The organism is Yoonia maricola, from assembly GCF_002797915.1.
In the GTDB taxonomy this organism is placed as follows: Bacteria; Pseudomonadota; Alphaproteobacteria; order Rhodobacterales; family Rhodobacteraceae; genus Yoonia; species Yoonia maricola.
Map to the genome: position 1 here is coordinate 1 of NZ_PGTY01000005.1, position 115,343 is coordinate 115,343.

The 115,343-nt window shown below is 57.5% G+C and carries 105 protein-coding genes (1 of these 105 running past the window's edge); 46 read left to right on the plus strand and 59 right to left on the minus strand.

Annotated elements, in window-relative coordinates; all coding sequences use genetic code 11:
• Window positions 1-1,798, minus strand: a 1,798-nt coding sequence (locus tag BC777_RS18475; protein ID WP_133122595.1) for a beta strand repeat-containing protein, incomplete at its 3' end; no start/stop codon positions are given.
• 263 nt (window positions 1,799-2,061) lie between these two features.
• Between BC777_RS18475 and tssK the strand changes: the two genes are divergently transcribed.
• From tssK to BC777_RS18505, 6 genes are read left to right on the plus strand one after another with little or no spacing between them, the layout of a single operon-like run.
• Entirely contained in the window at window positions 2,062-3,396 is a 1,335-nt protein-coding gene (gene tssK, locus BC777_RS18480; protein WP_100369707.1) for a type VI secretion system baseplate subunit TssK, read from the plus strand.
• Window positions 3,397-3,399: 3 nt separating this feature from the next.
• A complete protein-coding gene (gene icmH / locus BC777_RS18485) occupies window positions 3,400-5,178 on the plus strand; it encodes a type IVB secretion system protein IcmH/DotU (protein ID WP_100369708.1) in 1,779 nt (592 codons plus the stop codon).
• The gene (tssM, locus tag BC777_RS18490; protein WP_100369709.1) at window positions 5,175-8,780 is read left to right on the plus strand and encodes a type VI secretion system membrane subunit TssM; all 3,606 of its coding nucleotides are present in this window, start codon (window positions 5,175-5,177) and stop codon (window positions 8,778-8,780) included. The genes icmH and tssM overlap by 4 nt, the downstream gene beginning before the upstream one ends.
• A complete protein-coding gene (gene tagF, locus BC777_RS18495) occupies window positions 8,780-9,490 on the plus strand; it encodes a type VI secretion system-associated protein TagF (protein WP_100369710.1) in 711 nt (236 codons plus the stop codon). The genes tssM and tagF overlap by 1 nt, the downstream gene beginning before the upstream one ends.
• A gap of 37 nt (window positions 9,491-9,527) precedes the next feature.
• The gene (locus tag BC777_RS18500; RefSeq protein ID WP_245834491.1) at window positions 9,528-10,283 is read left to right on the plus strand and encodes a PP2C family protein-serine/threonine phosphatase; all 756 of its coding nucleotides are present in this window, start codon (window positions 9,528-9,530) and stop codon (window positions 10,281-10,283) included.
• Window positions 10,280-12,334 carry a serine/threonine protein kinase gene (locus tag BC777_RS18505; RefSeq protein WP_100369712.1) on the plus strand — a complete coding sequence of 685 codons (2,055 nt, stop codon included), beginning with the start codon at window positions 10,280-10,282 and terminating at the stop codon, window positions 12,332-12,334. Before BC777_RS18500 ends, BC777_RS18505 begins: the two co-directional genes overlap by 4 nt.
• Window positions 12,335-12,450: 116 nt before the next feature.
• On the opposite strand, the gene BC777_RS18510 is transcribed toward BC777_RS18505, so the two are convergent.
• From BC777_RS18510 to BC777_RS18535, 6 genes are all read right to left on the minus strand, one after another.
• On the minus strand, window positions 12,451-13,821 hold the full coding sequence (locus tag BC777_RS18510) for a hypothetical protein (RefSeq protein ID WP_100369713.1): 1,371 nt from the start codon (window positions 13,819-13,821) through the stop codon (window positions 12,451-12,453).
• Window positions 13,818-14,228, minus strand: a complete 411-nt coding sequence (locus tag BC777_RS18515; protein WP_100369714.1) for an ExbD/TolR family protein — start codon at window positions 14,226-14,228, stop codon at window positions 13,818-13,820. The genes BC777_RS18510 and BC777_RS18515 overlap by 4 nt, the downstream gene beginning before the upstream one ends.
• A complete protein-coding gene (locus tag BC777_RS18520; protein WP_133122596.1) occupies window positions 14,225-14,689 on the minus strand; it encodes an ExbD/TolR family protein in 465 nt (154 codons plus the stop codon). The genes BC777_RS18515 and BC777_RS18520 overlap by 4 nt, the downstream gene beginning before the upstream one ends.
• An 8-nt stretch (window positions 14,690-14,697) precedes the next feature.
• Window positions 14,698-15,333 (minus strand): MotA/TolQ/ExbB proton channel family protein, encoded by a 636-nt coding sequence (locus BC777_RS18525; protein WP_100369716.1) that lies wholly within the window; start codon window positions 15,331-15,333, stop codon window positions 14,698-14,700.
• Between the two features lie 23 nt (window positions 15,334-15,356).
• Window positions 15,357-15,794 (minus strand): hypothetical protein, encoded by a 438-nt coding sequence (locus tag BC777_RS18530; RefSeq protein ID WP_100369717.1) that lies wholly within the window; start codon window positions 15,792-15,794, stop codon window positions 15,357-15,359.
• 157 nt (window positions 15,795-15,951) lie between these two features.
• A complete protein-coding gene (locus tag BC777_RS18535; protein WP_100369718.1) occupies window positions 15,952-16,332 on the minus strand; it encodes a hypothetical protein in 381 nt (126 codons plus the stop codon).
• Between the two features lie 113 nt (window positions 16,333-16,445).
• Between BC777_RS18535 and BC777_RS18540 the strand changes: the two genes are divergently transcribed.
• The 3 genes from BC777_RS18540 to BC777_RS18550 all read left to right on the plus strand — a co-directional run bounded on the left by BC777_RS18540 (window position 16,446) and on the right by BC777_RS18550 (window position 20,113).
• On the plus strand, window positions 16,446-16,937 hold the full coding sequence (locus tag BC777_RS18540) for a DUF1036 domain-containing protein (RefSeq protein ID WP_100369833.1): 492 nt from the start codon (window positions 16,446-16,448) through the stop codon (window positions 16,935-16,937).
• Window positions 16,938-16,999: 62 nt separating this feature from the next.
• Window positions 17,000-17,779 (plus strand): hypothetical protein, encoded by a 780-nt coding sequence (locus BC777_RS18545; protein WP_100369719.1) that lies wholly within the window; start codon window positions 17,000-17,002, stop codon window positions 17,777-17,779.
• Window positions 17,780-17,788: 9 nt separating this feature from the next.
• Complete coding sequence (locus tag BC777_RS18550) at window positions 17,789-20,113, plus strand: peptidoglycan DD-metalloendopeptidase family protein (RefSeq protein WP_100369720.1); 2,325 nt, start codon at window positions 17,789-17,791, stop codon at window positions 20,111-20,113.
• A gap of 2 nt (window positions 20,114-20,115) precedes the next feature.
• Here BC777_RS18550 and BC777_RS18555 read toward each other — a convergent pair whose 3' ends face one another.
• The 12 genes from BC777_RS18555 to BC777_RS18610 all read right to left on the minus strand — a co-directional run bounded on the left by BC777_RS18555 (window position 20,116) and on the right by BC777_RS18610 (window position 34,821).
• Window positions 20,116-21,087 (minus strand): LysM peptidoglycan-binding domain-containing protein, encoded by a 972-nt coding sequence (locus BC777_RS18555; protein WP_100369721.1) that lies wholly within the window; start codon window positions 21,085-21,087, stop codon window positions 20,116-20,118.
• Between the two features lie 8 nt (window positions 21,088-21,095).
• The gene (tssH, locus tag BC777_RS18560; RefSeq protein ID WP_100369722.1) at window positions 21,096-23,732 is read right to left on the minus strand and encodes a type VI secretion system ATPase TssH; all 2,637 of its coding nucleotides are present in this window, start codon (window positions 23,730-23,732) and stop codon (window positions 21,096-21,098) included.
• Between the two features lie 9 nt (window positions 23,733-23,741).
• Window positions 23,742-24,752: a type VI secretion system baseplate subunit TssG gene (gene tssG, locus BC777_RS18565; RefSeq protein WP_168769224.1), complete on the minus strand. Its 1,011-nt coding sequence runs from the start codon at window positions 24,750-24,752 to the stop codon at window positions 23,742-23,744.
• Window positions 24,716-26,635: a type VI secretion system baseplate subunit TssF gene (gene tssF / locus BC777_RS18570; protein WP_100369724.1), complete on the minus strand. Its 1,920-nt coding sequence runs from the start codon at window positions 26,633-26,635 to the stop codon at window positions 24,716-24,718. Before tssF ends, tssG begins: the two co-directional genes overlap by 37 nt.
• A gap of 3 nt (window positions 26,636-26,638) precedes the next feature.
• Entirely contained in the window at window positions 26,639-27,157 is a 519-nt protein-coding gene (tssE, locus tag BC777_RS18575) for a type VI secretion system baseplate subunit TssE (protein ID WP_168769225.1), read from the minus strand.
• Window positions 27,158-27,310: 153 nt separating this feature from the next.
• A complete protein-coding gene (locus BC777_RS18580; RefSeq protein ID WP_100369726.1) occupies window positions 27,311-27,796 on the minus strand; it encodes an Hcp family type VI secretion system effector in 486 nt (161 codons plus the stop codon).
• A 51-nt stretch (window positions 27,797-27,847) separates the two neighbouring features.
• The gene (tssC, locus tag BC777_RS18585) at window positions 27,848-29,341 is read right to left on the minus strand and encodes a type VI secretion system contractile sheath large subunit (RefSeq protein WP_100369727.1); all 1,494 of its coding nucleotides are present in this window, start codon (window positions 29,339-29,341) and stop codon (window positions 27,848-27,850) included.
• Window positions 29,342-29,403: 62 nt separating this feature from the next.
• Window positions 29,404-29,937, minus strand: a complete 534-nt coding sequence (tssB, locus tag BC777_RS18590; RefSeq protein WP_100369728.1) for a type VI secretion system contractile sheath small subunit — start codon at window positions 29,935-29,937, stop codon at window positions 29,404-29,406.
• 101 nt (window positions 29,938-30,038) lie between these two features.
• Complete coding sequence (locus BC777_RS18595) at window positions 30,039-31,367, minus strand: type VI secretion system protein TssA (RefSeq protein ID WP_100369729.1); 1,329 nt, start codon at window positions 31,365-31,367, stop codon at window positions 30,039-30,041.
• Between the two features lie 8 nt (window positions 31,368-31,375).
• The gene (tagH, locus tag BC777_RS18600; protein ID WP_100369730.1) at window positions 31,376-32,740 is read right to left on the minus strand and encodes a type VI secretion system-associated FHA domain protein TagH; all 1,365 of its coding nucleotides are present in this window, start codon (window positions 32,738-32,740) and stop codon (window positions 31,376-31,378) included.
• 62 nt (window positions 32,741-32,802) lie between these two features.
• A complete protein-coding gene (locus BC777_RS18605) occupies window positions 32,803-33,393 on the minus strand; it encodes a DUF6931 family protein (RefSeq protein WP_168769226.1) in 591 nt (196 codons plus the stop codon).
• A 345-nt stretch (window positions 33,394-33,738) separates the two neighbouring features.
• Window positions 33,739-34,821 carry a helix-turn-helix domain-containing protein gene (locus BC777_RS18610; RefSeq protein WP_100369732.1) on the minus strand — a complete coding sequence of 361 codons (1,083 nt, stop codon included), beginning with the start codon at window positions 34,819-34,821 and terminating at the stop codon, window positions 33,739-33,741.
• A gap of 125 nt (window positions 34,822-34,946) precedes the next feature.
• Here BC777_RS18610 and BC777_RS18615 point away from each other — a divergent pair, with 125 nt between their 5' ends.
• On the plus strand, window positions 34,947-36,002 hold the full coding sequence (locus tag BC777_RS18615) for a tyrosine-type recombinase/integrase (protein ID WP_100369733.1): 1,056 nt from the start codon (window positions 34,947-34,949) through the stop codon (window positions 36,000-36,002).
• Between the two features lie 99 nt (window positions 36,003-36,101).
• Here BC777_RS18615 and BC777_RS18620 read toward each other — a convergent pair whose 3' ends face one another.
• The gene (locus BC777_RS18620; RefSeq protein WP_100369734.1) at window positions 36,102-37,172 is read right to left on the minus strand and encodes a ParB/RepB/Spo0J family partition protein; all 1,071 of its coding nucleotides are present in this window, start codon (window positions 37,170-37,172) and stop codon (window positions 36,102-36,104) included.
• Window positions 37,169-38,479, minus strand: coding sequence for an AAA family ATPase (locus BC777_RS18625; RefSeq protein WP_100369735.1), 1,311 nt, complete (start codon window positions 38,477-38,479; stop codon window positions 37,169-37,171). The genes BC777_RS18620 and BC777_RS18625 overlap by 4 nt, the downstream gene beginning before the upstream one ends.
• A gap of 360 nt (window positions 38,480-38,839) precedes the next feature.
• On the opposite strand from BC777_RS18625, the gene BC777_RS18630 reads away from it, so the two are divergent.
• From BC777_RS18630 to mdoH, 8 genes are all read left to right on the plus strand, one after another.
• A complete protein-coding gene (locus tag BC777_RS18630) occupies window positions 38,840-39,550 on the plus strand; it encodes a DnaA N-terminal domain-containing protein (protein WP_100369736.1) in 711 nt (236 codons plus the stop codon).
• A 51-nt stretch (window positions 39,551-39,601) separates the two neighbouring features.
• Window positions 39,602-40,645 carry an alpha/beta hydrolase family protein gene (locus BC777_RS18635; RefSeq protein WP_100369737.1) on the plus strand — a complete coding sequence of 348 codons (1,044 nt, stop codon included), beginning with the start codon at window positions 39,602-39,604 and terminating at the stop codon, window positions 40,643-40,645.
• A 73-nt stretch (window positions 40,646-40,718) separates the two neighbouring features.
• Window positions 40,719-42,323 (plus strand): thiamine pyrophosphate-binding protein, encoded by a 1,605-nt coding sequence (locus BC777_RS18640; RefSeq protein WP_100369738.1) that lies wholly within the window; start codon window positions 40,719-40,721, stop codon window positions 42,321-42,323.
• 1 nt (window position 42,324) lies between these two features.
• A complete protein-coding gene (locus BC777_RS18645) occupies window positions 42,325-43,506 on the plus strand; it encodes a CaiB/BaiF CoA transferase family protein (protein WP_100369739.1) in 1,182 nt (393 codons plus the stop codon).
• Window positions 43,507-43,651: 145 nt separating this feature from the next.
• Window positions 43,652-45,013: a tetratricopeptide repeat protein gene (locus BC777_RS18650; RefSeq protein WP_100369740.1), complete on the plus strand. Its 1,362-nt coding sequence runs from the start codon at window positions 43,652-43,654 to the stop codon at window positions 45,011-45,013.
• 20 nt (window positions 45,014-45,033) lie between these two features.
• Complete coding sequence (locus tag BC777_RS18655; RefSeq protein ID WP_100369741.1) at window positions 45,034-46,236, plus strand: OpgC family protein; 1,203 nt, start codon at window positions 45,034-45,036, stop codon at window positions 46,234-46,236.
• Window positions 46,236-47,768 carry an OpgD/OpgG family glucan biosynthesis protein gene (locus BC777_RS18660; protein ID WP_245834493.1) on the plus strand — a complete coding sequence of 511 codons (1,533 nt, stop codon included), beginning with the start codon at window positions 46,236-46,238 and terminating at the stop codon, window positions 47,766-47,768. Before BC777_RS18655 ends, BC777_RS18660 begins: the two co-directional genes overlap by 1 nt.
• Window positions 47,765-49,660 (plus strand): glucans biosynthesis glucosyltransferase MdoH, encoded by a 1,896-nt coding sequence (mdoH, locus tag BC777_RS18665; RefSeq protein ID WP_245834495.1) that lies wholly within the window; start codon window positions 47,765-47,767, stop codon window positions 49,658-49,660. Before BC777_RS18660 ends, mdoH begins: the two co-directional genes overlap by 4 nt.
• Before the next feature lie 5 nt (window positions 49,661-49,665).
• Here mdoH and BC777_RS18670 read toward each other — a convergent pair whose 3' ends face one another.
• The 4 genes from BC777_RS18670 to BC777_RS18685 form a co-directional block, all read right to left on the minus strand.
• Window positions 49,666-50,514 (minus strand): CE1 family esterase, encoded by an 849-nt coding sequence (locus tag BC777_RS18670; protein WP_100369742.1) that lies wholly within the window; start codon window positions 50,512-50,514, stop codon window positions 49,666-49,668.
• The gene (locus BC777_RS18675; protein ID WP_133122597.1) at window positions 50,511-50,969 is read right to left on the minus strand and encodes a rhodanese-like domain-containing protein; all 459 of its coding nucleotides are present in this window, start codon (window positions 50,967-50,969) and stop codon (window positions 50,511-50,513) included. Before BC777_RS18675 ends, BC777_RS18670 begins: the two co-directional genes overlap by 4 nt.
• A gap of 3 nt (window positions 50,970-50,972) precedes the next feature.
• The gene (locus BC777_RS18680; RefSeq protein WP_100369744.1) at window positions 50,973-51,497 is read right to left on the minus strand and encodes a YHS domain-containing (seleno)protein; all 525 of its coding nucleotides are present in this window, start codon (window positions 51,495-51,497) and stop codon (window positions 50,973-50,975) included.
• A gap of 221 nt (window positions 51,498-51,718) precedes the next feature.
• Complete coding sequence (locus tag BC777_RS18685; RefSeq protein WP_100369745.1) at window positions 51,719-52,636, minus strand: LysR family transcriptional regulator; 918 nt, start codon at window positions 52,634-52,636, stop codon at window positions 51,719-51,721.
• Window positions 52,637-52,707: 71 nt separating this feature from the next.
• On the opposite strand from BC777_RS18685, the gene BC777_RS18690 reads away from it, so the two are divergent.
• Entirely contained in the window at window positions 52,708-53,580 is an 873-nt protein-coding gene (locus BC777_RS18690) for a DMT family transporter (protein ID WP_100369746.1), read from the plus strand.
• 347 nt (window positions 53,581-53,927) lie between these two features.
• On the plus strand, window positions 53,928-55,130 hold the full coding sequence (locus BC777_RS18695; RefSeq protein ID WP_245834497.1) for a type 2 periplasmic-binding domain-containing protein: 1,203 nt from the start codon (window positions 53,928-53,930) through the stop codon (window positions 55,128-55,130).
• Between the two features lie 40 nt (window positions 55,131-55,170).
• On the opposite strand, the gene BC777_RS18700 is transcribed toward BC777_RS18695, so the two are convergent.
• The 6 genes from BC777_RS18700 to BC777_RS18725 all read right to left on the minus strand — a co-directional run bounded on the left by BC777_RS18700 (window position 55,171) and on the right by BC777_RS18725 (window position 61,960).
• Complete coding sequence (locus BC777_RS18700) at window positions 55,171-56,028, minus strand: fumarylacetoacetate hydrolase family protein (RefSeq protein ID WP_100369748.1); 858 nt, start codon at window positions 56,026-56,028, stop codon at window positions 55,171-55,173.
• Between the two features lie 70 nt (window positions 56,029-56,098).
• Window positions 56,099-57,046 carry an ABC transporter substrate-binding protein gene (locus BC777_RS18705; RefSeq protein ID WP_100369749.1) on the minus strand — a complete coding sequence of 316 codons (948 nt, stop codon included), beginning with the start codon at window positions 57,044-57,046 and terminating at the stop codon, window positions 56,099-56,101.
• A gap of 65 nt (window positions 57,047-57,111) precedes the next feature.
• Window positions 57,112-58,119, minus strand: a complete 1,008-nt coding sequence (locus tag BC777_RS18710) for an ABC transporter permease (protein ID WP_100369750.1) — start codon at window positions 58,117-58,119, stop codon at window positions 57,112-57,114.
• Complete coding sequence (locus BC777_RS18715) at window positions 58,116-59,642, minus strand: sugar ABC transporter ATP-binding protein (protein WP_100369751.1); 1,527 nt, start codon at window positions 59,640-59,642, stop codon at window positions 58,116-58,118. The genes BC777_RS18710 and BC777_RS18715 overlap by 4 nt, the downstream gene beginning before the upstream one ends.
• A 33-nt stretch (window positions 59,643-59,675) precedes the next feature.
• Window positions 59,676-60,422: an SDR family oxidoreductase gene (locus BC777_RS18720; RefSeq protein WP_100369752.1), complete on the minus strand. Its 747-nt coding sequence runs from the start codon at window positions 60,420-60,422 to the stop codon at window positions 59,676-59,678.
• Window positions 60,423-60,436: 14 nt separating this feature from the next.
• On the minus strand, window positions 60,437-61,960 hold the full coding sequence (locus tag BC777_RS18725; protein ID WP_100369753.1) for a D-arabinonate dehydratase: 1,524 nt from the start codon (window positions 61,958-61,960) through the stop codon (window positions 60,437-60,439).
• Between the two features lie 100 nt (window positions 61,961-62,060).
• Between BC777_RS18725 and BC777_RS18730 the strand changes: the two genes are divergently transcribed.
• From BC777_RS18730 to BC777_RS18770, 9 genes are all read left to right on the plus strand, one after another.
• Window positions 62,061-62,765, plus strand: coding sequence for a GntR family transcriptional regulator (locus BC777_RS18730; RefSeq protein WP_245834498.1), 705 nt, complete (start codon window positions 62,061-62,063; stop codon window positions 62,763-62,765).
• A 3-nt stretch (window positions 62,766-62,768) separates the two neighbouring features.
• The gene (locus BC777_RS18735; protein ID WP_311135481.1) at window positions 62,769-63,821 is read left to right on the plus strand and encodes an aldo/keto reductase; all 1,053 of its coding nucleotides are present in this window, start codon (window positions 62,769-62,771) and stop codon (window positions 63,819-63,821) included.
• Window positions 63,811-64,242: an RbsD/FucU family protein gene (locus BC777_RS18740; protein WP_100369754.1), complete on the plus strand. Its 432-nt coding sequence runs from the start codon at window positions 63,811-63,813 to the stop codon at window positions 64,240-64,242. The genes BC777_RS18735 and BC777_RS18740 overlap by 11 nt, the downstream gene beginning before the upstream one ends.
• Entirely contained in the window at window positions 64,239-65,066 is an 828-nt protein-coding gene (locus tag BC777_RS18745; protein WP_100369755.1) for an amidohydrolase family protein, read from the plus strand. The genes BC777_RS18740 and BC777_RS18745 overlap by 4 nt, the downstream gene beginning before the upstream one ends.
• A gap of 190 nt (window positions 65,067-65,256) precedes the next feature.
• Window positions 65,257-65,667, plus strand: a complete 411-nt coding sequence (locus tag BC777_RS18750) for a hypothetical protein (RefSeq protein WP_100369756.1) — start codon at window positions 65,257-65,259, stop codon at window positions 65,665-65,667.
• 5 nt (window positions 65,668-65,672) lie between these two features.
• Entirely contained in the window at window positions 65,673-66,338 is a 666-nt protein-coding gene (locus BC777_RS18755) for a MotA/TolQ/ExbB proton channel family protein (protein WP_100369757.1), read from the plus strand.
• Window positions 66,331-66,684, plus strand: coding sequence for a biopolymer transporter ExbD (locus tag BC777_RS18760; protein ID WP_100369758.1), 354 nt, complete (start codon window positions 66,331-66,333; stop codon window positions 66,682-66,684). Before BC777_RS18755 ends, BC777_RS18760 begins: the two co-directional genes overlap by 8 nt.
• Window positions 66,681-67,055, plus strand: a complete 375-nt coding sequence (locus BC777_RS18765; RefSeq protein ID WP_100369759.1) for an ExbD/TolR family protein — start codon at window positions 66,681-66,683, stop codon at window positions 67,053-67,055. The genes BC777_RS18760 and BC777_RS18765 overlap by 4 nt, the downstream gene beginning before the upstream one ends.
• Window positions 67,052-67,873: an energy transducer TonB gene (locus tag BC777_RS18770; protein WP_100369760.1), complete on the plus strand. Its 822-nt coding sequence runs from the start codon at window positions 67,052-67,054 to the stop codon at window positions 67,871-67,873. The genes BC777_RS18765 and BC777_RS18770 overlap by 4 nt, the downstream gene beginning before the upstream one ends.
• A gap of 38 nt (window positions 67,874-67,911) precedes the next feature.
• Here BC777_RS18770 and BC777_RS18775 read toward each other — a convergent pair whose 3' ends face one another.
• Genes BC777_RS18775 through BC777_RS18785 form a run of 3 tightly spaced genes read right to left on the minus strand, consistent with a single transcriptional unit; the run spans window position 67,912 to window position 72,217 of the window.
• Window positions 67,912-69,699: an IucA/IucC family protein gene (locus tag BC777_RS18775; protein ID WP_100369761.1), complete on the minus strand. Its 1,788-nt coding sequence runs from the start codon at window positions 69,697-69,699 to the stop codon at window positions 67,912-67,914.
• Window positions 69,696-70,577, minus strand: a complete 882-nt coding sequence (locus tag BC777_RS18780) for a GNAT family N-acetyltransferase (protein WP_100369762.1) — start codon at window positions 70,575-70,577, stop codon at window positions 69,696-69,698. The genes BC777_RS18775 and BC777_RS18780 overlap by 4 nt, the downstream gene beginning before the upstream one ends.
• The gene (locus BC777_RS18785) at window positions 70,574-72,217 is read right to left on the minus strand and encodes an IucA/IucC family protein (RefSeq protein ID WP_100369763.1); all 1,644 of its coding nucleotides are present in this window, start codon (window positions 72,215-72,217) and stop codon (window positions 70,574-70,576) included. The genes BC777_RS18780 and BC777_RS18785 overlap by 4 nt, the downstream gene beginning before the upstream one ends.
• A 98-nt stretch (window positions 72,218-72,315) precedes the next feature.
• Between BC777_RS18785 and BC777_RS18790 the strand changes: the two genes are divergently transcribed.
• Window positions 72,316-73,416, plus strand: a complete 1,101-nt coding sequence (locus tag BC777_RS18790) for a hypothetical protein (protein ID WP_100369764.1) — start codon at window positions 72,316-72,318, stop codon at window positions 73,414-73,416.
• A gap of 1 nt (window position 73,417) precedes the next feature.
• Window positions 73,418-74,722, plus strand: a complete 1,305-nt coding sequence (locus BC777_RS18795) for a lysine N(6)-hydroxylase/L-ornithine N(5)-oxygenase family protein (protein ID WP_100369765.1) — start codon at window positions 73,418-73,420, stop codon at window positions 74,720-74,722.
• Window positions 74,723-74,834: 112 nt separating this feature from the next.
• Here the strand turns inward: BC777_RS18795 and BC777_RS18800 are convergent, their stop codons facing one another.
• A complete protein-coding gene (locus BC777_RS18800) occupies window positions 74,835-75,500 on the minus strand; it encodes an Lcl C-terminal domain-containing protein (RefSeq protein ID WP_100369766.1) in 666 nt (221 codons plus the stop codon).
• A gap of 370 nt (window positions 75,501-75,870) precedes the next feature.
• On the opposite strand from BC777_RS18800, the gene BC777_RS18810 reads away from it, so the two are divergent.
• Both BC777_RS18810 and BC777_RS18815 read left to right on the plus strand, forming a co-directional pair.
• The gene (locus tag BC777_RS18810; RefSeq protein WP_100369768.1) at window positions 75,871-76,965 is read left to right on the plus strand and encodes a Fic family protein; all 1,095 of its coding nucleotides are present in this window, start codon (window positions 75,871-75,873) and stop codon (window positions 76,963-76,965) included.
• Between the two features lie 467 nt (window positions 76,966-77,432).
• Complete coding sequence (locus BC777_RS18815; RefSeq protein ID WP_168769227.1) at window positions 77,433-77,960, plus strand: hypothetical protein; 528 nt, start codon at window positions 77,433-77,435, stop codon at window positions 77,958-77,960.
• A 329-nt stretch (window positions 77,961-78,289) separates the two neighbouring features.
• Here BC777_RS18815 and BC777_RS18820 read toward each other — a convergent pair whose 3' ends face one another.
• Window positions 78,290-78,979 (minus strand): helix-turn-helix domain-containing protein, encoded by a 690-nt coding sequence (locus tag BC777_RS18820; protein ID WP_168769228.1) that lies wholly within the window; start codon window positions 78,977-78,979, stop codon window positions 78,290-78,292.
• A gap of 471 nt (window positions 78,980-79,450) precedes the next feature.
• On the opposite strand from BC777_RS18820, the gene BC777_RS18825 reads away from it, so the two are divergent.
• From BC777_RS18825 to BC777_RS18830, 3 genes are all read left to right on the plus strand, one after another.
• Window positions 79,451-80,464, plus strand: a complete 1,014-nt coding sequence (locus BC777_RS18825; protein ID WP_133122599.1) for an alpha/beta hydrolase family protein — start codon at window positions 79,451-79,453, stop codon at window positions 80,462-80,464.
• Between the two features lie 377 nt (window positions 80,465-80,841).
• Window positions 80,842-81,000 (plus strand): hypothetical protein, encoded by a 159-nt coding sequence (locus tag BC777_RS19425; protein ID WP_168769229.1) that lies wholly within the window; start codon window positions 80,842-80,844, stop codon window positions 80,998-81,000.
• A gap of 33 nt (window positions 81,001-81,033) precedes the next feature.
• The gene (locus BC777_RS18830) at window positions 81,034-82,041 is read left to right on the plus strand and encodes an ABC transporter ATP-binding protein (protein WP_100369772.1); all 1,008 of its coding nucleotides are present in this window, start codon (window positions 81,034-81,036) and stop codon (window positions 82,039-82,041) included.
• Window positions 82,042-82,088: 47 nt separating this feature from the next.
• Here the strand turns inward: BC777_RS18830 and BC777_RS18835 are convergent, their stop codons facing one another.
• Window positions 82,089-83,120, minus strand: a complete 1,032-nt coding sequence (locus BC777_RS18835) for a sodium:calcium antiporter (RefSeq protein WP_168769230.1) — start codon at window positions 83,118-83,120, stop codon at window positions 82,089-82,091.
• Between the two features lie 100 nt (window positions 83,121-83,220).
• On the opposite strand from BC777_RS18835, the gene BC777_RS18840 reads away from it, so the two are divergent.
• Window positions 83,221-84,363: a site-2 protease family protein gene (locus BC777_RS18840; RefSeq protein ID WP_245834499.1), complete on the plus strand. Its 1,143-nt coding sequence runs from the start codon at window positions 83,221-83,223 to the stop codon at window positions 84,361-84,363.
• A 12-nt stretch (window positions 84,364-84,375) separates the two neighbouring features.
• Here the strand turns inward: BC777_RS18840 and BC777_RS18845 are convergent, their stop codons facing one another.
• Together BC777_RS18845 and BC777_RS19430 are read right to left on the minus strand one after the other, a co-directional pair.
• On the minus strand, window positions 84,376-85,536 hold the full coding sequence (locus BC777_RS18845; RefSeq protein ID WP_100369774.1) for a cation:proton antiporter: 1,161 nt from the start codon (window positions 85,534-85,536) through the stop codon (window positions 84,376-84,378).
• Window positions 85,537-85,546: 10 nt separating this feature from the next.
• On the minus strand, window positions 85,547-85,693 hold the full coding sequence (locus tag BC777_RS19430) for a YajG family lipoprotein (RefSeq protein WP_168769231.1): 147 nt from the start codon (window positions 85,691-85,693) through the stop codon (window positions 85,547-85,549).
• 133 nt (window positions 85,694-85,826) lie between these two features.
• Between BC777_RS19430 and BC777_RS18850 the strand changes: the two genes are divergently transcribed.
• From BC777_RS18850 to BC777_RS18870, 5 genes are all read left to right on the plus strand, one after another.
• Window positions 85,827-86,954 carry an ABC transporter permease gene (locus tag BC777_RS18850; protein WP_100369775.1) on the plus strand — a complete coding sequence of 376 codons (1,128 nt, stop codon included), beginning with the start codon at window positions 85,827-85,829 and terminating at the stop codon, window positions 86,952-86,954.
• 1 nt (window position 86,955) lies between these two features.
• On the plus strand, window positions 86,956-87,732 hold the full coding sequence (locus BC777_RS18855; protein ID WP_100369776.1) for an ABC transporter ATP-binding protein: 777 nt from the start codon (window positions 86,956-86,958) through the stop codon (window positions 87,730-87,732).
• Window positions 87,732-88,910 (plus strand): MlaD family protein, encoded by a 1,179-nt coding sequence (locus BC777_RS18860; RefSeq protein ID WP_100369777.1) that lies wholly within the window; start codon window positions 87,732-87,734, stop codon window positions 88,908-88,910. The genes BC777_RS18855 and BC777_RS18860 overlap by 1 nt, the downstream gene beginning before the upstream one ends.
• 5 nt (window positions 88,911-88,915) lie before the next feature.
• Window positions 88,916-89,524, plus strand: a complete 609-nt coding sequence (locus BC777_RS18865) for an ABC-type transport auxiliary lipoprotein family protein (RefSeq protein ID WP_100369778.1) — start codon at window positions 88,916-88,918, stop codon at window positions 89,522-89,524.
• 73 nt (window positions 89,525-89,597) lie between these two features.
• A complete protein-coding gene (locus BC777_RS18870) occupies window positions 89,598-90,086 on the plus strand; it encodes a ClbS/DfsB family four-helix bundle protein (protein WP_100369779.1) in 489 nt (162 codons plus the stop codon).
• A 196-nt stretch (window positions 90,087-90,282) separates the two neighbouring features.
• On the opposite strand, the gene BC777_RS18875 is transcribed toward BC777_RS18870, so the two are convergent.
• Entirely contained in the window at window positions 90,283-91,767 is a 1,485-nt protein-coding gene (locus BC777_RS18875) for a phosphate ABC transporter substrate-binding/OmpA family protein (protein ID WP_168769232.1), read from the minus strand.
• A 388-nt stretch (window positions 91,768-92,155) separates the two neighbouring features.
• Complete coding sequence (locus BC777_RS18880) at window positions 92,156-92,893, minus strand: endonuclease/exonuclease/phosphatase family protein (protein WP_245834501.1); 738 nt, start codon at window positions 92,891-92,893, stop codon at window positions 92,156-92,158.
• On the opposite strand from BC777_RS18880, the gene BC777_RS18885 reads away from it, so the two are divergent.
• Entirely contained in the window at window positions 92,892-93,533 is a 642-nt protein-coding gene (locus tag BC777_RS18885) for a DUF2238 domain-containing protein (protein WP_100369781.1), read from the plus strand. The genes BC777_RS18880 and BC777_RS18885 overlap by 2 nt on opposite strands.
• A 143-nt stretch (window positions 93,534-93,676) precedes the next feature.
• Here the strand turns inward: BC777_RS18885 and BC777_RS18890 are convergent, their stop codons facing one another.
• From BC777_RS18890 to BC777_RS18900, 3 genes are read right to left on the minus strand one after another with little or no spacing between them, the layout of a single operon-like run.
• Window positions 93,677-94,054, minus strand: a complete 378-nt coding sequence (locus BC777_RS18890; RefSeq protein WP_168769233.1) for a heavy metal-binding domain-containing protein — start codon at window positions 94,052-94,054, stop codon at window positions 93,677-93,679.
• A 14-nt stretch (window positions 94,055-94,068) separates the two neighbouring features.
• A complete protein-coding gene (locus BC777_RS18895; protein WP_100369783.1) occupies window positions 94,069-94,374 on the minus strand; it encodes a chaperone modulator CbpM in 306 nt (101 codons plus the stop codon).
• A 4-nt stretch (window positions 94,375-94,378) separates the two neighbouring features.
• Window positions 94,379-95,263 carry a DnaJ C-terminal domain-containing protein gene (locus BC777_RS18900; RefSeq protein WP_100369784.1) on the minus strand — a complete coding sequence of 295 codons (885 nt, stop codon included), beginning with the start codon at window positions 95,261-95,263 and terminating at the stop codon, window positions 94,379-94,381.
• Window positions 95,264-95,384: 121 nt separating this feature from the next.
• Here BC777_RS18900 and BC777_RS18905 point away from each other — a divergent pair, with 121 nt between their 5' ends.
• Window positions 95,385-96,236 carry a universal stress protein gene (locus BC777_RS18905; RefSeq protein WP_100369785.1) on the plus strand — a complete coding sequence of 284 codons (852 nt, stop codon included), beginning with the start codon at window positions 95,385-95,387 and terminating at the stop codon, window positions 96,234-96,236.
• Between the two features lie 114 nt (window positions 96,237-96,350).
• Here BC777_RS18905 and BC777_RS18910 read toward each other — a convergent pair whose 3' ends face one another.
• The 4 genes from BC777_RS18910 to BC777_RS18925 all read right to left on the minus strand — a co-directional run bounded on the left by BC777_RS18910 (window position 96,351) and on the right by BC777_RS18925 (window position 101,111).
• A complete protein-coding gene (locus tag BC777_RS18910; protein ID WP_100369786.1) occupies window positions 96,351-96,746 on the minus strand; it encodes a c-type cytochrome in 396 nt (131 codons plus the stop codon).
• A gap of 65 nt (window positions 96,747-96,811) precedes the next feature.
• Window positions 96,812-98,035 (minus strand): efflux RND transporter periplasmic adaptor subunit, encoded by a 1,224-nt coding sequence (locus BC777_RS18915; RefSeq protein WP_100369787.1) that lies wholly within the window; start codon window positions 98,033-98,035, stop codon window positions 96,812-96,814.
• A gap of 5 nt (window positions 98,036-98,040) precedes the next feature.
• Window positions 98,041-100,404: an ABC transporter permease gene (locus BC777_RS18920; protein ID WP_100369788.1), complete on the minus strand. Its 2,364-nt coding sequence runs from the start codon at window positions 100,402-100,404 to the stop codon at window positions 98,041-98,043.
• Entirely contained in the window at window positions 100,404-101,111 is a 708-nt protein-coding gene (locus BC777_RS18925; RefSeq protein WP_100369789.1) for an ABC transporter ATP-binding protein, read from the minus strand. The genes BC777_RS18920 and BC777_RS18925 overlap by 1 nt, the downstream gene beginning before the upstream one ends.
• Window positions 101,112-101,270: 159 nt before the next feature.
• Between BC777_RS18925 and BC777_RS18930 the strand changes: the two genes are divergently transcribed.
• Window positions 101,271-101,483 (plus strand): YgaP family membrane protein, encoded by a 213-nt coding sequence (locus BC777_RS18930; protein WP_100369790.1) that lies wholly within the window; start codon window positions 101,271-101,273, stop codon window positions 101,481-101,483.
• 144 nt (window positions 101,484-101,627) lie between these two features.
• Here BC777_RS18930 and BC777_RS18935 read toward each other — a convergent pair whose 3' ends face one another.
• Entirely contained in the window at window positions 101,628-103,781 is a 2,154-nt protein-coding gene (locus tag BC777_RS18935) for a TonB-dependent receptor (RefSeq protein WP_100369791.1), read from the minus strand.
• Window positions 103,778-105,010, minus strand: a complete 1,233-nt coding sequence (locus BC777_RS18940) for an MFS transporter (protein WP_100369792.1) — start codon at window positions 105,008-105,010, stop codon at window positions 103,778-103,780. The genes BC777_RS18935 and BC777_RS18940 overlap by 4 nt, the downstream gene beginning before the upstream one ends.
• A 183-nt stretch (window positions 105,011-105,193) precedes the next feature.
• Here BC777_RS18940 and BC777_RS18945 point away from each other — a divergent pair, with 183 nt between their 5' ends.
• Complete coding sequence (locus BC777_RS18945) at window positions 105,194-106,171, plus strand: siderophore-interacting protein (protein WP_100369793.1); 978 nt, start codon at window positions 105,194-105,196, stop codon at window positions 106,169-106,171.
• Window positions 106,172-106,325: 154 nt separating this feature from the next.
• Here the strand turns inward: BC777_RS18945 and BC777_RS18950 are convergent, their stop codons facing one another.
• From BC777_RS18950 to BC777_RS18990, 9 genes are all read right to left on the minus strand, one after another.
• Window positions 106,326-107,237 (minus strand): sugar kinase, encoded by a 912-nt coding sequence (locus BC777_RS18950; RefSeq protein ID WP_100369794.1) that lies wholly within the window; start codon window positions 107,235-107,237, stop codon window positions 106,326-106,328.
• Between the two features lie 19 nt (window positions 107,238-107,256).
• A complete protein-coding gene (locus tag BC777_RS18955; RefSeq protein ID WP_100369795.1) occupies window positions 107,257-108,000 on the minus strand; it encodes an SDR family NAD(P)-dependent oxidoreductase in 744 nt (247 codons plus the stop codon).
• 51 nt (window positions 108,001-108,051) lie between these two features.
• Entirely contained in the window at window positions 108,052-108,933 is an 882-nt protein-coding gene (locus tag BC777_RS18960) for an NAD(P)-dependent oxidoreductase (RefSeq protein WP_100369796.1), read from the minus strand.
• Between the two features lie 39 nt (window positions 108,934-108,972).
• Window positions 108,973-109,305 (minus strand): cupin domain-containing protein, encoded by a 333-nt coding sequence (locus BC777_RS18965; protein ID WP_100369797.1) that lies wholly within the window; start codon window positions 109,303-109,305, stop codon window positions 108,973-108,975.
• A 22-nt stretch (window positions 109,306-109,327) separates the two neighbouring features.
• Entirely contained in the window at window positions 109,328-111,649 is a 2,322-nt protein-coding gene (locus BC777_RS18970) for a heparinase II/III domain-containing protein (protein WP_100369798.1), read from the minus strand.
• Between the two features lie 75 nt (window positions 111,650-111,724).
• Complete coding sequence (locus BC777_RS18975; protein WP_100369840.1) at window positions 111,725-113,284, minus strand: type 2 periplasmic-binding domain-containing protein; 1,560 nt, start codon at window positions 113,282-113,284, stop codon at window positions 111,725-111,727.
• Between the two features lie 23 nt (window positions 113,285-113,307).
• A complete protein-coding gene (locus tag BC777_RS18980) occupies window positions 113,308-114,189 on the minus strand; it encodes a carbohydrate ABC transporter permease (RefSeq protein ID WP_100369799.1) in 882 nt (293 codons plus the stop codon).
• A gap of 12 nt (window positions 114,190-114,201) precedes the next feature.
• Entirely contained in the window at window positions 114,202-115,200 is a 999-nt protein-coding gene (locus BC777_RS18985; RefSeq protein ID WP_100369800.1) for an ABC transporter permease, read from the minus strand.
• Window positions 115,201-115,205: 5 nt separating this feature from the next.
• A protein-coding gene (locus BC777_RS18990) for an ABC transporter ATP-binding protein (protein ID WP_100369801.1) crosses the window boundary here: on the minus strand, window positions 115,206-115,343 show its 3' end. It continues 939 nt past the right edge of the window; the window shows 138 of its 1,077 coding nt (coding positions 940-1,077); its start codon lies off the right edge, out of view; its stop codon occupies window positions 115,206-115,208.

The window sequence follows — 115,343 nt, forward strand, 5'->3', positions numbered from 1 at the left end:
TGAACTGCGTGCCTGCGCCTGTGTTATTGATCGCATTGCCATCCGCGTTTAGCACGGCCCCGACATTGAACGTCTCTTGGTTGGTCAATTGATCAAGGAGAGTATAGTCAGATGTAATGCCGGATGTCGTATTGTTGAGGATTGCCCCATCCAGGACGACATCGTTGCTCAGGTTGGCGTCGCCATTAAATAGGCTGCCGTCATCCAGCACGATTTCACTTGCTGTGATCGTTACTGCGTTGCTTCCATCGGTTGTGATGTTGCCCGCGTTGGTGAAAATGTCATTGGTGCCACCTACTGTCAGGGTCGCCGCCGCGCCAACGTTGCTGGCATCAAGGGTCCCGTTGTTGTCAAAGTCACCAACAATACTGCTGCTGGTGCCATCAAGTTCGAACGTGCCGTCGTTGATCACGTCGTTCAGTGTGCCATCGTCGAAAAGGAACGTAATCCCATTGGTGAAGGTCCCGTCCACCGCACCGGTGAAGTTCAGCGTGCCTGCGTTAACCGTCAGATCACCCGTGACCGTCCCGTTGATCGTTGCCGTGCCACTGTTTTGGATCAGGCTGCCGATCGTTCCGGGCGCGTCCAGTTCAACGTCGCCACCGGCATTCACCACAGCGCCAGTGCTGCCATTGTCAACATCCAGGATGCCGCCACCGTTGACGGTTGTCTGCCCGGACAGCTGACCGCCGTTTACCACGACTTCGCTGTTGTCGATTGTTGTGGTTCCTGTGACATTGCCGTCACCAATCACGTTGACAGTATCGCCATTGCTGTCAAGCGTGCCCAAGGTCCCGTTGATCGTTGCCGTCCCGCTGTTTTGGGTCAGGCTGTCAATCGTTCCGGGCGCGTCCAGTTCAACATCGCCACCGGCATTCACCACAGCGCCGGTGCTGCCATTGTCAACATCCAAGATGCCGCCACCGTTGACCGTTGTCTGCCCGGATAGCTGACCACCGTTTACCACGACTTCGCTGTTGTCGATTGTTGTGGTCCCCGTGACATTGCCGTCACCAATCACGTTGACAGTATCCCCATTGCTGTCAAGCGTGCCCAAGGTCCCGTTGATCGTTGCCGTCCCGCTGTTTTGGGTCAGGCTGCCTATCGTTCCGGGCGTATCCAGTTCAACGTCGCCACCGGCATTCACCACAGCGCCAGTGCTACCATTGTCGACATCCAAGATGCCGCCACTGTTGACGGTTGTCTGCCCGGACAGCTGACCACCGTTTACCACGACAGTACTGTTGTCGATTGTTGTGGTGCCCGTGATATCGCCGCCACCAATCACGTTGGTTGTGCCGCCATTGCTGTCAAGCGCACCTGCGGTAGATGAGACATCGACGCCACCCGGCCCGTCATTGGTGACAGTGCCATCGGCGCCACCTGCGACGTTCAGCGTACCAGCGCCGGACACTGTCAAGTCACCCGTTACGCCAGCATCCAGTGTGGCGGTTTCACCGCCGTTGGTTACCTCAACGGTGCCGTTGATGGTCAAATCATCACCGTTAATGGTGACGCCATCTGCGTTAAAGGTCACATCACCGGCGGTGACCGGGGCAGCAACGGTGGCGGTTTCACCGGCGTCGTTGAACACCGCATCATCCCCATCGCCAAAATCAACCGCTGTACCGCCATCATCCCACAATTCGGTTCCCCCGCCTGTTTCCCATGTGCCGTCGTCGCCTTCCCAGACGACTTGTGCCGCAGCAGGCGCTGCACTCAGGGCCGCAATGCAAGTCGTGCCAAGGGCAAGTGCACGCAGTGAGAGAGTTTTACGGAGAGGATTTGGCAGCAGCATAACAAAAAACCTTTTTTCTGGCTGATGCATGAGGCAGCATCAGTCGCGCACTGGTTGATGAATATCGCAGTTAACATATCGTCAAGATCACGCTTGGCTATGGGGGAATTCCTCTATTGCTGTAGTTTTTCATTTTTGGTGCATTTAGGGACAAATCAGCAACTACAAGTGGGTGTCGTGCGCTTGACCTCACTGCCACTTGGCCGCACAGTTGATGCGGTATCCGCACGCGCAGCGGAAATTTTGATGGAGCCGCCCTTTCGATGTCTCGTTTTAGTAAAGTTGCTTGGAAAGAAGGGCTGTTTCTAAAGCCACAGCACCTGCAACAATCCGACCGTTATACAGAGCGTTTCATCATAGCGCGGACCGCGCATATGACTCCGTTCGCCTGGGGCGTGTCCGAAATGTCGTTTGATCAGGGTCAGCTGCGGCAGGGCCGGCTAGAGCTGGAAAAGGTCGCGGGAATCATGCCCGACGGCACACCATTTGATGCACCCCACACGGGCGCGCTGCCCAACGAGATCGATGTACCAGAAGACGCAGTGGGTAAGCTGATCTGGTTGACCTTACCAAATATGCCGCAAAACGACCGCGATATCGGGCTGGGCGATGATGCCAGCACCCGTTTTGTTCTGGAAGAAGAACAGGGCGTGGCCGACACCTCCGCTGCCGCCCGGACCGAAGAAACACTGGAAATTGCCGTCCCGCGTCTGGAACTGACACTGCGGGACAAGGCGCGCGAGGGGTATCAGTGCATCTGCCTGGGGCGTGTGGCCGATGTCAGCGATGGCACTGTGGTCACGCTAGATCAGTCGATGCCGCCCACCGGTCTGATCCTCGCGGCACATCGCACGTATGAGGGGTATCTGAAAGCCGCAATCGGCGCGATTGAGGCCCGGATCGAGGTGCTCGAACGCTATGCGGCTGATCCCACGTCAGGCGGGGGGTTTCAGGACAAGGACTATCTGATGCTGATGGTTCTGAACCGCAACCTGCCCGTCCTGCGCCACTTGCAACACCTGCCATCTGTTCACCCCGAAAGGCTGTATGAAACCCTGCTGGCCTTGGCCGGAGAGCTAACCACATTCGAGGATCGCGACCGCCGCGTACGTGACTATGGCCGCTACCGCCACGATAAACCGAAAGAGACATTCAAACCGGTCGTCGATGATATCCGCCGCCTGCTAAGCCGTGATGTCGGCCGCGCGCTGCGTCTGCCACTGGAACAGCGGCGCAACAACAGCTTTGCTGCGCTGGTGGATGATCCGAACCTCTTTGCAAACGCCGCCTTTATTATCGAGGTCAGCGCTGCCTTGCCGTTGACCCAGATCCAGCAGCAATTCCCACAGCTATGCAAGGTTGGTCCATCGACCCGGATGAAGGAAATCATCGTCAACAACATGCCCGGTGTGCCCTTGGTCCACACACCAAATCCGCCGCCCCAAATCCGCGTTGTATCGGGCCATGTTTATTTTACCGTCGACAAGATGAGCCCGCTTTGGCGTGATTTTTCGGTGGCACCGGCGATGGGAATGCATTTTGCAGGCGCCTGGCCCGGCCTCGAGCTTGAGCTTTGGGCGATACCGGAGGAGCGGTAACAGATGGCATCAGATGATGACGACCGGACCGTTTTCGGGCAAAAGCTGCCACCGCAGCCGCCCAAAGCCGCGCCGCAGCCCCAAGGACAACCTCCTGAGCGCCCGCCCGCGCAACAGCCAGCCCCTGCACCACCGCCACCACCTCAGGCACCTGCGCCACCGCAGCCGCCCTACCAACCTCATCCAGCGGCACCACCGCCGTCTGGCCCACAAGGTGGTCCGCCGCCGGGGGTAGAAGATACCTGGTTTGGTGGCAGGCTGCCGCCGCAGCCAGCCCCTGCACAACAACCCTATCCACCGCAACAGCCCGCCTACGCGCCGCCGCCGGGCCAACCGCAGCCGCCTTATCCGCCGCAGGCGCACCCAGGCTATCCGCCAGCGCAGCCGGGATACCCACCGCCCAATACGGGCTATCCCTATCACGGTCAGCAACCACCCGCTGCGCCGCAACCCGGCTGGACACCTGCGGCCCCGCCTGTGGATCATCAATTCCCCGGTCATGTCCCACAGCAGACACCGCAACCGCGCCATGATCTGCCCAAGATCGCCTTTGATGATGCGCTCAGGGGTAAGGGGCTGGATATCGGCGACGCCTCTAACCCGATTATCGGGGCTGCATCTGATCTGTTGATGCTGCTGGGGCGGTTGCGCACCGGCATGGTCGAAATGCAGGCCATCCCGCTGCATGATCATGTACGACGCGAAATCGCGACGTTTGTACAAAACTGCCAAGGCAAGGGAATAGCACCCGACGATATCGAGGTTGCGCGCTATGCGCTGGCCGCCACCGCCGACGATATCGTCCAGACCATCCCGGGCAATGATCCGCAATACTGGCAACAGTTTTCGATGGCGGCCGAATTGTTGAATGACCGGTCGGCGGGTATCGGGTTTTTCGCACGGTTGGAAGAGGTCATCGCCTTTCCACAACAGCGCGGTCATGTGCTGGAACTCATGCTGACCTGCCTTGCCTTGGGATTTGAAGGCAAATACCGCGCCGACCCCAACGGGCCAGTGATGCTGTCGCGGCTGCGCCAAGAGGTTTATCACCGACTGCGGGCAGTGACGCCCCGCGTGACGGATGAGATGTCGCACAAATGGGTGCCGGTGGTGCTGGGCGGGCGGCGCAGCGGCGCGAACGTACCAATGTGGGTTTTCGGTGCAATCGGCGGGGCTATGGTTGTTGCCCTTTTTGCGACCCTGACATGGATTTTGGCACAGGATGCACAAGCGGCGCAAAACGACATCATTTCCCTGCACGCAGATGCGACCGAGGTGGTGATCGAACGATCTCAAACTGCACCCGAATTCGTCCCCTACGAGGCCGCAGCGACCGGGCAGCTTGAGCGCATACAGGGGCGCCTTGCGCCCGAAATCGCAGACGGCGTGGTCGAGGTTGAAGAATATGGGGATTTCATTGCCATCCGGCTGCGCGATGCGTTGCGCTTCGGCTCTGCCTCGGCAGAGCTGACGTCGGATATCAGTGCCCTTGGCGAACGCATTGCCCAAGTGCTGGAGCCTGAACAAGGCGAGATCATCATCGAAGGGCACAGCGATAACGTCCCGCTCAGTGGCCGCGGCCAATACCGCACCAACGAAGCCTTGTCAGAGGCGCGCGCAGAAACCGTGCGTGCGTTGTTGGTCCCGCATTTGTCGGACCCCGCCCGCATGTCAGTGATCGGGATCGGCCCGGCAAAACCGTTGAACACCGCAAACAGCCCCGAGGCGCGCGCAGAAAACCGGCGCGTTGAAATCCTACTACGAAAGGAACAAAGCCTGTGAGGTTGTTCTACTACCTGTCGCCACGCCGGTTATGGTCACTGCCATGGATGCGGATCCCGCTCAAGATTATCGGTGTGCTTTGTATCATTGCGGCGATCTGGTTCGGGCTGCCAATGACAGGTGTCGCTTTCCTGTCGCAGGTCTGGGTGCGTCTTGCGTTGATCGCGCTGATCCTTTTGCCCATTGCAGTGATCGCCATTTTGCGGTTTCGCAAGCGTCGTGCGGCAGCTGCCGCGTTAGAGGAAACGCTGGTCGAAACGCCCGTGGGCGATGGGGCCGTGCTGGCCGACCGCATGACAGAGGCGCTCGCAAAGCTGAAGAAATCCGGTGGTGCCACCTATCTTTATGACCTGCCCTGGTATGTGATCATCGGACCCCCCGGCGCGGGCAAGACGACAGCACTGATGTACTCTGGTCTGGAATTCCCCGGTACCGATACCGCTGCTATCGCAGGGTTTGGCGGCACGAAAAACTGTGATTTCTGGTTCGCAGAAGAGGCGGTGATGATCGACACAGCTGGCCGCTATACCACTCAGGACAGCGATGTGCGGGCCGATAAGATTTCTTGGCAGTCGTTCCTTGGCCAACTGAAAACAGCCCGGCCCAATCAGCCGATCAATGGTGTCTTACTCGCCTTTTCGGTCGAGGATATGATGACATCCAGCGATGATGAGCTCGACAGCCACGCGCTTGCCGTGCGGGCACGCCTGACGGAATTGCGTGAAACACTACGTATCGATGTGCCTGTCTATGTGATGTTCACCAAGGCCGACAAGATCGCCGGTTTCCGCGAATTCTTTGCCAGCTATGGTGAAAACCGCCGCAAATCGGTTTGGGGCATCACGTTTCAAACCAAGGACCGGGCCGAAGAAACCTATCGCGCTGTGCCAGCGGAATTTGACAAGCTGATCACCCGCCTGTCGGACGAGGTAACCGACCGTCTGAATGAAGAACCAGACAGCGCTGCGCGTATCGCGCTTTTCGGGTTTCCGGGGCAGATGGCCCTGTTGCAGCGTAACGTGACAGAATTTCTGCGCCGTATTTTCCAAAAGTCAGCCGACACGGGGGCGATCCTGCGGGGGTTTTACTTTACCTCCGGCACACAGGAAGGCACGCCGATTGATCAGGTTTTGGGCGCGATGGCCCTTGATACGGGGGGGATGCAGCCCAGTTTTATGTCCGGCAAGGGGCGTAGTTTTTTCCTCAATGATCTGCTCAAGCAAGTGATCTTTGCCGAACGGGACTGGGTTGGATACGACATCAAGGCGATGCGCCGCCGCGCGTTGTTTCGCACGCTGGCAGGATCCGTGATGGCCCTGGCCGTATTGGCCAGTTTCGGGCTTTTTGGCTACAGCTATTGGCAGAACGCCACCTTGGTGCGTGACGCGCAAGCTGCCGCAACCTCTTACCAGATCGAGGCGCAGGCGCTTTTGGATGAAACTATCATATCGGACCCGGCGACGCGGCCGGTTCTTGAAGCTTTGGCCAAACTACGCGACATGCCGGCCGGTTATGCCAACCCGGCCGAGCAGGGCTGGTTTGAACGCATGGGCCTGTCGCGCCGGGCCAAGATACGCACATCCGCGTTAGAGGCGTATTCAGACGGTCTGGAACGCCTGCTGCGCCCGCGCATGATGCTATATCTTGAAAACCGCCTGCCTGCACTGCTGGCGGCAAATAACATCGAAGAGGCGTATAACGCGCTGAAGGTTTATATCCTGCTGGGCAAGGAGCAGGATGGGCGGCCGGATGATCTGGCCATTCAAAGCTATTTTGCGACGGCTTGGGGGCCAGAGTACAGCGCACCGGGCCTCGATGGCGAATACCGCGAGATCAACGAACATCTGGCCGCAATGCTGGAACTGGATGACCGGGTGACCCCAGCGCTGAAACCCGATGGGACGCTGGTGACCCGCACACAACGCGAAATCGCGACCTTGCCGCTGGCGCGTCAGGCCTACAGTTCCATCCAGAGCCAGGCCGCCAGCCTGCAACCCTTACGCCTGATGGACGAAATGTCGGGCGTGCAGGCAGAGGTCGTGTTCCGCACGACAGATGGCCGCATGCTGGACACGCTAGAGGTGCCAGGGCTTTACACCTTTACTGGCTACTGGAGCTTTTTTCAGGATGCAGTCGCCAATGCCGCCGAACGGCTGGAGGCCGAGGCATGGGTGTTGGGTGATGTTGGTGACAATGTGGATTACGACCGCCAGCTGCAAGGCCTGAACCGCGATCTGCATGTCTTTTACGCCAATGATTTCCGTGACCAATGGACACAGATGCTAGGCCGGATTGAACTGGTCCCGATGTCAAGCGGTGCGCCGCAATATCCCGGCCTGGCGATTGCATCAGCCCCTTTCGCCTCGCCTATCCTGAAACTGGCCGAGACGGTCGACAATGAGACGCGCCTGTCGCGGTTTTTTGACGTGATCGAAGGGATGGAGGTCAGCGCAGAAGATCTGGCCAATCCCGACGCAATCGGCGGGCAACTGGCCGAGGTCGGCTTTAGCGAAGCGCAACGGCGGTCCGGTTCATTGCAGCGGATCGCGCTGAACATGCTGCGCGATCAGAACAAATTTCAGGAGCGGGCAGTGAATACACCCGCCGCGCCATCGCAGCGTCGGCAGCTTGAAGCCATCGAACAGAGTTTTGAAAAGTGGCATCAACTGGTCGCCGGGGCGGAAAACGCGCGCCCTGTCGATATCCTGTTGCTGGGCATGCAGGAACTGCTGACCAACCGACAGCTTGCCGGACGTGGCGGTAATATCCTGTTGGATGAACGTGGCATGCAGGATGCGCTGAATACGCTCGCGCAGGGTGTGCCGTTCTACCCCGAAACGGTTGTCGACTTTGTCAATCAGATCGAGTCAGAATTCCTGACCGTCACCGCCAACGCATCTATCGGAGAGCTGTCGCGGTCACTGACCGAGGAAGTGAGCGCCTATTGCACGCAGAACGTGGCCAGCGCCTATCCGTTCGCAGCCCGCGGTGCGCGGCATATTTCGACGTCAGTCTTTGGTGAATTCTTTGGCTACGGCGGCCGGATGGAACAGTTTTACGAAACTTACTTGCGCGAACACACGCAGCGCAGCCCGGACGGCGCAATTGCCGCCCGCGATGACAGCCCGTTGGGCGCGCGCCTGTCCAGTGCAACATTGACGCAGTTCAGCCGGGCCGAACGGATCAAGCAGGCCTTTTTCGAACCGGGCAGTGCGACACCCAGCGTGACGTTTTCCATCGCGCAAAGCGGTAACTCACCAACCGTCGAAGGAACGATATTGAACTTTTCAGGGCGTACCGCGCAACTTTTCCCCAATGCAACCGGTGCGACCTTTACCTGGCCAGAGGATACGGCCGATATGTCGGTCACCTTCCTGCCCCGCATCAGCGAAACGCGCACCGGCCTGCGGTTTGGTTCCGGGCGGTGGGCGTTGATGGATTTCATCACGTCGGGCCGTACCCGCAGCGATGGCACGCGCCTGAATGTGACACATCAGCTTGACGGGCGCTCGGTCACTTTTCGGATGGAGTTTGACAGTATCGCCGTCCCGTTCCTGATGCCGGAACTCAGCGATTTTGCCTGCCCAACGTTGATCGAGTAATGGCAATGAATCTGGTGATATATGGCAAACACCCAGCCTTTGGCGACTTTCTGGCGCATGGGCTGGAACATCAAATCCTGCACCGCTTTGATGTCTGGCTTGAAGGCGTCCTGCCTGTTTTGCGCAAAGATCTTGCCGAAAACTGGGAGGCCGCATGGGCCGCGGCACCACCGCTGTATTTCTGGCTGGGGCCGGATGTGCTGGGCGCGCCGCTTTTTGGTTTGTTCATGCCCTCGCATGACAAGGTGGGGCGCCGGTTTCCGCTGATTTTTGGGCTGACTGGTGTTGTCACATCTCCCCCGGTGCACCAAGGATATGATGATACGGCTTATCGTGCGCTGGAGGCGCATGTGGCGGCGTTTACAGTGCCCAAAGACGGCACGCGCGGGGCACAGACACTGACGGCGGGATTTGAAATACCGCAGGTTCAAGGCGTCCCGTTCGAGGCTGGTCAGGATGGTACGATCTGGGGCCACCGCGAAGATGGCGACCTTGGCAAACTGTTTCAGGATGCCTTGACCCAGGACGCCGATAAGGCCCAGTTGCACCGCAGCCATTGGTGGCACGCCGCCTTGCCCAATCGCAGTGCCGGATGGCTGGCGACAAACGGCCTGCCGGATCTGGCGGCACTGTCCTGGCTTTTGTGCGGTCGCGAAAGAACACCGGCGCAACCCCAAGCCCAAGAAACAGAGACAATACAAAATGGGTAGCCGGCGCGAGCCCAGTTTTACGTTTGAGACCGCGTCGTTGACAGACGTCGGTTGCGTGCGCGAGATTAACGAGGACAGCATCCTGACCACCCCGGAAAGCGGCGTGTGGTTGGTGGCGGACGGGATGGGTGGCCACGCTGCCGGGGATTTCGCCAGCCAGACCATCGCGGCAGAGATTGATACCATCGGCATCCCCGGTGATGCCGTCGATCTACGCGCGCGGTTTATGGACCGTCTGACACGCGCAAATACCCAAATCCTGAACCACGCTGCGACGCTGGACGACGGCACCATCGGCAGCACGGTTGCTGCCTTGCTGACCAGCCAGGGGCATTATGCCTGCATCTGGTCGGGTGACAGCCGTGTCTATCGTTTGCGCGGTGCCGTGCTAACCCAGATCACCGAAGACCACACAGAGGTGCGCGCGCTGCTTGATGCCGGGGCCATCACACAGGCCGAGGCTGATGTCTGGCCGCGCAAGAATGTCATCACCCACGCGATTGGCGTGTCACCCGTACCGGAATGCGGCATGCTGGAAGGAAGCCTGGCCGACAAAGACGTGTTCCTGATCTGCTCGGATGGGTTGACCGAATATTACCACAATGATGAACTGGAGCGCGTGATGAACGCCGCTGGCAATGATCTGGAAGGTCTATGTGCCGAACTGGTCGAAACCGTGCGCACACGCGGTGGCAAGGACAATGTCTCTGTTGTCACGGTGCTATGCCGCCAGGTGCCCCTCGCAGGCTTTGAGGCGGATGGCATGTTCCCAGAGTTTGGTGGTGCACTGTGAACGAGGACAAAACCGACCCGCCCAAGCCAGTGCCACCCCCAGCAGACGATGACCGGACGCTGTTGGTCCCCATGCCTGCGCAAGCCAAACCGCCTGTCGCGCCCGATTTTGACACCGATAAAACGCTGATCAGCCCTGCCGCCGTCGCACCGATGGAAGATGATGACCGCACCATGATCGTGCGGCCCCAGACAGAGGCACAGGATCTGCAGCAGCCGCCACCCGACGCAGGCCCGTTTTCGCAAGATGACGGCGCGGTCGAAACATCGGCCAGCGTTCCCCCGCACCAGCCACCCGGCAGCACAGAACCGCCCCCATATGCCCCCTTGCAGACGCTGGAAATCGGAACCGTCATTAACAAGATGTACCGCGTTATAGGAAGCCTCGACCAAGGTGGGATGGGGCGTGTCTTCAAAGGTGAGGAAATGGGCACCGGCGAACCGGTGGCAATCAAGGTCATCCTGCCGGAAATGGCCGAAGATATCCGCGTTGGTCAAATGTTCCGACGCGAGGCGCGCACGTTGCGCCAACTGCACCACGATGCGATCGTGCGTTATTTTGCCTATCTGCCCCCTGATGCGGATATGAACCTGCACGTGCTTGTGATGGGCTTTATCGAAGGGACCAAACTGTCCGACAGGCTCAAATCCCGTGGTGCGCTGACCCAGGATGAGGTGTGCAGCCTTTTCCTGCGTCTGGCGGATGGATTGAAGACCGCGCATGACATCGGCGTAGTTCACCGCGACCTGTCCCCCGACAACGTGATGCTGCCAGACGATAGCCTGTCCAAAGCAATACTGATTGATTTCGGGATTTCGCGATCCTCCAAGATCAAGGATGTGACCATCGGCAACGAATTCGCCGGTAAGCTGAAATATGTCTCGCCAGAACAGCTGGGCGCCTATGGCGGCGACACACAGGCGCAAAGCGATGTGTATTCACTGGGCCTTTTGATGATCGCCTGTCTGACGGGTCAGCCGGTACCGATGGGTGACAGCATTGTCGAAGCCGTTGAAAAACGCCAAAGCGTGCCGGACCTTAGCCCCATTCCCTTTGCATTTCAGAACCTGCTTTACAAAGCTTTGCAGCCAGATCCTGCGCAGCGGCTGCAGGGCATGGGAGATTTCATCTCCGAACTGCGCGCCATCAGCAACGATGAACCGATCACAGGGTTTGGCACCGCCAGCCCCACCGGCACACAGCCGCCTGCGCGCGCGGTGCCGGGCCTGCAAACAGCACCGGGCAGCAGAACGCAAACCTTTATGCCGCAGAATGGGCAAACTGATGCACCAACGTCCTTGCCCAAAGAATCCCGTGGCATTGCAGGTGTGCTTCCTGCGCTTCTGATCATCATTGGTTTAGGGGCCGGGGGTGGGTGGTATTACATGAACATGGCCACAGCAGCGGATGGCGAAACCGCTCAGGACGGTGCGGTTGTCCGGGTGCCTGACACAGTAGACACCCATCTGGCGAACACTGCGACCGACTGCATCTATGCCCATGTCCCCTACGGCGGGGATGGCGGTCAAATCACCGGGTTTGCTCAGACAGCGGACGCACTGGACGCATTGACCGCAGACTGGCCCGTCGCTCTGGGCCAGCCACCCGCGCTGACTGGTGTTGAAGTCACGCCCGCGCAATGTGCCGCACTGGATTTCGTGCGCATGTTTCAGGGCAGCGCGACATCGGACATCGCAATTTCGGTCGATGCATCCACCGTCACCCGGGCAGAAGGGGTCGTGGGCGCTATCCATAACAGCGGCACGCGACAGAACTGGCTGGCGCTGGTAGACCCTAACGGACGCATCTTTTCATTGATGAGCCAGCTTGACACACCAGGCGCTGACAGCCGGCGCTTCGCCTTCAGGTTGCCGTCGGCATCACCGGGTAAATATATCCTGCTGGCAACGGCATCTAACGCTGCATTGGTCCGCGCAGGGGCGATGCAATCCGGGACAGAGGCAAGTGTCTTTATGCCGTTGATCAGCCGCGAACTCTTGGGCGACGACGCTGGTGCAGTGGCCATCGCAGAGCTGGAAATCCTGCCCTAGAACAGCCGACCTCTAACGGATTTCTGAAGCCGCGCCCGACGTACGACAGGCAGAGGTGCTGCCGCTCAATCCGGTCTCAAGGAAATCCCTATGATTGAAGCTTTGCGTCGGACGCTTTAGCGCACATCAAACGTTACAAGCCCAAAGACGGCACCTCGCAAGACATCGGTGGGGAGGCTCCCCAGAACGTCATCAGCGCTGCCACCAATGGACGCCGCCAAATCAAGCGGGGCATCTTGTGTTCCGATGGCAACAAAGGCCTGTCTGGTGGTGCGCGCCTGACCAACACGGGCGACGGGGACATCAACAACCGCAGTGTCATCTTGCAAAGTGGTGAAGCGTGCCAAATCTTGCACAACGCCCCCATCATCAATCAACAAAAGCGTCAGAAACAGGCCGCTCGCGCCGGTGACGGTCGCGCGCAGTCTGTCCCCACTTACAAGGGTGGTATCGGGCATGGCCAGCCCAAGGCGGGTCGCAGGATAGCTTTCGATCTGGCGGATCATGTCGACCACGGCGCATTGTGCGGGATCGAGCAGTTCGCGCGACTGGGTCACGGCAAAAGATGACCCGTCAAGCACCACTGCAGCGTATTGATCAAGCGCGGCAGCATCCGCCCCGATCAAAGCCAGGCCGGCAGTGTCCGCGCCCGCAAGGCGTGGCAAGGCCATGGTACAGGCCGGCGCAGAAGCCGCACGAATGCGTTGCAACAACTGCGCGACAGACTGCATCGCTATGGTCGGGTTATCCACCAAGGCGCCGCCAGTATCCCCCGTGACAGGGTCATCACCGGGAGAGACATCCGGCAGGGGTGGCTCGCCCACAGGGTCAGCGGTGCCATCAACATCGGGCAACAGAACGACATCATCGGGCAGTGGGGCCACGGGTTCGGGCAAGACAACATCGGTTGGCGGCTCTTCCAACAGGGTCAGTTCCTGCGCGATGGGCGCATCCTGCGGTTCTATGATCGGAGCGATTGAGACGGTTTCTGCCAAAGGTGACACAATCGTATCGTCAATGGGGCTGAGGTCATCAATGGCCAACGCATCAGGGTCAGGCAACGGCACCGGGGCCGGGTCGGTGGGCACAGGCAAGGGCTCTGGCTCCGTGAAATCAGGTTCGACTGCGGGTTCGAGTGCCATAGCCTCCTCTGGTTCGGGTTGGATCGGGGTGGCTTCTGCGACCGGCGCAATCGTATCGGGGATCACGGCCTCCAACTCTGCTGCGGTTTCCAGCACCGGATCAAGCGGGATCGCGTCCTCCGGAATGGCGCGGGGGTCGTCGGCGGGCTCAATCGCGGGCAGGTCGAGAATTTCAAGAGTGATTTCATATTCTGGCGCACGTAGCGGAATGCCGGATGGGTCCGGCAAGAGCGTGATGGATGACGTCGCCAGCAAAACAACCAACCCACCATGCAAAACGGTTGACCCGCTGATGGCGGTCGCCCAGGTGCCGGACGACACTGGCGCATAAGGCAGGAAACTCATGTCCCGTCCTGTTGAACGCGGTGCAGGGTGACCATACGCACCTCGACCGCGATCAGTTCTTCGGCAGCCAGCATATCCAGCAAGGCCCCGGCATTGGCATTTCGATCAGCCAAAAGATGAATGGTTGGTTCGTCGATCATTGCCGCAGCCAGTGTACCAGGGGCAATCGGTTCGCCATTGAGCATCATCGCCCCATCGGCATCAACGCTGAGCAAGGGTTGCGGCAACAGATCGAGGGGCAGTTCACTGGTATCGGGCAGTTGCACCGGGATGGACGCGGAATTTGACATGGACCCTGTCGTCAGAAAGAAGAAGATCAACAAAAGCACGATATTCACAATCGCCAGCGAACTGTCGATCTGGATCCGCTGCCGTGCAGGGGGCAGTTTTGAACGCTCCAGACTCATCTGCTGCGCGCCAGTTGGACGGCAGTGATCTCTGCCGCGCCAAGGGCCTCTAGCGCGGTTGTCACGTCTTGTACTGTGGCCGCATCGGTGACCAAGACAATCAGATTTGCCGGGGTATTCTGCGTACCCAAGGCTTCAGCCAGCAAAGACAGTTGGGTAATCTCGAATTGTTGGCCGTCAACAATGACCTGCCCGTCGCCCAATTCCCATACAGTCGCCTGATTGCGACTGCTGGCGCTGGCCTGTTGCAGCGCCTCTTCATCCACGGCGCCTGTGCTGGTATCCGGGCCGCCTTGCTCAGCGGCATCCGGCGTGCTGCGCACGGTGACTAGCGAAAACGGGGTCAGCGTGGTGGTCAGCATAAAGAAGATCAAAAGCTGAAACATGGCGTCAGCCAATGGGGTCAACGGGACGCGATAGCGTCGTGGCCGTTCCGGCAGCGGAGTGTAGGTTGTCGCCACCTGACTGCTCAACCAAATTTGGAGTTTGGATCAACCCTGCCGTGGATGGCCGCGGACATGATTGCTTCCATCATGTTGCGTTCACGGTCAATCCGGGTTTCCAGCCACGTCGCGATGAAAAAGGCGATCAGCGCGATGCAAAGCCCAACAGCCGTGGTTGTCAGCGCCACGTAAATCCCCGAGGCCAATGCTGTAGGATCAATCGCACCTTCTGTGATCGCCAGCACCGAAAATGCATCGATCATCCCAACAACCGTCCCCAAAAGACCCAACATCGGCGCAGCCTGCACGATCATATCAAGCAATCGCATACGTTCGGAAAGTGAGGCGAGTTCGATAATCGCCGTCTGGCGGCTCAACTCTTCGGCATAAGGGGTGTCGCCAGGACGGGCCTGTATTCCGGAAAAAACGGCCTGCAGCACACGGGCGAGGACGCTACGGCGCTGACTGGCAGCCTTGATGGCCTGATCGACCCGACCGTTCAGCCAATCGTCAAGAATTTGTTCCGCCTCTTTGCGGCTGCCGACGCCAAGGCGGGCAAACTGTGCCGCCTTCAGGATGCCGATCGTCACGGCAAAAAGCGACAAGAGCGCCAGCAATCCGTAAATGAAGAATGCGGCAAGTTGAAAAATAGTCAGGGTCATAAACGCGCCTTACTCATAAAAAATTACAGCCCAAACGCAATCTCGGCCCGGCTGCTGACGACAACATCATCCAGACAGACATCTGCTTCTGTCCCATCCTCAAACAGGCATGCGGCCACATCGTTGACGATGATTTCGGAAATGTCGGAACATGCCGCTGGCAGGTTGAACTGCAAGATGCGGCGTTTGCCTGGGTCCAACTCGCCCAATGGCAGTGAAAGCAGCGTATTAAATACACCATCTGCGTCAAAAACGGCCAACCGCCACGTCACTGCAGACAGCCCACGATCCAGCCCGTTTTGGCCAAAGAATACGACCTGACATGTGCCTTCGGCTGTATCGGCCACGCGGTTCAGCTCTAGCGTGATCTGCGCTGTGGCGTCATCTTGTGCCTGCACCACTGTCCCGATCACGCAGCTTGCTAAAATACCGGACAGTAAACTTTTGAATGAATGGCGCATCACACCCCCTTAACGAAATCTGTGCGCCTAGTAGTCGCTTAGCGGCAGAGTAAGTCAACCAATTCGAAAGACAATAAAGCGCTATTCCATCAAAAAGATGATATGGCCGGATTGCTGGTGTTGAAGGTAGATGATTTTTCAGTATCAGCGCACTGTATCAGCGATAAACGCCGATCACATACTCTGGCTTTGTAAAGATACCGGGCGCGCGCGATTCATTCACCGTGCGTGTACTAAAGCTGACCGCGACAGCAGCTGGCTGTTCGTCAATCGGGGCGGCAACCATGGGTGCCAGTGTCGTATCATGCACGACATACATCGCTTCGAACCCATTGATGGCGGGTTCAATCGGTGCAGGTGTGGTCAAATCAGCGACCGAAGCAGTTTCAACCGCGACCGGTGCCATCGTGGCCACATATGATGGGATGATAAAACCCGTTTCAGTCGTCACTGGTGCCACGCTGACCGTCTGAACGGGCGCGGTTTCGTGCGACAGGTCATGCACAGCGGCAATAGCCACAGCTGACGCCGTAGACATGCATGTACAAACCAAACCAAGAGTAATAACCTTCATCATAAGCGAAAGATTAGCATAATCTCCCGAAAAATCCAGATGTGCCTATGATAATCGACGGGAAAACTTCAACAGTGATGCAGCACCCGACACGCCCATCCCTTCCCGTCCAACCGCGTGAGGCATCTTTATCCTTTAAAACATGGCTTTTGATCGCCCTGCGGTTGCGCGCTGCTGCGCTATTCACTGGTGCGTTTTTTTGTGCTCCAAACGCCGCTATCGCCAATTTTCAGGTCTGTAATCAGACACTCGATGTCACAAATGTTGCAATCGGGCTCTATCGGGTCGATGCGTGGGAAACGTCGGGCTGGTGGACGATCGGACCGAATCAATGCGCCAATGTGATCGAAGAAACGCTGACCTCGCGCTACATTTATGTCTATGCGCGTGACGTCTTTAACAACACAATGCTCCCCGGGACCGTACCACTATGCCTTGACCCGGATGAGTTTCGGATCCGCGGGCGCGAGGATTGCGTGCAACGCGGGCATATCAGCGCGCCATTTGTCGAAGTGGACACACGGCGCTCAGAACGCTGGACATTTTTTATGCAGGCCCCGGTGAATTAGGCTACACGTCAGACGCGAATGGCCTATGATAGCAAGGTATCGTTAGCCTCGGGTCCAATGTGATGTTTTGCAAAACGCTTAGTCTGGCATGTGCTTTTATTACCACCTTTGCGCTGGCCCAGTCAGTGCAGGCGCAGGAATGGCGGGCAGACCCAATTGCCTTTGATGCAGGCGTGGGCGGGGATGGCGACCAGCCGATTTTGGTGATGGCCTTTACACCGCCGGGTGGCGCACCATTGGTGGCGCGTGCGGACACATCGCCGGGTGCCGTCTTGCCTGACCCGTCGCTGCCAGCGCCGACGATCATATTGGGGCAGATTGGCGCGGGACAAGAGGGTGCGTTTGGCATTCTGCGCCTTTTGCCCAGCACCGTTGCCCAAATCGGGTTCCCGCATGATGATCTGGATGCGCGGCGCGCATTGCAGGCCGAAAACACCGCTTTGTTCCAACAGCTTGTGACCGAAGGGCATGTCGACCCGCCAGAGGATATCGTCAAGGCGGCCGTCCAGACAGAGCTTGCGCGCATGAACTGCTACCGTGCGCGCATTGATAATGACTGGGGCCGCGGGTCACGCCAATCTGTGATCGATTACTTTGCACAAAGGGCGGGTGTCGATTGGCCCGAACCAATTGCCAGTGTTGATCTGTTCCGCACGATTATCCTTTCTCCCGATGTTCGTTGCCCCACGCCACAACCGGTTGCGCAGCGACCGCGCCCCACCAATCCGCAACCGACCCAAACGCAGACAACGACCCAACAGCAAACGCCAACCGCCCCTGCTGCCGCGCCGTCCAGCGGGCCACAGTTGGACATTGGTGGGTCGACGGGCGTGTTCCGCTAGCCCGCGCATATGACCAAGATCAAGGTTGACCCCAGTTTTGCAGGATCAGGAAAGGCGGCAAGGCAGCGCCGCCGCAAGCGTCTGCTGCGCCGTGTTGCCACGCTTGGTGCACTCGGCGCGGTTCCTGCCGCAGTGGTCTTGGCCATTGTCGCCCTTTGGCCCTTTGGCGGCGGTGATGAACCAGCACCATTTGATGATGACAATGTGCTTGTCCAGTCCGAGGAGACGGCAGAAACCGGCATAACCCTATCAATCGCTGCGGCAGAGGCGTTTCTGGATATCCGGGGTGAGCCGATGATCATCACCCTGCCAGACGGGCCGGTGGCAGGGGTCAATTCTGTCACGCTATCCGCGCCACTGGATGCAGAGCGGGCCCAGCGGGGCAAGCAGGTGGTGCTGATAGACGACACACTTCTGGATGCCACCCAGCAGGTGCAACTGACGATGCCTTCCTCCAGCTCTGATCTGGCGGCGTTCCAGGCCCGGCGCGAGGCCGCAATCGCGCCACCGACCGCAGCAAATGATCCACCCACCGGCGCAGTCAGCGCCGGTAGCAGCGTCACAGTTGATGATGACGCTGGCAGCTGGGGTGAGATTGTCGGCACACAGGACACCGCCCTGCGTACGGTCAGCTATGTTGAAACGGTGATCGAAGATACAACCACGCAGGTGGTCAGCCTTGCATCGGCAGAGCGCGATCCGCTTTATCGCGATGCGCTTGTCCGCGTCGAAGAGGCAGAGCCGTTGGCCGATATTCTATCCGCGCATGATATCAGCGCCGAAGAGGTCGATCGCATAATGTCATATGTCGCGCGCTATGCCGGTCGAACCGGCATCACCGCCGAAACGCTCACCACGCTTCAACCGGGGGGGTTGGTGGCCCTGCGCCGGATGCCAGGGCGTTTTGATGCGCAGCTTTTGCATCTGTCGCTTTATTCCGCTGATGCCTATCTGACAACAATCGCGCAAACCGGGCCAGGCCGATTTGAAACCACAGCCGACCCTTGGTTTGCCCAAAACCTGCGCAACCGCGCAGATCGCGCCGTCCGCGCGCGGGGGGCAGATGGTGAAATCAGACTGAAGGACGCGATCTATTCCACCGCACTGCGCAATGGCGTCCCGCCGGAATTGGTGGGCGAACTGATGGTCATGCTAAGCCGTGTGCAGGACTTGGATCGTATCGCCTTGCAAGATGATCGGTTGCGTCTGCTGATCACAGAAAAGGCCCAAGGGTTCGCCCCTGCCGGGCGCATCCTTTATGCCGAGGTGACAAGCAGGGCCAGCAGCTTTGAATGCTATGTCGTCAAAGCTGCGCAGCCGACCGCACCCTTTGGCTGCTATGATGCCAACCAAAACCGCGGAGGTGGTGTCGGGCTTGGGCATGGGTTTATCGTGCCTGTTGCGGGAACAAAGACATCCAACTTCGGGCCGCGACGCCATCCAATCCTGCTGCGGACGGTCAACCACAACGGTGTGGATTGGGCAGCGCCGATTGGCACACCTGTCTACGCCGCAGGCGCAGGTCAGATCAGCCGGGCCGATGTATCCCCCAGCTATGGTAACATTGTTTATATCGATCACGCCAACAAGGCGCAGACACGTTATGCCCATCTGGACGGGTTTGCGCCCGGCATCGCCAATGGCACTCAAGTCCGCCAGGGCGAGCTGATCGGCTATGTGGGCACAACGGGCCGGTCCACCGGCCCGCATCTGCATTTTGAGATGCTGATCAACGGCCGCCCGGTTAATCCGCTGGCAGTGTCGCGAACCGCCGGGTCATCGGCATCTGTCACTGCGCTGGTCAACCAGATCATCCGTGTGGAAAGTGCAGGCAACGCCCGCGCGCAAAACAGCAGATCAACCGCGACGGGGCTGGGGCAATTTATCGATAGCACATGGTTGCGGATGATTAGCACATATCGCCCCGATCTGGCCGCATCACTGACGCGTGACGACCTGCTAGACCTGCGCTTTGATCCCGAGCTGAGCCGCGCGATGGTCGCCAATCTTGCCCGCGAGAACGAAGCCTTCCTGCAGACGCGCGGGCATCAGGTGACGCCGGGGCGGCTGTATCTGGCGCATTTTCTGGGGCCAGCGGGGGCGCATGTTGCCTTGAATGCTGACCCGCAGGCACAGGTTGCTGACACCATGGGTGCATCCGTGGTGAACGCGAACCCGTTTCTAAGGGATCGCACCGTCCTGTGGATGACCAATTGGGCGGACCGCAAGATGCGCAATGTGACCGCCGACACCGCGCCAGCCGCACCGCAACCCCTGCCCGCCGAAGTGGCCGCGTACCAAGAGCGTATTACGGGATTTCTGGCATCTCTCTAGCGTCAGGGCAGTTTGAAATGCGGATCGAACAGCTTTTCTTTCTTGATCGCACGCCCATGCTGGTCATAAAGCAGCCCATGTGACATCCGCGTTGCCAGCTCTTCCCCAAAGACACTTAGCCCCACAGAGGTGGACCCGGCCAGCATGATACCACCAATCATGACCCAACCCACCGGTGACGCGATCATCGCGCCAAAGATCATGGTGCCAGCCACACCACCAATAAGACCACCGGCAAAACCACCTGCCGCGCCTGCCAGCACCTTTGCCTGACCCGATCCTGACGTCTGTGACACGACCTGCATTGATGTATCGGCGATGGATGCCACGCGCAAAATGACAACGCCGCGTGACGCAGTCTTGACGATCCGGCCCATCGTGTTGGCCTCTTTGATCAGGGCGGCGGCGGGCACGCTTGCACCGGGTTTGACATGCAAAACCGCGCGTGAGGATTGTGCGGGTCGGTGCAACGCCTTGAGCGCCCCAAGATCTCGATCATATTTGCCCATGTATTTGATACGCCGCCCGTCATACTGGCCTTTGCTGATCTGCAGCAGGGATTTGGCCTGATGGTTCCGGGCGACCTGCGCAAAGCTTTTCGAAGCGATCTCTGACTGGGTGCTGACGTATTTGACAAAACTGCCGCCAGCACCCTTGGCCAGTTTGCCTGCCGTGATATCTGCCAGGGCATCGGTTACCGGGTCAGCGGCCATGGATAGATTTTGCGCAACCAGCGGCACCTGGCTACGTATGACCGGGTTTACTGTGAATGCGCCTTTCCCATCCGGCGCCCCGGGCAGGGCGAGCACCTGACCGGGGCGGATAATGTTGATATCCTTGATGTGCGGGTTTTGTTGCCCAAAAACCGCGATAATCTCATCACGCCGTTGCATGAATGCGGCGTGCCCGTAATGCGCTTGCAGGATCCGATAGACTTGATCGCTGGGGCGGACTTTGTAAAAGCTGACTGACATTAAAACCCCTATGCAAATGTATATTTGAAACCGTCATCTCCGTGGGTGACAGTGACTTTGGCAAACTCCTCGCCCGCGACCATACGTTCCAGCACCTCGCGTGACATTTCCGGCAGAATGGCATTGGTGATGATGTTGTCGATCATCCGGCCCCCGCTGTCAGGGTCGGCACATTGCGCGATAATATGATCCAGCACATCGTCGCCATATACCATTTCGGCATTGTGCGAGGCCTTCAACCGCTTGGCCACGGACCGCAGTTTCAGCTTGGTGATATCGGCCAGAGCCGCAGAGCCTAGCGGGTAATAGGGGATCGACACCAACCGGCCCAAAAGGGCGGGCGGGAACACATCCAGCTGGAACGGTTTCAGCGCTGCGGCCAATTCGTCGGTATCGGGTTCCGTTTCCCCGTTTTGGGCCATTTCCATAATTACATCTGTACCCACGTTCGAGGTCAACAGGATCAGCGTATTCTTGAAGTTGATAGGGCGGCCATTGCCATCTTCCATGATCCCCTTGTCAAAGACCTGAAAGAACAGCTCGTGGATATCCGGGTGGGCCTTTTCAATTTCATCCAGCAGCACCACGGAATAGGGCTTGCGCCGCACGGCCTCTGTCAGGCGCCCGCCTTCGCCGTAACCCACGTAACCGGGGGGCGCCCCTTTGAGCAGCGAGACAGAATGCGCTTCTTGGAATTCGGACATGTTGATAGTGATAATGTTCTGCTCACCCCCATAAAGAGCCTCTGCCAAGGCCAGCGCGGTTTCAGTCTTGCCCACACCTGATGGGCCGCAAAGCATGAAAACACCGATAGGTTTGTCCGGGTTGCCCAAACCCGCGCGTGAGGTTTCGATCCGTTTGGCAATCGTGCGCAGCCCGTGGTCTTGCCCAATCACACGTTCTTGCAGGCGGTCAGCCAAGGTCAGCACCGCGGCCAATTCATCTTGCACCATGCGCCCGGCAGGAATGCCCGTCCAATCGGAAATCACCGTCGCCACAGCCTGCGCATCGACATGGGCGTAGACCATCCGGTCGTCGGGGTTGCCACCTTCCAACTCCGCCATTTTCGCGCTGAGTTCGGCATGCTGGTCTTCGCCTGATTGTTTATCCGCCGCGTCGTCGTCAGCAATAGCCTTGCGCAGTGACAATATACTATCGACCAGTTCCTTTTCTTGGGTATAGAGACCCTCAAACGTGGCAAGCTCGCCTTCCAGTGCGGTTTTTTCTTCCAGCGCTTCGGCCAGCCGGTCTTCATCCGTGCGGCCGAGTTCACGCTCTGCCTCTTTGGCGGCGATCTCTGTATCGAGTGCGGTGATGGATTGCTTGAGGTCGGCAATCCGCGCAGGCGTAGAGGCTTGCGAAATCGCCACCCGCGCGCAGGCAGTATCCAAAAGCGACACAGCTTTGTCTGGCAATTGGCGTGCCGGAATATAGCGCGCAGACAGCGAAACCGCCGCTACGATCGCCTCGTCTGAAATGCGGACACCGTGGTGCGCCTCCATCGGATCAAGGATGCCGCGCAGCATGAAACAGCAGCGTTCCACATCCGGTTCGGCCACATCGACAGGCTGGAACCGCCGGGTCAGCGCCGGGTCTTTTTCAAAGTAGTTGCGATACTCGGCAAAGGTTGTTGCCGCAATCGTGCGCAGGGTGCCGCGCGCCAAGGCCGGTTTCAGCAGGTTAGCCGCATCACCTGTGCCAGCGGCCCCACCTGCACCGATCAGCGTATGCGCTTCATCAATGAACAGGATGATGGGGGTGGGCGACGACTGGACCTCATCAATGACGGATTTCAGGCGTTGTTCAAATTCGCCCTTCATCGAGGCCCCAGCCTGCATTGCCTGAATATCAAGCTCATAGAGCTTGGTGCCACGCAGTTTGGGCGGCACGTCGTCCGCAGCAAGGCGTTGGGCAAAACCTTCGACGACGGCGGTTTTACCAACACCGGCCTCACCGGTCAGGATTGGGTTGTTCTGACGGCGGCGCAACAGCACATCGATGATCTGACGAATTTCATCATCCCGGCCGACGATTTGGTCCATCTTGGCAGCCGCGGCTGTCATGTCGTTGGCAAAGCGGCCAAGTGCTGTGCTCGCGCCCTCGCTCGCCTCGCCCTGCGGTGTTTCGGCTGACAGTCCTTTGCCGTCCATGGGCTGCATATCGCCCTCTTCGCTGTCGGCCCATAGCGTATCAGCCTGGCGCGCAATTTCATCGGCCGACATAGTGCCAAGGGTGCTGGACAAACGCTGCAAGACGCTGCGCTGTTCGGATGATGACAGGATCGCGACAAGCGCATGACCGGAACGGACCTGCACCTCACCAAACAGCAACGTCGCATAGACCCAACCGTTTTTCAGCATCAGGCCCATGCTGTCCGAAATCGCAGGCACCTCTGTCACGTTTTTATCCAAGCGGCCAACCGCCTCTGTCAGGTCGGTCAGCACCCTTGCGCGGTCCAAACCCATCACGCCCAGCATCACCGAAATGTCGGAATTCTTGTTGGACACGACGTGATACATCCAATGGATCAGATCGACATGGCGGTGCCCTTCGCCCCGCGCCATGCTCATCGCCTTGATAAAGGCGTCATAGCCGGTACGGTTCAGTTTTCCGGCGTATTTTTCGACTTGGATTTCGGCAGCCATAAGATGTCCTTACGCAAATGTTTCTTCAATCGTGACCTGAAATTGTGCCGCGCGCACCATTTCATCCGGGATGTTCCTTGGGGTGCTGGGTGGCAGGTTACTTGTGTAGCCTAGCTCTGTAACTGTGCCCAACTGGGCGGGCGGGACCTTGGCGTGGGGCAGCCAAAGGGCCACGTCAACCTCGACAAAGCCACCCATGTATCCAAGTACCATTTCGCGCAGTGCGGCATGTGATGTCTGTCCGGGAATGAAATCGCGATAGATCGCAAGGGTCGGGCAATAGACATGGATCACGACCTTTTCGCAAACCGATGGAACGCGGCGCCCCAACCTGACATCCTGCCCAAGCGTCATGCCTTGGGTGCCCAGATGCGACATGTCATCGGCCAGAAAATCCAGCCAGCTTGGCACGAATTCCTCAATCCTGACCTGCACGCCAAAATGGGCGCGCAGCACCTGCGCCAAGCGCACCGGGCTGCGCACCCGGCCCATCAGCAAGGCGGTGTAGCGCAGGCGAACCGTGTCATCGACCGGGGCGATATTGTCAAAAGCGGGGGATGCATCCCCGGTAAAGGCGCGCAGAAAACGCGGAAATTGCCCACCCGAGGGATGGTCATGTTGGGTGATGGGGCGGGCATCAGACCAGCTGCGGTAAAACAGCTGCTGAAACCGCGCAACAAAGATATCGGCAAAACGAACAAAGGCCCTGTCACCATTGCGCGCCCAGCGGTCAACCTCGCGCGTCATTGCGTGGGGCAAAGGGCCGAAAGGTCCAAAAAAGCCCAGAAAGCGTGGGCGGACGATGGGCGGGTTTGCGGTGGCATCAAATTCCGACAGATCATCCGGGGCAAAACCGGTGTAGGGGTCCTGCCCCATATCTACGATATCCTCGGCAACCCGTTGACTTTGGCCGACGCGGGGCTTTTTGCCTGCCCGCCGCTCAAAATGCCGCATGGCATTGAAAAAACCCCAGCCGGCCCCGCTCATAACAGGGGTCCAGATCCGCCGCGGGGGGGCCATGTTTTCAGCACCTTGCCTTTGGTGTTGGCAATCACGCATTGGGTAAAGGTACTGATCGCGGCATAGTCAGCCAGGAAATGATCCAGTGCCGCCCCCAGCGTAATGGCCAAGGCCGGATCAAGCATATCCTCGTCAAAGGTCAGCGTAATCTCCAACCCGCGCACGGGGTGAAACCCGCCTGCGCGTTTCAGCGTCCGTGCCCGGTGGCGGGCGCGGACATCGACAAGGGCGTTGATCTGCGCTGTGGTCAGTTGGTCCGATACGTCAGAAAACAGGCGTAAAATCTCTCGGATCGCCTCTACGTTGCCTTTGCCGTCTGCGGCGATAAAGCCACGATAGCTTAGCGATAAAAGTGAAATGAGCCGCCAATAGTTGTCGCCTGCCTGCATGCGATGGGATGCGTCACTTTCCAGCTCTGCCACAGCCTCGCGCGGCGCTGTTGGGGGTCCCATGGGTGTCAGTGTGACAGTGCGATCATCCAGCAGGTAGAATGTGGCGTCTGCAATCGACAGCACCTCTGGCAGGTGGCGATTGGAACATAGCACTTTGACGAACAGAAGCTTCGCATCCTGTTCGGCGGGTGGTTCATAATAGGTCAGCCAAGTCTGCGTGCCTTCATACCGGAAACGCGCACCACCAGCGCGCCGTTCTTCAAAGTTCAGCCCACGCGGTTCGCGGTGATAGGTATAGTAACGTACATCGCGCGTGGCCCCTTCGACCGGCGGGATCCCGTAAAGCGGCAAAACGGGCTCTTTCTGGCGGTTGGATTCGTATTGCGCCCGGACGCCCAGAATGCGGTGCACCTCGTAATGGGTCACTGGCGTGCGATTGGGGGCTACGGGCAGCTTATGCGCATGTTTGTCCAGGCTGATGGGCTTTGCATCATCCTCAAACAGATTAACAGCAGGCGCGCAGAACAATCGCAGGCTCTGCGGTTCAAAATGTTTGGCCAGATAGCTGTTGGATCGTTCAAATTCCAAGATCAGCTTGATCTTCGAGGCCGGGATGCCGCTGAACGCATGGGCCAGACCTGTCAGCTGGCACCCAAGGAACTTGCGGCTGAATGCGAAGAACTCCAACAGTTTGCTGACACCCGGAAACTGGCGTTCGTCGCGGCCGTAAAGCGGATAGTCCTGATCAAAACCGACCTGTTGCAGCGCATGCGGGGGCAGGCGTTTAAAGGTCGGCGTGCCATGGTCATCTTCCCACCGCAGGGACGCGCGTACCGTGCCCGCAAAGATCTGGGCGTAAAGCGCTGTCGCCTCTTGCATGGCACCAACGAAATGGATCGGCAGCACATCGGTGGCCAACCCGTCAAAGGGTTTGCCATCGGTGCGTTCAAGATCAACAACCAGCCCCGCAGCAGTGCGGCCCGTGCCGCCATCCACCTCGGCGCTGTCGCAGCCTAACGCATTCAGCGCGGTGGGCGTGGCATGATAGGCGGCACCACCGATTTTGATCGGCCAGAAGGTGACAGGCTCTGCCAGTCGAAACCGGCATGGAATACGGCGCGTGGCATCCGAAAACGTCGCCTCGATATAGGCGCCCTGTGGCAGAGTACGCCCTTCGATCAAATCCTCTGGCTTGGCTTGTGATGCGGCCTGCACCATCATCGCTGATGGCAAGGGGGCCGTCATATCAGGACAAATCTGCTCTAACAGCTCGGTCGAGAATGTACGGAATTGCTGATCGATGTTCAGCTGGACACGCGCGGCAAGAAAGGCCGTACCTTCCAACAGGCCCGCGATGGAAGGGTCAAGGTTTTCTTCCATCAAGCCGCCCAGACGGTCGGCCAGACCGGGATAATCCTTTGCAAAAAGCCCAGCACGCTCTTTCAGCAGCAGCAATTCACGTTCATAGGCGTCTTTGAAGGCCTGTTTCATAGGCTAGATCCGATCCGCCTGCAGAACGACCTTCCCTGCGCCTGTATCGACATCCGCCTCAAACTCTACCGGGATATCGGCAGGGTCCGCGATCAAGTCGGCGGTGACATGAACCGCGACACGCTGATGTTGATCCTCGCGCAGTGCGGTTACCTTGACGTCAATGGAACCGGGCACAAGGCGGGGCTCATGATCCATCAGGCTTTGCTTGATCGACTGGGAAATCATCGGCGCAGTCAGTTCGTTGCGTGTTAGATTTGACAGATCCTGGAACCCGTAATTCAGCACCGATTTTGCCACATGCGGTGCATCGCTAAGATCAATGGCCGCGTCCAAACGGATTGAATTCATCAAGGTCGCAAGGTGGTTGCGGACGTGTTCGCGCAAGCTTTCTTCATCAACGCCCAACCTGCGAGCGTTAGACCGGCCCGACAGACGCGCAATCGCTTTGCCACCTTCTTCGACCGTTTCGGGCAGGGCACGCCCGTCACCTTCTTTAAAGGCCTCACGGAAAACATCCATCAATGAAATGCGCGACCGTTCATCTATACGACGCGACCGACGCTGACGACCTGTCGAAGATGAAGATGCGCGAGACGCCATTTCAAGAAATCATTATAACATGAAAAGAGATCAGGCGGCCGCGATAAGCGACCGCCTGATGTTTTAGTCGTCTTAGACAGGCACGTTGCGTGCGATATCGAAGCCGGCGGTGCCTTCTGGCCCTTTGGAGCCATCTTTCTTTTGCGACGCATAGGTGACTTCATACTTAGCAAAGTTAAGCGTGACGGTTTCAGTCACACGGTCCATGCCATCATCAGATCCACCGGTGGTGTAGGACGTGATCATGATGTCAGTCATTTTGATGCGCATATACTCAAGTGGAATTGCACCTGCTTTGCGCACGATCAACTCTCCAGTCGCGATGTGCGTACCTGTCGCACAGTGCTTAAGCAGTTCATGTGTTGCCATGTCGACATATTTTGTCAGGGTCATGTCGCTGACATTTACCTTGCCGGAACCACCACCTGGTCCAAGGTGGGTGGTACCGGATTGTGTCATACCCCATTCCCAGGACACGACATCAATTTCACCGGCATATTTGTCGTCAACCGACTCGCCCTTAAGTTTGTCTAGTTTCAGAAAGATATCGACAGCCATTTATCTGATCTCCTATTTAATAGCGTCTGCAGTAGATTTGCGAAAAATAATCTATTTCGGCGGCGGGATTTTGGATACGAGACTCATCCCGATATCCATGCCTTCCATTTGGAAGTGCGGTTTCAGGTAAAATTTACCCATGTAGTAACCAGGGTTCAGTTCGTCTTCGACGACTTCAACCTTGGCGTCAGCCAGCGGTTTGCGGGCCTTTTCACGCTCATCCGCATTTTCGGGGTTCAGCGTGACATACTGGTCAATCCAGGTTTGCAGGTTCATGCGAATCTGATCCTTGTCCGCGCTCGAACCGATCTGGTCGCGAATCATCGCTTTGAGGTAGTGGCTAAAGCGTGAAATCGCGAACATATAAGGCAAACGCGAGGACATGTTATCAGAGGCTGTCGCCTCTGGATCGACATAGGATTTCGGCTTGTAAAGCGACTGACCACCCAGGAAAACCGCCTTATCCGTGTTCTGACGGTGTACCAAACCCAGCAGGCCCACCTTTGACAGCTCGCCTTCGCGCCGGTCATCAATGCTGACTTCTGTCGGGCATTTGAGGTCTTTTTCACCTGATCCGGTATCAAAGTGATGGGTTGGCAGTTGTGCCACCTCACCCCCCGATTGAACGCCACGAATACGAACCGTCCAGCCATGTTCCTTGAACGCGCGGTTGATGTTCACGCCCATCGCATGTGCGGCATTCATCCACGAATACTTTTCGCCGCCATGCCCATCAGTTTCTTCGGTAAAGTTGAAATCCTCGACCGTCATGGTGCTGTCGGGGCCGTAAGGTTCACGCGCCAAAACACGCGGCATCGTCAGCCCCAGGAAACGGGCGTTTTCGCTGTCTCGCAGCGAATTCCAACCCGCATAATCAGAGGCTGTGAACAGTTCTTCGATATCGGGTGGGTTGGACAGCTCATTCCATGAATCCAGCCCCAAAAGACGCGGACCCGCAGCCGAGATAAATGGCGCAAGTGCTGCCTCTGAAATCTTGGACATTGATGTCATCAGTGCGACATCAGCCGAGGAATGATCAAAGTAGTAATCACCAATGATAGCGCCCATTGGATCACCACCTAGCGTGCCGATCTTGCGTTCATAGATCTGACGGTAAAGCGGTGAACGGTCCCATTTGGCACCTGAATATCGCTTCATCATCGCGGCCAGCTCTTTTTTGGAGCTGTTGAGCACCTCAACCTGCAACGATGCACCGGTTTCAGAGTTGTTCAACGTATAGGCCAACCCGCGCCAGGATGCCTCAAGCTGTTGAAAGTCGTCGTTATGGATGATCTCGTTGATCTGCGCACTAAGTTGTTCATCAAGACCCGCAATCATCGATTGCACAGACTCGATCACATCCTCGCCAATCAATGCCTGATCGGCCACCGCCGCTTGCACAACGGTCGACAATGCGTTGTCGATGGATCTTTCGGCGTTTTCCGTCGTCGGATTGATTGTCTGCTTCAGGATAGCAGAAAAATCTTCTAACTCACTCAACGCGCCTTGCTGTTCGTCGGCTTGAACCTGCTTGTTATCTGCCACGTCTGTTCCCCTCGAAAATCTGTGATCCGAACTTAGGACCCGTCACTATTCACCTGTTAGGCTTATTCAGCGGCCTTCTTGGCCTCTGCCTCTTCGCGTGCTTGCTGGGCCAATACCTTTAACCTGTCAGGGTCGTTCAGCAATTCTTTGATATGTTCCTGCGCTTTCGGCTTGGATGTCATATAAAGCAACAAATCGGCTAACTGCTTGCGTGCCTCCAGCAACTCGTTCAGCGCTGGCACTTGCTTTGCAATCTGGGCAGGTTCAAAATCTTCCATCGAGTTGAACTGCAGGTTCAGGCCCATCTTTTCGCCTTCTTCGCTGCCTTTCAGTTTGTTATCGACCATCACGGCAAGACCTGGCTTGACCTTTTCTTGCATGAACTTGTCCAAGGTGGCGTTGGTCACCTTTTCGAACGACCGTTCATCAATCGGGGCTTTCTCCACGCCGGGGGCGTTTCCGGACAGATCGCTCATCACGCCCATGACGAAAGGTAACTCTACATTTTTCTCAGAATCGATCGGATCGGTGTAAGCAATGTTTACACGCGGTGGGCGATTTCTGCGAATATGACCTGAACCAGTATCAGATGCCATTGTATAACTCCATTTTTGCACATAATAGGACGCCGAGAACCACTTGGTGTCAATGCATGAATCCTTGCCTTGACACTTAATGCTCTATCTGTTGCACAGAGTCAGAGTGGTGGCACAAGCTCCTTTAAAAGCGCCTCAAAGTCTTTGCCGACAAAGCTGCGGGCGCGGGCCAGAAGTGTCGGAATCGGGGATGATTTTTCGACCGCACGAAAATAGCTTTCAACGGCCATCATTTCGGCGACAGCCTCTGCCGCAGTATTCACGACGACGGGCGCGGGCACAACCTGGGCCTGCATGTCCGCACCATCGGCCGGTTCTGCGGGGTCGGTATCTGCGACCTGCACCTGATCTGCGAGCGCACGCAACTGACCGTGCGACAGGGCAAACCCGTTGTCTGCAATAAAATCAACCTTGGCCTGGGCCGCTGTGTTCGGCATCAGGATGTCAAACGCATCGACCAGAGTCTTGCCGATCAGCAAACGCGCCTGTGTCACCAAAAGAACCGCCGCCGACGATGGTTCATTGCGCCCGAAATATGCCTCTGTTGCCATCAGGCGCGCGCGCGCTTCGTCATGCGATGCAACTTTGGATGCGGCCTGCACTGGTGCGACCGTATTGGCTTGCGCGGGCGCACCATCAACAGGCTTTTTATCCTTTTCATCCGTTTCGGGTGCCAGCTTGGGATTGGCCTCTGCGATCACGTTAAGGACCGCGTCAATCTCTGCCTTCACCTGATCAAGCTGGGGCTTATGCGGTTTGGGGCTTGCCGCGCAGGCGGCCTCGATCCGTTCAATCGCACTGCGAAATGCCACAAGCGCGGAATGTTCCAACGCGACCTCTTCGGCCAGAGCAACCATGTCCGCCTTCATGATCTCGACGCTCAGGTCATCTTCGCCATCATGTGGCGTCGCTTCGCCGTTGCAGACCATGAAGCGGCGACGCGATGCGCCGGAATTTGCAATATCAAGATAGCGCAGAGGCAGGATCATCGCACCGATCGCACCCAGATCGTTGATCGCATCCAACCGGTCACGGGTTCCGTCATCAAGGTTGGGGAAAGCCTGCATCGGGAAAGCGTCAATCAAATCCGCCAAGGCGTTCATGCTGGTCGCCGCATCGGCGATTTTTCCTGCCAAAACGCACCACTGCGTACGCAAAACCAGCAGGCGGATATCGCGCGTGCGCTGCAAAAGCGCATCAATCTGGCCTAGCTCTGATTTCAGGTCCACAAATTTGGGGTCAAAGATCACATCCGGATTCTTGGCACCTTCACCAAGCGCCAGCCCCAGCTTAACGTAATCATCCCCCTCTGGCAGGCGGTCAGTCGCGTCAAAGTAGTAGTCGGAATACTGGGGGTCGTCCTCTTCCCACAGGTCGATCCCACAAGGGGCGTCCTCCGAAATAGGTGTTTTGATCCAGTCCAAACTCATGTTGCTCACTATAGTTTTTGAAGCGCGTTTGCATAATGGCGGGAAAAGGACTTAATGAAGGCATCCAGCATGCCATTTTCGCCCTCAAGCGCGCGCCGCTCCCAGCGTTTTTCAAACTCCTCCCAGGATTTGCGTGCGCCACCACCCATCAGACCACCTGAAATATCTGCCTCAATCTCTGGCGGGGAAAGACCTTCAAGCAATTCGGCAAGCGCAGGCTGCAAGGCCGCAATCACCGCTGACTGGTGACGTCTGATATCACCAAGTGCATTTTCAAACCCATCTGGCCCCGTCTGATAGCCGTCGCGCGGCTTTAGAAACAGCGTCTCAAACGCCTGATCGGGGTCCAACATGAACTTCATCGGGTTATTGCCCGTCGCAACCCGCATGGTCCGGTCTTCGTTGCTGACGAATAGTTTGACCGCCGCGCGGTCCTTAAGCATTTGCATGACTTCGTTCGTGGCCACACGAACGGTTGCGCCCAGCATACGGCCCAGAACCTCTGGCGGGATTTGGACGGCAGTGGGATCAGTCAGGCCTGCACCTTCCAGAAACCCGCGCATAAACAAGTCGCCACCGTCAGGTGCTATGGGTGGATGCTGTTGGGGTGCAGGATCAGCATAGGGTTGTGGCGGCGCGCCAAAGGCTGGTGCGGGTTCCGGCGCAGGTGATGCTGGCGCTATACCCGGCGCAGGGGGCACTTGGCCCTGTAGGGGCGGTGGTGCACCAAAGGCAGGCGGGGTGGACAGTTGCCCGGCGCTGGTCGCGCGGTCAGGGGTTCCAAAGACGGGGGGTGAGGTCAGCTGAGGCGCACCTGTAACCCGCGCAGATGGGCCACCGGGTGCCTGCACCACCGCATGCGGATAGGGCTGCGCCTGTTGCAGGTTGGGGGCCGATTGCAAAGAGCCGGTATCGCGGGCGGGGGTGCCGATATCACCCCAGACATCATCAAATTCATCCATCATCGCGGCGGGCGCGGCAGGGGGAACAGCATAGGGTGCGGGGGCAACCGGTTGTTCGACCGGCGGTTGTGGGGGCGGTACGGGGGCTTCTGCCGTCTGCAAATGCGCCACAATGATGTAATGGCCAACGGTAAAACGTTCGCTATCGGCAATCACATGGCCGCCTTCGATGCGATAGCGTTCCCCATGCAGGAACGTCCCGTTGCTGCTGACATCTGTCAAAACGTAATTGCCGTTTTCATAGCTGACGTCAAAATGATGCCCCGAGATATGGCGCGATGGGTCAGGCAGAACCCAGTCATTGCCAGCCTTCCGCCCGACCTGCGCGCCCTCACCCGAAAGGACAAGGCTGACCGGCCCCCCGTTCTCCAGCGTCGCGTGGTTATCAATACGCAGTGTCAGCGTTATCATCGCGCTTTGGGCTCTCTTTTACTCTTCAAATGCAAGTTGCGGTGGATTATGCGCCGCCTTGTCTACACTCTAAATAGACCAACTGCTAGGTCCAGAATACGGGCCATGGAAACAGATCGCCGCTCGAACGGGACCTGACCCAAAGCTCGCAAAACGCCTGCATTCACTGCCTTTGGTGCACGCCAGCGCGGCACCGACACCGGATCATTCGGCGCCAGCGCGCCACCGGACCAACCGACGGCCAGACCCAGATACACAATGGCAGACCGGCGTGGCGCGAAAAGCGCTGTCTGCATGACGCGCCAGCGATTCTCGACCGTTGGATGGTCCAGCCATTGCCCCAAAAGAACGATCAGTTCGGCGTCGTCTGGCGGCACCTCGTGCAATGTGCTGCGTACTGCCTCCAGCCCCCAACTGATCGCAACGGTGGGTTCAGGGGCGAAGGCGCTATAGGTGATCGCATCCTCTGGGGTGGTTGACCCACGCAGGCGATACAGGAATTCCAGCGGGTCCTCGCCTTCAAACGGGCGGTGCTTGGTGAAAAGTGCAATCTCCGGGATCTCGCGATAAAGATCGATAGGTTGTTCAAACCTTAAGGCACGGCGCGGGGGAACTGTATGATCCTCATCGTGACCATCGTCCATAACATTCATGCCCCAAGCACCCTCTTCAACGTTGCACATGATCTTGCGTCGGGGGAACCTATCCGTCAATGCCCCATTGGCGTTCTTTTGGATGATCAGGGGGACTGTTGTATTAATCGTCTACGATTACATTTGTTCCGTAAAATGTTGTTTTCAGACAGCCAAACCAAACAACTGGTGAACGAATGCAATCTTCCCTCGCACGCCTGATTGTCGTGCTTGAATGTGTCCTTTCTTGATCGCTCTGATGGTTTCTGACCCAGCCCCCTGAAATCAGGCCACGGTGGTGTTAGTAATCCGTCCACGCAAAGCTCCTCCGTTCATGTCAGAGCCCCACATCAAACAGACACTTTATCACAGATCCGCCGTCCAGAACCTATAGCGCCCCTGCCCTGTGACTTCGCGGATGATGCCCTTTGCTGTCATCCAATTCAGATTGCGTTGGATCGCTGCACGGCTGGCACCTGTTTCAGCTTCGGCCATGGGCGCGCTGACCAAGGGCCAGTCACGCAGCAGGCGAATCAGTTGCGGCGGGGTGCGGCCGGACAGACCGGCGCAGGCGGCGCCGGCGCGGGTTTCCCATGCCGCGACCCGATCCAGTAACCGCACCGCGGCCCGTGTGGCGTGATCCGCCCCGGCAATCCAGCGCTGCAAGCGGTCCTGCGCCCTGCCTGCCCCTTGCAGCCCCCCTGCCCCACCCAAGGCCAGCGGCAAAAAAACATCCTGCGCAGCAATTGCATAGCGCGCCGCAACGACCGCCGCCTCCATCAGTGGCAGCGGGGCCGCCCCACCCAATCGATGCCCCGCCGACAAGCCCACCACCGGCCAAATATGAAATCCCAGCGCCGCCCGGCTGATCGGGTGCAATGCCGCGGCCTGCCCCATGACCTCTTGCCAATCCGCGATCTGATGGATCAGATGTTCATTCTCCGACTGCCGCCCCAAAAACCCCGCCAGATCGTCGCGTGGGCCAAGCCCACCCTGCAACCTTCGCGCCGCCCAACCTGCCCGCGCGAGGGCCTGCGCATCCTCCTGATCGCCCGCAAGGCGCAGGGTCAACCACAGCGCCAACCGCTCTGCCGGCACACGATCGCCCGCCAACCAGCTCAAATCAGCCGCCTCTTGGAGTGCGAGCCGGTGCTGCAACCCCGCAGGCCCCTGCCCCAGCCGGGCTGCCAACCCGCCCAGGCGCATGCCCAAATCCGCCAGCGGACGCGCCAGTGCGGCCTCGGCGGCGGCCCAGGCCGGGACATCCACAAGTGCGGTCTGATCCGCACGTGGCCCTGGCATGTCCTGCGGTGCATCCAGCACTGCGTGATCTGGGCCGGGCAAAAACCACAGATCATCCTCATCCACCGGGTCAGGATCAAACACATCCCGATCCGGCAATTGCGGGCTTTCAATTTCATTGAAAGAAATTTTGTGCGGCTTTTGCATAATGCGCATTATGTAGATATTTTGCACAGTACCCAAGAGATTTGTGAAATATAACAACTACACATGATAAGTTACAGTTATCATGTCTCTTGATTTGCAGGCCATTTGCAGGCAAAAATCATGCTATGTCCGCACCGTTAACGCCCTATCAACCAAACGTCCCTACCCTTTCGGAAGCAAACCAAACCGCGCTGACCGATCTTTACGTTCGCGGAACACCGCCCAACACGCTGCGCGCGTATGAACGGGATTTGATTTATATCACGGCGTGGATTGATGCGGCCTTCCAGACGACGCTGACATGGCCGGAACGCGAAAATATCGCGTTGCGCTTCATTCTTGATCACAGCCGGGACTTACGTGGGGCTGACACCTTGGACCCTGCCAGAAAGGCCGCAGAAAACCTGATCTCGCTTGGCCTGCGCAAGTCCCTCGCCTGCCCGGCCCCGTCCACATTGGACCGGCGTATCGCCTCCTGGCGCGCCTTCCACCGTATGAAGAACCTCGCATCACCCTTTGATGCTCCGCTGCTGCGCCAAACCCGCGCCAAGGCACGCCGCGCCGCGGCCAGACCCAAGGCGACCAAATCTGCCAACCCGATCACCCGCGAGGTACTCGAGGCCGTGCTGGGCACCTGTGATCACTCTCTGCGCGGCATCCGGGACCGGGCCGTTCTGATGCTGGGCTGGGCGTCTGGTGGGCGGCGGCGGTCTGAAATCGCGGGGCTGATGCGGGCCGATGTGGACCTGAAGGACTATGACAGCGACGGGCTGATCTGGCTCAATCTGGTCGCAACCAAGACGACCGAGACCGGCAAGACGCCTAAACTGATCCTCAAAGGCCGCGCCGCAAAGGCGTTGGCGGTCTGGATCGAGATCGCGGGCATCGAAGATGGCCCCCTCTTCCGGCCCATCACCCAGAACGATGACCCGCTTGAGCGCAAACTCTCCTCTGATGGCATCTATCAAATCGTGCAAAAACGGGTCACGCAGGCGGGTTTCCCCAAAGGCTTTGCCACACCGCACGGGCTGCGCTCCGGCTTCCTGACACAAGCGGCCCTTGACGGCGCGCCGATCCAAGCGGCCATGCGCCTGTCCCTGCACCGCAGCCTCGCGCAGGCCCAGAAATACTATGATGATGTGGACATCACCGAGAATCCGGCGGCAGATTTGCTGGGTTGAAAAGCACAGTCGCAACCCGCCAAATGCAAGAGGGGTTACCCATGGGTAACCCCTCTGTGCGTTGTAGGTGAGGTTACCCATGGGTAACCCCCCTGCTCTTCAAAGCCCCGTTACCCGCGGTTCTTTCTCGCGCAAAGCGCGCTGAAAGGCCTCAACCGCATGTTCCAACTGCGCCTTTGGTAAGCTTGCAAAATCATCCTCGGCCACGATCCGGCATTCGCCTTTGCGCGCCGTCACTTTCATATCGCCCACATGAAACTCGCGCTTTTCCTTGCGTTCGACTGGCTTTGGCGGCGCAACGCTCTCTGGCTTGGCCTCAAGGAAGGCTGACAAAACCGCCGTCTGCTCATCTTCGGTCGTACAGGCCCGCAATGCCGCACGCAGCTTTGCGGCACTTTCAACCGACTTCAGCGCACGCGCCACATCAACACCAAGGTTGCGCGACACAGCCTTGGGCCACTTCAGATCATCCTCGAGCGCACTCAGCAGAAACACAAAGCTGCGGATGTAGGACCGTTTGACCTTATGCAGCGCCCCGTAAAGCCGCAACACCATGGCATCTGGATCAATCTCGTCTGTGTCCTCATCCTGTGCGGCAAGGATCGCCACTTGCGCCATCTCAGCAAAGCTAAGGTCTTCACGCACCACGTTCTCCTCGACCATATCGATATAGCGCGCCAGTCTATCACTTTCGCCGGCTTCGATACGGGCAACGATCGTGGCAAAGCGCGCATCTCCGGTCTCTGCAAAAAGCTGCGACAACGCAGTAAAGCGGCGCCAGCCCTTCTTCAGTTGCAGCTGCCCCGCAGCATCCCGGTAAAGCTCAACAGGTTCTTTCTGGCCACGCTCACGGATCGACGCCTTGAGTTCCTCCATCTCGGTCGAAGCCGCCACTGCCTCAAGATCAAGCCGGTCACGCGGCAAATCCGTAGTCTGCACTTCGGCCAACGGCACCGAAGACAGCACACGACCCTCCTGCTGCGCTGCACGGTACGCCTTCGCGTCGCTCGCGTTCTGACGACGCTGTTCCACCTTGGCTTCCGTGGTTTCCTGCAGGCTTTCGGCCGCATCGCGCACCGCAGCGCCCATCGGGCCGACATTGCGGTCGCGCGGCTTGGGTGTTGCTGGTGTGTCTATCGGGCCGAACCCGAACTTGTTCTTACCGCTCATTTATCTGCCTCCACTTTTGCGCTCTCCAGCTCCCAGGATTTCAACACAGTGGTTTTGAATTCGTTATAGGCCCGGTCGAAGCTTTGGCGCGCACGCTTCCACGTCTCGCGCGTCATCTGACGATAGTCCTGTTCATAGACGCTCATCTGAAAGCGCCCCGATTGTTCCACTGCGCGCGTCATCTCAATCGGGTTGAGGCAAACATCGGCGCCAAAGACATTACGGAATGCCTCCATCATGGCGTTGTGCAACGGGTTGTTGGCCTCGAACCGGGTCATCAACAGCCGCACATCCATGAAAGATTTAGGCAGGGTCAGCCCCGCATCGGCGGCCAGCCCGCCAAACCCATCCGAGATATCGGCCATCGCATCGCCCAACTGACCCAGATAGCTGGTCGTGCTGTCATATTCCCAATAGCCCGGACCAGATGGGATATAGAGAATGTCAGATGCGAAAGCGGCGTTCAGCGATTGATAGCCAATCGCGGGCGGGCAATCAAAGATGATCAGGTCGTATTGATCGTCAGGCAATTCATCAAGGTAGCGGGCCACGCAGCCAAAGAAACTCCACGCCTTATGCAGGCTGCGGTATTGGGCGCTGGCGAATTCAACGAAGGCCGCGTTGGCGCAAGATGGAATAATGTCGATGGTCGGCCAGCAGGTGGGTTGTATGAAATCCTGAAACCGCTGTGCGCCGATGGATTGCACGTCTTCCGGCAATTCGTTGGAAGACGGGTAGGGGCAGTCGTCGGGGTCGTCATAGCTGTCGGTGATCCGGTCCGCTTCGCGGCACAGATCGCGGCACATGATACCCCAGACCGTGTTCCATTCCTTGACCTCAACAATGCCCATCGAATGGGTCAATGTAGCCTGCGGATCAAAGTCTATACATAGCACACGGTAGCCATCCAAGGCCGCGGCGTTTGCCAGATGCTGGGCGACAACTGTCTTACCAACGCCACCTTTAAAATTGCTTACAGCAACGCGCACTGCGCGACCCTTGGGCCGTTTGGGCAGCAGTGATTTGCCGCGGAACTTGATCCGGCGGCGCAGCTCGTTGATTTCATCAAGGCTGAACCAGCGCTGGCGGCCGTCATCTTCGGTCTCGCCTTGGGGAAGGGACGGATCATCAGCGAGTTTCTTGCGTAATGTGTCTGCAGGGACATCAAACATGAACTGGCTAATCTCCCAGATCGAGAAGGGGCGCAGCGTTTTTACCTCACCAGGAGAAAAGGTCGCGCGGCGCACGGCGGCCTGCTGTGTCAGGCTGCGTTCGTTCATGGCTTGCAGATCGGAATGGGTTCTCATGACATGCTCTTGTTTTTTGCTGTTGCTTCGTGGATAACGGGAAAAAGAGAAAACTGCAAAACGCAATTTTCAAAATTCCCGATTTTGCGAAGATCAGCCGCAAAAACGGGGCCAATGGTCAAAACAGGCACTTATTTGGTGACATGAAATCATAGTTTTTCTAGATATGGTGACATACAGCCCCAAATAAGGTGACACGATAAATGTCCCCCTTAACCATATTAACCTATTTCATAATATTTGAATGATTTTCTCGTTTTTAGGGCGCTGTTGACAGAAAACGGGAATTCATGTCTTGGTTGAGCATAAGCAGAATCGGCAAGAATGTCGGCGCTTGAGGCAAGACAGTGAGATATCGCAATGGATGCGAAACGATTAACTGGGGTCAAAGCCAGTTCATTGAAATATGATTTATTGACCGCTTTGTCGGTCGCGGGGCTGCATCTGGATGCACGCCATCAGATATCTGTGTCGCGTTTGTTGTTACTGATCACTGCACGTTATAATTGGCGTCTGGATGAATTCTGCGTGGGCCAGCGTGATCTGGCGAAGATGTGGAATGTGACTGAACGTACGGTCAAACGCGAGATCAAGTTTTGGCTGGAACACCGTCTGGTCATTTGCAAGCGACAAGGCGTGCGGGGCAGGGTAGGGGCCTATCGGTTGAACTATCCCGAAATATATCGACTGTCGGCGCCCTATTGGCAAAATGTTGGCCCTGATTTCCAAGAACGGATGACCGAGACAAATCCGGTGCGGGACGCCAAGGTGGTTGCCGTCGATTTTGGGCAGAAGGCTGTTTCCCAAGATACGCCGACCCCCATGTCCGCCAAAGACCCGCGCACGTGGCGCGCCGCATGCCAGCGGATGCAAGAGTTGCATCCTGAACATTATCGCAACTGGATTGCGCTGTTGCAGTTTGGGTCCGACGATACACAGGTGCTAGAGTTGAGGGCGTCTAATCAGTTTGTGGCCCATTATGTACAAACCCATCTGTTGGCGATTTTGACAGAGGCGGTGGAGGCGACGCTGGGACCGCGACGGCGGATAGCGATAACGGTATCACCGTGATAATGAATGCTGGAGTTGTCGCAACACAATCTAAGTGAGACAAGGAAGCCTATGAGATATCGCTCAAAGATGCTGATGGCAGTTGGGACTGTCGTCGTTTTGATGATGGCTGTCCCTGCGAGCGCGGTTGAACCTGACGCGGGCGTGCAGCAGATTGTAGTACGCTCGCAAGAGCGGGGGGCTGATCTTGATGTGACCATCTGGTATCCGGCAGCATCGGGAGGCGAGACCGTGCTGCTTGGCGACAATGTTTTCTTTGAGGGAACGGAAGCGATGCTGAATGCGCCCGTTTCTGATGGTCAGTTTCCTCTCATCCTTTTGTCGCATGGTGCGGGCCTGTCGGGACGCGCAGAAGCGATGAGCTGGATGGCGACGGCGCTTGCCAAAGAAGGGTTCATCGTGGCGGCGCCCACGCACCCCGGCAATACCGGCCCAGACCGTTCGGCCGCGCAGACCATGAAACTTTGGCTTAGACCGTCGGACCTGTCGGACACGCTTGACGCCATTGAGCAAAATGAGGTTTTCCGACCCCATTTTGACGCCGAAAATGTCGGTGTTGTGGGGCTGTCGATGGGTGGCAATACCGCGCTTGCCATTGCGGGCGCGCGGTTTGATCCTGCGCTTCTGGCAAGCTATTGCGATACGGATGATTTGAATGCGTCGCTATGCGATTGGGTGCGCCTGAGCGGTGTCGATCTGCACGCGATGGACACGCAGGCCGCTAGTCGGGATAACGGGGACGCGCGCGTTGGCCTTGTTGTGGCGATTGATCCAGTTCCTGCCGATGTCTTTGATGTGACATCATTTTCCGGGGTTTCGGTCCCTGTTACGCTGGTAAACTTTAGCGAAGACGGTGAGATTCCCCTGACCGCGCGGGCAGAGGGCATCGCGGACGCTATTCCTGACGCCACTTACACGGTAATCGAAAATGGCAGTCACTTTTCCATGTTCGCCGAATGCAAGCCGAATGCCGCTGAGATTGCTGTAGAAGAAGGGATTGAAGAGCCGATCTGCGAGAATGGGAACGGGTCTTCGCGGGCAACGGTCCACGCGCAGTTGATTGATATCATTGTCGCAGCCTATCGTAATAATTGATGACGCGTTCTTGCATTGCGTCCCGCAGACCCATACCCCATCACCCCGGTAATTTTGAATAAAGCGGAGTCCCATGATGCGTGCAGCAGATGTCGTCGCCAAACGTCTTTACGAGGCCGGGTGCCGGTGGGCTTTCGGGATGCCTGGCGGCGAAGTGCTGACCCTCATGGATGCGTTGGAGAAGGCAGGCATTACCTTTGTGCTGTGCAAGCATGAGAACGCCGCAGGCTTCATGGCCGAAGGCACATATCATCGTACCGGTGCGCCGGGCATCATGGTGGCCACGGTTGGTCCGGGTGCGCTCAATGGCATCAACGTGATTGAGAACGCCCATCAGGATCGTGTCCCGATGATCGTGCTGACGGGCTGTGTGGATGCAGAACAGGCGGCGGTTTATACGCATCAGGTGTTGGATCAGCCGCGCGTGTTCCGCCCTATCACCAAGGAAACCTTTACGCTGAATGCAGGTTCCGCCCATGTCATCATCGACAAGGCGCTGGCGATTGCCACCGAAGGCCGCCCCGGTCCGGTGCATATTGATGTACCAATCTCTGTTGCTGATGCGCCCGCGCAAGGCACGGGCATTTTGCGCGCACCTGCATCGGCTGTGGCCCCGGTCGGGCCAGATTTGGACCGTGCGCGTGCTGCCTTGGCGGGCGCCAAGCGTCCGCTGATCGTTGTGGGGCTGGATGCGGTGGTCGAAGGGGCGAGTGCAGCAATCCTGACGGCGGCTGAGATGCTGGGCGCACCAGTGATCACGACGTATAAGGCCAAGGGGCTTTTGCCAGAAAGCCATGCGCTGTCGCTGGGTGGGGCAGGGCTGTCGCCGAAGAACGATAAGGTGCTTTTGCCCTTTGTCGCGCAGGCTGATGTGATCCTTGCCGTAGGTTACGACCCGATTGAGATGCGACCGGGCTGGCAGAACCCATGGGATCCGGCCACGCAGATGGTGATCGATGTGACCGCCGCGCCCAATCACCACTATATGCACCAGTCCAGCATGAATATCATTGGTGACTGTGGGGCGTCTGTAATGGCGCTTTTGCCGGATGCGGCTTTGTCCGGGGTTTGGCCTGAAGGTGAGATCGCGGCGGTGCAGGCGGCTTTGAATGATGCGTTCCCACGCCCTGACACTTGGGGTCCGGCACAGGTGATCGCGACCTGTCAGGACGTTTTGCCAAAGGATACGCTGGCGACGGCTGATAGCGGGGCGCATCGCATTTTGCTGTCACAGATGTGGCGATGCGACTTTCCGCGCGCGCTGACCCAATCATCGGGGTTTTGCACGATGGGCTGTGCGGTGCCCTTGGCGATGGGCGCGCAGATTGCAGAGCCTGACAGAACTATCGTGTCCTTTTCGGGCGATGCGGGTCTGTTGATGGTGGCCGGCGAATTGGCGACTGCGGCTGAGCTGGGATTGAAGACGATCTTTGTTGTCTTCGTTGATGCGTCATTGGCGCTGATCGAGCTGAAACAACGCCAGCGGCAATTGCCAAACACGGGCGTGGATTTCGCGCCATTCAACTTTGCTGCCATGGCGCAAGCTTTTGGCGGACAGGGCCATCGGGTACAGTCGCAAGCCGAACTGCAAACAGCGCTAAAGGCGGCGCAGTCAGCTGACAGCTTTACGGTGATCGCCGCCGAGATTGACCGCAAGTCTTATGATGGGGCGTTTTAGGATGGCGGGTGCATTGGATGGGTTGCTGGTGCTGGATCTGTCGCGGATCTTGGCAGGGCCGACGGCAACGCAATTGTTGGGTGATCTGGGCGCCACTGTGATCAAGATCGAAAACCCCAAGACCGGGGGCGATGATACACGCAGCTGGGGTCCGCCTTATGCGCCGACGCCGGATGGAAACAGCGATCTGAGTGCCTATTTCATGGCTGCCAACCGCAACAAGTATTCAGTCGCCGCTGATCTGAGTACGCAGGCGGGGCAAGCGCTGGTTCGGTCCATTGCCGCTGAGGCCGATGTCGTGATTGAGAACTACAAGCCCGACGGCTTGGTGAAATACGGGTTGGATCATGCCACGATTTGTGCGCAGCGGCCCGAGCTGGTCTATTGTTCGATCTCAGGCTTTGGCCAGACGGGACCAGAACGCAACAGGGCAGGGTACGACCTGATGGCGCAAGGGTTTGGCGGGATCATGTCGCTGACCGGTGATCCTGATGGTCCGCCGATGAAAGTCGGGGTGGGGGTCGCAGATGTGATGTGCGGGATGTATGCCACGATTGGGATTTTGGCCGCGTTGCGCCACCGTGATGCGACGGGCGAGGGCCAGCATATTGATCTGGCACTGGTCGACAGCCAGATGGCGTGGCTGATCAATGAGGGGACGAATTATCTTGCCTCGGGGCAAGAGCCTGTGCGTCGTGGCAATGCCCACCCTAATATTGTGCCTTATGATGTCTTTGCCACGCAGGATGGTCACATCATTCTGGCCGTTGGAAATGATACGCAATTCCGTGCGTTTTGTCAGGCGATAGGCCGTTCCGATCTGGCGGAAAGCCCTGATTTTGCAACAAACCCCGATAGAATCGCCAATCGGGCAGCGCTGACCGCGGCCATAACTGAAACACTGGCCATGCGGGACACAGCGGAAATCCTTGAACTATTACAGAATGCTGGCGTCCCAGCGGGGCCGATTCACACCGTGGGTCAGGCTTTGGGCAGCGCGCAGGCGCAAACTCGCGGGGCAGTCGTACAGGTGCCGCATCCGCAAACTGATTCAGGCAGCGTGCAATTATTGGGCAATCCGCTGAAATTTTCCAAAACACCGGTGGAAATCCGCCGTCCCCCGCCGCGTTTCGGCGCCGATACAGAAAGCCTTGCGCAGGTTCTGGCCGGTCTTAGGCGGTAATCGGCGCTTTGCAAAGCTGACACGTTTTCGTGAGAGATAATCACGATTGCGCAAGCTATCTTCCACGTGATGTGAGCTTTCACCGCCACCTCATTAAATTACGACGGAATGAGGATGTGGGAATTGCTTTGCAAAGGATACTAACATGTTGATTGATATCGCGACCAGTGAGGTCAGCCTAAAAGATCGTGCGGCACTTTCCGAATGGAATGGTGTCATTCTTGGCGTGCTGTCGCACGGTCAAAGCGCGCCTGTTCATTTAGGTAAGCTGCTTGAGCTGGCGCCCGGGTTTGCGATGGCCCATGCGCTGAAGGGGTTGTCAGCATTGATGCTGGGCCGCCGCGAGCTTTATGCCGCAGCCCAGGAGGCGAGCGAGACAGCGCAACGGGCACTGGAGGCTGGCGGCGCGACGCGGCGCGAGCAGTTATGGTGTAACGCGCTGCAAGATTGGCTGGCGGGCAAACCAAGCCAAGCCATCGCCCGCATGGAAGAGGCCTTGCTGATCAACCCCGCTGATACGATCAGCATGAAGCTGTCGCATGGCATTCGGTTTATCCTTGGCGATCATATTGGCATGCGCCAATCGGTCGAAGCGGTCATTGATGCCCATGACGCGGATCACGCCTTGCGTGGCTATGCCTTGGGCTGTCTGGCCTTTGCCATGGAAGAAACCGGCAGTTACGACGCCGCCGAACGTGTGGGTCTGGAAGGGTTGGATTACGCCAGCGACGATGCGTGGGGTCTGCATGCTGTGGCCCATGTTTATGATATGACGCATCGCCCGGCACAGGGGATTGCGCTGATTGATGGCAATCAGGCCGCCTGGGGCCACTGCAATAACTTTCGGTTTCATGTCTGGTGGCACAAGGCGCTGCTGCACCTTGATCAAGGAGAGGTGCAAGAAGTGCTTGCGCTGTATGACACCAAGATCCGCAGCGACAAGACGGATGATTACCGCGACTTTTCAAATGCCAGTTCGCTTTTGGTGCGGCTGGAATTGGAGGGTGTCGATGTGGGCGACCGCTGGGGCGAATTGGCTGATCTTGCCGAGAGCCGCACAAATGATGGCTGTCTGACCTTTGCCGATCTGCATTACATGATGGCGCTTGTCGGTGATGACAGGGCTGATGCAGCCACGCGCCTGACTGCGCGCATCGCCAAAGATGCCCGCGCTGATACCGAAGTGGCCAATATCATGCGCGATCCTGGTGTCGCAGTGACCAAAGGGTTGGCTGCATTTTCAGATGGTCGCTATGACGCTGCTTTTGCACAGCTTCATACCGCGCACCCGCGTTTTCAGACGATGGGGGGCAGCCATGCCCAGCGTGATGTTTTTGAGCGGGTCACGATTGAAGCAGGACTGCGCGCCGGGTCACTTGACGCCACTGCGGCTTTGCTTGAACAGCGCATCACACAGCGCAAGGGCGCTGTTGATGGTTTTGCAGAAACCCGTTTGCAGATGATCCGCGATGCCCGCGATCTGCAAACGCGTGTGGCTGCGGAATGAGTGAGTAAAAGGTTCCTGTGATGACACTTGCCGATCCCATGTCTGCGATACCACGCACCACCGTCAGCGCTGCTGCTGCGCCGCAGGTGCGCGTGCGCGATCCACGTTTGGATTTCTTTCGCGGTATTGCGATGTTCATTATCCTGATAGCACATGTGCCCAGCAACTGGCTGACACTTTGGATTCCCGCGCGTTTCGGTTTTTCGGATGCGACCGAAACTTTCGTATTCTGTTCCGGCATGGCCTCGGCTATCGCCTTTGGTACGGTTTTCCGCCAGCAAGGTCTTGCGATGGGCACCGCCCGTATCGCATTTCGCACATGGCAGGTCTATTGGGCGCATGTCGCCCTGTTTATCGCAATTGCCGCGACCATGGTATTGATGACGCGTGTCTTTCCTGATGGGCGCGATTATGTGGGTCAATTGAACCTGCATCCGTTTTTCAACAGGCCTCAGGAAAACCTGCTGGGTCTTTTGACGCTGACCTATGTGCCCAATTATTTCGATATCCTGCCGATGTATCTGGTCATTCTGGCGCTGATCCCGTTGATGGTGGCGCTGGCCAATGTGCATGTGGGGCTGGCGATCCTAGCGTCAGTGTCAATTTGGCTTGGTGCAAATGCACTGGGCTGGAATTTCCCAGCAGAGCCTTGGTCTGACCGAGAGTGGTATTTTAATCCGTTTGGTTGGCAGCTGATCTTTTTCACAGGCTTTGCCCTGATGGCTGGCTGGCTGCCCCCGCCGCCTGTTGACCGGCGGTTGTTTTGGGGGGCTGTCGCAATTGTGCTGATCATGCTGCCCATCGCCTATTTCCGCATTTACCGCGAGGTTGCGCTGTTTTCGGACATACGCGGGCAAATTGGCTTTCTGATCCAGAAGACTGATTTCGGCATATTGCGTTATGTCCACTTCCTTGCAACCGCCTACATCGCATGGGTGCTGGTGGGGGCCAAGGGTGCCAACATCTTACCAAGTGGCAGCGGGCATATTCTGTCGGTTATCTGGTCCTACATCCTTGCTGCGATCATGAAGGTGGGTCAGCAATCCCTGGCTGTTTTCATTACGTCGATGTTTCTGGCGCGTATTCTGGGCGTTCTGTTCGATCAGGTGGGCCGTTCTTACGTCACGATGGTCTGGGTGAATGCCTTGGGCTTTGCTGTGATCATTGCGTTGGCCTACGGCGTTGGCTGGTTCAAGTCGCAGCCCTGGAAAAAGAAGGCTTGATGCGGATGCTCAGACGCGATGTTCTAACTGGCCTTATGGCCGTGGCGGCAAGTCCCGCATTGAGCGAGACCGCCCCAACAGGTGAGCCGGGCCTGCAACTGGGTGCTGCCAGCCCGTTTGATCCGACCAGCGTGCTGGAAAAAGCCCGCGCCTTGGCGGCTGAACCGCATGTGCCACCCACACCCATTCCGGCCCCATGGACCGAGATTAGTTACGAAGACTATGTTTCGATCTGGTTTGATGGCCGCAACGCGCTTTGGCACGATGACCCTGACACCCCGCTGAAAGTGGATATGTTTCCGCCGGGGCTGTATTATAACCATCCGGTTGATGTGGCGGTTGTCGAAGACGGGCGCGCACGCCCTGTGCTGTTTGATATGGCGGTCTTTGACAAGACCGACAAATTCCCCGATCTGCCGGTTGATGAAACCTTGGGGTATTCTGGCCTGCGTTTGCGGGCAGAGCTGGAGATACCCGGTGTTTATACCGAGTTCGCCGTTTTTCAGGGCGCGTCTTATTTTCGCGCCATCGGCACCGGAGATATTTATGGCCTTTCGGCCCGTGGGCTGGCTATTGATACCGGTGAGGAAAGCGGTGAAGAATTTCCCGCCTTCCGTTCTTTCTGGATTGAACGCCCCGCGCCGGGCAGTGACAGTTTTGTGGTACATGCCTTGCTGGACAGTCCCAGTTGCACGGGTGCCTATAAGTTCACGATCACCCATGGCCAGCCATTGATCATGGACGTTGAAGCAACTTTGCTGCCGCGTGTTGATATCGGCCATGTAGGGATCGGGCCGTTGACCTCGATGTTTCAGTTTGATGAAACCAACCGCGATCGGTTCTCGGATTTTCGCCCGGCGGTGCACGACAGTGATGGTCTGCTGATCCATAATGGTGGGGATGAAACGATCTGGCGTCCGCTGGCCAACCCCAAGACGCTGCAAATCTCGGCTTTTCGCGACAACAACCCCAAAGGGTTTGGCTTGATGCAGCGGGCCCGTGCGTTTGGCGATTTTGCCGACCTCTTTGCGCTGTATCACCAGCGTCCCGGTCTTTGGGTGGAACCGGGTGAAGGTTGGGGGCGCGGCGCTGTGACCCTGATCGAGATACCCACGGATGATGAAATCTATGACAACATCGTCGCCTATTGGCGGCCCGATGGTGGATTGGCTGCAGGTCAGGAACACAAGATGACCTATCGGATGATCTGGGGCGATGACAGCGCCTTTGGGTCCGGCCTGCGTGTGCTGAACACGCGGATTGGTGCGGCATTTGAAGCCGGGATCATCGTGGCCATTGATTTTGAGGATGGGCCTGCGTTGCCCGAAGACCTTGATAGCGTCACCTTGCTGATCCGCGCGAGTGCGGGCGAAGTGGGCCGCGGTATCCTGCAACGCAATCCCGAAACCGGCGGGGCGCGGCTCGCGTTTCGGTTCCTGCCGGGCGATGCCGAACTGATTGAATTTCGCGCGCAGCTGCGTCTGGACGACGCCCCGCTGAGTGAAAGCTGGCTATATAGGTGGACGCCATGACCCAGACCCCATTCTTTGCAATGCCACCCCAATCGCCGTTGACGATGGCAGAGCAGGATTTCGCGCGGCTGCCGTCGCCGCAGACAACGCCGCCAGAGATGACGCGTAAGGACCGGCTATGGCGCACAGCGGCCTTTGCGCCTGCGCTTTTGATGACGTTGATGCTGACCTTTGCGATTGCCGACTGGCTGTCGCGGGGTGGGTTGAACGTGCTTGAAATACTGGTTGTGGCGTTGGTTGCGATGACTTTTGTCTGGGTATCCTTGTCAGTCAGTACCGTGGTGCTGGGTGTTGCAAACCGCGTGTTTTACCCGTGCTTTTCGCGCCACTCCAGCAGACGGGGTGCGGCACAGGATATTGCCCTCTTGATGCCCATTTACAACGAGGTCCCATGGGAGGTGTTCGGCAACGCGTCTGCCATGTTGAAGGAACTGGCGCAGGGGCAGTGCAAGGACCGCTATACCCTGTTTGTCCTCAGCGATACCACCGACCCTGCTATTGCCGAACAAGAACGCAAGGCGTTCATGACCTTGCAGGCCGAGGCTGTGCCCGGATTTGACGTTTACTATCGCCGCCGCGCGCAGAATACCGATAAGAAAACCGGCAACCTGACGGATTGGATTCAAAACTGGGGCGCCCGTTATGAGGCGATGCTGGTCCTTGATGCCGACAGCCTGATGAGCGGGGCGGCGATCCGGCAATTGGCACATGAGCTTTCAGCCGATCCAGAGGCCGGGTTGATCCAGAGCTTTCCGCATCTGATTGGTGCAGAAACTCTGTTTGGCCGGATGCAGCAGTTTTCCAATGCCGTCTACGGCTGGCTTTTGGCCGAGGGGTTGGCGGTCTGGTCGCAAAGCGAAGGCAACTATTGGGGTCATAACGCGATCATCCGTACACGTGCCTTTGCCGATAGTGCCCGCCTGCCTTACATGCGCGGCACCCGTGGTCGCCGTGACCTGATCCTGAGCCATGATTTTGTCGAGGCAGGCATGTTGCGGCGTGCAGGCTGGGCCGTGCGCTTTCTGCCCCGCGCGGGCGGGTCGTTTGAAGAAACCCCGCAGACGCTGATCGATTATGCCTTGCGCGACCGCCGCTGGTGTCAGGGTAATCTGCAACACCTGCGCATCCTGAATGCGCGCGGGTTCCACCCGATTTCGCGATTCCATCTGCTGCAAGGGGCGGTCGCGTTCCTGTTGTCGCCAGCGTGGTTTATCGTGATCCTGATTTGGTCAGCAATCTGGGCGATCCCTGAAGAAACCGTTTCCTACTTTAGTAGCGCAAATCCGTTGCAGCCGGTCTGGCCAACCGCAGAGCCTATCGATGGCCTTGTCGTGCTGACGTTCATCTATACGATGCTGCTGATGCCGAAAATCATCGGTACATTTGCCCTTGGCGTGCGCGGGCGCACCCGGACGGATTACGGCGGGTGGCCCACACTTGCGGGCACGGCTTTGATCGAAGTCCTGCTGTCGATCCTTTATGCGCCGGTGATGATGGTGCAGCAGACCATCGCGGTGATCTATGCCCTTTGTGGTTGGTCGCGTGCTTGGGTGCCGCAAAACAGGTCGCGCACAGGCTATAGCTGGGCCGAGGTGTTCCGCTTTCATATCGTTGAGACGGTGACCGGTACGGCCATGGTGGCGGGTATCGTGCTGGGCGGTGTATCGCTGTGGCTGGCGCCGATTGCGTTCAGTCTGGTGCTGGCCGCCCCGCTGTCAAAGCTCAGCGGGATGCGTGTCTCTGATCTGGCCTATCGCGTGCTGCGTCTTGATAGCCCGCAAAACCTGCGCGAGCCCCGCGTGGTGCGGCGCGCCCGTGATGAGCGTGCCCGACTGAAAGCGATGGTGCTGGGTGCGGATCATGGGGATGTCAGCGCTATTGCAGCAGAGTAGGGCGGTCAGAGCGCTTCAAACCAGTCCAGCGCTAGCGTGGACCAATCCGGGGGGATGACGTGTCCGCCGGGGAAGAGTGCGAAGGCCAGGGCGCTGCCGGGCGCACAATTGGTCCATTCGCGGATCAGAAATGGCCCTTCGGTGACATAGCCATCTGGTCGCAGCTGGAAGCATTCGTTCGTTTCGCGCCAAATCGCCATGGCGTGAAAGACATCACCTTGCATAAGCGCACCCGGATCGCGGCTGTCTGTGCCGCGCAGCACACGCCCTTCCAGTGGCACTGTCCCATCTGTCCACCCATGGGTATGCAACATCCGCACTGGGCCTGCGCATTCTGTAGGATGCGGTCGCCAGAAGTTGCCACCCACAGGGACATAGGCGGCAAAGGTATCGGGGGCGGCACAGGCCAGATAGGCGGTCATCGACCCGCCAATGGAAAACCCTGCAAGAATAATCCTGTCAGGGTCGATCCCATGGCGTGCAATCGCGTCATCGCGCACAGCGGTCAGAAAGGCGATCTCGTCGCGGCGCTGGGGCCGCATGGGGTGAAATGACCATGACCTGCCGTTGGCACCCTGCCGTTGCAGACCGTCAGGGGCAATCACAGCATAGCCGCGATCGGTGAAGGTCTGCACCATGTCGGTGCGGCGCATCACGCCCGTGCCGCTGCCGCCAAAGCCATGTACGAAAACAACGGCGGGTGGCGGCGCGGTATGATCGGGGGGCAGGGCGACGACATATGTGCCGTCCGCGACCTCGCAGGGGGTGTCTGCCGAACACGCAGCGGCGGTCGTGGAAACGCCAGCCACGGTCAGGAAAGCACCAAGGAGTGCTGCATATTTGGGTGGTATCATGTTGTGTCTTCTTGGCTGTCGGTATCCCATTCCACGACAGGCAAACCACGTTTGACCCACCCCGGTCCAGCAAAAGATCCAAGCATGCCTTCGGGGATATCAATGATCGGGGTCACACCCGCATCTGTCAGACGCGCAGTCATCCTTGCGGACCGGACGCCGCGCGCGCAAATCAATGCGATGGGTTGCGTAGGCGACCGGCGCGCAGCGAGGACGGCAGTGGCGAAATCAGCGCGCCGCATATCGATGGGCACTGCATATTGGGCGATACCTGTGCTTTGCCATTCATCTGGGCGGCGGATATCAACAAGAAGGATATCACCTGTCCCGGCCGCCGCGAACGCCTGTTGCGGGGTCAGCGTTTCGCTGTCACCTGCGATGGCATAGGCTGTCACACAAAGTGCTGTGGTCCCGACCAAACCGGTCAGGACCACGCGTCGTGAAAGACGCTTCATGCTTTACTGCAAAGGGGCAGGTGAGGTGAACTGCGGAATGGTGTTCTGTGACGCACCCATGGATTCCAACCCAGTCCAGTTGTTTTCGGCGACGCTGATGTTGCCGGGAATGTCCTCTTCCCAAAAGCTGACGACGTTTTCGGTGATGTTCAAGAACAGTTCACCATCCACAATGCGCCAAAGGTTGGGGTTGCCGGGCACTTTGCCGCCCTGGGCCACGCCATAGGCGCAGTGGCCGTCGTACTGGGGTACGAAATTGTCTGGATCAGCGACAAAACGGTCGCGGTTTTCTTCCGTAGAAAAGGCAAAGACAGCACCGTTATGTTCGGCTATAATATCGGCCTGACCCGGAACACCTGCAGGTTGGGCTGTCCCGACCTCGGATTGTGGCAGGTCAAAATAGGCCACAACATCATAGCCTGAGACGGCAAAACCGGTCTCATCGATATATTGCTCACCAGCAAAGCTGGCGGTGGCCATGGCCGACGTCAGCACCATTGCTGCTGTCGAAAGAATGAATTTTTTCATCTGCGTTTTCCTTTACCAATGCGTATCTTCTGAATGGCAACTTACAAGGCATGAGACGGAGTGACATCCCACCTCGCGGCGCTGTGAAAAGAGGTGTTGGGTCGTTTATCCGGGGTCACAGTTTTTGCTGTTTTTGAAACATTTCTGTGGCTTATCTGTCCGGCGTTGGCCGCGACGGCCCCTTACAATGTTACGCTGGGGATGCCAGTCTGGCATCGTGATCAAGGGACCGGTGAAACCGCGCCGGATCCTGTGTCTGCCGCAACCAGTGCCACGAAGGCCTTTGCCAATGCGCTGCCATCGTCGGCGATGCGAATATGGGTGAGCGGCAGTTGCGGCAGGTTGTGATGCAAAGGTGCCTCGACCAGATCGCGATCTGCCAGCGACACAGGCAATGCGGCGATCGCAAGATCGGCCCTGAGTGCCGCGATTTGCCCCATTGATGTGTCGCTGGAATAGGCGATCCGATAAGCACGGGCTGCCGCTTGCAGCGCCGTCAGTGCTGCGTCACGCCACGCGCATTTTACCTCTGCCACAGCCAGCGGGAGCGGGTCTTGCTGCGCAGCCCGCCCACCATCCAGAACCAGCCATTTCAAGGGTTCCGAATACAGGTCATGTGCAGGAACATCTGATGCCCCCACATCGTTGAACAGGGCCAGATTGGCTGTGCCGTCCGTGAGACCCTGTTTCACAATTTCGCTGGTTCCCAGCCGCACATCCACCTGAACATCCGGGTGTCGTTCGGACAGACGCCGCAACAGACCCGGCACAAGTGTGACGCCAAGATCATGTGGTGCATATAACGACAAGCGGCCCGCGAGTGGGGACCGGTGAAAGAGCGCAACGGTTTCGTCATGCAGGCCCAGAATGCGACGGGCCTGACCCAGCAGCATGCCGCCTTGGTCCGTGAGCGCGACATGCCGCGCATCCCGGTCCAGCAGGCGGACGCCCAGCAATGTTTCCAGCTTGCCGATTTGAAGGCTGACAGCCGAAGGCGATTTATGGACCTGCTTTGCCGCGCGGCGGAACGACCGTGTCTCGCAAATGGCGACGAAGCTGCGCAGCGCGTCCAGATTGAGCGTGCGGTTCACCGCATTGGCGTCTGCCGCGGTATTTATTGTTGAGGTATCCTGTATCATATAATGAGTTCATATCGTTTTTCTCAACATACCGCAAAGCCTATCCTTGGTTCTGTCAATAAGGAGATGGGATGTCGCGGAATATGCTTTGCGGTCTGGGCTGGGCCACAGTCGCCATTACGGTTTGGTCTGGGTCTTTGGTCATGCTTCGGTTTGGGGTGACGACGACCCTGAACGCCTATGATCTCACGACGCTACGGTTTGGTGTGGCCGCCTTGATACTGGCACCGGTCGCGTTGCAGCGCGGTATCGGGACGGACCTGATCGGGCTGGGTGGTCTTGTTGTCATGGTGGTCGCGTTTGGCGCGCCATATGTGTTGCTGGTTGCCTTGGCGATGAAGACCGCCCCTGCGGCGGCGGCGGGGGCCCTTAATCCGGGGGTGATGGCTATCGGCTCTGTCGTGTTGGGCCGGGTGATCTTGGGTGATCCTATCGGCAAGACGCGGTTGGTGGGCTTGGTGGCGACAACGCTGGGGATTGCCCTGTTTACGGCAGCAGGTGGGGCCATGACGACGGGCCATCTGATTTTGATTGGAACCGGTATGATGTGGGCGAGCTATTCTTTGATCGTTCGGCGTGCGGCCATTCCTGCGCTGAACGCGACAGCAATTGTTGCGGTGGGGTCTGCCGTCCTTTACTTGCCCATCTATGTTGCGGCCTTACCAAAACAAATTTTCGATGCGCCGGTGGCGGATGTGCTGTTGCAGGCCGGGTTTCAGGGCGTTCTTGTCAGCGTCGCCGCGCTTTATGCGTTCAACCGGTCTGCCGAGCTTTTGGGGCCTGTCGCCGGGGCAAGCCTGCCTGCGTTGATCCCTGTGGTGACACTTGGCCTTGGCGTGGTTTTTCTGGGCGAAACGGCTGGCGTCGGTGCATTGTGTTCAGCGACATTGGTAACCTTGGGCCTTGCCCTGAGCCTTGTAGGCAAGCGGCACCCTTTGGGCTGATAAGGCAGCCATTTTATCGCCATGGTTTTGCGTCGGGGTCCAAAAAAGGACCCGTGGATTAACCGGCCCGTGAAGGAACAGACAGTTGACAACTGCGGTTACTGGGTGAGTCGTCTTGGCCGCGGTTCTCTTATGCTGGCATAGCTTAACCTAGCGTCATACATGGTTCTGTCGGCATATTCTCTAAGACGCACCGGTAAGGTCAACCACAGGCCAAAGTTTATGCATAGTTTGGCCTTATTCCCATTTTACACGGTCATTAATTAACTATGATAATTGGCTTTGCGTCGCCTCAGATCACCGTATGTGATATAATGCGGGACCACAGCGCGCTGAAAGGAAAAACGATGTTTGATTGGATCAAAGGCAAAGGTGCCGCGACGGGCACATTGATGGTGGCACTGGCGTTGCCCGCCTCTGTCACTGCACAGGAAGTCGAGCTTCGGATGGAAAACAACAGTGGTCCGGTTTTGACCGGGACGCTATTAGAGGTCACTGACACATCATTTGTGATCAATTCAACCTTGGGGCCGATGCGCGTGTCGCGCGATATGTTCTCTTGTTTCGGTGCGGGATGTCCAACAGACGCCAGCGCAGAAGCTGCCGGACCGATTGTATGGGATGTTTCTCTTTGGGGAAGCCGCCGCGCATTTACCGAACATGTTGAACGTCTGGCAGAGTTGGTCGACGAAAAGACTGGTGGTGAGTTCACTTTGAACATCGACTACGGCGGTCTGTCGCCCAGCCGCGAAAACCTGGATAATATCGCTGCTGGTACGTTCGAGATGGCGCAGTTCTGCAACGGCTATCACCCCGAAAAGACACCGCTTCTTTCCGTGCTGGAACTGCCCTTCCTTGGCGTTTCTTCGCTGGAGCTGGAGCGTGAGTTGTCCGTTGCGGTTTATAACCACCCGGCTGTCGTGGCAGATATGTCGCGCTGGAACGCGACCTTGTTGATGCCGTCACCCCAGCCGCAGAACAACATCATCGGGGTTGGCCAACCGCCGATGTCACTTGGGTCTTTTCGTGGCATGACGATCCGGTCTTCTGGTGGTGTTGGTTTGGCGATTGAGGCGCTTGGTGCTGAATCAGTTACCATCCCTGCACCTAATGTCCGTGAAGCATTGAGCGAAGGCAGCGTCCAAGCTGCCGCTTTTGCACCACATGCGCATATGGCGTTCCGTACCGTCGAAAGCGGTGTCTGGTGGACATCAAACCTGAACCCCGGCACGTCGAACTGCCCCGTTGTCGTGAATACCGATGCGCTCGACAGCCTGTCGACGCCAAACCGCGTGGCACTGCTGTCATCCGTGGAAGAGGCCCTTGATCACTATGTGGATTACTACACCAATGTGACGATGGCTGACTGGGGTCCGGCGATGCAAGAGAACTTTGTCATGGAATTGAACATCAATGATGAAATTCTTGCAGCGATTGACGAAGAAGTTGCTGCCCCGGCTGCGCAGCAGTGGATCGCTGTCAACAGCGCTGCAGGCCTGCCTGCCCAAGAGCTTTATGATCTTGTCACAGATATGATCGCGGCATACTGATCATTGCTTGGCCAGCCACGGCTGGCCAAGTTGCACCGCCCTATTGTGCGGTGCGCACTTTCTGGGTTTGTACGCCCAACCCATCAATCCCAAGGCGCATGGTTTCACCGCCCTTTAGATAGGTCTGCGGTGTCAATCCCATCCCGACGCCGGGAGGTGTGCCTGTCGAGATGATATCACCAGGCTGAAAGCTCATGAATTGTGAGCAATATGAAACGAGATGCGGGACTTTGAACACCATGGTCGCGGTTGATCCGTTTTGGTGGCGCGTGCCATCCACCTCAAGCCACATGCCAAGCGCGTTGTAATCTCCGACCTCGTCAGGTGTGACCAGCCACGGACCGGTTGGGCCGAAGGTATCGCAGCCTTTGCCTTTGTCCCATGTGCCAGCGCGTTCGATCTGGAATTCGCGTTCGGACACGTCATTGATAACACAAAAACCAGCGATGTGATCCATCGCCTTGGCTTCATCGATATAAGCGCCGCCTTTGCCGATCACGATACCAAGTTCGACCTCCCAATCGGTCTTTTTCGATCCGCGCGGGATCACGACATCATCGTCTGGTCCGATAATGGCCGAGGTCCATTTGTTGAAAATCACCGGTTCGGGTGGCACGTCCAGACCGCTTTCCGCGGCGTGATCGGCATAATTCAGACCAATGCAGACAAACTTGCCAGTCCCACCAACGCAGGGACCAAGCCGCAGATCGTCTTGTGGGGTGCCGTCAACCAGCGGCAGGGTGGCAACATCAAGATCCTTCAGGCGTGTCATACTGTCCGGCAACAATACATCGCCCACAATGTCGGCCACGTGACCAGACAGATCGCGCACGCGGCCTTCATCATCAAGACAGCCGGGTTTTTCCTGACCTGTTGGTCCATAACGTAGTAATTTCATGTGGTCCTCTGACATCAAAGAATGGGGATGTCGCAGCCCGAGGGAGAAGCAGGCTGCGACAGTCGTGTGATCAATCGTAAAGAACTGCCTGAATTTCAGGGTTATCAATATTGGACTGATCATAATAGTAGAAACCAGTGTCGATGACCTCTGGCAGGTCCTCACCATTCATCGCAGCAACTGCGGCTTTGACCGTTTCATAGCCGATGCCGACGGGGTTTTGCGTGATCGCACCGGCCATCAAACCGTCGCGGATCGCATCCGTCTGTGCCTTGCCAGAATCGTAGCCGATGATAGTCACGCCTTCGGTGCCCATCTCGCGGGCGGCATTCACGATCCCGATGGCAGAGCCTTCGTTGGTGCCGAACATGCCGTCCAGATCAGGGTTTGCCGTCAGGATGGCCTTGGCGACCTCGGTGGATTGCAGTTGATCGCCGGCACCATATTGGACGGTGACAACTTCGATATTTGGATAGGCGCTTGCCATCTGGTTCAGGAAACCATCGCGGCGGTCAATGCCGGTGCGGCTTGTCTGATCATGTGCGACAACGGCAACGGTGCCTTCACCACCCAGAAATTCTGCCATTTTATCAGCGGCCAGCGCGGCAGCAGCGACATTGTCGGTGGTGGCGGTGGCCATCGGGATGTCACTGTCAACACCGCTGTCAAACGCGATGACCGGGATGCCCGCCTCGGCTGCTTCACGCAACAAGGGGATGGCGGCCTGACTGTCGAGTGCTGCAAAACCAATTGCAGCGGGGTCATTTGCCAACGCGGCTGCCAACATATCAATCTGACGGTCGACCATGGTTTCATTGTCTGGACCTTCGAATGTGATCCGCACGCCAAGTTCTTCTGCGGCTTGATCGGCCCCGGTTTTGACGGCCTGCCAGAACTGGTGCTGGAACCCTTTGGATATCATGGGGATATAGACTTCGTCCTGGGCGCTGACGGTGGACGCAGACCCCAGAGCAAGTGAGGCGCTAAGGGCGCCAATAACTACGCGACGTGACAACATGTGATTTCCTCCTCGGTTGTCGTTTAACCTGACCGCAGTGTTGGTCGGGTTTTGGTAATGCCTTGTCAGTTGGATTTTTTGCGGCGCATCATGTCGGCGTAGACGGCCAGAATAATAATTGCCCCGGTGACAACGGTTTGCCATTCCTGCGCAACCGACAGCACGCGCAGCCCGTTGGTCAGCACTGCCATGATCAATGCGCCGATCAGTGAGCCAAGGATCGACCCTCGGCCACCAGACAGGGATGTGCCGCCGATGACGACTGCGGCGATGGCTTCAAGCTCGTATCCAAGGCCCAAGGCGGGTTGTGCAGAGTTGAGGCGTGAGGCGATCAGCAGACCGGCGATCCCGACAATGGCACCGGCCAGTGCATAAATCGCGATTTTCCAGCGGTCTGTATTGACCCCTGACAGGCGCACAGATTCTTCGTTCGAGCCAAGCGCAAAGCAGTAGCGCCCCAGCACGGTCCGGTTCAGGATGTAAGCGGTGACCATTGCCACGATGAACAAGATCAGCACACCGTTCGGAATAGGCACAGACGGGATGATGTCGCCAATGATGGACCCCCGCGAGATTTCGCTAAAGCCCGGCGTGTCGTTGAAATAGATCGGGCGGGTGCCTGAAATCACGAGGCTCAGCCCCTTGAGGATCAGCATCATGCCAAGGGTGGCAATAAACGGCGGGATCGCCATCTTGGCAACAAACGTGCCCGATAACGCGCCACACAAGGCCCCTGTTAGCACCGCGGCAATGACACCCAGCATCAGCGGCATACCGGCATAGGTCAAAACCACGCCTGTGATCACCGCGCAGAATGTCATCATCGTGCCAACCGACAGGTCAATGCCGCCGGTGATGATCACCAGGGTGACCGCAATCGCCAAGACGCCATTGACAGATGTCGCTTGCAAAATCGCGATCATATTTGACGTCTGCATGAAGTTGGGCGAAGCAATCGAAAATCCGATCAACAAAATAATCAGACTTGCGAAGGCGAGAACGCGCTGGTGGGTGCCTGCCGCGATGATGCGCGACAAGGTTGCAGTTGGGGCACCGGGTGTGCTGGCAGTCATATTACATCCTCCGTGCCCACAGATGCAGTGTCACGCTGTGTGGCCAATTCCATAATCTGTTCCTGGGTTGTCGCGGCACCGCCAGGCAGTATGCCGGTCAAACGCCCCTCGCACATCACCGCGATGCGGTGGCTGAGGCGCATGACTTCGGGCAATTCGGATGAAATCACGATGATCGCGCACCCTTGCGCTGCCAGATCCTCAAGCAATGCGTAGATCTCTGATTTGGCGCCCACATCAATGCCGCGGGTCGGTTCATCGAAGATCAGCACATCGCAGTCGCGCAAAAGCCATTTGGCGATAACGACCTTTTGCTGGTTCCCGCCTGACAAAAGCCGCACGTCCTGCATGTCGGACGGGGTGCGGATACCAAGTTGGTCAATATATGCCAGCGCGGTATCATTCATCGCGCCTTCGTCCAGAACGCCCAATCTGTTGGTAAATTCACCCAGATGCGCCATCGCTATGTTGGCCCGCACGGTCATATCCACAGCAAGGCCAAAATGTTTGCGATCCTCAGAGAGGTATCCGATGCCCGCCTGCACGGCGGCATTTGGTGTGCGGATATCAACCTGCTGGCCATGCACGAAAATCGCACCACTGTCTTTGGGATCAGCGCCGAAGATGATCCGCGCCACTTCGGTCCGGCCCGCGCCCATCAGGCCCGCAAAGCCGAGTATCTCACCCTTGCGGACAGAAAAGCTGACGTTGCGCACGTCTTTGCCATGCGACAGGTTTTGGACCTCCAGTGCCACGTCGTTGCGTGTTGTGTCGGGAATGTCAGGGGCGTTTTGGGTGACTTCGCGCCCGACCATCAGTTGGATGATCTTGGACAGTGGGGTGTCTGCCGCATCCACGGTATCAATATATGCGCCATCGCGCAGGATGGTCACGCGGTCAGCGATGCGCTTGATCTCATCCATACGGTGGCTGATATAGACAATGCCCACACCATCCGCCTTGAGCTTTGCGATCACCTTGAACAGCTCGTTTATTTCGGCATCGTTCAGCGCGGCGGTGGGTTCATCCATGATCAGAACGCGTGGATTATAGGACAGCGCCTTGGCGATTTCGATCAACTGTTGGCGCGCAATGGTCTGCGTGCCGACCTGCGTGCGCGGGTCCATGGCGAGGTTAAGTGAAGCGAAGATTTCGGCTGTTTTCGCGTTCAACGCGGGCTCGTCCAAACGGCCAAAGCTGCGGCGCGGCTCACGTCCGATCAGCACATTCTGCGCTGCGGTCAGATCGTTCATCAGGCTCAGTTCCTGATGGATGATCCCGATACCAAGGTCTTGGGCCGCGCGTGGCCCGTCAGGTGTGGCTGGCTGGCCGTCTACGAACATTTCGCCCCCGTCGCGGGGGTAGATGCCAGACATGATTTTCATCAATGTTGACTTGCCAGCGCCGTTTTCGCCCATCAGCGCGTGCACTTCGCCCGGCTGCAGGTCGAACTGCACTGCTTTGAGGGCATGAACACCCGGAAAGCGTTTCTCGATCCCTCTCATCTCGACTAGAAATGTCATGTTTTGGCCCTCCCAAACCAAATCAATCCCGCGCTAGATCGTAACGCCGCCGTCCACCAAAACGGCCTGACCCGTGATGAACCGGCTGCCATCCGACAGCAGATGCACGACCGTTGGTGTCAAATCATCGACCGTGGCCAAACGCCCCATGGGTTGGCGCGCGATAAAGTCTTTTTCCGCCTGAACAGGGTCCGGCGCGGATGCGATGCGCCCTCGTAATGACGGTGTATCCACTGTGCCGGGGCAGAGCGCATTGCAGCGCAGGTTCTGCGTGACAAAGTCGGCGGCAATTGCCTTGGTCAGTCCGATGACAGCCGCTTTGGTTGCACCATAGGCGGTGCGGTTCACGAACCCTTTTTCTGATGACGCCATCGAGGCCATGTTCAGCACCGCAGCGCTGCCCGTCGTTTGCGCACGGCGCAAAAGCCCCGGAATGAACGCGCGGCACATGCGCACCATTGATGTGACATTCAGGTTCACTGCGAAATCCCAGTCACTGTCTGTCAGATCGAGAACAGTGCCATGGTGCACAACGCCGGCACAGTTGAACAGGCCATCCAGATCAGGCAAATCGGCGGCAAGGGCTGTGATGGCGGTGGGGTCTGTAACATCAAGCACGCGGGTCTCAATCCCTGACACGCCGTCCAGCGCCGTCAATAAATCGCCGTTCACATCCGTCGCGATCACCTCTGCGCCTGCGGCAGCACAGGCCCGCGCACTGGCCGCACCAATGCCTTGCCCTGCCGCCGTGATCAGAAGTGTTTTATCGTTCAACGTCATGTTTGCCTCCCCGCTCACATTACTGCGCCGATCTGCCAAGGCACGAATTCGACCCCGCCAAAACCCAGTTCTTCGCTTTTTGTCTGTTTGCCGGATGCGACGGCTATGAACATCTCAAAGATGTCGGCCCCCTTATCGGCAAGCGGCACGCCTTCGCTGACAATATCACCGCAGTTGATGTCCATATCGTCAGACATGCGCTGATACATTTCAGAGTTTGTGGCGATTTTGATGCAGGGTGTGGGCATGTAACCCGACACTGATCCGCGCCCTGTCGTGAACACGATCAGATTGGCACCAGAGGCAATCTGCCCCGTCACCGAGCACGGATCAAAGCCGGGGCTGTCCATAAAGACAAAGCCTTTCTTGTCGATCTTTTCGCCAAACAGATAGACATCTGTCAGGGGCGCGCTGCCGCTTTTGGCGACAGCACCCAGCGACTTTTCAAGGATGGTGGTCAGCCCGCCCCGTTTGTTTCCGGGACTTGGGTTATTGTCCATTTCGCCGTGATTGCGGGCGGTATAATCTTCCCACCACCGGACACGATCGATCAGTTTTTTGCCAACTTCTACCGATGCGGCGCGCCGGGTCAAAAGATGCTCTGCGCCATAAATTTCCGAGGTTTCGGACAGTATTGTGGTGCCGCCATGCTGTACCAGCATGTCAGAGGCCACACCAAGTGCCGGGTTGGCCGTGATGCCGGAATAGCCATCAGATCCACCACATTGCATGCCCACCGTCAGATGGGAAATCGGGGTTGGTTCACGCATGGCTTTGTTCGCCAGTTCCGCAATGCCGCGCAGTTCTGCAAGACCTTTTTCAATGGTTTTGCGTGTGCCACCTTCTTGCTGGATCGTCATATACCGCAACGCGCCATCCGCACGGATAGGACGGCCCCCCACAAGGGCGGAAACCTGCATCACTTCGCAGCCAAGCCCGATCAATAGGATACCACCAAAATTAGGGTGTTGCGCATAACCAGAAAGCGTGCGGAACAGTGTCGCATACCCTTCGTTTTCGCCCGACATCCCGCAGCCGGTGCCATGGGTGATTGGAACAATCCCATCAACATTGGGGAAGGCATCCAGCAGGCCGGACTTTTCCGCCGCTTCCGCGATGAACTTGGCCACAGAGCCGGAACAATTGACCGACGTTAGGATCCCCAGATAGTTGCGCGTCCCGACACGCCCATCGGCGCGGTGATAGCCCTCAAACATGCGTGCATCGGTGGCGGCCTTAAGCGCGGTTGCGGCGGTTGCATGGGCATAGTCGCGCGAATGTTCACCCATGCTGAGGTTTTGAACATGCACATGTTCGCCGGGCGCGATGTCGACATTGGCTTGCCCGATGGTTTGCCCATAACGCATGATATTCTGACCGGCGGCAATCGGCACTGTCGCAATCTTGTGACCCTGCTTGATTGCACCAAGCGCCGTGACCCCAGCCGCACAGATATGTTCGCCCGCGCCAATGTCTGCCAATGCAATCGCCACGTTGTCTTGTGGGTGCAGGGTGATCGACCTTGGCGCTTGGCTCATGTCGCGGTTCCTCTGGCGTGTCAGCGGTGCGTTTCGTAAGGTAACGACTAGCTTGACTTGCTACACATGTCAACTAACATGTCAGTTTAGGATAGGACGCATGCCGGAACCAAAACCAATGCTCAATATCGCAGGAATGGACGGACCACTGGGCCAGCGCGTTTATACAGCGTTGCGCGACAGTATTCTGTCCATGGCGCTTGCGCCGGGAACTGTGTTGCGCAAAGGGGCCCTTTGCGCGCAATTGGGCGTCTCGCGTTCGCCTGTGGCAGAGGCGTTGGGCCGGTTATCGACCGACGGCCTTGTCGATATTATTCCGCAATCGGCCACCCGTGTTTCGCGGTTTTTTATTCCTGAACTGCGCGAGGAGAACTTTCTGCGCGAGGCCATCGAAGTGGCCGCTGTCCGCAAAGTGGCGCTGGAACGGACCAACGCCCAGTTGATGAAGTTGACACGCAACATCCGCCTTCAGGGCTTGCTTGTCGAAGACCAGGATTTTCAGGGCTTCTTTGAGGCGGATTTGGAATTCCACGATCTTATTCTGGCGTTTACAGGTTTTCCGAAAGTCGCCAATGCCGCGGCGCAAGTGTCGCTGCAATTGCAACGCGCGCGCGTTTTGATCCTGCCAGAAGAGGGGCGCCCGGGCGAAGCCGTGGCGGAACACAAGGCCATTTTGTCTGCGATCGAAGCTCAGGACGCGACGGCGGCACAGATTGCCATGTCGCAACATCTTGGTCAGTTGATCAAACGGATAGAACCGTTGGAGCTGCAGCACCCTGAATTTTTCCGCCCCAACACTGCGTGAGGTATGATGGACCTATCCACAACACACCCGCTGAATTTACGCACGCAGACACCTGTGAATCTGTCGCAACTGGGGTTCGGGGGTGCGCCGCTGGGCAATCTTTATCGCAAGATTGAAGAGCACGAGGCGCAGGCAACACTGGATGCAGCATGGAACGCGGGTATCCGCTATTTTGACACTGCCCCGCAATACGGGCTGGGACGGTCCGAACTGCGCATGGCCGAAGCTTTGCGCCGGTTTGATCGCAATGCCATGATCCTATCGACTAAGGTCGGGCGGGTTTTGGAGGATTGCGCGCCCGAAGACGTCACGCCAGAGGCTTTCGTTGATGTGCCGCAAAAACGGATCGTCTTTGATTATACCTATGACGGGATCATGCGCAGCTATGCCGATAGCATCGCCCGTCTTGGCACCGACCAGATCGACATGTTGTTTTTGCATGATATCGATGCCGGTACCCATGGCGCAGCAGGCGAGGACGAAAAGCTGCGCGAGTTGTTCAGTCGCGGGGGATACCGCGCGCTGACCGAATTGCGTGAAGCGGGACAAATCGCGGCGATTGGTGCGGGGGTGAACACTTGGCAAATCTGCGAACGCCTATTGGGTGAGGCGGATTTTGACGGCTTCTTGCTTGCCGGGCGCTATACGTTGCTGGAGCAAGATCCGCTTGAAACCTTCTTACCGCTTTGTGTGCAGCGCGATGTTGGGATCATTCTGGGCGGGCCTTATAATTCCGGCATCCTTGCAACCGGTGCCGTGGAAGGCGCGCGGTATGATTATGCTCCCGCGCCGCCGGATATTCTGGAGCGGGTGCACAAGCTCGACGCTGTTTGTGCGGCGCATGACACGCCATTGATTGCAGCCGCGTTGCAGTTTCCCTTGGGCCACGGGGCAGTGAAATCGGTGATCCCTGGCGGTGCCACCCCGCAGGAAGTCCGCCAGAACGTTGATATCTTTCAAACCAAGATCCCACCCGCGTTGTGGTCTGACCTGAAATCCGAAGGTCTGATCCGCCATGACGCGCCTGTCCCAATGAGGCCTGTTGATGCTGCGTAATATTCCCCCGATCCTGTCGCCCGATCTGCTGCACAGCCTGCGTGCCATGGGCCATGGCGATGACATTGTCATCGCGGACGCGAATTTTCCGGGCACTGCGCTGTCGCAACGCTGTCACCGGCTTGATGGTGTAAGCGCAACCGATGTTCTAGCAGCCGTGTTGACGGTGCTCCCCCTCGATACATTTGTCGCGGACCCCGCATTGGTCATGCAGGTGGTCGAAGATGCAGACGCGGTACCACCTATCGTGGGCGCATTTAAAAAGATCATCACAGCAACAGCGGACACCCCCGCCAGCTTGGCCAAATTGGAACGCTTTGCCTTTTACGAACGTGCCAAAACCGCTTTTGCCATCGTCCAGACGGGGGAAACGCGGCTTTACGGGAATATCATCCTCAAGAAAGGCGTCATTGGCACATGATCATCGATGCCCATCAGCATTTCTGGACATTGGATCGGGGCGATTACGGTTGGCTGACGCCGGACCTTGAACCGCTTTATCGGGACTTTATGCCCGATGATCTGGCCCCCCATTTGGACCTGCATGGCATTGACGGCACGATTTTGGTGCAAGCCGCACCCACAATGGCCGAAACAGCGTTCCTTTTGGACATCGCCGCGCGCGCACCATTTGTATTGGGTGTGGTCGGTTGGGTCGACTTTGCGGCCCCTGCTGCTGCGGATGATATCATGCGGCTTGCGCGCAACCCCAAACTGGTGGGGCTGCGCCCGATGATCCAGGATATCGCCGACGATAGCTGGATGCTGCGATCTGACCTCACGGCGGCTTTTGAGGCAATGATCGCTGCTGACCTTGCGTTTGATGCGCTGGTTCTGCCGCGCCATTTGCCGCAACTGCGCGAGCTGCTGTCGCGCCACCCGGACTTGCGTACAGTGGTCGATCACGGTGCCAAACCCGACATCGCAGGCGGGCTGTATGCTGATTGGGCAGAGGATCTTGCGACCATTGCGGATGAAACTGGCGCCTATTGCAAACTGTCGGGCCTGTTGACAGAGGCCAGCGCGGATTGGGACGCCACCGATATCGCGCCTTATGCGGCGCATTTGTTTGCGCACTTTGGCCCGGAAAGGTTGGTCTGGGGCAGCGACTGGCCCGTGCTGACTTGTGCGGCGTCCTATGGGACGTGGTTTGATCTTGCCAAGACGTTTGTGCCGAATGGGCCTGCGCGGGAGGCGGCTTTCGGGTCAAACGCCCGCGCTCTTTACCGGCTTACCCGTCTGTAGATGGCGCTGGTTGAGATCGTTCATGCCGAACGATGGACCGTCATGGGGCTGTTCTGGTTTCAGGGCAGGGCAACCAATTGATGAGCAAACTGACGCCTGCCATTGCGACAAATGCCCTGCATCTGTCTCGACATCCTGATACATCAGCGTAAAGTAAACCTACTATTTTTGTCAGGATTCGGAGATATGCGTGACTCGGCCCCTTATTGCTTCACTTTTTGCACTTTCAGTTGCTGTGCCGCCATCACCGGCGCTGGCGCAAGAACAGGCGCTGTCGCTTCAGCTGGACAGCCTTGCGCAGGTTGAAACGGCCTGTCGGCTGACCTTTGTCGCACGCAATGGGTTCGGCAGCGATTTGGCCGCACTTGTTGTTGAGGCCGTGGCCTTTGATGCGGAAGGCGGGATTGCGCAGATTTCCTTGCTGGACCTTGGCGCATTGCCCTCTGGTAGCCTACGGGTGCGCCAGTTTGATCTGGCCGGGACTGCTTGCGATGGGATTGGCAGTGTTCTGATCAACGGGGTGCAGCGTTGCGAGGGTGCGGATAGCTGTGACAGTGCTCTTTCAGTGTCCTCGCGTGCTGGGGTGGAGTTGATGAAATGACCGGCATGTTGGAACAGATTGGCAGCGGTCTGGGGGTCGCGCTTGACCTTGGCGGACCAGTTGTGATGTTGTTGCTGGCCCTTTCCGTGCTGGCCGCCGCGACAGTGTTTTACAAGCTTTGGCAGCATGGCGCGGCGCGGGTGGGGCGGCATACGCTGCTGCGGAACGCACTTGATGCGTGGGATCAGGGCGATGTCAGCGAGGCGCAGAAGCTGGCGCTGGACAGCCGCAGCCATCTGGCGCCGATCATTGCCAAAGCGATAAAAGCACCCGCCGATGCGGACCTGCGCGCCCGGCTGGACGCGGAGGCCGATGCCAATCTGGAGGTTTTGGAAGGCGGTTTTCGTATTCTTGACAGTATCGCGCAGATCGCGCCGCTTTTGGGTCTTTTCGGCACTGTCCTTGGGATGATCGATGCGTTTCAGGCGTTGCAATCTGCTGGCAATGCGGTTGATCCGTCCATTCTGGCAGGTGGGATTTGGGTGGCGCTTTTGACAACGGCCGCTGGGCTTGCGGTGGCGATGCCGACCTCACTGGTTTTGACTTGGTTCGAGGCGCGTATGGCCCGCGAACGCAGCTTTGCCGACCTCGCCCTGGCGCGCGCGCACCGCCCGACAAGGCAGCCCGTGGCAGACCATTTCGCCGGTGATCTGGCCGCGGCGCATGCCTAAGCGCGCTTTTCGGCGGCGGGCCTTGTCGTTGACCCCGCTTGTGGACGTGATCTTTCTGCTGCTGTTGTTTTTCATGCTGACATCAACGTTTTCAAGATATGGCGAGATAGAGGTATCTGCGGCGGCGTCGGGTGCCGGTGCTGCATCGGGTGCCGCGTTTTTGCAACTGGGTGAGGCTGACGTCCGGCTTGCAGGACGGCCTGTGGCGTTCAGCAGCCTGCCAGCTGAACTTACTGGTGCGCGGGTGTTGGTGTCATTGGAGCCGGGTGTCAGTTCTCAGCGTTTGATTGATCTTCTGGCTGTTTTGCGCGCTGTGCCGGATCTGTCGCTGACGGTTTTGCAATGAAACGCCCATCGCCGCGCCGCAAACCAGAGCCTACGATCGCATTGATCAATATCGTGTTCCTCATGCTGATCTTTTTCCTTGTCGCAGGGACGATAGCACCCCCGCTGGACCCTGATCTGACCCTTGCCCGAACAGAAAATATCGCAGGCAGAGAGCCGCCCGATGCTTTGGTTCTGACAGCCGATGGCGTGTTACGGTTTCGCGGCGCAGAGGCGGATGTTGATGCCTATATGCGTACATTGGACACTGCGGTTGCCCGCATCGTGCCGGACCGGGATGCATCAGCAGCACGGTTGATGGAGGTTACGCTGGCTTTGCGCGCGGCGGGTGCGTCGCGCGTGATGGTCGTGGCAGAACGGAGCCTGCAATGAGTACGCTTTCGCAAGTGCCGCGCTCTGCCGGGGTGGGTGTGGCGATGTTGGCAGTGTCGCTGGTTGTGCACCTTGGCGCCTTGGCATGGCAAGAGGCACCGGCGCCCATCGCGATTGCGGGTGGGACCGGTGCCGAATTGGCGATGGAGGGGACGGCGTTCGTTGATTTGGTGGCGGGCGTCACGGCCCCTGTGGCGCAGCCCGATACGATCACACCCGTTCAGACGCCTGTGACGCCATCCGTGACGTCACCTGTTTCGGCGACCCCTGTTGCCCCGTCAGACACTGTGCAGGCCACCAAAGCGGTCACGGCAACGGTACCCGTGCCTGAAACAGCAACTGCCGTGCCAGAGGACAACAGTACCACGCCACCGGTTTCCGCCCGACCAACGGCGCGCCCACCAGAGGTTGCCGCACGCGCTGAGGCTGCACAGCCAGCGCCAGCACCGGCCCCACAAGGCAATGCGCAGGCATCAGCGCGTGCAGGTGCTGTTGGTGGGCAGACGGCGGGGCAGGCTGCCTCGTCAGGTGCAGCAAACCAACAAGCGGCAAGTGACGCCGCAGTGTCCAGTTATCCGGGCCTTGTCCAGCAACGCATTGCGTCCCAGCGTCAGCCGCGCATTCGCGCAACGGGTATTGCACGGGTGAGCTTTACGATCGCTGAAAGCGGTTCTCTGGCGGCGGTCAGTCTTGCCGCATCATCCGGTGATGCGCGGTTCGATCAGGCCGCTGTGGCCATGATCAGCGGAGCCGCCCCGTTTCCAGCACCTCCGCCCGGTGCGCAGCGCAGCTTCACCATCCCGATCAGAGCGCGTTAGGGTCAGGCCCCATTCATCCTGCGCCGTCAACGCCGTTTTCACGATATATCAGTGGTTTGCGCTGTGCGGGCATAGCGGTTCGACGTGCTGACGATTGGTCCGTCTGGCATGGTCCAAAGCGGGTTGGTCAAATCCGTTCCACGCGCAGGAAGCGGGCGTTCGGCACTGTCTTCATAGCCAATCGCAAAGCGCACGCGGTTGATGCAGACTTTCGGCATCAGGGGCGCGAACAGGTCGAACATCTGCTGTCGGTCTGCCAGTTCCGGATGGGCGGTGGCATAGGTGCGCAGCGTTTTGGCCAGCAGGGCGTAAAAACGATCTTCTGCCAGCGCACCTGATCGGCTGAGTGCTGCAGAGAGGAACCGCAAGACGGTGATGAAATGGGCGGTCTGGATGTCATGAACGATATAGGCTGGCGGCTTGCGTGGCAGCAGCGCACGGATGGCAGGATCAAGATCTGCCATTTCGGGAAAGTCCTGATCCACAAGATCCAGATCACCCTGAAAGTCCTTTACGGCCATGCCGACAGGCATATTGTTTTCCAAAATAACGGTGATGTTTTGGCCATGTGCGATGAAACCCACCCCGTAACGACACAGCATATGCCATAGTGGCACGACCGTAACTTCAAACAGCGCCGCAAGCCACGTATCTATCGGCATACCCGCTTTGTTTGCATAGGCTACCGCCAACGGGGTCCCGCAGGCCCCTTCGTGGAAAAGCGCGCTGGCCATCACCGCCCGTTGACCCGGCCCAGCCCGGTGATCTGCATTTTCGCGCCAGAGCGCGCCAAGCAGTTCATGATGGCGATAAGGGGCATCGGGACATGCGGCAATCAACGGATGGCGCACCCAATCCCCTGCGACCTCGCGCAAGACCGTGACGCATGGTTTCAAAACCGGGTCGTCGTTCACCAGGCCGGTGAGCCAATCTGAGATCGCGCCGCCATGTTCAATATATTTACCCGGCATGCCCCGCCATGCGGATGTGTTCAAAATACCAAGCGAAAGCTTCACATCAAACGGGCCACCCGTCGCAGGGGTGAGTGTGCGGATGCTGGGGGTCGCCACGAAATCCGGGCCATGCAGGCCAAGATCGATGATTTGGTTTTGGGAAAGTTCGACTGTGAATGCCTGCGCCAGATGGGCCTGCATCTGCCAGGGATGAACGGGCATCAGCACGTGATCTTCAGGGCGGGCACCGGCGGCGCCGGCTTTTTGGCGCAGCGTTTCGGCTGGCTTTGCGCCGATGGCCCGATCCAACAGAGCAGTGTTATCCATGCTGTCTGATCGACCGCTGCGCAACAGGTTGCGATGTATGGCCAGCCAAGACAGTTGAATGGGGCGTGCGTATTCCGGTGCATAGGCGTCCAGATCAGCACTACCCCAGCCAAGCCGTCCTTTGTTCGCGACTGCCTTGGGATGTCCGTTCAAGGCGGCGTGGAGTTTGGTGGTGGGCCAGTGGATCATCTCATCTGCTGTCGCACTGCCATAAAGCCGCAGCAATTCAATGTCTTGGCGCAACGTATTGGACAATTCCCGCAGAAAGGTCGCATGGGTGGCTGGTGTCATGCCAAGCTCTGTCTGTGCATTAACCGCAAACTGCAGCGGGCAGGGGTGCGCGCTGTTATCAAGGCTAAGACTGCCCGGATCGATGTCGAGATTGTCCCAGATCCCGCGCATGGCCCGAAAGCGATAGGTTGGGCCAGAAGCGAGAGGCAACCGATAGTGATCCGTGCCCTCAGGGTGCAACACCTCTTCCCATGTCAACTCGCTCAGCATCTTGGCCAAAAGCCGACGCCGGGCGTGATCAAAAGGGGCGCTCATAATGCAACCTTTGTGAAAAACGCGTCGCGGTCACAATGCATCAGGGCAGAGCGTTTGTGAGGAAAGTCGAATTCCTTGATTTTGCGATAGGCCAAGGCATCGGCATAGCGCAGCAGCTTGGCGTTATCGACGCGTGGTTCGCCCACGATCAGATCGGTCATTGGGCAATCGAGGAAAATATAGTGGGTCAGCGCCCGGATCCAGGCCGATGTGCGCCGCCGCCCCAAGGCGGCCGTTTCGCCGATAAGGCCGTGCCATCCACGGTCCCAAGGCCCCGCATCGTAATAGGCACCCAGCCGGTCTTCACGAGCCCAGTATATCTCAAAGTACCCCACCTGTTGTCCATCATAGCTGCCAATGACCGAAAAGTTATGCGGGTCCGATAGCCGGTCTTCGAGAAAGCTGCGAAGCGCGTCCTTGGATTTGTCCTCTTCCCAGAAAAAGGCGACACGGGGGTCGTTTTGCCAGCGGTGGAACACATCAAGGTCGCGGTCGATATCGACCGATGAGAAGGACACAGTGACATCCGCATCGGTAAAATACCGTTCATAGACCACCCCATCTGGGTTTGGCGGACGCAAGGGGTGATCGCGGTTGTCCGGTCCCGCGACCAGACCCGCGCATTGCCGTTGCATCGGTGGGTGTTGCAGCCAAAGATCGGGTGCCTGCAGAAAGCCAGACCTGTGGATGCGTGCTTTGCCGTCAGCCTGCATCATATAGCCGGGCAGGCGGGTCTTTGGCATATCATCTGCCGCAATGTCCAAGACGCTTAAATTGGGGTCCTTGGCAAAGCATGCATCGACCCAGCGGGCAAAGGCCCGGCTGTCGGCGATAGATGGTTGGTCTGATGCGGTGCGTGCGGAATGTTGTAGGGTCATGCGATAAGGGCCTCTTTGATTGGGTTGGGCAGTTCGAAGAATGCGGCAAGCTGGCCGCGCGCGTCGCCGTCCGCTTCGTTGACGCCGCTTTGGCTGGTGGCGAAATTGCCCTTGCAGGTCAGCGTGCGCCGGTCGAGCAGGCGGGTATAGAGCGTGTCATCGCCGGGTGTCGTATTGCGCGCGCGGGTCAGAAAGCTGCGCCAGATGGTCAGCAAATCCGCCTCTGTCGCCAAACCATCCAGCACCAGCGTGGCCAGCGTGTTCATCACGCTGTTGATCACGACGTAATAGACCACCAGCCCATCGCCCAATTCGGCATCGACGATGTTTTCGGTCCCTTCGCCAATGCCGGGGCAGGCGTGCGTCAGACTGTCGTGAAAGCTGCTCAGATGGCCTGTGCCCTGACAGTCGCGCACCCATGCCGCCACCGGCCATCCGTCAGACAGCCCGACCATCAGGTTTTGCTGATGTGCGCCAAAAAGCAGGCCATGGCGGGCGCGCAGTTCCAGCAAGGGCCAAATAACGTTGTCCAGAAAGCGGCTGAACCATGTGGGTGCAGCATCCGGTCCGATTGCGGTGATCAACGCGCCCAAAGCGGAATATCCGTTGGGCTGTGCCTCGCAAAGGGCCGCCAGCAGGACGGGTCCCGGCCGATCCGGGTCGCGGAAGGGGTTGTCCCGCAGGACAGTCACGGTTTCTTCCATAGGTTCACCGGATGGGCCGCGCAGAGCGGCAAAACCGGGCTCTCCCATGATATGCAACGTTGGGAAGGCGGTGCGGATCTGATGCCCGATATCCGAGGCGAGCAGATCGGAGACATGCAGACCGCGCTTGACCTCTTTGAGGGAAAGGTGGCGCGTTGAATTGGTCAAACGCAGGCTGAGCGAGGTTTTGACCATGAATGGAACGTGCCAAGCGTGCACGCAACGCATGGATGACGTGGCCGCCCAATCACCGCCGCCCTTGCCAAGTGGGCGCAACTGATCATTGCTGATCAGACGTTGCATGTCGGGTGAGGCAAGCAGGCGTTCCCCTTGCCATGGGTGCCAAGGTAAGGGGATAAATCCGTCGTCTGCGGTGATGTGGTCGGCCTGGGCGAGTTGACCAAACAAAGCCGCGGCATCGTCGCTGAGGACCAGTGCATCGGGCCGGGCTGCTATCCACGTTAATCGAAAACGGTTTTCCTGTTCGGGCGCATAGATGCGTGCATCTGCGGTCGTCATCTCATCACGGCTGCGCGGATTTGGGTGGAACGGGTGCCCGGCCTTTAAGGCTTGTTCGGCATCAATAAACGACCAGTCCGATGCGCGTCCTTGGCTGTGAGGTGCTGCGCGAATGGCGGCGAGGCTGTCGAGGACGCGGGATTGAAACGTCGGCCCGCCATCTGCCGAAAGTTCGGATAACAGTGTTTTTGTGCTGATGGCCCGGGCCTGTCCGTTTTGTGACCGGGTGATCCGTCCGTCGCATAGGAACCGCAGCGATGATGTGGCATGCAGCCCCACCGATACTGTTCTTCCGCTGCTGTCCAGGAAACGCAGCTGCCCATTCAAAATGCGCGCATTCAGCAGGCGTTCTTCACGCATGGCGCTGTTCAAAAAGGCATCGAGGGCTGGCAAATCTGCCGGAGTGATTTCAACCATGGGATGATGCGCGTCCTTCCGCTGATGACTGCCTATTGCGTTTACGAATCGACTTACATTAATTACTGAGTATTTTAGTCAGGAATCGCAATACCATCATGTCACCCGCATTTCTTTTTGGGCCTATTCTTGCCGGTCATGCGTTTCAGCAGACCGCATTTATCGCTATGGTATCGGTTCTGGCGCAGCTTCTTGGGCTATCAGAAAGCCAGATCGGGATTGCCATCGCCGCCGGATTATTGATGAGCGCATTTGGCCCGCCTTTCGCCGGTTTGCTGGGGGGACGGGTGGTGATCGTAGGCGCGCTTTGCGGGCTGCTGATGGCCAATCTGGCGCTTTTCGGGCTGTTGGGCGGAGTGGCCTCTGGCATCAGTTCGGGGCTTATCCTGACGGTTTTGATTGTCATCCGTGGTGTTCAGGGCCTATCGGTGTCTTGCCTGCTGATGGCGGCACAACAGGCGAGCTTTGAAGCCCCTGATAGCCTTAAAACATTGGCCAAAGTGCAATCAATGGGCAGTTTGGGCCGCATTGGGGCATCACTTTCTGTGGGGTTGCTTGTGCTGTTATCACCTCTGGCACCACTGGTGCCGGGCGCGATTGGTGCCTTGCTAAGTCTCTTTCGGATCCGCAACGCGACACCCCCCCGCTTGCGGGCCACGGCCCGCCCGCCAGATATTGCTGCGTTTCGTGTCACGGCCCTGACGCAGATTGCGGTTGGGGCCTCTCAGATAGGTCTGGCACCTGCGATGATGGCCCGGCTTTCGCTATCACCCGAAGCGATTGCGGGGTATGCGGGCCTATGTCTGGCAGCGGCAAATCTGGGGCTTTTCCTTGCGCTGCGCCTTATTGTACCGCGGGCCGCCGGACAGGTTGCGCGCCTTGCTGGTCTTGGCCTGCTTCTGGCTGGTGCGTTCATGACCATTGTGGCCCATCCGGCGGCTTTCATTGTCATAAGTTTTGTCATCGGCGGGAGTACTGCCGTTCTGTTTACACTCAACCTATCCGACATCATGACCCGCAAGGATTTTGCCCAGCTTCAGGTCGCCGGTTGGAATGGAGCTGTTCAGATCGCGTCACTGGCGATTGGTGTTGGTTTGGGGTCTGCGTTTCTGACGCTGTCGTCTGCGGCACCTTTTGTCATTGCCGGTCTGTGCGGGGCTGTTCTGGCAATCTTCCCCCCTCAAATCCAAAGGACCTGATATGGCACACGACACAAACATCACCGATCTTGCGGGCATCGGCATTGGCCCGTTTAACCTAAGCCTTGCAGCACTTGCCGATGGGGTATCAGGGTTGTGCTGCGCGTTCTTTGAACGCAAACCCGCCTTTTCATGGCATCCCGGTCTGGCGTTTGCGGACAGCACGATGCAGACGTCTTACCTCAAGGATATGGTGACACCGGTCCAACCCACCAATGAGTGGAGTTTTCTGAATTTCCTTGTCTCGCATCAACGCTTTTACGATTTCATGGCCGCACGGTTTGACACTGTGTCGCGACAGGAATTCACGCAATATATGGCATGGGTGGCGCATGGTCTGCCTGCCTGTCAGTTCGATGCAAATATCCGCGAAGTGGATCATGATGGGCAAAGCTTTCGTTTGTGGGGGGACAACGGTGAAATCACCTCGGCCCGCGCAATTTCAGTCGGCACCGGGCCGGTGCCCTATGTCCCCGAGGGGACGCCCGTTGGGCCTGATTGCTTTCACGGTATTTCCTATCTGAACCGCGCGCCTGCGGTCGCAGGCCGTCGTGTGGCCGTGATTGGTGGTGGGCAGACCGGGGCAGAAATCGTATTGGATTTGCTGGGCAAGCGGGACGGCCCTGCCGAGTTGACCTGGCTTAGCCGTCGCAGCGCATTCTGGCACTTGCAGGAAGGTGGGTTGATCGACCAGATATATACGCCCGGCTACGGCGAAACGTATCGCGCCTTGCCGCTGGACGTGCAGACGCAGATTTTGGCGGATCAAAAGCTAAGCAGTGATGGTCTGACACCGGAAACCGCTGACGCCGTTTACCAGATGATCTATCGCAGGCAGCATCTGGAGGGCAGGGGCGGCGTCACGTTGCGCCCTGGCCGGACAATGACGGGGCTACGCAAGAACGGCCCTGCCTTTGCATTGACGGCGCGCAGTGCCGCAGACGAGATGGAGGTCATACACGCAGATGTTGTGATCCTCGCGACCGGCTTTCGCACCGTTTTGCCCGAATGTCTGGCCCCGCTCGCGCCGCGGTTAGAGCGTGGACCGGCTGGTGAATTGAAGCTGGCGCATGCCTATCGCGCTGTCTGGGATGGGCCGCAGGATGCACCGATCTATGGGCTCAATCACGGGCGACGATCACATGGGATTGGTGACCCTCAGCTAAGTCTGACAGCATGGCGCAGTGCGATGATTCTTGAAGATCTTGCCGGGCGGCCGCTGTTTTCCGCGCTGCGCGAGGTGCCCGCCGGACTGGTGGATTGGGCCGGCGCAGCCACGCGCGATGAGATGCGGATCAGCGCCTGACCTTTATTCGCGATCAAGACGGCCCACCCTGTCGGGAGGGCCGTGTGCGGGGTCTGCTTATGGTTTATGAAAGCCTTTGCAGGAACCGCTTTGCAAGCTTTTGGCAATGAAATCACTCTGCGTCGCGTACCAAACGCACAGCATTCAAAGGCCGATAGTCACCTTCTGCTGCCGGAGAGCTTTCTGCCTTGCCGATGAACCGCACCGCACCGGCGCCGTGAATATCCTCACCATCAACACCCGGCGCATAGCCAAACGCCACATACCAAGCATAATAATGCTCCGGCTCTGCGGTGTTGAAATAGCCCGATGTCGATGACCAATAGTAACGGTCGGCCTCTGTCCATGTGAAGACCTCATGGTCAATGGCAGGAAAGACACCTGAATAATCTGCGATGCTCTGCAGCTCACGGATATTTGGAACGCGCCAATCTGTATGACCCAAATAGGCGGACTCGTTCATTTCAACAGCATAGGCAAGTGCGGCTTCCCAATCCATGTCTTGGCCTGCGTCTGCCTGGCTCCACATCAGGCCCGTGGCCGCATCGGTGACCGTCCCATCGCCATTATCGGCAAAATCGTTCGCACCGATCTCGTTGCCTGCAACACAGCGCACATATTTCCCGAAATCGGGACGTGCCCCACCTGTATTCCCTGTCTGTGGGCCGGTGGTAGCATCAGCCCCACCTTCGGACGGTGGTGAGGGCGCGTTGCGGCCCGAAAGGTCTGTCGGTGTTTCCGCCGGGTAGGCTTTGATATGGCCGGTGATATGGTTCACGCCAAAGGCCGAAGGTGCGCCGCCATGGGTGGTGCCAACTTTATAAAAGATACGCGTCCAATACTGCTCGTCCTTGGTCTCCGCGCGGGTTCCTGTTAGACTTAAACGGCGGGAAATCGGACTTCCGCCGTACAGTCCTTACGCCAGGCGGCTTTGTGCTTTTGGCAACTGAAGCTTTTGGGATGACACCGCTGGCTTTGCCGACAAAGAAGACAAAGCCCGGAACGCGGGTTGGTTTGGCTTGCTTTTGATGGAGCCCTCAAAATAGGCTTTGCTGAGAATAGATCTAGCTTTCTCCGCATATTTTGCGGATATTATCTTGCCCTTGCGGAGTTTGCGTGTCATAATATCCGCAACATGTGCGGATATTATGACTTACATTCATGAACGCGATGACTGGCCGGATTTCATATGGGACAACGCGGCGTTGTCGTCCAAACTGGCTGCTGTCCGTCACAGGCAAGGTAGGCTTTTGGGCCGGATGGAGGGGCTTGGCTTTGATCTGCGCAACGAGGCGATGTTGCGCACGCTGACAAGTGATGTTGTCAAAACCAGTGAGATTGAGGGCGAAAGCCTGAACCGCAATCAGGTACGCTCATCCATTGCGCAGCGGTTGGGCATTGATATCGGGGCGCTGGCCCCCGCGGACCGGCATGTCGATGGCATTGTCGAGATGATGCTGGATGCCACCCAGAACTATCAAAAGGTACTTGACCCTGATCGCCTGTTCGGTTGGCACGCGGCGATGTTTCCCACCGGACGCAGCGGCATGACAAAGATCACCGTTGGCCACTGGCGACCTGGGCCGATGCAGGTTGTGTCCGGACCCTACGGGCGCGAGCGGGTGCATTTTGAAGCACCCGCTGCTGACAGGCTGGATGCCGAGATGGACCGGTTTCTGAAGTGGCTTGATCGCGCGCCCGACACTGACCCTGTGATCAAGGCGGCGATTGCGCATCTATGGTTTGTCACGATTCACCCGTTTGAGGATGGCAATGGGCGGATCGCGCGGGCCATTGCAGATATGGCGCTCACGCGATCAGAGGACAGCTCGCAACGGTTCTATAGTATGTCGACCCAGATCAGGGCGGAACGAAAAGTCTACTATGAAATCCTTGAAAGCACCCAAAAGGGCGGGCCTGATATCACGCCATGGTTGATCTGGTTTCTGGACTGTCTGGACCGCGCCTTTGATGGGGCAGAGGAGATTTTGGCCAACGTCTTCAAGAAAGCCCGGTTCTGGGAACTGCATGGTGATATGACGCTGAACGCCCGGCAGCGTGACATGCTCAACCGGCTTTTGGACGGGTTTGAGGGCAAGCTGACAACCACGAAATATGCCAAAATTGCAAAGTGCTCACAGGATACAGCCTATCGCGACATCACCGGACTGATCGAAATGGGCACGTTGACGAAGAACGAGGCCGGCGGGCGCAGCACAAGTTATTCACTTGTGGTGGGGTAATGTGGTGTGAGTTTCGCAATTTATCGAAACTCCCGTGTGAGTGAATTCAACAAGTTTAGTTTCTATTGCGGCAGAGAGGGCGGGGCAGATCCCTTGCCAAGCCATTCGGGAACAACCTGTCCGTCAGGGGTCGCTCACCGTTCAGTACGGTTTTTGTCTATCGGGCTGCCAAAACCTGCGGTTTTGATGTCTCATATAGCTATTACGGTAATGATGTCACATAAGGGATCATAAACGGACACCTGACGTTCATGCAAAACGTAGCGAATGACAGGGCTGAGCCCAGAGTTCCAGATGCTGCGCTCCACGCGCGTGACTGTTTTGACGCAAACACACCCGCATGCTTTCAACGCAATCATCTAACCGTTGGGTTTCCGGTATCTCTCGCGATAAGGCATCGCGTTGGCGATTGAACGCATCTAGGCTAGGTGTCGCCCATCTTGTAGCAACGAACGAGGGACGGCGACATGGTGCTTAGAATTTGGGGCAGACACAACCATTCATATGACGCGATATACGTGTTCTCAATGAAAGGTGTTAGCGTCTCTGGTATGAAAACCGAGCAATGCTTGACCCTTATAAATGATACGTTACGCGCCCAAACCGATGCGACAGACGTCTGCGACTGCCCTCAGGTCATCGACGTTTCCAACGGAAACACGCAGCTAGTTGGGGTCAAGGTTCCACGCGACAAAGAATTAATCCTTGCAGAAACCTGGAATGATATTGTTGGTACTGAACAAGCGCGATGCCACACGCCGCATCATGGCATCGCCACCATGAAAAACGGCCAATTGGATTGGTTCGCAGCGGTCTGCTTTATGTGTGACAATGCGTCTATCATCGGCCGTGCGGCAACAGAGCCGTGGCGCAAGTTATTGAGCTTAGAAAACGCCTCGGAACCAGTGCCTGATCTCAAAAACATCGTCGAAGAACTCCATGGTGGTGAATTCTCTGATCGTGCATTCTACAAAAAGGGGCCAACTGATTGGTAAACTATGTTATTTCTGAACCCATCCTGTGAAGGCTTTCCGGTGTGACGTTACCGAAATCCTGCAATGCCGCGAAGGGCAGCTTTCACAGTATATGCTGAAACCTTCAACAACTGCTTTAGTTTTGAACGGGGTTTGTGGCTGCGTCATACGCGGTGTGTAGCGGCGTGCCAAAAACGAGGGTTTTAGGTGCGCTTGGTCATGATACCTTCATGCTGAATAACACTCATGGAGTTGGAAATTAAGGTAAGCGCCGGTTTGGTGACACCCAACCGCCAATTTCTATGCGATCATTGGAGAGGTGGGGTGCAAATGGCGGCGAGGAGCCCATTTTACTGATCTTCTGCAATGCCGCTAATGTCTGCTTTCGATGACATCACATTTGCCAACCACTTGCTTGGATTGGTACCGGTGATGCGTAAGAATTCACGGTTAAAATTGGATTTTGTGTTGAATCCAGAAGACAGCATCGCAGCGGTAACAGTCGCTCCGTCGATCAAAGCCTTTTGCGCTGCGGCGATCCTTGCATCGTTTACGTAGCGCGATACATTTTCCCCGGTTTCTTGATTGATTATCGTGGACAGGGTCTTGGCAGGTACGCCAAGTTTGCGCGACAATCGTGCCAGCGTCAGATCAGGGTCAAGATAGGGGCGATGATCCGCCATGTAGGCCTGAACACGCTGCCATACGTGTTGCTCGGCTTCAGTACTGGTGCGTAGCGGCTCTTCTTCGCTCGTGTCTTCTGCTTGCAGATGGCTCGAGAGGCTGATGATTCCGATCAACAATAAGTTTCCGATAGAAAAAAGACTGATAATCCAAGGTTGAAGGTGTCCAAAGCCCGATGCGATTGCGGCTACAATCATTATATCACTGAGCGCTGAGACGACTAGCGCCGCTCCGATCACATGCCAGATACGCGAGGGCAGATTGCCATCCACCAGAAAGGCGCGCGGTTGTGCGTCTGGACCTTTGTGCGACACAATGAGGATTGCGAAACCGTAGATGGCAAAAGCACTCGGCACGAAGATATCTAGAAAATTGGGTGCGGTGATCAGCGCTGCAACCGCAGTTATTGGCGCCAAGAGGTGAAGCAGGTCTGAGTTTCTGACGGGGCGCACTGCGGTCCACTGAAACGCGCACCATGCAGCGGGAGGGATAAGTGTCGCAGTGATCGGCTGAACCATCCGCATACCAGGAACCAGATAGTGCTGAGCAAGCGCCAAAATCCCTGTCTGCAACGCGCAAACTGCCAGCAAGATTGCAATGGGGCTTAGCTTACCGCGTGTGACCCACAACCTAAGGAACAGAAACATCAAGACAGCAGATGCGAATACGGGGATGGGCAGGCTTGGCATGGGACGACTACTTTGTGATCAATGCTGCATTGCTAGTCCTAAAACCGGATCTTGACGACCTAAAACCGGTTCAAGGACGCCAACCAGTCGTCGCGTCCTCCATGATTTGGGACGTAACCTTAGAACTGGAGAAACCTTATGAAAAATTTCGTAATTACTATGGCACTGATGGGCGCGGCTTCTTCTGTGATGGCTGACCCCGCTGGCGTCAGGACGGCTGAAATCGAAATGCCCCACCATAACAGTCAGGCGGGTATATCGATCTGGTACCCCAACGGCGGCGGCGGCGATCTGGCGGTCGTCGCTGAAAACCCTGTTTTTCACGGAGTCGAAGCTGCCGTTGACGCAGAAGTACATGTCGGCACCCACCCGATCGTCATGTTCAGCCATGGCATGGGGGGGACCACGCGGGCGCAGGCTTGGCTTGCATCTGGTCTTGCGGAACGCGGGGCGATTGTTGTGTCGGTAAATCACCCAAACTCGACTTGGGGTGATTTCGACATGTCCAAGGGGGTAAATCACTGGACACGGGTTGCTGATATGTCGATCGCACTTGATGTCTTATTGGCTGACCCCGCGTTCGTGGATCACGTTGATACGTCGCGGATCATGGCGGCAGGGTTTTCCTATGGTGGGTGGACTGCGCTTTCGATGGGTGGATTGACTGGGAACCACGCAGGGATAATTGAGACTTGCAGGGAAAGACTAGATGAAATGGAGGCCTGCGCCATGCTTATGTCCGAGGGCGTTAACATGCCAGGGATTGATCCCGATGTCTGGAATGAAAGTTATGCGGATGCGCGGATCACACATGTAACGGCGATTGACCCGGGATTTGTCTGGGGGCTGACGGCAGCTAATGTGGCCGGCCTTTCGCCGAACGTGCATATGATCGGTTTTGGCGGCCCTCTTGATCGGATGCGTGCCACAAACTTTGACGAAAGCGGATTGACTGACCTGTTACCCAATGCCCGTTTTACGCGCTTTGATCCAAGCTTTCACTTTACTGCCATGCCGTTGTGCAAACCCGCTGCCGAAGAAATCCTAGAGGAAGAGAATGACGACCCGGTATGTACCGACCCTGACGGAACTGATCGGGCGGCGGTGCATACCGCAATCATCGACATCATAGCGGAAGAATTGGGTCTTTGAGCAAAGCAGCCGTTCACCTGCAAAGAGCGTGACGGCTGCTTCGTCCCGCAAGGCGGACCTTCGACACGCATGTTGTCAATGTCCGCTGTGTGTGGTGGGGGCCGATGTGGTATAATAAAAACATCCTGTTTTAATGCGGAATATGCACTTCGAATGTACCCCACCCCGACCTACACTTCGCATAATGAAGTTTATGTAATATTATAAGTCCTCGGTTTTGAGGTAGCTCCGGCCTCACCTTTGGCGAAGATAGGCAGCGGGATGCCGAAAAACGATCATTCATCTGCATCCATCACCCGATTGATATCGCTCAATCCCTTTCAGATGCGCCGTGCAAGCTTTCTCAAAGCAAGGCAGTTTTTTGGAGGAAATGTAAAATGGGATTACTTGCCGGTCAAACTGGGCTGACTTTCGTTGCAGAAGGCGCGCATGTTGCAGTGTCAGATATCAACGATGATCAGGCACAGACTGTCGCTATGATCGAAAAGGCAGGTGGCACTGCTGTTCCGACTGATGGCGGCTATGTTGCGCAGTAACGATCCGGCCATGCGCAAGCAGGTGCAATTCTCATGATTGCGTTGCGCCTGACAGAGGTTCAGAAATCCTATGGTGACAACCATGTTTTATGTGATGTGAGCCTGACCATTGAGGATGGCGAATTTATCGTCATCGTTGGCCCTTCGGGCTGTGGCAAGACGACTTTATTACGTGTGGTTGCCGGGCTGGAGATGCCTGACGATGGCCAGATCGAACTGTTCGAAGAGGTCGTAACCGAGATGTCCCCGGCCCAGCGGGGCGTTGCGATGGTATTTCAGTCTTACGCCCTTTACCCGCATCTGACAGTGTTCAAGAACCTTGAATTTGCATTGGAGCTGGCGCATCTGAGCCGCGATGAAATTCGGCAGCGGATCACGGATGTCGCCAATATTTTATCGCTGGCGGACTATCTTGATCGCAAGCCGTCAGAACTTTCTGGTGGGCAGCGCCAGCGGGTCGCCTTGGGCCGTGCGCTGGTGCGCCAACCGCGCATGTTTTTGTTTGATGAACCCTTGTCGAACCTTGATGCGGGCCTGCGCATGAACACGCGGATCGAGATTGCAGAACTGCACCGCACCCTGAAAACGCCAATCCTTTATGTCACCCACGACCAGACCGAAGCGATGACCCTGGCTGACCGCATCGTCGTTATGCGCGCTGGCCGGATTGAGCAGGTCGGCCAGCCGCTGGAACTATACAACAACCCTGTGAATCGCTTTGTGGCAGGTTTTATTGGTTCTCCTGCGATAAACTTCTTGGGTGGCGACCTGTTGCCGGGGGCCGGTGCTGCCAGTGTCGGGGTCCGGCCAGAGCATCTGCGGGTGGTTGAGGATGGCAGGTTGCAGGGCAAGGTTCTGCATTATGAGCGTCTTGGCACCGACACCCATGTGATTGTCGATCTGGGTGATACGCACCAGCTGACCGTGCGGCTGGTCGGGCAGTGGGAATTTGATCTGGATGCGCCAATCAGCCTTGATTTTGATGATGACAAGGTCGTTTTGTTTGATGCGCAGGGTGATCGGATCGTGAATAACGTGTAGCGGGGCGCCACCATTGCTGTATCTCAATCTGGTGTTTGTCCGGCACGCTAGCGCACATAATAATACGCCAGCAGACTCGCTCCGAAGGTGACTATCACCAGTACCGAATCCAGCCCAAGCACCCCTACCTTGGGTTTGCGCCGCACGATCAGGCCTGTCAGATAGATCGCCGTCACCACTATCCCGAAGGACAGCGCAAGGCTGACTGTCGTGGACGCCCCTTGCAGGATCGGGCCGCCGCGATAAAGGATGTCGGCGGGGAAGACCAAGACCAGCATGATCAGGTTGCTGCCGAAGATGTTCGAGATCGCCATCGTGTAGGCACCCAGCCGGGCTGCGGTGATGCTGGTGGTCAGTTCGGGCAGGGATGTCGCGGCGGCCAGCAGTGTCACGCCGATGAAACTGGTGCCCAGCCCTGATTGCACTGCGATGCGTTCTGCAAAGAGAACAAGCAGCAGCCCAAAGACAAGGATCGCAAGACAGGCCACGACCGATTGCAGGATCAGCGCATGGTTTGTCGTCTTGTCATCGTCTGCGGTGGCCAGAAACGGGCGGTCTTGGGTGTCGGGCAGATCAACCGGGATCCAGTCGCTCGACCCGTCATAGCGGCGCAGAATCCAGATCGTGCCGGCGTAGGTGAGCGCGATAAACACGCTGCCTGCACCGATTTGAAACACCACGACTGTTTCGCCGGTGGTGGTGATGATCAGTGTGATTGCCAGCAAAAGCACCAGCAACGTCGCCTCAAGCGCGTGATTGGCTTTGCGCGGATAATTTGTAATCGCGCCCCGCGCCCAGAAATCTGCTATCCCCAGAATGGCTGTTTGCAAGGCGATACCGCCAAACAGGTTGTTCAGCACCAGATTTTGCGCCTGATTGATCGCCGCTGACAGGGTTGTGGCCACTTCGGGCAACGATGTCGCCAAAGAGAGCAGCAACAGACCCACCAACGATTTTGCCAGTTTGAAGCGGTCCGACAAAGTGTCCGCCAGATAGGCCAGCCGCGCCCCGGAAAACCACACGACGCCCGCGCAAAGCGCAAAGATCAACAGGCTGCTGGTCAAGGATGTGGCGGGCATAGTCATGCGCCTTGCCTGACCGACAGATGCGGGCAGCATTTTGACATTGCTCAATCAAGTGTCTGTCAGTCGGTGCTATTTTACGCACAAAGGCGGTGTCATGATGTTCTCAAACGCGATCAAGTTGTTTCGACTGGGTGGATTTGATATCAAGCTCGATCCCAGTTGGTTCCTGATTGCCGGTTTGATCACCTGGACGCTATCGACCCAGTATTTCCCCCTGACCTTGCCCGGTCAGACGATGGCTGCCTATGTCACGCTTGCTGTCATTGCGATGCTGGGGTTTTTTGCTTCGCTTTTGTTACACGAGATCGCGCATTCGGTGGTGGCCCGCCGCTATGGCGTGCGGATCAAGGGGATTACGCTGTTTTTGTTCGGTGGCGTGGCGGAACTGGAGAGTGAGGTGCCAACTGCCAAGGCCGAGTTATGGGTTGCGCTGGCCGGGCCCGCAATGAGCGTTTGCCTTGCCGTCGTGTTCTGGACCGTCAGTTGGTTGTCCGAGCTGACCTTGGGCGCCCCTGCCCTGACGATCGTGCTGGTCTATCTGGCGATGATCAACATGATCATTGCCGTGTTCAATATGGTCCCGGCCTTTCCGCTGGATGGCGGACGCGTGCTGCGGGCCTATCTGTGGAACCGCCACGGCGATGTGTTGCGTGCCACCCGGATTGCTGCGCAGTCGGGAACGGTTTTTGGATATGCGCTGATGATCTTGGGTGTGTTGGCGCTGTTTCAGGGGGCTGTGACAGCGGGCCTTTGGTATATCCTGATCGGGTTTTTCGTGTTGGCCGCCGCCAAGTCGGCGTTTCAAAACCAGCTGATGCAAAGCACCTTTGAAGGCAAGACCGTGCGCGCCTTGATGATCCGTGATCCGGTTATCGCCTCGCCTGAGTTAACCCTATCAGCGTTCGTCAATCAGGTGATGTTGGCGGAACGGGTCAGTTTTGCGCCTGTTGTGGCCGATGGTGTGCTGATCGGGCAGATTGATAAGGATGTGTTGTCGGCGATTGATCGTGACAATTGGACCAGTACGCGTGTCGGGGACGTGTTTGCGGGGCTTGATGTGGCGGCCACGATCCCGCCGGATATGCCGATTGACGCGCTGCTAAAGCGTATCGCTGAGACCGGCACGCGCAAGTTTCTTGTAGTGCAGGATCACAAACTGTTGGGGGTTGTCACGCTGGCCAATCTGATTGGGCATCTGCATGACACCGACCAGAGCAACCGGCGCAAGGTGTGGTAGGCGTGTTCCACGCTACTTACCCTGCGTAGTCCGTTTGATCGCATAGGCCGTGGCAAGTGGCCCCAGAACCTCGAACACTACTGTGGTGCCGATTGTCAGCGCGATGATCTGGGAGCCCCAGTCTGGAAATCTTTGTGCTGCGATCAGGGCCATCCCAATCGCCACACCCGCCTGCGGCAAAAGCGCGACCCCATACCAGCGCGCTTCTTGTTGCGGGACGCGGGCGATGCGCGCGCCAAGCCAGCCGCCAAGAATTCGCGCGACGATCCGCAGGACGATAAAGCCCAGACCAATTGCACCTAGGGTGGTCGCGACGGCAAGGTCCAGCGCACCGCCTGCGAGGATGAAAAACAACACAACAAACGGCCATTGGATATGTTCGATTTCATGGAACGCCTTGGTGTGATGGGCGGCCAGATTGACGATGACCGCCCCAACCACCATGCCGGTGATCAAAAATGACACCTCCAGCCAGAGCGACAGCCCCGCACTGAGGAAAACCAACGCCAGCGCCTCGATCTGCAAGGGTTCGCCGTCGCGCAGGCGCCCTGTCAGCAAGGCCGCAGGCGCCCCGATCAGCAGCCCCAGTGCAATGGCACCAAGAATTTCCCATGCGGCAAGCGATAGCCCGGCGATATCCTGATGCCCCTCTAACTGCGCCACGATCACGAGTACGACACTGAACACCAGCAGCCCCCAGACATCATCAATAGCCACGATCCCTTTCAGCGTGCGGCCAAAGCTGTTGTTGATCCCTGATTGCCGGATCACATCATTGGTCGCCGCCGGATCCGTTGCTGTGGCAATCGCCGCCAATAACAAGGCCAGCCCCAGCGGCAGGCCGATTGCCACAAGGCTGACGCTGATCAGCAGGATCGTCACCGCGATCACCGCAAGCGAGATCAGGATGATTTTTTTGCCGTTCGCGCGCAGGTCCTTGCGGTGCATTGCCCCGCCCAGCAGGAAGGCCACCATCGTCAGCGCAATCACCGACAACATGTCGTACCACGCATGCAAATCCGCCGGGATCACGTCAAACCCGGCCCCGCCTGCCGCAAGACCAATGAACAAAAACAGGGTCACCCGTGGGAACCCTGTTTTACGAGACATCAGATCAGCCGCCAGACCACCCAGAAACAGCGCGCCCAAAGCGATCAAGGATGCAGGTTGCATGAGCGCCGGCCTAGAGTGGCAGCACGGTGCAATCAGCCGCATCAAGTGTCAGAACCGGATCATCGGGTCCGCATTCTTCGCCTGATATGGGATATGTCCCCTCAGTGGCGCAGCCCGCCAATATCAAGATGGCGAATAGGGGAATAATTCTCTTCATGACGGACCTCTTTTGGTGGTGTGGATGTTCGAAAACCTAACTGCGCGTAGGCCCGCTCAATTGATGTATATCAAGGCCGTTGGATTTGACCTTGATCAACATATGTCGCAGATTGCGGGCATAAGGTATTGAAATGAATGCAAGCGCCTTACTTCTCCGCGATCAAAAGACACCGCCGCAAATCACCCTTTCAGAGGGTGTTTTGGCGCTGAAAGGCGACCTCTTGATTAGCACCATCGAGAGCCTTGATCTGCGCCAGAGTGCAGGCGACACCATTGATCTGAGTGGTGTCGGGCAATTTGATACTGCCGCGGCTTGGGCGGTGGTAACGCTGGAACGCCGCTTGCAAAGGGCGGGTGTTTCGCCGGTGATCACCGGGGCCAACGCATCGCAATTAGATATGATCAGCACCCTACGGCAGAACATGCCCGAAGGCGACGCGCCAAAGCTGCCGCGCCTCACAATTGTGGATCGATTGGAAAACATCGGGCGTGCCACTGTGTCGGCTATGCAGACGGCCTTGTCGATGGTGGCCTTTCTGGGCCGGGTGGTCGCAACAATTGTCGGCTTGATCCTGCGGCCCACACGGATCAGAGGCACGGCCATTGTTCACCATATGCAGCAGGTCGGACTGAGTGCTGTGCCTATCGTGGCCTTGATGGCATTTTTGATTGGCGTGGTGCTCGCGTTTCAAGGGGCCGCGCAACTGCGCCAGTTCGGGGCCGAGGTGTTCGTTGTCGATCTGATTGCCATTTCGATCCTGCGCGAGTTGGGTATCCTGCTGACGGCGATCATCGTCGCGGGCCGCTCTGGCTCTGCGTTTACAGCCGCCATTGGCGCAATGAAAATGCGCGAAGAGATTGATGCGATGCGCACGCTGGGCATTGATCCGATTGAGGTTTTGGTCGCCCCGCGTGTGATCGCCCTGATCGTGATGTTGCCCGTGCTGGGCGTCATCGCCAATTTCGCGGGGCTTTTTGGTGGCATGGTGATGTCGTGGATCGAATTGGGCGTCGCGCCGGGCGTATTTCAGGCACGGTTGCTCAGCAATACGGATGTCTGGCACTTTGGCGTTGGTATGATCAAGGCCCCGTTTTTTGCGCTGATCATCGGGATCGTGGGTTGTTTTGAAGGCATGCAAGTGGGTGGCGATACGGAGTCACTGGGGCGTTTAACCTCGACTTCGGTTGTCGTGACGATCTTTCTGGTCATCACAGCAGACGCCATGTTTTCGATCTTTTTTTCGATCGTTGGGGTCTGACATGGCAGAACCACCTATTATCAGCGTACGTGGTCTGGTGACGCGATTTGGCAATCATACGATTCATGACGGGCTTGATCTGGATGTGCGCAAGGGCGAGATTATCGGAATTGTCGGTGGTTCGGGCACCGGCAAATCCGTTCTGCTGCGCGCGGTTGTCGGCCTGCTGAAACCAGCCGCAGGGCAGATCACTGTGTTTGGTGAAAATGTGCGCGATACCGGTGTGGCCGATTATCGCCGCCTGCGCCGTCGCTGGGGCGTGATGTTTCAGGACGGGGCGCTGTTTTCATCGCTGAGTGTGCAGCAAAACGTCGAAGCGCCGATGCGTGAACAACTGGACCTTTCCCCGCAGACACGTGCCGCACTGGCCGCGATAAAGGTGCGCATGGTTGGCCTGCCAGAGAACGCCCTACAAAAAATGCCGTCAGAGCTGTCAGGCGGGATGCGCAAGCGCGCGGGCTTTGCCCGGGCCATCGCGTTGGACCCCGAGATTGTGTTTCTGGATGAACCAACCGCCGGTCTTGATCCGATTGGTGCGGCGGAGTTTGACGCGCTGACGGCCCAGTTGCGCCGCACTCTTGGGCTGACCGTGTTTCTGGTGACCCATGATCTTGATACCCTGCATGCGATCTGTGACCGTATCGCCGTGCTGGCCGAGGGCCGCGTTCTGGCGACTGGCACGATGGCGCAGATGCTAGAGGTCGATCATCCTTGGGTGCAGGCCTATTTCAAAGGGCCTCGTGCCCGTGCTGCACTGATCCAAAAGGAAGCAAGCTAATGGAAACCCGCGCGCATTTCGTTATAGTTGGGTTGTTCACCATCCTTGGAATAGTGGGTGGGCTGGGTTTTTTTCTGTGGCTGGCGAGCGTACAGGTCGACCGGCAATATACACGGTACGGCGTGGTGTTTGAGAACGTCACCGGCTTAAACCAATCGGCTGCCGTGCTGTTCAACGGGATCAATGTCGGTAGCGTTATGGGCATCCGTATCTGGGAAAACGATCCCAGCCAAGCCTATGTGAGTGTTGAAATTGACGCGACTGTACCGATTGCAGTGGATACAGTGGCACGTCTGGAATCCTCAGGTGTGACCGGGGTAGCTTATATTGCCCTGTCAGGCGGTGCGCCCGGTGCGGCGCTTTTGACGCCAGAGGCCGATGGCGTGCCCATCATCGCCTCGCGCCAAACGTCGTTTCAAACCTTGATGAGCGACGCACCAGACCTGCTTGAGGATGCCGCGACGATCATTGCGCACCTGCAAGAACTGACAGGCCCCCAAAATCAGGATCATGTGCGCAGTATATTGCAGAATATCGATGATGCGACCGCAGGGTTGGATCAGGCGTTGACCGATTTTTCTGAGATATCAGACACATTGCTTGCGGCAACAGCACAGGTCACCGGTTTTGTCGAAGGGTTTGAAGGTGTCGGTCCGGCCACGCAATCGACCCTCGCTGCCGCTGACAAAAGCTTTGCCGCGATCACCGAGACGTTTGAAAACGCCAACACAGCGATTGATACGCTTGGCCCCACGATTGATCAGGCGCATGATGCGATTGCAGCCATCAATACGCTGGTCACTGAAGATGTGAGCCCCCTGGCCGACGATCTGCGCACCACCCTGGGCAGCGCCGATCAGGCCTTCACCCGCGCAGACGAGGTGATGGCAACCGACCTGGGCCCTGCGCTGGCGGATGCGCGGGACGCGCTGAACGATCTGGCCGAGGCTGCAGCGGCGATTACGACGGATGTGCCGGGGATCATGACCGACCTGCGTTCTGGCGTGGCCGAGGCCCGCGCGGCCATCGCAGCCATCACCCCCGGTATGCGCGATTTCGGGCAGTTGGGTGCCGAGGCGCGGACTGTCGTGCGATCATTCAACGACCTGCTGCGCCAAATCGCACAGGACCCATCGGGCTTCTTTCTGGATAACCGCGTCCCTGAGTATCGGAGGTAGCCATCATGACCCCGTCCCGTCGTCTTTTGTTATTGGGTGTGATCGCTTTACCCGGATGCACGGCGCTTGATCTGCTGGGCACATCAAGCACGTTGCGCGATATCTACGCCTTGCAACCTGTCAGTGTCCCGGCCCAAGCGGTGCGATCATCGCGCAGCCTGCTTGTGGTGACGCCTTCGGCCCCTGCCGCAATCACCACCGAACGCATTTTGATCAAGCAAGACCCGCTAACAGTAACCTATTTGCCTGACGCAAGCTGGTCTGATGCTGTGCCTGCCATGTTGCAATCGGTCCTGATACGGTCGCTGGCATCGGCAAATCAGATCGGTTTTGTGGGCGCACAAGGCGACGGACCGATCCCTGATACGGTGTTGCTGACGCGGATCGACGCCTTTGGTGTGGAACGGCAGGCGGACGGTGCTTTGTTGGCGCAGGTCTCATTCGAGGCTACCGTGTTGCGCGACCGGGATCAGCGGGTCCTGGGCACCCGACGCTTTGCCCAGTCGGTTGCGCTGGCCGATGATCAGGCTAACACAATCGCGCGCAGTTTTCAGATGATATTGGATGAATTGCTGCCCGAAGTGGTGGCTTGGGTCTTGGCACGGGCGGCATAGGTCATTTGATTTTTCGCAACCCGCGGACAGCGGGGCGTGATGTGGTTGGTCAATCATTAAGGAGAGTATGGCCATGGCCGCCACATCAAAGACCGAACTGATCGCTGTGACCCAAAAGGAATACGCCAAGCTGCAAAAGCTGACCGCGTCGATTGATGCGCCGACTGCGATGCAAAAGCGCGAAGAGGATACATCCATCAAGGATGTCATCGCGCACAGGGCGCATTGGATCGCTCTCTATCTGGACTGGTACGCCGATGGGTTGGCGGGCAAGACCGTCTATTTCCCTGCCGAAGGGTACAAATGGAACGACCTCAAGCGCTATAACGCGGATCTGCGTGCGCGGCAGGCAGATATGGACTGGCCCCAAGCCGTGGCCCTGTTGCAGGCAAACTACGATCAGTTGATGGCGTTTCTGCAGCGCACATCCGATGCCCAGCTCTATGGCGGGCCGATGCAAGGGGCGAACAATAAATGGACCCCCGGCCGCTGGGCCGAGGCCGCAGGACCAAGCCATTTCCGTTCAGCGGCAAAATACTTGCGAGGCTGTTTGCGGGGGTAGCGTGCGGATGGTCATTCGCGCAGTGAGCCGCCGTGCGCGCAAGATGTGGTGAATGTTTGGTTTGCGGACTTAGCTGCCGTCTGTCGTTCTTGACGTAACGTCCGCTTTCGCCTTTTCTTGGTATCGGACAAAAAACGCAAGGCGCCAGCAGGATGCTGACGCCTTTTTCAATTGTGTCGTGTTCTGTTGGGGTAGATTACCGCAGAACTGACCGGCTGTTTGGCAACCGCAGCCATACTTCGACGCGGCGGTTACGTTCACGTCCGACTTCGTCTTCGTTGCATGACAATGGCAGCAGCTCGCCATAGCTGATCGGACGCAAGCGTTGGGCATTCGGTGTGGATAGCGACCGGGCCAGCACGCGGGTCACTGCGTCTGCACGGTTTTGTGCCAGCGCGGTATTCCGCGTCCGTTCACCGACCGAGTCAGCGAAGCCAACCAACAACACTTCCAAACCGTCAAATTCACCTGCTTCCATACGCGCAGCCAGTTCGCCGATGTTACGCTCGGATTCGACGTCCAGAATGCTGGAACCTGTGTTGAAGCGGAAAGATACGCTTAACCGGTCTGCGCCACGCAATTGCTGCATCATGTCGGAGTATTGTGCACCGTCAAAGTCAGGTTCGACTGCGGCCGTATGCACCAGCATCATGCCCATATCTTCCAGGCGCATGCGCTCCAGCTCACGGTCGATGAAGTTGCTTTCCTTGATGTAGGCCTGTGCTTCGCCTGTCAGGGTCCAGTCAAGGAAAGCCTGCGCTTCGGGGTGAATGGTGCCCGGTGCCGTGTAGGCATAAAGGCGGCGCGACAGCGCGTAGCCTTCGATCTTCATGCGAAAGTCGGTAGGTGGTGACAGAAGTCCACAGCTTTCGCGAATATCCAGCAAGTTGACGTCGTTTGTGCGCGCCAACCAGCGGCCGACAAAACCGATGCCGCCGCGGTCAGCCATGACCGCATCAACCATGTCCTGATAAGCGCTCCAACGCGTCACATTTGCTGTTTCATCGCGGCCATTTGGACGCACCAACGCATCCATCATGACGGCACGGTCGCCCGAGCTTTCACTGAAAGAGTTGATGGTGATTGGCACATCGCCGCCGCCCAATTCCAGCCAGTTTGTGATTTCGCCCGACCAGATTCTCGCAATTTCAAGCGATGTCAGGTTGCGCACAGGGTTATCGGGGTGCGTGATCATCACGATGCCATCGACGCCCAGAACGGTTTCATCCGGCGTGTCGCGCAGATCTGGAATACCGGCCACCGCCAGCTTTTCAACATCGCTGTCTTTCATCCGGCGATCAGCGACACCAATGGCTGCAAGGCCTTCTGCAAGCGCGGGGAATGCGCTGCCGGAACCTCGTGTTTGTAGGTCAATTTCGGCGCGTAGCGTGCCGTCGGCGTTCGTCAGGCGTACGATACGTTCCGCTGCGTCGTCGGTTGCTACAATTTCATAGGTTGCACCAACAGCGCTGGCATAGCCCCGCAACAGATTGGGGATCAGTGTTGTGCCAACGGTGCGGGACCCGTAGATGCCGAACTCTGGCCCGTATTCTTGCCGCTGGGGGCAAACAATGCCGGTGCAAGTGACGTTGCCTGCCTTGATGCGCAATGTGCCCAGACCGTCTGCCTCGACAATATAGACATTGTCCTCGAAGCTCAGCAATTGGCCGGTGATGGACATGGATCCGTCATTTGACTCTAGCTGGATAGGGGCATTCTGTTGGGCGGTGAGGGGCGCTGTAGCGAGCGCAAGGATGGATGCCACCACGCCCATTTTCAGGCCGAGGCGGCCCAAAGTTTTAGATTTAAAGCATGTCATCATAACACTCTTTCATTGTTAACACTGCGACAAATCTGTAGATTAAAAATTCTGGCATAAGTATGGCAAGTCTTCTTATACTGCCTAAAAGGTAGTCAAGTGGCGTAAAGATTACGCAGAGTAATGCAATTTCCAAAACTTCATCTACTCAGCTTTGTTAGTTCGGATTCTAGCTTCTAGACTTCTTCTCACGGCAGTCTCCGAAGCCGACATCACCTATGTTGAAGCATTCGAGCAATATGGGCTCCTTTCAGACATCCGCCCAAATCGGCAAATGATCTGATGCCCGTCTTGCCAGCGCGCTCTCATCCACGCCGGCGTCCGCAAGGTTCAACCCGTGCCCAAGTGCTACCCGGTCCAGTGCAGCAATAGGCCGGGCGGCATGGAAGCTGCGTCCGGGGCTGTGCAGGGTGAAATCATCCTGCAACGCCTCGAACCCACGTCGCGCTGCCCATTCGTTCATATCGCCGATGACAACTGTATTTTCTGATGCGCTGACTTGCGCGGCAATCGCCTGCAACTGGCGACGGCGCGACCTGCGCAGCAGACCCAGATGCACGCCAATGACGCATAGCCCGTCGTCCAGTGTGACCGATACGGCCCCGCGCGGCTCTGCCCCCGGCAGGGTGATCTGCCCATGATGCGCCACACCAAAGCCACGGCGCACCAGCACGGCATTGCCGTGGAAACCAAGGCTCACATCATTGCTGGCCAGCGGCACCACCTCAAAATCTGTATGCCGGGAAATCATATCGCGCGGTACCGCAGCAGGACGGTCACCCAACCGCCGATCGGCCTCTTGCAGGGCAATCACATCCGCGTCCAGCCCGTTAAGCACATCCAGCACTCGCCCCGGATCGCGGCGCCCATCAAGGCCACGGGCTTTGCGGATGTTATAGCTGGCAATCCGGCGTGGCCGGTGCTTGAAAGACTGTGACATCACCTGCATATAGGGATCAGACGCCTTAATAAAAAGGGGCAAAGTCATGATCCAACAGCTTCGACAACAAAGCATCCTGGTGCGCAGCCTTTGGGCACTTTTGCTGCTGTCGGCCGTTGCTGCCGCCTTTGAGGGGCGCTGGTCGATGGTGTTTGTCGCGCTGGCCACATTGGGCCTGTCTTTTGCACCAATCCTGCTGGCCAACCGGCTGAACATCACCCTGCCCCTGCCCTTTGTGGCGGCAACGACCGTTTTTGTGATCGCCTCGATTTTCATGGGCGAGGCGTTTGATTTTTATGAACGGGTCTGGTGGTGGGACATCGCGCTACATGGGTCATCGGCCATCGGATTTGGGCTGATCGGCTTTGTCTTTGTGCTGATGATGTTTGAGGGTGACCGCTTTGCCGCCCCGCCTTGGGCGATGTGTCTGGTGGCATTCGCGCTGGCGGTCACGGTGGGCGCCTGCTGGGAGATCTTTGAGTTCGCGATGGATCAATGGTTTGGCCTGAACATGCAAAAATCCGGCCTGATGGACACGATGGGCGATCTGATCGTCGATGTGATCGGCGCGGGGCTGGCCAGTTGGCTGGGGTATGCCTACCTGCGCGCCAAGGACCGCAGTTTCTGGACGTGGCCGATTGACCGGTTCGTCGCGCTGAACAAGCGGCTGTTTCGCAAGCATCGCTAGCCTTTCAGCATGAATGAAGGTTTGACGCCGCGGCTTGGACTGGCTTGATTGTGTGGCACAAGTGCAGGCTAATGACGCGTGAGGCAGACCACCGCATGTATCGCGCGCAACAAGCGGCTAATTTGCAGCCGGCCGCAGGGTCACTACCCTGCCAATCGCACCGCCGTTCCGACCCCGCTGATCAGCGTCATATTGGGTGCGCCATATCCAACTGGCGTGTACTGGACCGACACCGCAATCACAGCATCAGCGCCCAAGGCGATGGCCTGTTGTTTCAGCTCAGACAGCACGATTTCAACGCCATCCTGTACCGTGGCCTCGACCACCTTGGCGCGCCCATTCACTGTTGCTTGCACCGAGGCAAAGGCATCGCGCAGCACACCTATCCCAAAGACACATTGGGATGAAATGATCGCAATGCGCTCTGCAACCTCAAAGTGCCCGTGATCCTCGGTTGTCATGATCACGCAAGGCATTGCGCCTGATTTGTCGTTTTCGCGTTCCAAAGATGTCTTTTGCATTTGTTCCATCTGTGTCAGGCACCCATCAATGCGAGTTTGCGCGCCAATGCGTCGCGTTCTTCGATCAGATCCAGCACCAGTGCGACACCAGCCACATTCAGTCCCAGATCGCGCATCAGCCGCGCTGCCTTGCGGGCGCGGGCGATGTGAGGTGGGGTGAACTCCCATTCAGGGGCGCTTTGGGCCACGGGTGTCACGACACCGTGGTCCACCAGCGTGATCACCAGATCGGTGTTGGCGTCACAGAATACCGTCAATTCCGACAGCGACAGCGTTTCGACCATTTCGACGCGCAGGTTGCGGGGTTTTGCTTTTTTCATGGGCTTACACTCCGAGTTTTGCACGCGGGTTGAAGGGCTGCGCGCGGGCCAGTTTTTCATAAAGTGCGCGGGCTTCTGTTGAGAGTTTCGGCGGGTTCACAAGGTGCAGTTCTGCATAAAGATCGCCCTTCTGCGCCGCTGGTATCCCCCGGCCCTTCAGCCGTAGCTTTTGGCCCTGCCGCGCATTTGCGGGGATGTTCAGATCAACAGCACCAGTGGGCGTTGGCATGCGCACCTTACCGCCAAGGGCGGCTTCCCACGGGGTGATAGGCAAGGTTACATACAGGTCGCGCCCTTCGATCCGGTAGATCGGATGCGGTTGAAAGGTGACCTCAATCAGCAGATCACCGCCCTCAACGCCCTGCCCTGCCAAGCGCAGGTGCTGGCCGGGCAGCACGCCCTTGGGGATGGCCAGATCGATGTGGCGGGTTTGCATCGTCGCATGGCCGGTCTCGTCGATTTGCGGGGCTTGCAGCGTCAGGGTCGTCTTGGCCCCCGCGATGGCATCCTCAAGTGCGACCTCAACCACTGCATGCTGATCGTGTCGCCTGGATCCCGCCCCAAAACGCTGGCCAAAGAAATCGCGGAACATGTCAGGGTTGATATCCCGCTCATCAAAGGCATAGCCGCTTTGCCACGGACCCGTCTGCGCAGGATCAGGGCGCGGCTGATCCCAATCTGCACCAAAGCGGTCATATGCCGCGCGCTTTTCAGGATCGCTCAGTACCTCATAGGCAGCCCCTGCCGCCTTGAACTTGGCGTCAGCTTCTGCACCGGGGTTCACGTCGGGATGATATTTGCGGGCCATCTTGCGGTAAGCGCGTTTGATGTCATCGGCAGAGGCATCCTTGGGCACACCAAGCGCCTGATAAAGAGCTGTGTCAGCCATTGGGGTCGTCTCACGTTGGTTGCCCTGACCCTAAGTATTCGGGGTGGCGGGCGATTGACTAATCTCAATCCCGGCGGGGCATGCCGCACTAGGGTGGCGATGCACGAAACAGGAGGCCATCATGACAAACGCGACATTCCTCGCCCTGCAAGGCCCAGACGGCACCACGGCTGATCTTGCGCCTATCGTAGACGCGGCCCGCGGGCAGAACGGACGGCTTAGTGTGCTGCATGTCGGCGCTGTGCCGCTTCTATCCTATTCGATTACCGCGTCGCCCTATGCGATGCCCGTCGTCCCCGAAGGATGGCTGGGCGAGCGCAACAAGATGGCAGCACATCTGGCCGAAAAGCAGGCACAGACGCGGGCGTTTTTGGGAAAAGAGGGTCTTACCGGTGAAGTCGCCACTCTTTGCGCTGAACCATCGGCGATGCATGATCTTGTCGCGATCCGGGCGCTCTTTGCTGATGTCAGCGTGTTGCTGGACAGCCTGCGCGACAGCGACACGGCGTTCAACAACATCGTTTACGGTTTGCTGTTCGAAGCGCCGGGTCCGGTGGTCCTGAATGTGGAACAGAACGGCAAAGCGCTGGCCCCTGAAAACGTGTTGATCGCGTGGAATAGCGGCGTACCGGCTGCGCGTGCGGTGCGCGCCGCCCTGCCCCTGTTAAAAACCGCGAAAGAGGTCACCATCGCCAGTTTCGACGCCGATCCCTCACGCTGGGGTGATGGCGATAATCCCGGCGCTGATCTGGCAACTTGGCTTGCGCATCACGGCTGCAACGTGGTCGTGCAGGAGTACGTCACGGGCCGCAAATCCGTGTCAGATGCCATTGTGGGACGTGCGCGTGAACGCACCGCTGATCTGGTCGTCATGGGGGCCTATGGGCGTAGCCGCTGGAACGAGCGTTTCTTTGGTGGCACGACGGAGTCGATGATCAAACAGCAGGACATGCCTGTTTTGCTGGCCCATTAACAACAGGTAAGCTGCGGTTTTACTCCCTGCGCAAGCTGCATCTGGACGGACGTGGGCCGGAGACAGGGCGTTTTCACCACCATCGATGGTGATGGCCTTGCCGAATACGAGACGTCACTCTTGCAGCGTTTCAAGATAGGTCACAAGGTCAATGATCGGCTGGCTGGTCATGATCAAAATCCCATCGTCCCCGCGCATGGCCACGCCTTTGCCTTCAAAGAAGGGTCCAAACAGCGGCATTGGGCTGCCATGCGACAAAAGCGGGACACGCCCATCAACCTTGGCGACCAGATAGGAAATGGGGAAGGTCCCGCCGGCCTTGGCGCTGAGCTGTGTCAGATCACTGGGCGGGATCATCAGCACCTGTGACATTGGGCCAGCCCCTTGGGCATCATTGCCGTGACAAGTGGCACAATGATTTTCAAACAGGACACGGCCAGCGTCGGTGTTTTGTGCGACGGTGAAGGTCGGGATGATGAAAAGGATGAGTGATACAACAAGCGGTTTCATGATGTGCCTTTCGCTGGGGACGGGTCCAGACTAGCGGCAGGCGCAGGGGGCAGGATTGATCTTGCTCAACTCCCTGCGGCCAATACGCGACGGTCAACAATGGCCCCGCCTGATATCAGTTGGTCATTGGGGTGGGTCACAACGGTGCTGCCCACCTCCAACCCGTCCAGCACCTCGGCGAATTGCGTGTTTTGCTGGCCGATGCGGATGATCTGTTCGGTCGCAACCCCGTTTGACGCGACAAAAACAGCCCAATCGCCGTTGCGCTGAAATAAAGCGCTCAGTGGTACCTGTAGCGCGTCATCATTGCGCCATTCGGTGATCCGCAAGAAGACGGCAAAGCCATCGCCCAGATTGGCGCGGTCTTCCAACGGCGTGGTCATGTCAAAGATTGCATCCAGCCGCTGTTCCTCAATCCCCAAGGCAGAGGTTTTGGTTTCCGCGGCAGGTGAGATGCGCGACAGGGTCGCAGACAGGCTGTTTGTTCCGCCCCAACGTTCCACCACGGCCTGTGCGCCGGGTTGCAGACGGACTGCGTCGCTCGACAGCAGATCCGCGACGATTTCCAGCTCGGTCGGGTCACCGATGCTGAGCAAGGCGGCACCGGTCAGCACAGGGCGTTCGCTGGTCCCAGCGACGCTCAACACGACGCCATCGGCGGGGGCAGTGATATTGACGCAGCAACTTGTGTCAATCTCGGCCGCTGGATTGGGTGTCTGTACCATGGTTTCAGCGCGGGCAAGTGTGCTTTGAGCCATGTTGATACGGGCCTCTGCTGCCTCAACCGCGCTTTGGGCGACGGCCAGTTGCTGCACCGCATCCTCCAATTGGGTCAGCGATGCAACATCACGCGCCACCAGCGTTTCGGTCCGCACGAAATGAGAGCGTGCAAGATCACGTTCTTCCACCGCACGCGCCAGATCGGTTTCGGCGACATGCAGTGCCGCCTCCGCCTCTTGCACGCTGGCCTGTGCTTGCAGCAGCGTGCGACTGTCAAGCAGGGTTGGGGCGGCCGGGCGCACCACAGCGACAACGGTTTCGCCTGCCACGACGGGATCACCCACCGCGACCGGGGACCGCAGGGCGGTGCCGGTAATGGGGCTCGCGATCTCAAAGATATCCTTGATCCGGGTCACGCCATCGGCATCCACGGTTACCTCAAGCGGGCCGCGCGCAATCACATGCAGATCAACTGGGATCGGGTCATCCTGAAAGGCAACATAGCCAAGCCCCAGCATCACTATGGCACCAAGACCAAGCAGCCCAATTGTACGTGGTTTCAAAGACATCTGCGCTACTCCCTTACTTTCATTACGGAAACGAGGTTTTGTTTATCCAGACTGCGGCGCACGATCATGACCGAGGCAAAGCTGGCCAAGAGCACGACAAAGCTGGCTTTGGCATAGACAGCCGGTTCAAAAACGAGCGGCAGATTGTAAAGATCGCTGGAGAAACTGTTGAACATGCCCGCGGCGATCAATGTGCCAATCCACCACCCCAAAGGCTGTGCCAGAACCGCCAGCAACATGGTCTCGCCGATCAGGATGTAGGATACTTCGCCACGGGTGAAGCCAAGGATGCGCAGGCTGGCCAATTCGCGCGACCGCTCTGACAGCTGAATGCGCGCGCCGTTGTAGGTGACACCAACAGTGATCAGGACAGCAATGATGATGTAGATCGTATTGATGATGCCGATGTTTTCCGCGATCGTTTCGGCAAACGACTGGCGGGTGTCTGACATCATGACGATGCCGGCAAGATTGGGCACGTCCTTAAGGCGGTCATGCAGATCAAGCACCTGTGTATCATCAAGCGAGACATTGATCGTCGAAATGCGCGGTGATTGGCGCAACAATCCGTTCACGTAATCAAGGTCCATATAAGCGCCGATCCCGAAATACTGCGCGATGGTATTGGTCACGATCAATGGGTGCGTTTCCTGCCTGCCGCCAAGGAACCTGGCATCGACCGTATCGCCAATCCCGACATTCAGATGCGCGGCGAGCCTGTCGGTGAGCACAACGCCACCGGGCGGTACTGCGACCTGATGGCCGTCATTGTCCATCACACGGCTGAGGTCGGTGGCGGGGTGGCTGGCCTGAATTTGTGTGCGCTTTTCGTGGTTGCCGTTGCGCAGGATGACTGCGTGAAACTGCTGTCCTTCGGTTTGCAGAACAGCGGGCAGGTCAGCAGCGGTTTCCAGTACGATCTGCGTCATGTCATGCGACAGCACCAGCATCGCGTCCTGTCGGTTGCTTTCGTAAAAGGCGCTGTCGATAATCTTGTTCAGGGATGGTTGAAAGAACGAAGGCGACACGATGGTTGATACTGCCAGCGCGATCCCCAGAAGCGTCAGCCCACTGCGCAGCGGCCAGCGGATCAGCGCGCGCAGGATCATGATCGTCGGTTGGCTCAGACGCATCGCGGCCATGGCCCGGTCGATCAGCGCGCGTTTGAACTGCGGTGGGGCTGGGGGCAGCATCGCGATGGCGGGGGCAAGACGGGCGGCCTTGATGGCGGCCTGTATGGCCCCTGCCATGGTGGCCAGTAGTGCGGCCATTGCAGAGACCGCATAGACCCAGGCCGAGGTGCTGAAGATCAGGAAAGGAAAATCGAAATACTGCGCGTATTGGGTGGACATACTGCGCGCCAGCCATGTGCCGGCGCCCCAGCCGATCCCGATCCCGACCACGGCAATCAATGCGGCCAACATCAGGTAATGCAGGCAAATTTCCAGGTTGGAATACCCCACCGCCTTGAGCAAGCCGATCTGGCTGCGTTCCAACGCGATGATCCGACCCATCACCATGCTGACCAGAAACGCCGAGATACCAAAAAAGATGGGTGGCAGGACAGAGGCCATGTTGCGCTGTTGTTTGATCTCGGAATCAATGAACGCATCCGACACCTGCAAATCGCGCCCATAGGCCCCCAGTGACCCGTAAGGATCAAGCAGTTGATCCACTGCATCGATCACATTGGCCTCCAACGCGCCGGATGACAGTTTCAGGGTGACGTCATTGAACGCGCCGGTCATGTCAAAGGCCGCATCCACCGCAGGCTTGGGCATCCACAAAATCCCAAAAGTCGCGTTATCGGGCATCAGGGCGCCGGGGCCGATGGTATAGATGAACTCAGGCGACTGGGCGGTGCCTGTGATGGTCAGCTGCCGTTTCTGGCCATTGAGGTTAGCAAAGAAGTGGTCGCCGATCACGAGATCATTGGCGATGGCGAAATTGGCGTTCACCATGACCTCATCCGTTGAAGCAGGGTCTGGCGTCCGCCCGGTGGTGACAATCGGCACATTCAGCCGGGGCAGCCCCTCAACAGGCAGCGACAGGATTTGTCCGCTGATGCTGACGTTGCTGCCAGGCACATCCAGTATCGCACTGCCCGAGGTGCGCGTTTCAACCGCCCAGACCCCATCAATCGCGGCTAGTTCGGCTGCCAGATAGTTGGGTGCGCGTTTGACGGCACTGAACACATCGGCAAAGCGGTTGCGTTCATAATAGGTCTCGCGCGTGTCACTGAGCGATTTATACGTCCCCAGCGCCATCAACAAGATCGCGACACCGCAGGCCAAAACCATAGCGATTGCAAGGGCTTGTCGCCAAAGTCGTGCGAAATCGCGGAGAAGTTTTCGGTCCAGTGCCTGCATCACCAGACAATCTCGGCCGGGGCAAGGCGGGTGTCATTGATCGCAACACTGCTGATCTTGCCGTCCTGAAACTGGATAACGCGGTGCGCCATACGCTGAATTTCAGCGTTATGGGTGATGATCACCGTGGTCGTGCCAAAGCGCTCATTGATGTCTTGCAGCACCTCCAGCACCTGCACGCCTGTTGTACTGTCCAACGCGCCGGTGGGTTCATCGCACAGCAGGATCTCTGGCCGTTTGGCGATAGCGCGTGCAATGGCAACACGCTGTTGTTCGCCCCCCGACATCTCGGAGGGGAAGTGATCCATACGGTCGGCAAGGCCAACTTGCGCCAGCGCGTCTTCTGCGGGCATCGGGTTAGGGGATACATCTGTGACCAGTTGCACGTTTTCGCGCGCGCTCAGGCTGGGGACCAGATTGTAGAACTGGAAGACGAAACCAACATAGTCGCGGCGATACCGTGTCAGGTCGCGGTCGGACATATCTGTCAGGTCGGTTTCACGAAACCAGACGCGACCTGATGTGGCGTGGTCCAGCCCGCCGAGGATATTCAGCAGCGTAGATTTGCCACTGCCCGAGGGGCCAAGCAAGACAGCCATTTCGCCTGCATAAAGCTCCAGATCAACGCCAGCGAGGGCGAAAACCTTTACGTCGCCGGTTTGGTAAACCTTGGTGACGTCCTCGGTGCGAAAGACGGTGTCCGACATTGGTGGTGAGCCTCTGTTGTGATATTTTGCCCCAGCGGCTTTTGGCAGAAGCAGCGACGTACCGATTGACGAAAATCAATCCTGGGATGGGGGCAACTGGTATCTTTGCACCTGTAACGGCGGGCCAATGGCCCGTGTCAGAAAACAAAGGAACTTGCTATGACTGCGAATGTTGGCACGTTTGATCGTGCGTTAAGACTGGTCATCGGCGCGGCCCTGATTGTGGCCCCCCTGTTGAATGTCATGGGGCTGGGAGTCAATACGATGGTGGCCTACATCCTGATAGCCATTGGGGGCATTCTCGCCCTGACGGCCGTTTTTGGGCTGTGCCCGATATACAGCCTGCTGGGCATCAAAACCAAATCTGAATGATGTTCGTGGCTTCCTGACGCGACATCGCTAAGCGCTCGTACAGCGTGGTCAAAGTGTTGCGATGCAGAATTGGCGAAATTCCCAAAAAAGACCTGGCCCCTGAACAAAGGAGACCCCTACCCAGCAGTCCTGTCCAAGCTAACGTCAGAACGACACAGTGTAGTCCAGCGATATCCTGCGGCCTTCTTCGGCGACGATAATATCTGGGTTCTCGCGCACGCTGCTGGCGGTCGGGTTGAACTGATATGTATCAAACAGGTTGGTCACCCCAAGCGTCACCCGCCCGGCACCCAATGGATATGATCCGCTGGCGTTAATAGTTGTTGTGTCGTCAAGCTCTGGATAGTCGGATTTGTCGCGACCGCTGGCATAGACAGCCTCACCCGACAGGATCAGCCCGTTGTCAAAGTTTTTGGTGGTATAGAGCCTTGCTGTATAGGTTGACGGGATGCGGCTGTTTGGTAGCCAGCTGTCGATGCTGCCGTCCTGATCATCATCATATTCTCCCTCGACAAAGGCGATGTTCGTGCCAAGGCTCCAGTCCTCGCGAATTTTATAGTCTGCGGTCGCCTCGGCACCCCATATGCGTTCTTTCTGCTGGGTGATGGTGTTGGTGGAACTGTCAAAGACCGTGCCTTCGTCCGATGTGGAATAATATGCAGATACATCGACCCGCCAGGCCGCATTGTTGTAACGTGTGCCCAACTGCCATGTGTTCACGATTTGCGCGTCAGGGCCGATATCGGCGTATGAGACGGTTTGGCCAGCCAGAAACGGGTTTTCGGCCGCGGCACGCCGTGTGAAAGCACCGACATCGGGAATGGAAAAGCCTTGGCTGAAACCACCATAAAGATCCACCGTCGGTGTGGCGTGGAATACCGCACCGATATTACCGACAACCGCATCATATTCGAAGTCTCCACCGATGACGTCAACCGCAGGTAACGCCACGGCGGTGGTCCCGGACAGGAACACTGAATCCGGCCGTGTAAAATCCGACACTGACAACCAGAAACGTTCCGCACGCAGGCCGGTGCTGATTTCCCATCGTTCACCGAGCGGCACATCAAGCTGGGCAAAGGCGGCCAGACTGTCCTGTACCATTGGGGCGATGACATCGGTGCCGTCCAGAAGCTGCTGCTCAACCTCGTCGCGCCCGATATCAAGACCCCAGGTCAGTGTCGCTTCTGCACCGATCCAGTCCGCGGGGCTGCGCACGGTCGCGTCCAGCCCATAGGTCGTGGTGAACAGTTCTGATTGCGAGTCCGGGTCCTGCTCGGTGCTGCCTGCTCCGTCGGCGTAGTACTGACTGTTGACGACACTGGGTTCTGTAAAGGCCGAGCGGCGTTCGATATCTGTTGCGAAAGCCGAGACTTCCAACTCTCCCAAGGCGAATTCGGCATTGCGATAGGTCAGTTTGGCGGTGCGTCCTTCGTCCGACACCGGCTCACCCGTATAGGGGTTCTCACCGACGCTGACAGGCGAGGTGTCATAATCGCTAAAGAAATCAATGTCCTGCTCGAACGCATAGGCATCAAGGCGGAACTCAAATTCATGCGCACCACGGGTCCAATCAGCGGCAAAGCCAATGGCACTCCGGGTTGAATCCTGATCATCACCCTGTCCCAGCAAAGGATCTGCCGGAATGCGGTCACCTGAACCATCAAAGGACAGCCCGTTGTATTCATTGGACAGCTCAATGCGCAGTCCAAGCTCCCCGACGCGCCTTTCATGCGAAAACGAACCACCATAGCTGAATGTGTCGCTATCGGCCTCTTGGAATGACAGGTTCGTGCTGACGGTTGTTTGTGTGGTATCAGTGTCAGCCTTATTTGTGACGATGTTGATAATGCCACCTGTCGCCCCGTTACCGTAGCGCGCGGTAGAGCCTTTGACGACTTCAATCCGCGCGATCGAGGCAGGATCAATCATCGCAAGTTCCCGGTCAAAGCCGCGCAGTTCGGACGTGCGGGCGATGCCGTCAATCAATATCTGTGTCGTACGTCCGCGCAATGTCTGGCTTGCGCCCCCGATTGTGCCGTTTGCGGGGGCAAGGCCTGGGACAAGGTCAGATATGATTGTTGGCAGGGTCTTGCCACTTTGTGCCTGAGCTTCGATTTGCTCTGCCTCAATCACCTGCACAGTACCGGGGATCGCGCTTTCGGTGGCACCGGTGCGCAAGGCTTCGATGACGATTTCGCCCAAGGCGAAAGGCTCTTCCGCCTCCTGCGCGGCAAGAGGTCCAGCGACGCACAAAGCGCCGGGAGCGATACCAAGAAGAAGACGCGCAAAAGTCATAACAGTGTCCTTGAAGCAGAGAGTTCGGGAAGGTGCCGCACTTGTGGTGGCAGCAATAGAAGGGCAATCCAACCGGTCAGCCCGGATAGGATCGTGGCGGTCAAAAAGACAGGGCCATAGCCCAGAGCATGCGCCAACTGGCCCGCGACCATGCTGCCAATCATATACATCAGTAGTGTCGCACTTGTCAGAAGGGTGAAATCTGTACCGGCCTGTTTCAGCGAAGAAAATCGCATGAAAGCCGTGTAGAGGCCGGTGATTTCAATATAGCGCAGGAAGGTGTCACACACCGACAGCACCACGATGATCCACGGGTCCATACCGACGGTGGCGGCAGCATAAAAGGTGGCAAAGACCAGCGTGCGACCGCAAATCAGAAAGATAAAGAAACCAATCAACCCCCACCGGCGGATCATCAGCGCCCCGGCGAAAGCGCCGCCCAGGCCGACCAGTGCGGCCGAACCACCAGAGATGGCACCGATCTGGGATAGGGTGAAACCCTGATCCACCAGAAATGGCTGTTCAAGCGCCTTTACCAGACCTTCGGGTAAGCGAAAAATCAAGGCAAACCCGATCATCGCCAAAGCGCCTTTGAATTGCAGAAAACGCCATAGGGCAGGTTTGCCAGCATCAGGGGGTAAGGGGCAGCGACCCTCTGCTTCAGGGTGCGCAAAGAACGGTGCCATCAGCGCAAAGGTGATCCCTGCGATAACCCAAAGGGTCGTCGTCCAGCCGATCAGATCGTAAAGAAATAACGTACCCGCCCCGCCGATCAAAACGCCAAAGGCCACCGCGGCACCTTGCAATGCATTGCCGCCCGGTTGCTGGTCAGGCGGCAGATGTTCGACCGCCCAGCCATCAGAGGCGATATCCTGCGTCGCCGATGACATGGCCATCATCATCAAAATGGGAAAGAATACGCCGGCATCCGCAACAGGGTTCAGCGTGGACAAGGCCAGAATACCGCTGATGGTCACCACAAAGCAAATGGCGACAACACCCTTACGGCCCAACCGCCCTCTGGCCAGCCTGTCGACCCATGGCGCCCAAAGTGCCTTGAGCACCCAAGGTGCCAGAAGGACGCCAAGGCTGCCTATGGTGTTCAGGCCGATCCCTTCGGATCGCAATATCGGGGGGAGTGCGGCGGCCACCAGATAAAGCGGCACAGCTTGTGCCAAATACAGCCCAAGAAGCGCGATAGATATTCTGGGTGACGGGAAAGCCAGCATGAAACTTCATCAATGTGAGGGATGTTTGTGCTGGCTTGCGGCTGACGCGTCCATAAATCGCAAGGTTATAGGTAAAGTCAACTGTTTTTGTCGGATTTGCCTTGACCGGCGGAGTGGCGTTGGACATGAAGTGGTGAAAGGGTGTTAGCCAAGCCGCCAGACCCGCCGGAAAGAAGGTGTGGCATGGCAACAAATACCGGACATATTTTCGATGGATCGGGCCGTGTTCTGGCGGTATTGCGCGCAGAAGCAGCGGCGCATGATCTGCCACTGACCATATTGTCGGACGGGATCGAGGTCACAACAACCTATGGCAGCATTTCGGCACGTCAGGACGGCAAGACCGTTCATTTGTCGCTCACGTCCGCGCGCCCTGGTGATCTGACCGTGTTGCGGGACGCGATCCACCAGCATCTTGACGCCGATGTGCATGTGGAATGGCGCAACCTGCCGCATGGGATGCCAGAAAATTTGCATATCCTGCAAGTCCACAGCGTCACGCAGATATCACCGGCGTTTCTGCGTCTGCGCCTTGTTGGTGATGTCGCACCACTGATTGCAGGTGGATTTCACATCCGTCTTATCAGCCCGGCCAGAGGTATGCAGCGCTGGCCGCAGATCGGTACGGATGGTCACACAATATGGCCCGATGACATGCCGCTGCCGCATCGTCCAGTCTATACCATCGCGGCCTCGGCTGATGATACCGTGATGATCGATGTCTTCCGCCACGCGACAGGCCGGACCCTGCGTTGGATTGCGGCGCTGCAACCCGGAGACGAGGTTGGTGTGATGGGACCGGGCGGCAGCGGCATGCCAAAAACAAAGCATCTGTCGCTTTGGGGGGATGAGACAGCACTCCCGGCGATCCTTCGGATCATACGGGATGCCCCAGCGGATATGCATGGGGCCGCAACAATTTTGGTACCATCGAATGCTGATATCCGCACGGTCGAAAATGCGCAGTTCCGGGTCAAATGGCTGCTACGCGATGATCAGGATCACTTAATTCGGGCGTTAAAGTCTGGCTATCAGGACGCCCTGGATACCTTTCTTTGGTGCGCCGCTGACGGGGCACAAGTACAAGCTGCGCGCATCTTTGCCGATCAGCTAAACATACCAAAAGACAGGCGGCATATCGCGGCGTATTGGCAGTTGTGAATGGTCCGAACGACCCCACAGCGCAATCGGGAACAAAGTTCAGGCAGTACGATCCTGATCTTATCGCTATGTCTCTTCGTTCCTCCACTCCTCGATGGCTACGATGAGCACCGAAACTTTCTTAGAAAATAACCCTATTGGGGTTCACAAGCGCTCATGTCAGACACTCTGCTGGGTTGAGCGGGACAAGCGCACCACGTTGTGCCACGACCTTGCGTGATATCGCGCAAGCTTGGCCTATACCCTTCTCAAGCGGGCAACCGGCAGCATGTCCTGCGAACAGGCCGGCGTTAAAACTGTCACCCGCCGCCGTTGTATCGACAAGGTCGGCCAAAGGGGTGACCGGTACTTCGCCCATGTCAGGGCCTTCGGCATAGACAACAGCATCGGCCCCGTTTTTCACGACGACCGTGACCGCACCTGCGTCAAGATAACGGTTGGCCGTGGCCTGCGGGCTGGCATCGTCGAACCAATCGGCCTCATCCTCGAACGAGGGCAGCACCAGATCGCTGACAGCCGCACCGCGCATGATTTCTTGCTTCATCTCATCTGCACCGCCCCAGAGTTTTGGACGCAGGTTAGGATCGAATGCAATGGATTTGCCCGCGCGGCGGGCATTGCTCAGCGCTGCAAGCAAAACCGCGCGTTTGTTTGACGGCAAGATCGCCAGCGTAATGCCGGAAAAATAGATCAGATCAGCGTCGTCCATCGCAGTGGCAAGCAAGCCGGGATCATCCGCCAAGGACCGGGCCGCAGATTGGCCGCGCCAATAGGAAAAGCTCCGCTCCCCCTGATCCAAAGAGATCAGATAAAGGCCCACCGTCTTGTCCGGGACGGTCTGCACGAAACGATCACTGATCCCGGCATCGCGCATAAACGCCCGCATCTGGTCAGAGATCGCGTCGTCGCCCACGCAGGTCAGGTAAGACACCACCACCTGTGGCGCACAGCGGGCCAGATACCATGCCGTGTTAAAGGTATCGCCCGCAAAGCCTAACCGGAAATCCCCCACATTTTCTGTGGGGGCCAGTTCGGCCATACATTCGCCAATGGCTAGAACGCGCATCAGACTTGTCTCCGCTATCTTAGGAAAACAGCATGCCGCCGTTAATGTCGATGTTTGTCCCGGTCATGAATGCGCTGTCATCACAGGCCAGAAACAGCACAAGATTGGCCGCATCATCCACATGGCCCTGACGCTTAACCGGTGCGTTCGCCTCAAACCCGCGACGGCCCGCATCAGGGGTGTGAATGTTGTGGAAATCAGTGTCGATCATACCGGGGCAAAGCGCGTTGACCCGGATATCAGGGCCCAGTTCCTTGGCCAACCCACGGGTCATTGTCATCACAGCGCCCTTGGATGTCGCATAGGCCACCGCACCGGGGCCACCGCCATCGCGTCCGGCTTGGCTGGCAAGGTTCACAATCGCACCAGATTTCATATGCGGCAGGCAAGCTTTGGTCATCATGAAGGTGCTGGTCAGGTTCAGCGTCATCACATTGTTCCAATGCGCAAGGTCCATCTCGGCAATGGTTTTGCGCGCGATCAGACCGCCTGCATTATTGACAAGGATGTCCACGCCGCCAAAGGCATCAACCGTCGCACCCACCAGTTTGTCCACACCCTCTTGCGTGTTCAGATCAGCCTGCACCGCAATGGCCTTGCCGCCCGCGCGTTCAATCTCGGCCACGACAGCGTCTGCACCCTTGGAGCTTTCAAAATAGCTGATTGCAACCTGCGCGCCCTCAGAGGCAAGCTTGCGGGCCGCAGCGGCCCCGATGTCGCGCCCGCCGCCCGTGATGATGGCTGTCTTTCCGTTGAGTTTCATAGATATATCTCTTTTCTTTTGATCGAGTGCTGCTGCACAGCCGTCGTGAGTTTATCGTTTTGCTTCCAAAAAATAGTCAAAGATTTCCGGTACATTACCCTCGCCCATGCCTGCGGCAACAGCCGCGCGCAGATTATGTGACGTACCTTCGGCAATCTCGGCGCGCGTGCCCATATCTTCGACCATTTTCAGGAAATATCCCAGATCCTTGTCCGCATTGTTGATCGAGAAACCCAGATCGCTGACCCCATCAACAGCGTAATTTTTGCAAAACCCCATGAAGGGCGAATTGGACGGACCGGCCGACATGATGTCGTAAAGCTGCTGGCGGTCAACACCCGCACGGTCGGCGACGGCAAAGGCCTGACTCATCGCGCAAACGGTCGTCATGCCCATAAAGTTGTTGATTAGCTTGGTGACGTGGCCTGCGCCAAGCGCGCCAAGATAGAAGACATTTTCGCCTTGCTCATCAAGCACCGGCTTGACCTTATCAAAGGTCGCCTTGTCGCCCGCAGCCATAATATTCAGCAGGCCGTCTTTGGCATGCGCTGGCGTCCGGCCCAATGGGGCATCAATCATGCCTGCCCCTTTGGCAGCCAGATCCGCGCCGATCTTGCGGGTGGATTCCGGGATGGAGGTGCCAAAATCGATCAGCACAGCACCTTCTTTGATCCCTGCCAGAAGACCGTCATCACCATAGACAAGGCTTTCCACAACATCAGACGTCGTCACGCAAAGCATGATGATGTCACAGGCCTGCGCCAGTTCCTTGGCGGATGCCGCCTCGCGCGCATTGCCGCGGTCCAGCACTGCCTTGACCGGCCCCTTGCTGCGGTTCATGACGACCATTTCATAGCCGCGGTTTTGCAGGTTCTCTACCATGTTACCGCCCATAAGGCCGAGACCGATAAACCCGATCACAGGATGTGTCATCTTGCGTACTCCGTTACGTTGTTCTTACTGTTCATTGGATCAAAGGAAATCTTCGCGATGTGGCGTGAAGACATCCAAAAGCATGCCGGCTTCAAGGCAGGTCGCGCCATGTTCGATATTGGGTTGTTTATAAAGGGAATCCCCCGCACCCACGATGTAGGTCTCATCGCCCACCGTGAATTCAAACTTACCGGAAATCACATAGGTGATTTGCTCATGCGGATGATGGTGCAGGGGGGCAGTCGTACCCGCTTCAAAATGTACCTCAACGACCATCAGGTTGTCGTTATAAGCGCCAATCTTACGGCTCAGCCCGCTGCTGACGCTCTCCAGCGTGTTCTCGCTTCCGGGGAATAGGTTCTTAACGGTCATTATCGCGTCCCTGCTTTCGTGTTCAGCTGTTGGCCAGTTTCTTGAGAACAACCTTGAATGTGTTCTCATCGGCGTCGGTGAAATAAAGATCAGCGTCATAACCCTGATCATCCATAAAGTTGAAAATCCGCTTTGGCGCATCCAACCGGTACGGCACCAGCAACGTGACGATCCTATGGCGCGTTGAAGAAGGGTAATGGGCCGTCAAACAGGTGCTGACCGGCAGGCCCTCGTAATCGGCGGGGTCCACATCGGTGAATTCAGTTTTCTGCGTAATCTGCGGCTTACCACCTTCGGACCAGACGACTTGCCCGTAAAAGCCTGTGCGCTCTTGTGTGTTTCGGAAGGATGTCTTGCCAAGCTCAAAAGGATTGTTGGCATGCAGCAGCCAATCGACTGTGACAGGCGTGTCCGCATCAACCTTGTCAACAATGACAAAGTAGGAATTGCGTACAAAGTAAATCTCGCGCTCGGCGCGGGTCACTTCGGGCGACAGGCTTTGATAGGCGGGGGTCGCGTCACCGTGGATAAAGATGTGATCATCGTGCTGTTCAGCCGCGATAATACGCCCTGTTGCGGCCATTGCCTTGGATTTATCTTTCTCGGCGTATTGCCCCTTCCCGTTGATCAAGATCGCGTTCTTTGACCGGGTTTGCCGCCGCCAATTGCGGTGCATGGACGAATTAAAGGCAACGTAATGCCCCGACTGGATCGCCATATCTTCGCCAAAGGCCGACATGCAGAACGAATTCTGGTCGCCATGGCTATGGCTGATGGACCCAAAGGGCGAGGATTTGAACACGAAGTGCACGTGGCTGTCTGGGTCATCCATGGCGTGCTGCACGCCGACCCAGCCGATACCCTTGAAGTGGCGCAGCCCGCTTTCGGGCGGGGTGGCATCGACAACAGGGAAATCCGTCTGGAACACCAGCTCGTCAAAATGCGTGTCCCACCAGCCCCAGTTGTAAAAAGCCATTTCAGTGCCGGGGTTCGTGCGCAGGTTTTCGTCGCAATACCATTGGTACGCGCCTTTGCCTGTCGCCCCCGCAAACTGGCGGAGGTTGAGGCCGGTCTTGACACAAGGCAAATCGCCCATGGTGCTGTCATCGCCCATCGTCGCACGCCGCGTGTTGGGCGCTTTGCAATAAAGCGCGAAGTCGCCAGTATTCTGAAAGAACGGCCGCTTATAGAGGTCCAGCCCCATGTAGGATTTCAGCCGGTTCGCGGAATCGATCAGATAGGCGATGCCCATCATCCAGTAATGCGTCCCTTCGGCCCAGCCACCATCACTGTCGCCCCAAGGCGAATAAACGGTGGACAGAAATTCAATGGAATAGTTCAACCAGTCACGGGCCTCATCATCCGCATCGTCGCCCAGCAAGGCGATGCAAGCAGGCACAATGACCAATGAAACCGACCGGACAGCGTGGCTGTCATAGGGGAACAGATGGATCTTGGCGTTCAGGATCGCATGTTCTGCAATGTCCCGCGTGCGCTCCAATAACGACGTACGCACAATGGCGCGTTCGTCTTCGGACAATTCATCATATAGCCAGTCATAGCCCCAAGCGATTGCATTGCACACGCGGTAGGCCCATTCATCGGTGTAGGCGCGGCTTGTCACGCCCATCGGGTCCCAGCTCGCGGCCTCTAACAGCCATTCCTTTGCGCGGGCCGTCATCTCGGCATCGTTTGTGACCGCCCCGCCAATGGCGAGGTGGCGGATCGCATACCAGACTTCCTGCAAATCAATATAAGTCTGCCGCCAGACAGGGGCGGTGCGTTTGTGATCGGGATATCCCGCGGGTTCACAGATGATATCGCGCTTCATCCATGGCAGCACGGATTTTTCATAGAACGTGGCCCATGTGCAGTGGTCTGGATCGGCTTTGACAGCCTTTTTGAAATCACCCAACCGGTCCGGTGTCATCCACAGCCGCGGGTGGTCAGTGGCGGCTTTCGCCAACCGGGTCTTGCGGGACGGAAGCGGCGTTTCGGCCAGATCCTTGGCCACCGTAAAGCTGCGCGCCGTGCTCCACTGGCTGGATGGGGTCCCTTTTTCAGCGTCCCACGTCGCGTAGGACCAATAGTACGCACCCGGCGCAAGCACCTTGTCGGGGGTAAAGAAATTAAGGGGCAGGTTCTGATAAACCTGCGTCTTGGCTTTCGGGAAAGCCGGATCATCTGAGATGCGCAGCACATAAGCGGCATCATCATCGACCACGGGAATCCACGTAAATCGGGGCGGGTTTTCGACGATATTAGTCTCGGCGACCGGACCATACTGGATGGTCAAACGGCCCGCTTTGGGTTCATCAAGCAATGGAAGGGCAGGTGCCGGCATCAGTCATTATTCCGCAAGAAAGAGAAGAAAAGAAAAGCCGAGGGCGGCCATAACAGCCGCCCCCAACGGGAGGAATTAGTCGCCGTATTGACGGTCATAGGCGGATTGCATAACGCCCATCAGTTCTTGCCAACCCAACTGATCAAGCTGCGCAAGATAGGCATCCCAGTCTGCCATGACGTCGCCATTGCCCAGGATCCAGCTTTGCTGGCGTTCCAGCATATAATCGCGAATAGAGCCCCATGTCCGGTCATAGACCTGCTGTTCATCAGCAGTGAAGGCCACGCCAAGGAAATCAGGGATCAGGTAATCGCCCTGATCATAAAGCTCGATCCCAGCCAGCGCGAACTCGTTAGTCCACTGAACTTCGTAGCTGTAGTCCTGAAAATAGCCACGGGCCTGCAACTGTGCACCAGCCTGATAAAGTGACCGGTTGACCGGACCTGAATCCAGGAATTCCTGCGTAAAGATCGGCTCACCATCGACCATTTCATAGTGCGTACCTTCGACGCCAAAGTTTGCCAGACGACGGCCTTCTTCGGTGAACCAGAAGTCAAAATACTTGATGGTTTCGACAACATGTTCGTTGGTGTACCCAATTGCCCAGCCATCAGGCTTCACAAGGATACGACGGTGCTCTTCCACGCGGTTGCCACCAACAGAGGCCGGCGGTGCCATTGCTTCGAATGCAAAGCCATCGATCTCGCTGGACAGGCTGTTGTAGCCACCTGTGGATGCGAACCAGTCATGGGTTGACCCGCCTAGGTTCTCAGACAGCAAGAAGTCACGCGCCGATGATCCACGGGTAAAGATTTCAGCGTCGATCAGACCTTCTTCATACCAACGGGCCAGATTGCTGATGCCATCGCGATAGCCTTCGCCGATATAGCCATGCGAAACCTGACCGTCTTCGACAAGGAAGTCGTGATAGGTGTCAGACCCGTGCGCGCGGCCATCCCAAAGGGTAACCAAGCGGATCAGCTCTGGCCACTGACGTGCAAAGAACGGCACTTCGTCGGCGATACCATTGCCATTGGGGTCTTGTGTTTTGAAGGCGCGCAAAACGGCCTCATATTCCTCGACCGTCTGTGGCACCTCAAGATCAAGCGCCTCAAGCCAATCTGTGCGGATCCAATAGGCGCGGCCATATTTGCCATCCGGCAAATAGGGGATGTAATACATCTGGCCATCAGCGGCTTTTACGGCGGCCTCAATATCAGGGCGTTCCGCATAGTAGGCTGCGATATTCGGCGCGTGCTCTGCGATCAGATCGTTCAACGGCACAAAAGCACCTTCTGGGCCGAACTGGTTGACGAAGTCGCGGATGCGGCTGGAGCCTACGATGTCAGGAATACTACCAGAGGCCAGCATCAGGTTCAGCGCTTCGGTGCGACCTGTGTTTTCATCCGTGCGCATGTTGGCGCCCACTGTGTCATTGAGCAGATGAATATTGGTCATCTCGCGTGCGGCCTGTTCGACGGGCCAATCTTCTTCGTAGATCGGGTAACGCGCGTGGTTCATCTGGATCGTCAGTTCCAGCGGTTCATCCACAATCTGTAAATGCCCCTCCGCGAGTGCGGGTGTTGATATCGCACTCCCTGTAAGCAGCACAGCTGCCAAACTTAGTTTACGCATTTGATTTCCTCCCATTTGCGTTTTCATTCTTTGACACCCCCAAGCAGGATGCCTTTCTCAAAGTATTTCTGAACGAACGGGTAGACGATCAGCACAGGGATGATCGAACAGACAATGATGGCCGCAGTGACGGTTTCGGCGCTGAACCCGGCAGCGGTTTGGACAATGGCGAATTCGTCATCGTCGCTCAGGTTGCTGATTGTGTGGCGCAGGAACACTTGCAGCGGGATCTTATCCTCGCTTTGCAACAGGACCATCGCCCAGAAAAAGCCGTTCCAGCGGGCCACGATCAGGAACAATGTGATGGTTGCGATGGCAGGTTTGCTCAGCGGGATAAACACTTTCCAAAGCACCTGAAAATCATTGGCCCCGTCCATGCGGGCGGCCTCTTCAAAGCTTTGTGGAATGGATTCAAAGAAGTTGCGCAGCAAGATGATGTTGAAGGCGTTGACGGCAAAGCCAAGAATAATGCCAAACATACTATCCAGCAGCCCAAGGTCGCGCATGTTCAAAAAGAACGGGATCAGACCTGCGTTGAACCACATCGTAAAGGCGATAAAGAGGTTAAAGAACCGCCGCCCCTTAAGCTGTGGGCGCGACAGGGCATAAGCGCAAGGCACAATGAAGATCAGCGACATGATCGTGCCGCCGATCGTATAGATGAAGGTGTTACGATAGCTGATCCAGAACTTCGGATCGGTGATGATATATCCGTAAGCCTCAAGTGTGGCATCAATGGGCGTCAGCACCACCTTGCCTGCCTGTGCCGCAAACCCCGAACTGAATGATACCGCAGCGATATAAATAAAGGGATACAGGGTGGCGACCGTGAACATGCCGATCAGCACAGACACCACCATGGCGAAAAACTTGTCGCCGCGTGAATAAAGGTTCCAATTCATCATTGCCTGATCCCCCTACCAGAGCGATGTGCGCGAGAAGCGGCGCGACAATGTGTTGGCGGTCATCACCAGAACAAAGGCAACAACAGCGTTGAACAGACCTGCCGCGGCGGCCAGATCGTATTGTCCCGATTGCAGACCCTGACGGTAAATCCAGGTATTCACCACATCTGCGGTTTCATATGTGGAGGGCTGGTAAAGCAGGATGACCAGCTCGAACGAGACTTCCATGACGTTGCCAATACGGATGATCAGCATGATCAGGATTGTGGGCAGGATCGACGGGATCGTGATCTTCCACATCATCTGCCAGCGGTTCGCACCATCCACCACGGCACTTTCATAAAGCGACGGGTTCACACCGGCAATAGCGGCAAGGAACACAATCGATCCAAAGCCCGCCTCTTGCCAGATGCCCGTACCCACAAAGATCGGGCGGAACCATTGTGGCTGGGTCAGGAAATAGACGGGGTCAAACCCGAGCCATCCAATGAATGTATTGATGATACCCGCCGTAGGCGAAAACGCCGTAATGACGATACCCGCAATGATCACCGAAGAGATAAAATGCGGCAGGTAAACGATGGTCTGCGCTGTCCGCTTATAGGTCGCGTGCATGACTTCGTTGAACATCAGCGCAAGAATGATCGGGGCGGGAAAACCAAACAACAGATTGTAAAAGCTGATAGTGATCGTGTTTCTGACCGCCCGGATGAACTGATCATTGGCAAAAAGCGTTTGAAAATGCTCCCACCCGATCCATGGACTGTCCGCGACACCACGAAAAATCGAGTAATCCTTGAAGGCAATCTGCAGCCCGTACATCGGCTTATATAGAAACACGACAAACCAGATGATCGTGGGCAGCAGCATCGCATAGATCTGCCATTCCCGCTTGAAGTGATCAAAAAGACGGACCCACCGCCCATCCGTCACGCGCCGCTGCGCTTCGCGCGCCTTGATCAGGGCCTCTTCGAGTGGTTGACCGCCCGCGTTTGTGTTTTCATCTACCATCTGGGTCACGTTCCAAGGTTCAGCGCCCGGCCGGTTTCGGCATCGAACAGCTTGACCAGATGAGACGGCACATGCACGGCACCTACACCCGAAAGATGCGCGATATCGCCATTGGTGTCGGCCTTGAAAACAAGCGTGTCCTC

What these genes read in the sequence shown, in the direction of transcription:
- tssK (WP_100369707.1), top strand. Translation starts at nt 2,062, where the DNA reads ATGTCTCGTTTTAGTAAAGTTGCTTGGAAAGAAGGGCTGTTTCTAAAG.
- icmH (WP_100369708.1), top strand. Translation starts at nt 3,400, where the DNA reads ATGGCATCAGATGATGACGACCGGACCGTTTTCGGGCAAAAGCTGCCA.
- tagF (WP_100369710.1), top strand. Translation starts at nt 8,780, where the DNA reads ATGGCAATGAATCTGGTGATATATGGCAAACACCCAGCCTTTGGCGAC.
- BC777_RS18510 (WP_100369713.1), bottom strand. Translation starts at nt 13,821, where the DNA reads ATGAGTTTCCTGCCTTATGCGCCAGTGTCGTCCGGCACCTGGGCGACC.
- BC777_RS18515 (WP_100369714.1), bottom strand. Translation starts at nt 14,228, where the DNA reads ATGAGTCTGGAGCGTTCAAAACTGCCCCCTGCACGGCAGCGGATCCAG.
- BC777_RS18525 (WP_100369716.1), bottom strand. Translation starts at nt 15,333, where the DNA reads ATGACCCTGACTATTTTTCAACTTGCCGCATTCTTCATTTACGGATTG.
- BC777_RS18530 (WP_100369717.1), bottom strand. Translation starts at nt 15,794, where the DNA reads ATGCGCCATTCATTCAAAAGTTTACTGTCCGGTATTTTAGCAAGCTGC.
- BC777_RS18535 (WP_100369718.1), bottom strand. Translation starts at nt 16,332, where the DNA reads ATGTCTACGGCGTCAGCTGTGGCTATTGCCGCTGTGCATGACCTGTCG.
- BC777_RS18540 (WP_100369833.1), top strand. Translation starts at nt 16,446, where the DNA reads ATGCAGCACCCGACACGCCCATCCCTTCCCGTCCAACCGCGTGAGGCA.
- BC777_RS18545 (WP_100369719.1), top strand. Translation starts at nt 17,000, where the DNA reads ATGTTTTGCAAAACGCTTAGTCTGGCATGTGCTTTTATTACCACCTTT.
- BC777_RS18550 (WP_100369720.1), top strand. Translation starts at nt 17,789, where the DNA reads ATGACCAAGATCAAGGTTGACCCCAGTTTTGCAGGATCAGGAAAGGCG.
- BC777_RS18555 (WP_100369721.1), bottom strand. Translation starts at nt 21,087, where the DNA reads ATGTCAGTCAGCTTTTACAAAGTCCGCCCCAGCGATCAAGTCTATCGG.
- tssH (WP_100369722.1), bottom strand. Translation starts at nt 23,732, where the DNA reads ATGGCTGCCGAAATCCAAGTCGAAAAATACGCCGGAAAACTGAACCGT.
- tssG (WP_168769224.1), bottom strand. Translation starts at nt 24,752, where the DNA reads ATGGCCCCCCCGCGGCGGATCTGGACCCCTGTTATGAGCGGGGCCGGC.
- tssF (WP_100369724.1), bottom strand. Translation starts at nt 26,635, where the DNA reads ATGAAACAGGCCTTCAAAGACGCCTATGAACGTGAATTGCTGCTGCTG.
- tssE (WP_168769225.1), bottom strand. Translation starts at nt 27,157, where the DNA reads ATGGATGTTTTCCGTGAGGCCTTTAAAGAAGGTGACGGGCGTGCCCTG.
- BC777_RS18580 (WP_100369726.1), bottom strand. Translation starts at nt 27,796, where the DNA reads ATGGCTGTCGATATCTTTCTGAAACTAGACAAACTTAAGGGCGAGTCG.
- tssB (WP_100369728.1), bottom strand. Translation starts at nt 29,937, where the DNA reads ATGGCATCTGATACTGGTTCAGGTCATATTCGCAGAAATCGCCCACCG.
- BC777_RS18595 (WP_100369729.1), bottom strand. Translation starts at nt 31,367, where the DNA reads ATGAGTTTGGACTGGATCAAAACACCTATTTCGGAGGACGCCCCTTGT.
- tagH (WP_100369730.1), bottom strand. Translation starts at nt 32,740, where the DNA reads ATGATAACGCTGACACTGCGTATTGATAACCACGCGACGCTGGAGAAC.
- BC777_RS18605 (WP_168769226.1), bottom strand. Translation starts at nt 33,393, where the DNA reads ATGAATGTTATGGACGATGGTCACGATGAGGATCATACAGTTCCCCCG.
- BC777_RS18610 (WP_100369732.1), bottom strand. Translation starts at nt 34,821, where the DNA reads ATGCAAAAGCCGCACAAAATTTCTTTCAATGAAATTGAAAGCCCGCAA.
- BC777_RS18615 (WP_100369733.1), top strand. Translation starts at nt 34,947, where the DNA reads ATGTCCGCACCGTTAACGCCCTATCAACCAAACGTCCCTACCCTTTCG.
- BC777_RS18620 (WP_100369734.1), bottom strand. Translation starts at nt 37,172, where the DNA reads ATGAGCGGTAAGAACAAGTTCGGGTTCGGCCCGATAGACACACCAGCA.
- BC777_RS18625 (WP_100369735.1), bottom strand. Translation starts at nt 38,479, where the DNA reads ATGAGAACCCATTCCGATCTGCAAGCCATGAACGAACGCAGCCTGACA.
- BC777_RS18630 (WP_100369736.1), top strand. Translation starts at nt 38,840, where the DNA reads ATGGATGCGAAACGATTAACTGGGGTCAAAGCCAGTTCATTGAAATAT.
- BC777_RS18635 (WP_100369737.1), top strand. Translation starts at nt 39,602, where the DNA reads ATGAGATATCGCTCAAAGATGCTGATGGCAGTTGGGACTGTCGTCGTT.
- BC777_RS18640 (WP_100369738.1), top strand. Translation starts at nt 40,719, where the DNA reads ATGATGCGTGCAGCAGATGTCGTCGCCAAACGTCTTTACGAGGCCGGG.
- BC777_RS18645 (WP_100369739.1), top strand. Translation starts at nt 42,325, where the DNA reads ATGGCGGGTGCATTGGATGGGTTGCTGGTGCTGGATCTGTCGCGGATC.
- BC777_RS18650 (WP_100369740.1), top strand. Translation starts at nt 43,652, where the DNA reads ATGTTGATTGATATCGCGACCAGTGAGGTCAGCCTAAAAGATCGTGCG.
- BC777_RS18655 (WP_100369741.1), top strand. Translation starts at nt 45,034, where the DNA reads ATGACACTTGCCGATCCCATGTCTGCGATACCACGCACCACCGTCAGC.
- BC777_RS18660 (WP_245834493.1), top strand. Translation starts at nt 46,236, where the DNA reads ATGCGGATGCTCAGACGCGATGTTCTAACTGGCCTTATGGCCGTGGCG.
- mdoH (WP_245834495.1), top strand. Translation starts at nt 47,765, where the DNA reads ATGACCCAGACCCCATTCTTTGCAATGCCACCCCAATCGCCGTTGACG.
- BC777_RS18670 (WP_100369742.1), bottom strand. Translation starts at nt 50,514, where the DNA reads ATGATACCACCCAAATATGCAGCACTCCTTGGTGCTTTCCTGACCGTG.
- BC777_RS18675 (WP_133122597.1), bottom strand. Translation starts at nt 50,969, where the DNA reads ATGAAGCGTCTTTCACGACGCGTGGTCCTGACCGGTTTGGTCGGGACC.
- BC777_RS18680 (WP_100369744.1), bottom strand. Translation starts at nt 51,497, where the DNA reads ATGAAAAAATTCATTCTTTCGACAGCAGCAATGGTGCTGACGTCGGCC.
- BC777_RS18685 (WP_100369745.1), bottom strand. Translation starts at nt 52,636, where the DNA reads ATGATACAGGATACCTCAACAATAAATACCGCGGCAGACGCCAATGCG.
- BC777_RS18690 (WP_100369746.1), top strand. Translation starts at nt 52,708, where the DNA reads ATGTCGCGGAATATGCTTTGCGGTCTGGGCTGGGCCACAGTCGCCATT.
- BC777_RS18695 (WP_245834497.1), top strand. Translation starts at nt 53,928, where the DNA reads ATGTTTGATTGGATCAAAGGCAAAGGTGCCGCGACGGGCACATTGATG.
- BC777_RS18700 (WP_100369748.1), bottom strand. Translation starts at nt 56,028, where the DNA reads ATGAAATTACTACGTTATGGACCAACAGGTCAGGAAAAACCCGGCTGT.
- BC777_RS18705 (WP_100369749.1), bottom strand. Translation starts at nt 57,046, where the DNA reads ATGTTGTCACGTCGCGTAGTTATTGGCGCCCTTAGCGCCTCACTTGCT.
- BC777_RS18710 (WP_100369750.1), bottom strand. Translation starts at nt 58,119, where the DNA reads ATGACTGCCAGCACACCCGGTGCCCCAACTGCAACCTTGTCGCGCATC.
- BC777_RS18715 (WP_100369751.1), bottom strand. Translation starts at nt 59,642, where the DNA reads ATGACATTTCTAGTCGAGATGAGAGGGATCGAGAAACGCTTTCCGGGT.
- BC777_RS18720 (WP_100369752.1), bottom strand. Translation starts at nt 60,422, where the DNA reads ATGACGTTGAACGATAAAACACTTCTGATCACGGCGGCAGGGCAAGGC.
- BC777_RS18725 (WP_100369753.1), bottom strand. Translation starts at nt 61,960, where the DNA reads ATGAGCCAAGCGCCAAGGTCGATCACCCTGCACCCACAAGACAACGTG.
- BC777_RS18730 (WP_245834498.1), top strand. Translation starts at nt 62,061, where the DNA reads ATGCCGGAACCAAAACCAATGCTCAATATCGCAGGAATGGACGGACCA.
- BC777_RS18735 (WP_311135481.1), top strand. Translation starts at nt 62,769, where the DNA reads ATGATGGACCTATCCACAACACACCCGCTGAATTTACGCACGCAGACA.
- BC777_RS18740 (WP_100369754.1), top strand. Translation starts at nt 63,811, where the DNA reads ATGCTGCGTAATATTCCCCCGATCCTGTCGCCCGATCTGCTGCACAGC.
- BC777_RS18745 (WP_100369755.1), top strand. Translation starts at nt 64,239, where the DNA reads ATGATCATCGATGCCCATCAGCATTTCTGGACATTGGATCGGGGCGAT.
- BC777_RS18755 (WP_100369757.1), top strand. Translation starts at nt 65,673, where the DNA reads ATGTTGGAACAGATTGGCAGCGGTCTGGGGGTCGCGCTTGACCTTGGC.
- BC777_RS18760 (WP_100369758.1), top strand. Translation starts at nt 66,331, where the DNA reads ATGCCTAAGCGCGCTTTTCGGCGGCGGGCCTTGTCGTTGACCCCGCTT.
- BC777_RS18765 (WP_100369759.1), top strand. Translation starts at nt 66,681, where the DNA reads ATGAAACGCCCATCGCCGCGCCGCAAACCAGAGCCTACGATCGCATTG.
- BC777_RS18770 (WP_100369760.1), top strand. Translation starts at nt 67,052, where the DNA reads ATGAGTACGCTTTCGCAAGTGCCGCGCTCTGCCGGGGTGGGTGTGGCG.
- BC777_RS18775 (WP_100369761.1), bottom strand. Translation starts at nt 69,699, where the DNA reads ATGAGCGCCCCTTTTGATCACGCCCGGCGTCGGCTTTTGGCCAAGATG.
- BC777_RS18780 (WP_100369762.1), bottom strand. Translation starts at nt 70,577, where the DNA reads ATGACCCTACAACATTCCGCACGCACCGCATCAGACCAACCATCTATC.
- BC777_RS18785 (WP_100369763.1), bottom strand. Translation starts at nt 72,217, where the DNA reads ATGGTTGAAATCACTCCGGCAGATTTGCCAGCCCTCGATGCCTTTTTG.
- BC777_RS18790 (WP_100369764.1), top strand. Translation starts at nt 72,316, where the DNA reads ATGTCACCCGCATTTCTTTTTGGGCCTATTCTTGCCGGTCATGCGTTT.
- BC777_RS18795 (WP_100369765.1), top strand. Translation starts at nt 73,418, where the DNA reads ATGGCACACGACACAAACATCACCGATCTTGCGGGCATCGGCATTGGC.
- BC777_RS18810 (WP_100369768.1), top strand. Translation starts at nt 75,871, where the DNA reads ATGACTTACATTCATGAACGCGATGACTGGCCGGATTTCATATGGGAC.
- BC777_RS18815 (WP_168769227.1), top strand. Translation starts at nt 77,433, where the DNA reads ATGGTGCTTAGAATTTGGGGCAGACACAACCATTCATATGACGCGATA.
- BC777_RS18825 (WP_133122599.1), top strand. Translation starts at nt 79,451, where the DNA reads ATGAAAAATTTCGTAATTACTATGGCACTGATGGGCGCGGCTTCTTCT.
- BC777_RS19425 (WP_168769229.1), top strand. Translation starts at nt 80,842, where the DNA reads ATGGGATTACTTGCCGGTCAAACTGGGCTGACTTTCGTTGCAGAAGGC.
- BC777_RS18830 (WP_100369772.1), top strand. Translation starts at nt 81,034, where the DNA reads ATGATTGCGTTGCGCCTGACAGAGGTTCAGAAATCCTATGGTGACAAC.
- BC777_RS18835 (WP_168769230.1), bottom strand. Translation starts at nt 83,120, where the DNA reads ATGCCCGCCACATCCTTGACCAGCAGCCTGTTGATCTTTGCGCTTTGC.
- BC777_RS18840 (WP_245834499.1), top strand. Translation starts at nt 83,221, where the DNA reads ATGATGTTCTCAAACGCGATCAAGTTGTTTCGACTGGGTGGATTTGAT.
- BC777_RS18845 (WP_100369774.1), bottom strand. Translation starts at nt 85,536, where the DNA reads ATGCAACCTGCATCCTTGATCGCTTTGGGCGCGCTGTTTCTGGGTGGT.
- BC777_RS19430 (WP_168769231.1), bottom strand. Translation starts at nt 85,693, where the DNA reads ATGAAGAGAATTATTCCCCTATTCGCCATCTTGATATTGGCGGGCTGC.
- BC777_RS18850 (WP_100369775.1), top strand. Translation starts at nt 85,827, where the DNA reads ATGAATGCAAGCGCCTTACTTCTCCGCGATCAAAAGACACCGCCGCAA.
- BC777_RS18855 (WP_100369776.1), top strand. Translation starts at nt 86,956, where the DNA reads ATGGCAGAACCACCTATTATCAGCGTACGTGGTCTGGTGACGCGATTT.
- BC777_RS18860 (WP_100369777.1), top strand. Translation starts at nt 87,732, where the DNA reads ATGGAAACCCGCGCGCATTTCGTTATAGTTGGGTTGTTCACCATCCTT.
- BC777_RS18865 (WP_100369778.1), top strand. Translation starts at nt 88,916, where the DNA reads ATGACCCCGTCCCGTCGTCTTTTGTTATTGGGTGTGATCGCTTTACCC.
- BC777_RS18870 (WP_100369779.1), top strand. Translation starts at nt 89,598, where the DNA reads ATGGCCGCCACATCAAAGACCGAACTGATCGCTGTGACCCAAAAGGAA.
- BC777_RS18875 (WP_168769232.1), bottom strand. Translation starts at nt 91,767, where the DNA reads ATGTCCATCACCGGCCAATTGCTGAGCTTCGAGGACAATGTCTATATT.
- BC777_RS18885 (WP_100369781.1), top strand. Translation starts at nt 92,892, where the DNA reads ATGATCCAACAGCTTCGACAACAAAGCATCCTGGTGCGCAGCCTTTGG.
- BC777_RS18880 (WP_245834501.1), bottom strand. Translation starts at nt 92,893, where the DNA reads ATGACTTTGCCCCTTTTTATTAAGGCGTCTGATCCCTATATGCAGGTG.
- BC777_RS18890 (WP_168769233.1), bottom strand. Translation starts at nt 94,054, where the DNA reads ATGCAAAAGACATCTTTGGAACGCGAAAACGACAAATCAGGCGCAATG.
- BC777_RS18895 (WP_100369783.1), bottom strand. Translation starts at nt 94,374, where the DNA reads ATGAAAAAAGCAAAACCCCGCAACCTGCGCGTCGAAATGGTCGAAACG.
- BC777_RS18900 (WP_100369784.1), bottom strand. Translation starts at nt 95,263, where the DNA reads ATGGCTGACACAGCTCTTTATCAGGCGCTTGGTGTGCCCAAGGATGCC.
- BC777_RS18905 (WP_100369785.1), top strand. Translation starts at nt 95,385, where the DNA reads ATGACAAACGCGACATTCCTCGCCCTGCAAGGCCCAGACGGCACCACG.
- BC777_RS18910 (WP_100369786.1), bottom strand. Translation starts at nt 96,746, where the DNA reads ATGAAACCGCTTGTTGTATCACTCATCCTTTTCATCATCCCGACCTTC.
- BC777_RS18915 (WP_100369787.1), bottom strand. Translation starts at nt 98,035, where the DNA reads ATGTCTTTGAAACCACGTACAATTGGGCTGCTTGGTCTTGGTGCCATA.
- BC777_RS18920 (WP_100369788.1), bottom strand. Translation starts at nt 100,404, where the DNA reads ATGCAGGCACTGGACCGAAAACTTCTCCGCGATTTCGCACGACTTTGG.
- BC777_RS18925 (WP_100369789.1), bottom strand. Translation starts at nt 101,111, where the DNA reads ATGTCGGACACCGTCTTTCGCACCGAGGACGTCACCAAGGTTTACCAA.
- BC777_RS18930 (WP_100369790.1), top strand. Translation starts at nt 101,271, where the DNA reads ATGACTGCGAATGTTGGCACGTTTGATCGTGCGTTAAGACTGGTCATC.
- BC777_RS18935 (WP_100369791.1), bottom strand. Translation starts at nt 103,781, where the DNA reads ATGACTTTTGCGCGTCTTCTTCTTGGTATCGCTCCCGGCGCTTTGTGC.
- BC777_RS18940 (WP_100369792.1), bottom strand. Translation starts at nt 105,010, where the DNA reads ATGCTGGCTTTCCCGTCACCCAGAATATCTATCGCGCTTCTTGGGCTG.
- BC777_RS18945 (WP_100369793.1), top strand. Translation starts at nt 105,194, where the DNA reads ATGGCAACAAATACCGGACATATTTTCGATGGATCGGGCCGTGTTCTG.
- BC777_RS18950 (WP_100369794.1), bottom strand. Translation starts at nt 107,237, where the DNA reads ATGCGCGTTCTAGCCATTGGCGAATGTATGGCCGAACTGGCCCCCACA.
- BC777_RS18955 (WP_100369795.1), bottom strand. Translation starts at nt 108,000, where the DNA reads ATGAAACTCAACGGAAAGACAGCCATCATCACGGGCGGCGGGCGCGAC.
- BC777_RS18960 (WP_100369796.1), bottom strand. Translation starts at nt 108,933, where the DNA reads ATGACACATCCTGTGATCGGGTTTATCGGTCTCGGCCTTATGGGCGGT.
- BC777_RS18965 (WP_100369797.1), bottom strand. Translation starts at nt 109,305, where the DNA reads ATGACCGTTAAGAACCTATTCCCCGGAAGCGAGAACACGCTGGAGAGC.
- BC777_RS18970 (WP_100369798.1), bottom strand. Translation starts at nt 111,649, where the DNA reads ATGCCGGCACCTGCCCTTCCATTGCTTGATGAACCCAAAGCGGGCCGT.
- BC777_RS18975 (WP_100369840.1), bottom strand. Translation starts at nt 113,284, where the DNA reads ATGCGTAAACTAAGTTTGGCAGCTGTGCTGCTTACAGGGAGTGCGATA.
- BC777_RS18980 (WP_100369799.1), bottom strand. Translation starts at nt 114,189, where the DNA reads ATGATGAATTGGAACCTTTATTCACGCGGCGACAAGTTTTTCGCCATG.
- BC777_RS18985 (WP_100369800.1), bottom strand. Translation starts at nt 115,200, where the DNA reads ATGGTAGATGAAAACACAAACGCGGGCGGTCAACCACTCGAAGAGGCC.